The sequence below is a fragment of the Streptomyces sp. CNS606 genome, from assembly GCF_000426325.1.
Genome location: NZ_KE384521.1, coordinates 549671 through 663262, shown reverse-complemented (window position 1 = coordinate 663262; position 113592 = coordinate 549671). Strand labels below are relative to the sequence as shown.

Below are 113592 nucleotides of genomic sequence, written 5' to 3'. Positions count from 1 at the left end.
GAGGCGGTCCAGGGGGATGACGTTCCCGCGCCGAGGCGCCGGAGGTGCACCGCCCGCGGAATGCGGTGGACGAGCGCGGGTACGACGGTGAGCCTGAGGGGGCCTGAAGGACCTGGAGCGCGGCGCGGAAGCCGCGCGCTGTCGGAGGCCGGACGAGAGGACACGTGAAGGATGCAGACCCGCCGTATCGGGGATCGCGTGGTCGGGGCGGTCGGTCTCGGCGCCATGCCCCTGTCCGTCGAGGGACGGCCGGACGAGGACCGGGCCTTCGCGACGATCCACGCCGCGCTGGACGCGGGAGTGACCCTGATCGACACCGCGGACGCCTACTACGCGCAGGCCGACGGCGTCGGCCACAACGAAGCGCTGGTCGCGAAGGCGCTCGCCGCGCACGACCGGGGCGGTGACGTGCTGGTCGCCACCAAGGGCGGCCATCTCCGGCCGGACGGCGGCTGGACGGTCGACGGCTCGCCGGAGCACCTGCGGCGCGCCTGCGAGGCGTCGCTGGCGCGGCTGGGCGTGGAGGCGATCGGGCTGTACCAGTTCCACCGGCCCGACCCCTCGGTGCCGTACGCGGAGTCGCTGGGGGCGCTGAGCGAGCTGCTGTCCGAGGGGAAGATCCGCATGGCCGGCGTCTCGAACGTCGATCCGGGCCTGATCCGGCTGGCCCACGACATCCTCGGCGAGAACCTGGTGTCCGTGCAGAACCAGTTCTCGCCGGCGTTCCGTTCCAGTGAGCCGGAGCTGCGGCTGTGCGACGAGTTGGGGCTCGCGTTCCTGCCGTGGAGTCCGCTGGGCGGCATGTCCCGGGCGGGCGGCCTGGGTTCGGCCCACACGGCGTTCGCCCGGATCGCCGAGGAGCATGGGGTGAGCCCGCAGCGGGTGTGCCTGGCGTGGATGCTCGCGAAGTCGCCGCACGTCGTCCCGATCCCGGGCGCCAGCCGGCCCGAGACGGTGCGCGACTCGGCCGCGGCGGCGGACCTCGCCCTCACGGACGAGGAGATCGCCGCGCTCGACTCCGCCTGAGGACCCGTCCCGTCGGGGGCCCGGGCCTGCTGTCTGCGCCGGCGGTCAGCCGCCGAGGGCGGCGGCGACGGCGACGGCGATGAGGAGGAGCACGAGGGCGGCGCTGACGACGCGCGTGCGGGTCTTGGCGTTCACGCGCCCACGGTAGCGGGCGCGGTCAGCCGCCCAGCGGCCAGGCGGCGATCGGCGCGTAGTGAGGCTGCTCACCCGGCACGCCGCTCGCGGGCAGCCGGCTGTGGACGAGCGTCAGCTCGGGTGCGGTCCACGGGTCGCTCTCGAAGCCGCCGAGTGCCTCGACGTACGGACGCAGGTCGGTGGCGGCCCCGTCGGACGGCCCCCGGACGCGGCCGCGGGCGCGGGCGAGCGTGAGGTGCGCACGGAACGGGCGGCCCGCCTCCCTCTGCACGCCGCTGCGGCGCCCGGCGGCCTGCGCGGCCTGGGCCAGCCGTTCCAGGGCGCGGCGGTCGCCGTCCGCCCCCACCCACAGGGCGCGGTCGCCGAACCGTCCGGCGCCGGAGAGACGCAGGTGGAGGGGGCTGCTGCGCCGGGCGGCGCGGGCGAGCCGTTCGCGCAGGTCGGGGAGGGTGTGTGCGTCGTCGACCTCGCCGTAGAAGGCGAGGGTGAAGTGCCAGCCCTCGCGGTGGGTCCAGCGGAGCCGGTCCGCGCCCGGGAGGGCGTGCAGCGGGGCGACGGCTCCGGCGAGTGCGGCGACCGCCGGGTCGGGCGGCAGCAGGGCGGCGAACAGGCGCATGCCGTCACGGTACGGCTCGCCGTCGCCCGCCTGGACCGGTCACTCGCGCCAGGGCGCCCGTAGCGTGGCGTTGGCCACGAAGAGTCCGGCGAGGACGGCCGCCCACTCCGGACGGCCCGCGGCGGCGAGCGCGGCGGCTCCGGTGCCGAACCAGAGCACCTCCAGCAGTACCCGTGTACCGCCCCTGGCCGGGTGGGGCGCCTTGGGCGAGCCGAAGAGCGCCCAGACGACGGCCAGGGCCGCCGGGGCGGACACCGTCAGCAGGATGCGGACCGCTCCGGAATCGGCCACGGTGCAACCCCAGTAGCCCGCGGAGGCGTACACCGCGAGTTCGAGCAGGAACATCAGCAGCAGGTTGAGGGCTCTGAGCACGGGGCTCATGCGCACACCTCGGTCGTCGGTCGGAGCCGGGCGGCGGCCGGCGCCCCGTGTGCGGGCACCGGCCGTCGTGTGTCAGGCCGCGGTGGGGACGCGGGCACGGTCCGGGGCGGGCTCTCCGGACGAGGGCACCGGACCGGTGGCACCGGCCCCGACGGCGGCGGGCACTCCGGAGGGCTGCTCCTCCCGCGGGACGAACGTCAGCACGCGACGGCCGTTCCGGGGCCGGAAGGCCAGCCGCAGGCCGCTGGCGCGCGCCAGTGCCAGGGCCACGCCCACCGCGACGAGTGCCGAGACCAGGCCGCCGGCGAGGAAGCCGGCCCGCGCGCCGTAGGTGTCGGTGAGCCAGCCCATGATGGGCCCGCCGATCGGGGTGCCGCCGACGAAGACCATCATGTACAGGCTCATCACCCGGCCGCGCATCGTCGGGTCGGAGGCGAGCTGCACGCTGGAGTTGGCGGTGACGTTGAAGGTCATGCCCATCACGCCGATGGGCAGCATGACCGCGGCGAACAGCCAGAACGACGGGGTGAGGGCGGCGGCCATCTCCAGGACGCCGAACAGCAGCGCGGCGCCCAGCATCAGCCGCATGCGGCTGACCGCCCGCCGGGCCGCGAACAGCGCGCCCGCCAGCGAGCCGATCGCGATCAGCGTGTTGAGCAGGCCGTACGTCCCGGCGCCCTCCTCGAAGACGCGGTCGGTGAACGCGGTCAGCCAGATGGGGAAGTTGAAGCCGAAGGTGCCGATGAAGCCGACCAGCACGATCGGCCACAGCAGGTCGGGGCGGCTGCGGACGTAGGCGAGCCCCTCACGCAGCTGGCCCTTGCTGCGCGGGGCACGTTCGGTGGCGTGCAGCTCGCCGGTCCGGATCATCAGCAGGCCCGCGATGGGCGCGAGGAAGGACAGCCCGTTGAAGAGGAACGCCCAGCCGCTGCCCACCGCGGTGATCATCACGCCGGCGACGGCGGGGCCGACCAGCCGGGCGCTCTGGAAGTTCGCGGAGTTCAGCGAGACGGCGTTGCGCAGCATGCGCGGGCCGACCATCTCGGAGACGTAGGTCTGCCGGGTCGGGTTGTCGACGACCGTGGCGAGGCCGAGGGCGAAGGCGAGGGCGTAGACGTGCAGGACGTGCACGTGTCCGCTGAGCGTGAGCGCGGCGAGCACCAGGCCGGTGACGCCCATCGTGGACTGGGTGAGCAGCAGCAGCCGCCGCTTGTTGCAGCGGTCGGCGATGACGCCGCCGTAGAGGCCGAAGAGCAGCATCGGCAGGAACTGGAGGGCGGTGGTGATGCCGACGGCGGTGGCGGAGCCGGTGAGGCTGAGCACGAGCCAGTCCTGGGCGATCCGCTGCATCCAGGTGCCGGTGTTGGAGACGGCCTGGCCGAGGAAGAAGAGGCGGTAGTTCCGCACCCGGAGGGAGCTGAACATCGAGGTCTTCGACGGCGCTTCGCCGGTGGCATCCGTGGGTGCGGGGGCGGGCCGGGGGGTGTCGGCGGTGGTGTCGTGCGGCGCGGGTGCGGAGTCTGCTCCGTGGCCCGAACTCAAGGGTGGCCTCCTCGTGGTGTTCTCCTTCGGCAGAGGTGCGGTCGTCGTCCTCGGAGCGTCGTCCTCTGTAAAAGGTGCGGTCGTCGTTACAGGTGCGCGAGTTTCTCCAGGACGGGCGCGGCCTCGCGCAGCTTCGCCCATTCGTCCTCGTCGAGCCCGCCGGCCAGCTCCGCCAGCCAGGCGTTCCGCTTGGTGCGGCTCGCCGCGAGCATCGACTCGGCCTGCTCCGTCTGGGTGACCACCTTCTGGCGGCGGTCCTCCGGGTGCGGTTCCAGGCGGACGAGCCCCTTGCCTTCGAGCATCCCGACGATGCGGGTCATCGACGGGGGCTGGACGTGCTCCTTGCGCGCCAGCTCGCTGGGCGTGGCCGAGCCGCAGCGGGCGAGGGTGCCGAGCACCGACATCTCGGTCGGGCTCAGCGACTCGTCGACCCGCTGGTGCCGCAGGCGCCGGGAGAGGCGCATCACGGCGGAGCGGAGCGCGTTGACCGCCGCGGCGTTCTCCGCGGTGAGGTCGGTGTCGGGCATCGCTGCGAGCGTGCCACCAGAGGACGGTTCCGGCATGTCATTAGCATAACTCATTACCCGCGCTAACGACCAGCCTCTTTCGAGCGGGTTTGACGAGCGCCTGGTCACACGTACGGGTGAGCTCGTACGGGAAAACGACACGCGCCGCGGGCCGGGTCGCGGACCGTGGGAGGCATGAATTCCACGGTGCTCAGTCTGCGCATGGACAGCGAGCTGTGCGCACGACTTCACGATCACGCCGCCCGGCGGGGCATGAGCGTGCAGGACTACGTGATACGCACGCTGGTCCGCGAGGACTTCGACCAGCGCTTCCACGCGGCCGTCGAGGAGACGGATCGTTTCTACGGCCGCGCCTGACGCGGGGAGCGCCGCCCGCTCAGACGCCGAGCAGCTGCTCGATCGGGCCGAGCAGGAAGTACACCAGGAAGCACAGGCCGACGACGTTCAGCAGCCAGGGCACCGAGCGGAAGCGTCCGGTGGCGGCGCGCAGCAGGATGAAGGCGAGCACGCCGATGCCGATGCCGTTGGTGATGCTGTAGGTGAACGGCATCGAGACCAGGGTGAGGAACGCCGGGATGCCGACGGTGGGGTCGGCCCAGTCGATCTCCCGCACGTTCGAGGCCATGATCAGGAAGCCGACGACGACCAGCGCGGGCGTCGCCGCCTGCGACGGCACCACGGTGGCCAGCGGCGTCAGGACCAGGGTGAGCAGGAAGAGGCCGCCGGTGACCAGGTTGGCGAGTCCGGTGCGCGCGCCCTCGCCGACGCCTGCGGTGGACTCGACGAAACAGGTGTTCGCCGAGCAGGAGCCGAAGCCGCCGCCGGCCACGGCGGCGCCGTCCACCATGAGGATGCGACCCATGCCGGGCAGCTGACCGTTCCGGTCGGTCAGCCCGGACTCCTCGCCGACGCCGATCACCGTGCCCATCGCATCGAAGAAGCCGGACAGCAGCACGGTGAAGACGAAGAGGGATCCGGTGAGGACGCCGACCTCCTCGAACCCGCCGAACAGGCTGATGTCGCCGATCAGGCCGAAGTCGGGCGAGCCGATCACGTCGTCCGGGACGTTCGGCACCGCCAGACCCCACGCGGCGTCGGGGATCACGGCCAGCGCGTTGACCACGACCGCGGCCACCGTCGCCACCGCGATGCCGATGAGGATGGCGCCGCGCACCTTGCGGACCACCAGCACGCACATCAGCGCGAGGCCCAGCACGAAGACCAGCACCGGCCAGCCCTCCAGCCGGCCGCCCTCGCCGAGGCCGAGCGGGACGGTGGTGTGGGCGGAGTCGGGGTTGCGGGTGACGAAGCCGGAGTCGACCAGGCCGATCAGGGTGATGAAGAGGCCGATGCCGATGGCGATCGACCGGCGCAGCCCGTTCGGGATGGCGTCCATGACGCGCTGCCGCAGACCGGAGGCCACGAGGACCATCAGCACCAGACCGGCGAGGACGACCATGCCCATGGCGTCCGGCCAGCTCATCTTCGGCGCGAGCTGGAGCGAGACGACGGCGTTGATGCCGAGCCCGGCGGCGAGCGCGATGGGCACGTTGCCGATCAGGCCCATCAGCAGCGTGGTCAGCCCGGCCATCAGCGCGGTGGCCGTCACCAGTTCCGCGTTGTCGAGTTGGTGGCCGAACTTGTCCGTTCCGGCCCCGAGGATGATGGGGTTGAGGATGACGATGTAGGCCATCGCGAAGAAGGTGGCGAGCCCGCCGCGCACCTCCCGGCCGAAGCTGGAGCCGCGCTCGGACACCCGGAAGAAGCGGTCCAGGGCGGCGGAGCGCCCGGAGGGCCCGTCCGGAGCGTCGGGCTGTGGCGCGTGGGTGAGCGTCTTGCCGGCCGTGGGGGACATGCGTGACCTCGGTGGTGCGGGCGCGCGACGGGCGCGAAGGGTGGCGGTGCGAGGTGCCGGCTTGGAGCTTCCGACGAGGAAAACCAGCCAGGCACAGATGGTTGCAGTATGAACAGATGATGCGCGCGAACGCCATCTCCGCGCGTAGACCACGCCGGAGGCAGGTCGGGGCGAAGGCCGCGGGCTCCGGCCGCGGCGCGCGGCCGGAGCCGGGCCGAACGCCCGACCGGGCCTGCAACCGGACCCGGCGCCGCACGCCCTAAGCTGGGTGCGACGGGCGAGCGGAGGAGCCGGAGCGCATGGGTCTGATCAGCAAGTGGACGGACGGCGAACGCGACGCCCCCGAGCCGCTCGAGGGGCCCGTCGTCGGCACCGTGGTCACCGGCACGCTCGTCTGGTTCCTGCTCTTCGTCGGCCAGCTCCCGTTCCACGGCTGGTTCTCCGACCACGGCCACACGTGGTGGATCTGGACCTGCGCCGCGGGCGCCGGGCTCGGCCTGGTCGGCCTGCTGTACGTCCGCCGCCGCGATGCCGCGCTGCGCCGCGAAGCGGCGGCGGAGCCGGCGGCCGACCGGTCCGCGGGCGAAGCGGCGGAGCCGGCCCCGGGCCCGGCGAGGGGAACCGGCCGGCGCGCACCGGCCGAATAGGCGGGCGCCAGGGGGGCTGCCCGGGCGAACACGCTGCGGTCCCGCCCGCCGGCGCCCGCGACGCGGCGCGTCACAGCGACCGCGAGGCGGCTCCGGTGGCGGTGGTGGCGTCGCGGCGGTATCCGGGCCTCACGCCCTGCGGAACGTGGAGCGCGCAGAGCCCCCGGCCCGGAGCCGAAGGGACACGCTCGGTCAGACGGCGGCCAGGGCCGGTGCCGACGCCTCCGCCCACTCGGTGGCCCGGTACAGCGCGGCGTCCACCGCCGCGGCCGACGCCGGCAGCAGCGGCAGCCGCACGTCCGGGCTGGGAATGCGGCCCTGCGCGTGCAGCACGCCCTTCACCACCGTCGGGTTCGGCTCCGTGAACACCGCCGACGCCAGCCGCACCGCCCCGCGCCCGAGTTCCCGCGCCCGCACCACGTCGCCGTCCCGCCACGCCGCGACCAGCTCCGCCCACCGCGCGGTGCACAGGTGCGCGGAGGCGAGGATGCCGCCCTGGCCGCCGAGCGCGAGCAGCGGCGGCAGGTACGCGTCGTCCCCGCCCAGCACGGCGAAGCCGTGGGACGCGGGCGGCGGGTCGGCGAGCAGGTTCACGGTGTCGGCGTCGATGCCGCCGACGGCGTGCTTGACCCCGGCGATGTTCGGCAGCGCCGCCAGTTCCCGGAGCGTGTCCGCGCCGATCCGCTGCCCGGTGCGGTACGGGATGTTGTAGACGACCAGCGGGACCGGGCTGTGTGCGGCGAGTGCGCCGAAGTGCGCCAGCACGCCCGCCTCGGAGGGCCGCACGAACGACGGCACGGTCACCAGGGCGGCGCCGATCTCCGGCCGGCCGCCGAGCGCGGCCAGCTCGCGGACGCTCGCCCGGGTCGAGGAGGAACCGGCGCCGACGACGAGGCTCGCGCCGCGCTCCCGGCACACCCGCACGCAGACGTCCACCACCGCCCGGCGCTCCTCGTCCTCCAGCGCGCCCGGCTCGCCCGTGGTGCCCAGGGCCACCAGCCCGTCGGCGCCGTCGTCGAGCACCTGATGCGCCAGCCCCTCCAGCGCGTCGGCCGCCAGGTCGCCCTGCGCGGTGAAGGGGGTGACCAGCGGCACGTGGAGGCCCGAGAGGGCGGGCCCGGGGGAGGCGGGCGCGGCGAGGGCGGCGGTGGCATCCATGCCACCGAGCGTCCCCCGCCCACTGCCGGGGCGTCCATCTCGAACTTCTGCGGTGGACCGTAAGCTGAGCTGATGCTCGACGTACGGCGGCTCCGCCTGCTGCGGGAACTCTCCCACCGGGGCACGATCGCCGCGGTCGCGGAGGCGATGGCGTACACGCCGTCGGCCGTCTCGCAGCAGCTCTCCGTGCTCGAACGCGAGGCGGGCGTGCCGCTGCTGGAGCGTACCGGGCGGCGCGTCGCGCTGACCGAGGCGGGCCACGCGCTGGTCGTCCACGCGGACGCCGTACTGGAGCGGCTGGAGCAGGCCACCTCGGAGCTGGCGGGCATCCGCCGCGAGCCGTCCGGTCCGCTGCGCATCGGCACCTTCACCTCCGCCGCCCGGCTGCTGCTGCCGGAGGCGCTGGCGCGCCTGGCCGACACGCTGCCCCGGCTGGAGCCGCTGGTCAGCGAGATCGACCCGGCCCACGTCGCGGACGACCTGCGGTCCGGCGCGCTGGACGTGGCGCTCCTCCAGCACTACGAGGCGGAACCGCCGCCGCCCCCACCGGGGCTGAGCACGGTGCCGCTGTGCACGGAGCGGATGTACCTGGCCTCCCCCGCGCGGTGGAAGCCGCCGCCCGGCGGCCGGCACGCGGTGCGCGGCTGGCGCGAGGCGCCGTGGATCACCGCCACGCGCGGCACGCTGTGCCACGACGCGGCACTGGAACACTGCGCGGCCGAGGGGTTCGAGCCGCGCACGGTGCACCACGTCGACGACTTCGGCGCGGTGCTGGCGCTGGTCGCGGTGGGCATGGGCGTGGCGTTCGTCCCCGAACTCGGCGTGGCGGACGGGCTGCCGGACGGGGCGGTGCTGGCGGAACTGGGCGCCTACCGCTGCACCGAGGTCGCCTTCCGCCGCGGCGCCGAGGGCCATCCGGGCGTCACGGCCTTCGCCCACGCCCTGCTGGCCGCCGTCCCGCCGACCATGCGGGGTTGACTCCGGCGCCCGGCACGGTCTGCGGCGGTCACTCGAACCAGCGGGCGCGGGCCAGTTCGCCGGCGCGGGAGGGGTCCTCCAGGAGGGCGGCGAGTTCGAAGCGGCGGGCCCAGGCGCCCGCGGCCCACGCCAGCCCCGCGGCGACGCCCTCCAGGGTGGCGGCGTGCAGGGTGCCGTCCGGTGCCAGCCGCCAGTCCACCTCGACGCCGTCGACCAGGAGTTCGTCGTGCTCCAGGTACTCCGTCGGCGCCGTCGGCAGCAGGTGCCGCACGGCCTCCGGCACGTCGCGGCGGGTGCCGGGGTCGCCGCCGGGTGTGCCGGGGACCACGTCGCCCAGCCGCCGCACGTCCAGCACCGACGCCAGGTCGGCCGCCCGCGCGGAGGGTACGGGGAGCATCGGGCGGTCGCCGAGCAGCGGCATCAGGTCGGGGGCCTCCACCACGACCGCCTCCGCCGCCGCGACCACGCGCACCGTCCCGCCCACGACCGCGCGGAGCTCCTCGGGCAGCGTGACCTCGTCCGGGTCCAGGCCGGCGAGCAGGCCGTAGAGGCCGTGCAACTGCTCGGCGGAGACGGGCAGTCCGGGGTCGGCGAGCCGCGCGAGGAGTTCCGCCGCGCCGCCCGGCTCGTCCAGCAGGGCCACGGCGGAGGTGCGAACGCCCAGGGCGCGCAGCACCTGCTCGTCGGGCGCGCCGTCACCGTCCGGCGCGACCAGCGCGGAGGCGTCGGCCTCCTCGTAGAGCCCGGCGAGGAGCCCGTCGCCGCCGGCGGCCCGCAGCCCGGCGGGCCGGCGCCCGTCCAGCACCGGGTGCCCGCGCAGCCACCACGCGGTGTACGGCCGCACGGTCTCCCGGGTGCCGTCCGGCAGCAGCACGCGGACGGGCGCGGTCAGCGCCTCCCGCAGCGGCGGCCGGGCCAGCATGGCGAGGGCCTCCGGCCAGTGGTCGTCGTCGACGAGGTCCAGGTCGCGGACGGCGACCAGTTCGGCGGCGACGGGCGGGACGGGGGTCTCGGGGAGACGGTCGAGCACGTCCTCGCACCACACGTCGACCGCGTCGAGGAGACCGGTGTCGTCGGGCGCGGCGTACTCCCCGCCGGCGTGGGCGATCTCCGGTTCGACGACCTCGTCCGGGTCCAGGACGACGTCCCCGGCGCGGACGAGGGCGAAGTCGGCGAGCACGCCGACGGCGGTGAGGGGCTGTTCGCCCCAGCGTTCGGCGAGCACGGCGTCGCAGGCGGGGAGTTCGCCGTCGCGGATGACGCGGGCGAACGCGCTGCCGGGGAGGACGAGTTCGCCTGCGGGAGCGAGTTCGCCGTCCTCGTCGGGGAGGGCGAGGGCGCCCAGCCACGGCTCGTCGCCCGGGGCCAGTCCCGCGTCGCGCACCAGTGCCAGGACGGTTTCGGCGAGTGCGTCGGCGTCCGGGGTGTCCGCGTCCTCGTCCCAGATCTCGCCCGCGTCCAGCGACCCGGCGACGGCCTCCCGCACCTGCGGTGTGGTGAGCACCGCACGCGGCGTGGCGGGGGTGGCACCGAGCTTCTCCAGCAGCGGGTGCACGGCGTCCGGGTGGGCGACCCGCAGCCCCAGCCGGGCCAGCGCGCGGTGCCGCTCCCCGGGATCGCCGGGGGCGCCGGCCGGGCCGGCGCCGTCCGCCGAGGGCATGAGCACCTGCCGCGGACCGATGACCGTACGGCCGTCGGCGAGCGGCACGGGCAGCCCGCTGAGCCGGTCCGGGTCGACGCCGGCGAGCGCGTCGTACAGGCGCCGCCACCAGGCCGGATCGCGTTCGACACCCGCGAGGCGGTCGACGGCCTCGCCGAGCGGCACGCGGCCGACCTCCAGGGCGCGCAGTTCGCTGCGCCGCTCCAGTCCGGCCGGGAGCAGCGCCGGGTACAGCTCCGCGAGGACGCGCACGGTCTCCGCACCGGCGCCCTCGATCAGCTCGGCCTCGCGCGGGCGGAGCGGGCGCGGCGCCTCGTCGGAGCCGTCGGCCGGGCCCCGGCCCGAGCGGTGCGCGAGGGCGGCCGCGCTGGGGAGGAAGGCCACGTCGGGCAGCCGTTCCAGAAGCATCCGGCGCAGCTCGCCGTCGAGTTCGCCCTTGCCGAGCGGGCCGGGCACCAGGTCGACGAGGCCGGTGCCCGCCGGGCCCCAGCCCTCCAGGAGACCGGTGTAGGTCTCGGCCGCACGGGCCAGCAGGAAGTCCGCGAGCGGGCCGGGCGCGACGTGCCGCCGGGTGGGCTCCAGCGGGAAGGACGCGACCAGCAGGGCGGGCACGCCCAGCGGTTCGTCCGTGGGCGTGGGGGCGTGCAGCACGGGTTCGGTGCGCGGACGCACGGGTGCGCCGGCGTCGTCCACCGGGATCGCCCACGTCACCGTCCACCAGGGGCGCAGCCGTTCCTCCACGGGCCGGTCCGCGAACAGGTCCGGGTCCACGCGTCCGCCCGCGGTGGACACCCGCCAGCGGGTGTGGTGGCGGACGGCGGGCGGCGTCGGCCCCTCGGTGCGCGCCGCCGGCTCCACCGCGTCGTCCACCACGACGTACGGGCCGTCGGTGCGCCGGGCCAGTGTGCGGACGCCGTCCGGGGTGTCGACGACGACCTCGGCCAGTCCGGGCAGCGCCAGCAGCAGCGCGTCGTCCACGGCGGCGAGCAGCCGTTCGGCGAGTGCCGCGGCAGCGGCGTCCCGCAGCGGCAGCACGACCGCGGTGTCGTAGCCCTCGGGGGCGCCGCCCTCGGCCGGGAGCGGCAGGCGCAGCAGCGGCACGTGGCCGTCGCGGCGCCGTACCTCGTCGGCGAGGGCCCCGGTGCGCTCTCCGGCCTCGGCGAGCGTGACGTCGCGCGCCTCGGTCAGCGACCAGCGCACGCCGCCGGCCCTGCTCAGCACGGCCGGGGCGTCGGTCACGGCGAGCACGGCGGCGAAGCCGACGCCGAACCGGCCCACGGGTTCGCCGGCGCCGGTCGGCGAGCCGTGGTCCTCGCGTTTGGCGGAGGCGCGCAGCGTGGACAGCGACTCCACGGCGGCCGCGTCGAGCCCGGCGCCGGTGTTCGCGGCGACCAGCACGTCGCCGCGCAGGGTGAAGCGGATGCGGCCGGGAACGCCGGCCCGTCCCGCCGCGTCGGCGGCGTTCTGCGCCAGCTCCACGACGAGGCGGTCGCGGTAGCCGCCGAGCGCGAGGTCCTGCTCCGCGTTGGCGTCCTCGCGGAAGCGGGCGGGGGACGCGGACCACGCGTCGAGGACGCCGCGTCGCAGGCGCAGGGTCCCGAACGGGTCCTCGCCGCCGCCCTGCCCGACCATCACCGTGCCGCCGCCGCTCACGTCGCCGCCTCCTCGCCGCAGTGGTGCGGGGCTGCGCCCGCACCGTTCCGTACGCCGTTTCACCCGGCCTGGTCCGGGTGACGGTACGGCATCCCGCCACAGACCGTGCAGACGGCACGTCCCGCACCGGCGCGGGGGCGCGGCGAGCGGAGGCGTAGGCTCGGGCGACGTGCCCGATCCGCAGTTCTTCGTCGTCGCCGGTCTCGCCGTCCTGGTGGGCGCGCTCGTGCAGAGCTGCGTCGGCCTCGGACAGGGCATGGTCGCCGCGCCGGTGCTGATCGTGGTGGAGCCCTCGCTGATGCCGGGCGGGCTGCTGGTGGCCAACGCGTCGATGGCGATGCTCACCGTCACCACGGACTGGCGGCACGTCGACTGGCGGGGCCTGGGCTGGGCCCTTCCCGCGCGGGTGGTGGGCAGCGTCGGCGGCGCGTGGGTGGTGGCCGTGCTGGAGCCGACGGTGCTGGGCGCGGCCGTCGGGGTCATGGTGCTGCTCGCGGTCGCGGCCTCGTTGTGGGGCGACGTCCGGGTGGGGATCCGCCCCGGCACCCTCGTCACGGCCGGGACGCTCTCCGGCGTCACCGGCACCGCGACGACCATCGGCGGGCCGCCGATGGCGCTCCTCTACCAGCACCAACCCGCCTCCCGCGTCCGCGCGACGCTGGGCGCGTACTTCTTCATCGGCACCGTGCTGTCGCTGGTGGTGCTCGCGGGCGCCGGAGAACTCACCGTGCCGCAGGTGCAGTCGGGCCTGCTGCTCTTCCCGTGCGTGCTCGCCGGTTTCGCGCTCGGCCGGCCCACGCGCCGGCGCTTCGGGGCCGACGGCCTGCGGACGCCGCTCCTCGCCGTCGTCTCCCTCTCCGGGATCCTGCTCCTGGGCCGCGCCCTGCTCTGAACGCCCGGTGCTCGGAACGCCCGCTGCGGTGGAACGGGCGCTTCCCCGGCGTGCGGTGAGGGGCTCTCAGAGGCAGATGATGAGCACGCAGTCGTCGGACGGTTCCGGCTCGGGGTCCGGGCTGGTGGGCGTGGGCTCCGGCGCGGGCGTGTCCGGGGCCGGCGGTTTCGTGGGGGCCGGTCCGGTGTCGCCGCCGCCCGGGGCGCTCTGTTCCGGTTGCGGCTGCTCGGGGGATTCCGTCTCGGTCCGGCTGGGCTCGGCGGAGACCGAGGGGGACGGTTCGGCCGAGGAGGACGAAGGGGACGGCGAGGGGGACGTGCTGTCCCCGGCCGTCGCGGACGGCGCGATGCGGTCGTCCTCGGGCCCGGCGGGCGTCTCGTCCCCGCCGAACGAGAAGGCGGCGACCCCCGCCAGCACGACGGCGCACAGGGCGGCGACGACCACGGCGGGTCGGCGCCTGCGGCGCGGCGGGGGTATCTCGTCCGGGTCCGGGTCCGGGTCCGGGCCATCTCCGTCACCGGCGTCACCGGCACCGTCACCGCCCGCGCGGCCGTCACCGCGGCCGTCACCGGGGCCGGGGTCGCCGGGGCCGGGGTCGCCGGGGCCGGGGTCGCCGCCCACGGTCTCGCCACCGGTCGGCGGCACGGCGGCGAGCGGAGCCGTCGGCTGTCCGTCGGGGCCGTCGGGGCCGTCGGGGCCGTCGGCGGGGTCCGGTCCGGTACGGTCGCGCGCCTCCGCTTCGCGGTCGGTCCCGCCCGGGGCCCGCTCCGGCGCCGGGACCGGATCGGGGTCCACGTTGGGCGGGGCCTCCTGGTGGAACGGCTTCGCGATGTAGGCCTCTTCGCGAGGCGTTCCGGTCGCCGGGGCGGAATCGCGGTCCGCGGGCGCGGCGGCGGGCGTCTCGCAGTTGGGGCAGGGCGCACCGGCGTCGAGACGGCGGAGGCATCCGGGGCAGTAGTTCATGACCCGTGCAGGTTAAGCCACTTTCACGCCGTCACCGAACACACGTGCCCGTGGATATTCCGGCCCCCGCCGGTGGAGGAACTGTGACGGCACCGGCAATCCGGCGGCGCCCCGGCGCCGAACGACCTAGGACTGCCCGTGTCGCGCCGACGCACCGATCGGTTCCGGCCACGGCGCGCGCACCACGAGACGGCCGGAGAACGCGTGGAGTCCGCACGGGGGTGAGGAAGATCGACGACGTCGAAAGAGTCAGAGCGAGCTTCGAGATAGCGCAGCGCCGCGCCGACCGTGTGGTGCGGTTCTTCTACGCGCATCTCTTCGGCTCCGACCCGCGGCTGCGCGGCATGTTCCCCGCCGAGATGCGCGAGCAGCACGACCGGCTGTTCGCCGCGCTGGCGCAGATCGTCACGCACCTCGACGACCCTGCGCTGCAGGCGCAGTTGGCAGCGCTGGGGCGGGACCACCGCAAGTTCGGGGTGTGCACCGCCGACTACGACACCGTGGGCCACAGCCTGATCGCCGCGATGCGCATGGGCTGTGCCTCGGTCTGGGACGACGCGACCGAGGCCGCCTGGTGGGCCGTGTACGGCCGGGCGGCCCGCACCATGCTGCACGGCGCGGCCGCGTCCATCCGGGAGCGGGAACCGGCGTGGTGGGACGCCACCGTCGTGGAACAGGGCCTGCACAACGGCCGTACGGCCGTCCTGCGGATCCGCCCCGACCAGCCCTACCCGTACCGGGCCGGGCAGTACGCGACGCTGGAGTGCCCGCAGGTGCCCCGGGTGTGGCGCCCGTACTCGCTCGCCCGCGCCCCGCGCGTCGACGGGCTGCTGGAGTTCCACGTCGCCCGGGTGCGCGGCGGATCGCTGAGCACGACGCTGTGCGATCACGTGCGCGCGGGCGACCGGCTGCGCCTCGGCGCCGCGTCCGGCACGGCGACGGCCCCCGGAGCCGACGGCGCACCGGTCACGCTGATCGCCGCCGGTACCGGCTGGGCGCCGGTGAAGGCCGTGCTGGAGGACCTGCTGCGCGCCCCGACCCCGGGCCCGCCGCGGCGGATACGGCTGGACGTGCTCGCACGCACGCCGGACGACCTGTACGACGGCGCCACGATCGACGCGCTCGCGTCCCGGCACCCTCACGTGGAGGTGACGGTATGGACGGCGCGCGCCGCCGAGGGCGCGAGCACCCTGACGCGACGCTTCCACGAGGCGCTACGGCGACGTGACGACTGGGCCGACGGGCACGTGTACCTCGCCGGGCCCACGCCGTTCGCCGCCGAACTCCGCGACCTGCTCCCGCGGTGGGGGGCGGACCCGGCTCGCCTGATCCACGACCCGCTCGCCCGGCGCGGCGGGGCGTCGGGGGCCACCCGTACCGCGCCGGCCGAGTACTTCCTCGCCGACCGCTCGGTGTCCTGGATCGATCCCGCCGCCCGCGCCCCCGTGGCCACCGGACCGGAAGAGGAAGCAGAACCGGAATCGGAACCGGGGCCCGTCACGGAGCCGGTTGCGGAGACGAAGACGGAGCCGGGGCCGGAAGATCGCGGAGACGAGCAGCCGGGCGGCAGGAGGACTCCGGAGTCCGGTCAGCCTGCGGAGGACGAAGCGGAAGGCGAGCCGGAGGGCGAACCGGAAGGCGAGGCGCGGTGGGCGACCTCGACGGTGACGGAGTCGCCCTTCACCTCCACCCGGTAGCCCGCGGGACCCTCGCCCTCGGAGTCGAGTCCGAGACCGACGATCATCTCGCCCTCGAAGACGCCGGTCGCGCGCACCTCGCGGACGGTGTCGGTGGTGTCCGCACGCACGGCGGGATCCTGCCGCGCGACGCCGACGAAGACCAGCACCAGTTTGTGCTCGCCCTTCAGGTCGATCGTCCTGCCGCGGCCGGGCTCGCGCAGTGCGTCCATGTACTCGGCGAAGACCTGGGAGACGCCGCCGTCGAAGGTGAACCGCACGCGGTCGTAGGCCGGAAGCCGGGTCACCTTCACGGAGGAGAGCTTCGCGGCACCGCCGGCGTCGCCCTGCTCCCCCGCCTCGACGGTTCTCGGCGTGACGTCCGCGGGTGCGGCGGACGGCGGGGCCGAGGACTTCCCGGCAGACGGAGCGGCTTCACCTCCGGGGGTGGAACGGCCGGAGCCGTCCTCCACCGTGCCCTGACCGCAGCCCGAGGTGAGCAGCGCGGACGCGACGGCGAAGGCGACGAGGGCGAGACGACGTTTCATGGGGCGCTCCAGTGCCGTAGGTGTCGACGGGACGACGATCGTCTTCCGGCGCCGCCCGCGACGGCCCCGGCCGCCACCGGTGTCGCGGCGGATTCATCCACGCGGGTACCCGGCTCGAACAGCGCAGCGAACCGTCCGCCCGGCGCCCGGCAAACATCCGCGCGCCCCTACGCCCGCCGTGTCCGCTGCGTTCGCGGTGTCCCCCGTGTCCGCCGTGCCGCTCTCGGCGGCCTCAGCGGGCGGCGGCGCGACGGCGGCCGCGGCCGTTCCGGGAGCCTCTGCCGCTCTTCCCCGCCTGCTTGCCGCTTGCGCCGTCCGCCGTGCCGTTCCGACCGGACGTCCCGCTCTCGTCCGCCGTGCCGCCGTCGCCGTTCCCGCCGCTGCGGTCGGCGCGACCGGTCTCTCCCGGTTCGGTCTCCGTGGCGCCGCCCGCGGGCCCGGCGGCCCGGTCGTGCAGGTCGAAGGCGTCGGCGCGGGTCTCGTCGACGACCGGGGGCGGCGGCTGGGGCGGCTTCGGCATGACCGCGGCCTCGGAGTGGCCGCCGCAGCCGTAGGACAGGGACACCACCTGGCCGTCGGCGGGGCTGTACTCGTTGGCGCAGACGCCGAACGCCTGCCGCAGCGAGCCCGCCAGCGGCACCAGGAAGCCGCAGGAGAGGCAATTCGCGGGCGCCGCCTGCGCCATGGGGGTGCGGGGGCCGTGCGACTCCTCCCAGCGGTCGGCCGCGGTGTGCAGGCCGTAGCGGGAGAGGACGCGGGCGCGTGCCATGCCCAGTTCCTGCGCGACGGCGTTGATGCCCGCCCGGGTGGGCAGCGGCTGCGCGGGGACCGCGGCCGCCCCGGCGCCCTGGGACCCTGGCTCCTCCGCGTTCCCGTCCTCGTCGCGACCGGACGCCTCCTCCGCGACGGGCGAGTTGGGCGGCGGTGCGTCCTCGCCGGAGAAGCCGGGCTCCAGCCGCAGGTCCTCGCTCTCGGTGGGCAGCAGGTCGCCGGGGCCGAGGTCGCCAGGACGGAGCCGTTCGCTCCAGGGCAACCACGTGGGGGCGAGCACCGAGTCGGGTCCGGGCAGCAGGACCGTCTCGTCAAGGGTCACGACGCGGGCGCGCGACGCGCGGGCGACGGTCGTGGCCCAGCGCCAGCCCCGGTAGCCGGGTTTGCGGCACTCGAAGAGGTGCGTCACCACCCGGTCGTCGTCCGCGACGGCTTCGAGCCACTCCCCGATCTCGTCGGCCGGGGCCACCTCCTCGACGGCCCCGCGCGCCAGGGCGACGGCCTCGGCGCAGAGCCGGTCGGGCGTACGCGTCGTACGGCGGCGTCGCGTGCCGGCGCTCATGCTGCACTCACAAGAATCGTCTCCCACGCCGAAGCGCCGTCGTAGTCGTTGGCGGGCGCTGGCCGTGCGGCCGGGCGGGGCGGGGGAAGCGGACGGAGCGGAACCTGTGGCCGCTGCGACGTCCGCGCCCACACTCGAGGCCGTGCGGGGCGCACCGTTTCATCCACGCTACCCCAACACGCCCGCCGCGACTCCGAGCGGGCCCCCGGGCGCCCCGGGCCGTCGCCGGCGCGGACCCGGTCCGGGCCGCACGCGCGTCGCACCCGGGGCACGCCCAATCCGCCGCAACGCGGTAGCCGCCGACATCTGGGGCACACTGAACGTCGTGGCTGCCGACGAGGCGTATCAGGAGACACCGCCCGCGGTCCGCCCGATTCCGTCGCGCGCCGAGAGCGAGGGGACCGGTCCGGACCGGGCGGGCACCGGACGATGGCTGGGCGAGAACGCCGAGCGGCCGGAGAAGGTCCGGCCCGGGCGCGCCGCCCGGATGGCACGCGCCGCGGGGCGTCCACCGGCGGCGCTGGCCCGCCGTATCCGGCGTGCCACGCACGCGCAGGGGGCGGGCGAGTCGGGGCTGGGCAAGCTGATCGAGCTGCACGCGGTGAACTCCGCGGGCGACATGCTCATCACCATCGCGCTGGCATCGACGATCTTCTTCTCCGTGCCGACGGGCGAGGCGCGCGGCCGGGTGGCGCTCTACCTGCTGGTGACGATGGCGCCGTTCGCGCTGCTGGCACCGGTCATCGGTCCCCTGCTGGACCGCATCCCGCACGGCCGCCGGTTCGCGATGGCGGGCGCGATGCTGGCGCGCGCACTGCTGGCGATCACCATGGCGGGCGCGGTGGCCGGCGGCGGCCTGGAGCTGTACCCGGCGGCGCTGGGCGTACTGGTGTCGTCCAAGGCGTACAACGTGGTGCGTTCGGCCGTGGTGCCACGGCTGCTGCCGCCGCGCTACCCCCTGGTCAAGGCCAACTCCCGGGTGACGCTGGCCGGTCTGCTGGCGACGGGGGCGGCGGCGCCGATCGGCGCCGGCCTGCATCAGCTCGGCCCCTCGTATCCCCTGTACGGGGCGATGGTGCTGTTCGTGCTGGGCACCTTCCTGTCGTTCTCGCTCGCGCCGAAGGTCGACTCGGCGAAGGGCGAGCGGAAGGCGTTCCTCGCGGGTGAGAGCGTGCACCGGCGCCGGCCGGGGCTGCGCACGGTCGGCGTGTCGGTGCGCAGCGGGCTGGTGGCGAACTCGTGCGTACGGGCGCTGTCCGGCTTCCTGATCTTCTTCCTGGCCTTCCTGCTGCGCGAGGAGCCGATGTCGGGGATGAGCGCGTCGGTGTCGCTGGGCCTGGTCGCCGTGGCGGCGGGCGGGGGCAACGCGCTGGGCACGGCCATCGGCGCCTGGCTCAAGGAACGTGCCCCCGAGATGATCATCACCACGGTGCTGTTGTGCGCGCTGGGCGCCACGGTCGTGGCCGCGGCCCTGTACAGCACGGTGATGGTGGCGGTGGTGGCCGCGACGGCCGGCATCGTGCAGGCGCTGGGCAAGTTGTCGCTGGACGCGCTGATCCAGCGCGACGTGCCGGAACAGGTGCGCACCTCCGCGTTCGCCCGGTCCGAGACGCTGATGCAGATGTCCTGGGTGGTCGGCGGCGCGATCGGCATCTCGCTGCCGCTGAACGGCACCCTCGGCATGGCCGTCGGCGCCGCGTTGATCGCCGTGGGCACGCTCACCGCCGGGCGCGGCCTGCTGTCCTCGACCCGGCGCGGGTCCCCGCACCCCCGCGTGGCCTGAAAGCGACCGCCGGGTAGATTGCCCCACATGAGCTATGCCTTCTCCGTCTCGCGGCGCGGCCTGCGCACCGCCGCCGCCCTGGGCGCCGCCACCCTCGGCCTCCTCGTCACGACGGCCTGCGAGAAGCCGACGCCGCTGATGACGGTCACGGTCGGGAGCGAGACCGTGACGACCGAGGCCGCCTGCTACGCCGAGGACGGCAAGGCACTGTCGCGCGACGAGGGCTTCGCCTGCCTGAAGCAGAAGCCGGACGCGACCATCGGCGTCCGCCAGGGCGACCGGGTGCACGTCGGCGTCGAGCCGGAGATGGCGGACGCGGGCTGGGTCGTCTTCGCCAACCAGCGGCCCATGTCGGCCGAGGAGCTGACGAGCACGTACCAGACGTTCGACGCCGAGCAGTGGTTCCAGCCGCAGCCCGGCCAGGGCTCGGCCCCCGACGAGGTGACGCTCAGCGTCGCCACCCTCGGCGAGGACGAACTCGAGGGCGTCTGGAACATCAAGGTCACGCGCGAGAAGTGACGGTGACCGCCGAGGTGTCCGCTCCCCTTTCCCCCGCCGCCGGCCCGCTGCGCGTCCTGGTCGCCACCGCCGTCGCGGCGGAGCGCGACGCCGTGACGGCCGGATTCGACGCCCCGGACGAGACCGGCACACCCCACGAGACGGGCACCCGGCACGACGTGAGCACCCTGCCCGGCGGGTACGCGCTGCACCGCGTGCACCCGGCCGCCGCACCCGGCGGACGCGGCCCGGCCGTGGACGTACTGGCCGCGGGAGTGGGCCCCGCGGCGGCCGCCGCCGGTGCGGCGAGCGCACTCACCGCCGCGGCCCTCGCCGGCGAGCCGTACGACCTGGTGGTGTCCGCCGGGATCGGCGGCGGCTTCGCCGGGCAGGTGACGGTGGGCGACACCGTGGTGGCCACCGAGATCGTCGCCGCCGACCTGGGCGCCGAGACCGCAGACGGCTTCACCTCCGTCACCGACCTCGGGTTCGGCCGCGTCGTGCACACGCCGCCGCCCGCGCTCGTGCGCGCCCTCGCCGACGCCGCGGGCGCGGTCACCGGGCCGGTGCTCACCGCCTCGACGGTCACCGGCACCGCCGCACGCGCCGGCGAACTGGCCGCCCGGCACACCGGAGCCGTGGTGGAGGCCATGGAGGGCTTCGGCGTCGCCGAGGCCGCCGCCGCACACGACCTGCCGGTGCTGGAGCTGCGCACCGTCTCCAACCCGGTCGGTCCCCGGGACCGCGACGCCTGGCGCATCCCGGAGGCGCTGCGTGCGCTGACCGCCGCCTTCCGGGCGGCGGCACCCGTCCTCGGCGCCTGGCCGGACGGCCCGGAGACGCACAAGGCGGAGGCGCCGGTGCGGATCACGTACTCGCCCTGCCCCAACGACACGTTCGTCTTCGACGCCTGGGCGCACGGCCGCGTCCCCGGCGCCCCCGAACTCGACGTGACGTTCGCCGACATCGACGTCACCAACGCCCTGGCCGTGCGCGGCGAGGGCGACGTGCTCAAGGTCTCCTACGCGGTGCTGCCGTGGGTGCTGGAGGAGTACGCGCTGCTGCCGTGCGGCGGAGCGCTGGGCCGGGGCTGCGGGCCGCTGGTCCTCTCCCGCACGGCCGACGCCGGCGGCTCCTCGCTCACCGGCGCCACGGTCGCGGTGCCGAGCGAACGGTCCACCGCCTACCTGCTGTTCCGGCTGTGGGCCGCCGACGCCGTGCCGGGCGGCGTCGGCGAGATCGTGGTGCTGCCGTTCCACGAGATCATGCCCGCCGTGCGCGACGGCCGCGTCGACGCCGGTCTGGTCATCCACGAGGCCCGCTTCACCTACGGCTCCTACGGCCTGCACTGCGTCGCCGACCTGGGCGAGCACTGGGAGCACACCACCGGACTGCCCATCCCGCTGGGCGCGATCATCGCCCGCCGCTCGCTGGGCACGGAACGGCTGCGCGCCCTCGCGGAGGCGGCGCGGACCTCCGTACGGATGGCGTGGGACGACCCGGAAGCCTCCCGGCCGTACGTGCGCGAGCACGCGCAGGAGATGGATACGGCGGTCGCCGACCAGCACATCGGCCTGTACGTCAACGAGTACACCGCGGACCTGGGCGAGTCCGGCTACGCCGCCGTGCGCGGGCTGCTCACCCGCGCGGCGGCCGAAGGACTGGTCCCGCCCATCCCGGCGGACGCGCTGCGCTTCCCCTGACCCGCGCGGGTCCCCGCGTGCACGCGGGGACGGGGCGCAGGCCGGTCAGACGTCCAGCTGGTCGGCGACGTGCCGCAGCATGCCCGCGATCTTCCCGCCGTGTGCCTTGTCGGGGTACCGGCCGCGCTCCAGCGACTGCGAGACGCCGTCCAGCAGCGTGGTGAGGTCCTGCACGATGCCCGCCAGCTCGTCCGGCTTCCGTCGCTGCGCCGCCGCGACGGACGGCGTCGGGTCGAGCAGGGACACCGACAGCGCCTGGTCGCCGCGCTGCCCGGCGACGACGCCGAACTCGACGCGCTGACCGGGCCGCAACACGTCCACCCCGTCCGGCAGCACGGACGAGTGGACGAAGACGTCACCGCCGTCGTCGCGGGAGAGGAAGCCGAAGCCCTTGTCACCGTTGAACCATTTGACCTTGCCGGTAGGCACGTCCGTCTCGTCCTCGTCACTCGTTCGCGCAGCCGGACGGGTCGTCCGGCTGCGCGATGGTCTGCTGATCGTGGTCGCTCGTGCTGGGGCCACAGCACTGGAGCAGTCGAGCGGGCCCTCCGGCCCGCCTTCCCCCAGGCTAGTGCTCCACGGCGGGGTGGCAAGACGACCCCGGGCGCCTCCTCGCCTCCTCGGTCGCCTGTCCACGGATCTACCCTGAGCGGGTGAACACTGAAACTCCCCGAGCCGGAGACGCGCTGGTACGGACCGGTGGCGTCGTCTTCCTCGTCGGCGCCGTCGCCACCCTGGTGACCGTCGCGCCGCTGTTCCTCGGCACCGAGCCCTTCCCGGCCCCGGCGTACTTCGTCTGCATGCTCATGGGCGTCGGCTTCGCCCTGGCCGGGGCGGGCGTCCTCCGCTCCGCCGCCGCCCAGCGCCGCGCCGCCCGCGCCTCCACGGCCGGAGGCCCGCCCCCCGCACGGGGCTGAGCAGACGCCGGGCACGGCCCGGGCCTCAGGACGCCCGGCGGCCCCCGGCCACGTACCGCGCGAGCCAGCCGGGAAAGTCGGGGAGCCCACCGTCCAGCACGACGTCGGCGCCGGCCTCGCGCAGCGCGTGCGCCCCGCACGGCCCCGTCGGCACCGTCACGGCCAGCGCTCCCGCCGCACGTGCGCCCCGCACGTCCCCCGTGTGGTCGCCGACGTACACCTGCGCCCCGTAGGCGCGCAGCGCCTCCGCCTTCGCCTCGGCCCACAGCCACCCGACCACCGCGTCCGGCTCCAGCCCCAGATGCTCCAGGTGCAGCTTCGCGTTCGGCTCGTGCTTCGCCGTGACGACGACCGTGCGGCCGCCCGCGTCCCGCACCGCGTCCAGCGCCTCGCGGGCACCGGGCAGGGCGAGGGCCGGGGTGATCGCGTACGCCGGGTACAGCTCGCGGTAGCGCTCACCGGTCTCGGCGATCCGCTCGGCCGGGAACCAGTGGGCCAGCTCCTGTTCCAGCGGCGGCCCCAGGCGTGACACCGCCAGCTCGGCGTCGATGTGCACGCCCGTCTCGGCCGACAGCGCCTCGTAGGCGGCCCTGATGCCCGGCCGCGAGTCGATCAGGGTCATGTCCAGGTCGAATCCGACCGTCAGCGGGTGGGAGGCCATGCCCGCCATTCTGCCGGGGCCCCGAACCCGCCCGACCGGCGCCCTCAGGCCGAGCGCCTGCGCGCCCGCCACAGCAGGAACAGCGCGGACGCCACCGCCGCCACGCGCAGTGCCACCGGCCACGACTCCTCCATCGCCTGCTGCATCGCGTCCCCGCCGGACGGCAGCGGCGGCCCCCAGCGGCCGTCCTGCCGTCCCCACAGCCACACGAGCCCGCCCACGGCGGTGAGTCCCGGCACGCCGAGCGCGGCCCCCTTGGCCTCGCTCCGGGTCAGCCGCGGCGACCAGTACGCGGCCAGCCAGCCCAGCCCGAGCGGCACCAGAGAACCCAGCACCGCGCCGGCCACCAGCAGCCCGGCGGCGACGAGTTCGACGACTCCGCCCGCGGCCGGGCCCGCCGCCCGCTTCCGGCGCCCCGCGAGCAGGGCGCCGAGCAGCGGCGCTCCCCCTGCCGGAGCGGCGTCGGCCACCACGGGGGCGGCGGGCGCCTGCGGCGGCGCGGCCGGGGCACCGTCCTTCCCGTCCTCGGGCGGGCGCTGGAACACCTCGGGCAGCTCGATGCCGCCACTGAACGCGTCCGGGATGTCGAACCGCGGATCGCGGGCCCCGGGCAGTCCCGACCGGGCCGCTCCGCCCGACGTGGGGCCGCTCCGCCACCAGTCAGGGTCGGTCTCCTGGGGGCCGAGTTCGTCCATGCCGGCCATGTGCGGCGGCGACGCGCCACGCGACGGCGGCGGCCCGGACCCGGTGTCCTCCTTCCTCATCTGCGGAAGGAGGGGCAGCCTGCGGCCGCGCGGCCGGTCCTGGTCCGCGTCGTCCGCAGGGCCGGTCTTCCGCAGCGAGACGGTCTCGCCGCCGAGCGCCGCGGAGACGACCTCCTCCGGCTTCCCGAGCCGGTCCAGCACCTTCCGTACGGCGGCCTTGCCGTCACCGGCGCCGGGTACGGCACGCATCCGTTCGATCTCGGTACGCAGCCCGCCGACCAGCCGTGCCCGGTCGGCCGCGGTCATCGACGTTCCGTGCGCGAGGTCGCCGACCCGGCTCAGATAGTCGAAGACCAGCTGCTCGCTCTCGATCCCCACCGCTGCCTCAACACCCGCCTCGCCGCCCGGAGATGTCCGATCACCGCAGACGGTACCGCGTCGCGCCGGGGCGCGTCCGCAGGTCAGTCGGCAGTGCGGGTCAGGTGGCGGGTGGTACCGCCGTTCTCCTCCGCGACGTCGCGGACATGCCGGAAACCGATCCGCTCCAGCAGCGCGAGCGACCCGGTGTTCGCGGCGTCGACCGTGGCGTGCACCTCGCTCAGCCCCAGCGTGCGGAAGCCGTATGCGACCACCGCCCCGGCCAGCTCGGTGCCCAGGCCCGCGCCCCACCGGTCGGGGTGCAGGGCGTAGACGATCTCGTGGCCGTCCACGTCGTCGGTGCGCTTGATCTCCGCGTGCCCGACCAGGCGCCCGCCCTCCCGCACCCCCCACACGTCGAACCTCCGCGCCGGATAGACGTGCGTGAAGATCCGCCGGAACAGCGCCCGGTCCTCCGCCTCGCTCTGCGGGCCGTCCCCCATCCAGCGCGACACCCGCGCGTCCTGGAACAGTGTGACGAAGTCGTCCTCGTCGGCGGGCGTGTACGAGGTGAGGAGCAGCCGCCGCGTGCGCAGCTCCGGGCTCGGGTCGTCGGGCATGGACGCGAACCTAGAGCGCCCCTCCCGCCCCCCACAACGTGTTTTCCCCCGGCCCGGCGCCACGAAGCACGGGGTCCCGCCGACACCCCCGCTACCGTAGGACGGATGAGTCAGGAGCAGCAGCCCGCCGCCGCGGCGCCGTCCCGCACGCTCGCCGACGACCTGCGCGGCCGGGACGACGCGGCGCTGGCCGCGCTGCTGCGCACCCGCCCCGACCTGCTCTCCCCCGTCCCCGGCGACCTCACCCAGCTCGCCACCCGCGCCGGTACCCGCGCGTCCGTCGTCCGGGCCGTCGAGCGGCTGGACCGGTTCGCGCTGCAGGTGGCCGAGGCGCTGGCGGCCGGTCCGGACCCGTGCGGCTACGAGGAACTGCGCGGCCTGCTGACCGGCGTCGACGGCGAGGAGGCGGCCGCCGTCGACCGGCAGCTGCCCCGGGCGCTCGCGCTGCTGCGCGACCGCGCCCTGCTGTGGGGCGACGACGACCGGCTCCGGCTGCTCCGGACGGCCCGCGTGATCCTCGCTCCCCCGCCCCCCGCGGTCTCCCCCACCGGGCTGGGCCCCCCGCTCGCCGAGGCCACCGCCGGCATCTCGCCCGGCCGCATGCAGGACCTCCTCACCGCGAACGGCCTCCCCGCCACGCACGACCCGGTCAGCGCGCTCACCGAGCTGGCCACGCTGTTCACCGACCGGGAGCGCATGACGGCTCTGCTCGCCGAGCACGTGCCGGAGGACAGCGCGGAGGTGCTGTCCCGCCTGGTGTGGGGGCCGCCGTACGGGACGGTCGACCACCGGGCGCCGACCCCGCCCGTGGCCCGGCTGCTGCACCACGGCCTGCTGCTGCCGAGCGGGGACCGTACGGTCGTGCTCCCCCGCGAGGTCGCGCTGCACCTGCGCGGCGGCCGGGCCCACCGGTCACCGGAACCGGAGCCTCCGCGGCTTGTCGCCCGGCGCGAACACCCCCCGCGCACGGTGGACGCCACAGCCGCCGGCCAGGCCCTCACCGCGCTGTCCACCGTCGAGGAGCTGTGCGGCGGCTGGGAGACCGACCCGCCGGGCGTGCTGCGCGCGGGCGGCCTCGGCGTCCGCGAACTCAAACGCACCGCCGTCGCCCTCGACCTTCCCGAACCGACCGCCGCCTTCTGGATCGAACTGGCCCTCGGCGCCGGGCTGCTGGCCTCCGACGGCGCCGTGGACGAGACGTACGCACCCACCCCCGCGTACGACGACTGGCTGCGTGCCGCTCCCGGCGAGCGCTGGACCCGGCTCGCCCGCGCCTGGCTGACCGGCACGCGCGTCGCCGGACTGGTCGGCGAGCGGGACCCGAAGGGCCGCAGCCTCGCCGCCCTCGGTCCCGGCCTCGACCGGGGCCCCGCCCCGGACGTACGGCACCGGGTGCTGTCCCTGCTGGCCTCGGAGGCCCCCGGCACCTCGCCGGACCCGGAATCCGTGGTCGCACGGGTCACCTGGGAGCGCCCGCTGCGCGCCGCCGCGACGACCGGCGGCAGCCAGCGCCCCCGGGCCCGTGCGGCGGCGCCCCCCGACGCCCCGGACGGCGACGGCACCGCACTCCGCACGCGTCTGGTCCGCTGGACCCTCGACGAAGCCGAACTCCTCGGCCTCACCGGCCGCGGCGCCCTCGCGTCCTACGCCCGCCCCCTCACCTCCCCGGACGCGGACACCTGGGGACCGTCCCTCACCGCCCGGGAACTCACCACCGCCCTCGCCGAGGCCGCCTCCGGGCTCGCGCCGCTTCTTCCCGAGCCGCTGGACCACGTACTGCTCCAGGCGGACCTGACCGCCGTGGCCCCCGGCCCGCTGGAACGCGAACTCTCCCTGGCCCTCGGCGTCCTGGCGGACGTGGAGTCCAAGGGCGGCGCCACCGTGTACCGCTTCACCCCCGCCTCGGTGCGCCGAGGACTGGACGCGGGCCGCAGCGCGTCCGAGATCCACGCCTTCCTCGCCGCCCACTCCCGCACACCGGTGCCACAGCCGCTGTCCTACCTGGTGGACGACGTGGCCCGACGGCACGGACGGCTCCGCGTCGGCGCCGCCTCCGCGTACCTGCGCTGCGACGACGAGACGCTGCTCGCCGAGATCCTCGCCGACCGGCGCTCCGCCCCGATCCGGCTCCGGCTGCTGGCCCCGACCGTCGCCGCGACCACCCTCCCGCCCGACCAACTCCTCGCCCGCCTGCGGGACATGGGCTACGCTCCGGCCGCGGAGTCGGCGGAGGGCGACGTACTGCTCGCCCGGCCGGATGCACACCGCACGCCGCCGCGCAGCGCACCGGACCCGGTACCGGACGGCCCGCCCGTGCCGGACGGCGCCCTGCTGACGGCCGCCGTCCGCGCCATCCGCGCCGGCGACCACGCGGCGACGGCGGCCCACAAGCCGCGGATCCCGGCCGCGGCCGCCCGCCCGCGCGACGGCGAGCCGCCGCGCACGACCTCCGCCGACACCATCGCCACGATGCAGTCCGCGGTACTCACCGGTTCCGCGCTGTGGATCGGCTACGTCAACGCCGACGGCGCCGCCAGCCAGCGCGTGATCGCACCGGTCCGGGTCGAGGGCGGCTTCGTCACCGCCTACGACCACACCGCCGACCAGGTGCGCACCTATCCCCTGCACCGCATCACCGGCGTCGCCGAACTCGCCGACGACTAGACCGCGTCGATCCCGCACACCGGCGGACACTCCGCCTCACGCACGACCCGGACCGGTGCGGGGGCACGACGTGAGGGGGCGTGGGTGGAGGGCAGGGGCGATGCGCCCGGAAACACTTGCCCGCGATGTGTGGGCCGCGAAATACAAGTCGTGCCCACCGTTCACCGAGAACGCGGCCCGTAAATCATGGGTTTCCGGGTCGTCGGCCCGGACCGCAGCCCACGCCCCCGACCCACACCCCCACACCAGCCACCGCCCCGCGCCCTCAGGCGCCGGGCACCGGAGACACCCTTGGCCGCAGCGCGACCAGCGGTACGCCCCCTGCACGGTCGGCGCCGATCGCGGCGTACTCCTCGGCGGACTTCGGAGCGTGCCCGAGTGCGTCCATCAGCTTGGCCGCCGTACGAGGGTGCCGTTCCGCGTACGCGGCGAGGCGGCGCCCGGACTCCTCCGGCGCGTACGGCACCGCCGTGCCCTCGTACTTGCGGCCACCCACCTGGTACCGCACACCGGGGTGGGCGACGATGTTCCGGAACCACTGGGACCGCTCGCCGTAGCCGGAGGCGATGATGAAGCTGCCCGGCTCCTCGCCGCGTCCGACGACCTCCAGACAGACCTGCCGGGGTTGCCCGCTCTTCCGGCCGATGTGGGTGAGCAGGACCAGGCGCTTGCCGAGCAGGGCCCCGAGGCCCCACCGGTAGAGGGGAATCGGGGCACGCAGCACCTTGCGGCGCCAACCGCCCTGCGGCGGACCGCCCTTGAGGGGATTCACGACGTGGACGCTCCTCTCCGCGCACCGTTCCGTGCGCGCTCGTGACCAACGTGTTCACGGCCGTCACCGCCGGATCCGCCCACCGGCCCCCCACCCGCACCCGCACCCGCACCCGGCACCAGCAACCGCACCAGTGGTTCGGCCAGGGCGGCCGGGTCCACCGCCGGGTCGAAGAGCCACTGGAGCATGCAGCCCTCGACAGCGCCCACGACCACCGCCGCGTGCGCGTCGGGGTCCACCGCCGCGAGCGGCGCCCCCTCCGCAGGCACCTCCTCCGCACGCGCCTGCTCCAGCAGCGCGGCGACGACCGTCCGGTAGTCGCGGTACGCCGCCGCCATGTCGACCGGCGAGTCCGCGTCCCGTCCGGCGGCCCAGATGTCGAGGAGCACCCGCGCGAGGTCGCGGTCCGCCGGCAGCGCGGTCACCGCGCCGCGGATCAGCGCGGCGAGCCGTCCGGCCGCCGGACCGTCGCCCTCCGCGGCCTCGCGCAGCAGTTCCGCCGAGCGCGCCGCGACGTCCTCGAAGGCGGCGTGGAGCAGCGACTCGCGGCCGTCGAAGTAGAGGTAGACGCTGCCCTTCGCGATGCCGGCCTCGCGCGCCACGTCGTCGATACGCGCGGCCGCGTACCCGCGGCGGGCGAAGACCCGTACGGCCGCCGCCAGGATCTCCTCCCGCCGGCGGGCGCGGTCCACCTTCTTCGGCATGCCGCTACCGCCCCACCCTTCCCCAATGATGATGACTGACCAGTCAGTCATCATACGCTGCTCCGCCCACCTCCGCCGCCCGCCCTCGTTCCGCGCGGAATGCGCGACACTGGTGGACGGCCCTCCCGGCCACCCGTGCCCGCTCGGCCGTCCGCCGGGCCATTCGCACCGCCGTCCGCGTGGCCATCCGCGCGGCCCGGCGCCTTGCCGGGCCCCGCCACACGGCCCGGCGTCCTGCGGAGCCCTGCGCGCGCCAGGCATCCCCGCCCCGAAGGGAGAACACGTGAACGGCCCGCTCATCGTGCAGAGCGACAAGACCCTGCTGCTCGAGGTCGACCACGAGCGGGCGGGCGACTGCCGTCGCGCCATCGCCCCGTTCGCCGAGCTGGAACGCGCACCGGAGCACATCCACACCTACCGGGTGACGCCGCTGGGCCTGTGGAACGCCCGCGCGGCCGGTCACGACGCCGAGCAGGTCGTCGACGCGCTCGTGGAGTTCTCCCGCTACCCCGTGCCGCACGCCCTGCTGGTCGACGTCGCGGAGACGATGGCCCGCTACGGCCGGCTCCAGCTCGTCAAGCACCCCACGCACGGGCTGGTGCTGGAGACCAGCGACCGGCCGGTGCTGGAGGAGATCCTGCGGTCGAAGAAGGTGCAGCCCCTGGTCGGCGCCCGGATCGACCCGGACTCCGTCGTCGTGCACCCCTCCGAGCGCGGCCAGATCAAGCAGGTGCTGCTCAAGCTGGGCTGGCCCGCCGAGGACCTCGCGGGCTACGTGGACGGCGAGGCGCACCCGATGGAGCTGGAGCAGAACGGCTGGGCGCTGCGCCCGTACCAGGAGCAGGCCGTGGAGGGCTTCTGGCACGGCGGTTCCGGAGTCGTGGTGCTGCCCTGCGGCGCGGGGAAGACGCTGGTCGGCGCCGGGGCGATGGCCCGTGCGCAGGCCACCACGCTCATCCTGGTCACGAACACCGTCTCCGCCCGGCAGTGGAAGCACGAACTGGTGCGCCGCACCTCGCTCACCGAGGACGAGATCGGCGAGTACAGCGGCACGCGGAAGGAGATCCGGCCGGTCACCATCGCCACCTACCAGGTGCTGACGACCCGGCGGAAGGGCGTCTACCCGCACCTGGAGCTGTTCGACTCCCGCGACTGGGGTCTCATCGTCTACGACGAGGTGCACCTGCTGCCGGCGCCGGTCTTCAAGTTCACCGCCGACCTCCAGGCGCGCCGCCGTCTCGGCCTGACCGCGACGCTGGTGCGCGAGGACGGCCGGGAGACGGACGTCTTCTCCCTCATCGGCCCCAAGCGGTTCGACGCGCCGTGGAAGGAGATCGAGTCGCAGGGCTACATCGCGCCCGCCGACTGCGTCGAGGTGCGGGTGAACCTCACGGACTCCGAGCGGCTGGCGTACGCGACCGCGGAGACGGACGAGAAGTACCGGTTCTGCGCCACCACGGACTCCAAGCGCCGTGTCACCGAGGCGCTGGTGCAGCGGCACGCGGGGCAGCAGACCCTCGTGATCGGCCAGTACATCGACCAGCTCGACGAACTCGGCGCGCACATCGGCGCCCCCGTGATCAAGGGCGACACTTCCAACGCGCAGCGCGAGAAGCTCTTCGACGCCTTCCGGCGCGGCGAGATCCAGGTGCTGGTGGTCTCCAAGGTCGCGAACTTCTCCATCGACCTTCCCGAGGCCACCGTCGCGATCCAGGTGTCCGGCACGTTCGGGTCGCGGCAGGAGGAGGCGCAGCGTCTCGGCCGGGTGCTGCGGCCCAAGGCCGACGGCCACGAGGCCCGGTTCTACTCGGTGGTCGCCCGGGACACCGTCGACCAGGACTTCGCCGCGCACCGGCAGCGCTTCCTGGCCGAGCAGGGCTACGCGTACCGCATCGTCGACGCCACGGAGCTGCTCGCGGGCGACGACGTCTGAGTCCACGACGGGACAGCGCCGCGCGGGGCGTCCCGCCGGTCAGCGTGAGGTCGCCCCGCGCCGCCGGGCCGGAACGGCCAGGACGGCGAGGAGGGCGAGCAGGGCGAGACCGAGGCAGACGTACGGCGAGGTGAGCGGCTGCACCCACCACGGCCCGCGCAGGTCGAGGTCCCCGTCCCGGGGCACCAGCCACATGGTGCGGGCGGCGAACACCGCCGCCACCGCGGCGCAGAGCACCCTGCGTTCCCACAGCAGCGCCAGCAGCGGCACGCACCACACCCAGTGGTGCGTCCAGCTGACGGGCGACACCAGGAGGGCCGTGAAGGCGACGCACAGCAGCCCCCACACGTCGCCGCGCGCCGCCCCACCGCACGTCACAGCACGCGTCCCACCCCACGCCGGGTCGCCGACTCCGCCGGAGGGCCCGCCCCGCAGGCACAGGCGGCGGGCCAGCCACAGGCCGGTCCCGGCCACCGCGGCCGCGGGCAGCATCCACAGCGGGCCGGGGTCGGCGACGTGCAGCACGCGCGCCACCGCCCCCTGCACGGACTGGTTGTCGACGATCCACGCCGTGCCCACCCGGCCGGTCTCGAAGAGCCGGTCGGTCCAGAAGACGACGCTGTCGCCGGGCAGGAAGAACGCCCCGGCCAGCACCGTGCCGCAGAAGCCGCCGAAGGCGGCGCACACCGCCCGGACCCGGCCCGTCAGCAGCAGGTACACGGCGAAGATCGCCGGGGTGAGCTTGATCCCGGCGGCCAGGCCGACGGCGAGGCCCTTGCCGCGGGCGCCGTCCGGGCGCCCGAGGTCCCACAGCACCAGGCACGCCAGCGCGAGGTTGACCTGCCCGAACGCCATGGTCTGGAAGACCGGCTCCAGCCACAGCGCCGCCCCGGTCAGCGCGGCCAGCGCCGGCGGCGTGACCGTCCGCCCCGCGAGCCGTGCCGAGAGGTGGACGAGCAGGGCGAGCAGGGCGAGGTTTCCGGCGAGGAACGCGAGCTTCGCCCCGGCCGCCGGCAGCAGCGCGAGCGGAACGAAGAGCAGCGCCGCGAACGGCGGGTAGGTGGCGGGCAGTTCCCACTCGGTGACCGTGAAGTCGTACAGACCGTGGCCGCGCAGCGCGGCCGCGCCCTCGGCCCGGTAGACCTGCACGTCGGCCATGGGAAACGGCGTGACCAGGGCGTGGGTCGCGAAGGCGGCCAGCGACAGCGTGAGGACGGCGCCGCCGAGGAGTGCCCGACGGGAGACGGACGGCCGCTGCGGCGGACTCCCGCAGGAGTCGGGGACGCGGGTGGTGGTCCCGGCCGGGAGCCCTCGGGCGGTGACGGAGCCGTCCCCGAGTCGCGTGCTCGCCACTGCGCCGATCGCCTCTTTCACCCGGTATCCACCAGTCCGTGCGGTGACCCTAGTCGACGGTGGTGCCTGCGCGGCGACGCCCGCGCGAAGATGGGCGACGGATCGTGGGGACGTCGGGGAACGCCGGCCGTACGTGCACGGCGGACCCCGAGTCCCGGCGGACCCGAGGGGCCCGGCGGACCGTTCGGGCACGCCGCCACCGTCCCGCGGGCTCGGCGCCGGCGGGCCGTGGGCGGAGGTCAGCCCTGGTGCGTCGCCGGCTGCTCCGGGGTTCCCGGCTGCTCGGGCCGCGCGGAACGGCCGCCCTCCAGATCGCCGAGCACGACCACGTCGAACGCGGAGCTGACGAAGACCCGTGCGACGCGGAGCGTGTTGCCGACCATGTGCCGCGGGTGCCGACGGGGGCGGCCCTCCGCATCCGCCCCGAGCGCAGTGGCACCGCGCCCGCGCCCGGGCCGCTGACCTGGGACGAGGCGTGCGTGCGGTGCTTTGCTCATACCCCCAGCATGGGCACCGCCGCACCCGGGTGCATCAGCCTAAAGTCCCGATTCGCCCCGAACGTCTCGCTCTCGGTGACCACAGATCCCCCTACGGGTGAGCGCGCCGGGAAATCCGTTCGCCCGCGGCGCCCCGGAGGTCTAGACTTCCGCGTCTCCGCCTCCCGTCGGGAGGCCCCCGGCCGTTCGGAAACCGGCTGGCACCCGCCCACGCACCCGTTCACTCGTACGTGTCGCGCCCTGCCGCGCGCGTGTTCGCGGAGTCCAGCGGCGTGCGGCCCGTGCCGTGGCCCGGCCCTCGACGGGTCCCGGGGCCCGACGGCCGCGCGCCGCACCTCGGTCACTTCGCGCTCCCGCGCGCCCGCGGTCGTGCGCGCGTACGGTCACGACCGCACCGGAGGCCGTCCCGTGCCCGCGCACGACACCGACCCGTCCGCCGCCCCCGCGCCCGCCGCCACCGCCATCTCGGCGGGCGACGACGGCCCGCTGGAACGCGAACGCGCCCACCTCGCCGGCTCGCGCGCCGCGCTGCGCGCGATGCGCACCGACGCCGAGTCCCTCGACATCTCCGACGTCACCGCGAACTGGGTGAACGCCGAAGTCCTGCGCGCCCAGCTCGACCAGCGGATCGAGTCCCTCGCCGACCTCGCGCACACCCCGCTGTTCTTCGGCCGCCTCGACTACGGGCATCCGCACACCGAGGCGGATGCCGCGCCCGCCTCTCCGTACGCCCACCACGCCGGGCACTCCTTCTACATCGGCCGCCGCCACGTCCACGACGCCGAGGGCGACCCCATGGTGGTGGACTGGCGCGCGCCGGTCTCGGAGCCGTTCTACCGCGCCTCGAAGAAGGACCCGCAGGATGTGGCGCTGCGCCGCCGCTTCGGCTACACCGGCGGCGAACTGACCGCGTACGAGGACGAACACCTCGGCGACCCGGCCGAGGCGTCGCAGGCGAGTGCACTGCTCCAGCGGGAGATCGAGAAGCCGCGCGTCGGCCCGATGCGCGACATCGTCGCGACCATCCAGCCGGAGCAGGACGCCATCGTGCGGTCCGGCATCGAGGGCACGGTGTGCGTCCAGGGCGCGCCCGGCACCGGGAAGACGGCCGTCGGCCTGCACCGGGTGGCGTACCTGCTCTACACCCACCGCGAACGGCTGGCCCGCACCGGCACCCTGGTCATCGGACCGAACCGCTCGTTCCTGCACTACATCGAGCAGGTGCTGCCCGCCCTGGGCGAACTCCAGGTGCGGCAGGCCACGGTGGACGGGCTGGTCGAGGAGGTCGCCGGACGGTACGGCGTGCAGGTGCGCGGCCGGGACGGAGCGGAGACCGCCCGGCTCAAGGGCGACGCACGGATGGCGCAGGTGCTGCGCCGGGCCGTGCGCGCCGGGGTCACCACGCCCGCCGAGGGGTGCGTGGTGGTGCGCGGCTCCCGGCGCTGGCGCATCCCTTCGTACGAACTCCAGGAACTGGTCGAGGAGTTGCTGCAGCGCGACATGCGGTACGGGGCGGCGCGGGAGGCGCTGCCGCAGCGCATCGCGCATGCCGTGCTGGTGCGCATGGAGCAGGCGGGCGAGGCCCCGGACGACCGGGTGCAGGACGCGGTGGCGCGGAACGCGGCGGTCAAGGCCGTGGTGAAGGCGGTCTGGCCGGCCGTCGACCCGGCGAAGCTGGTGCTGCGGCTGCTCTCCGACCCGGAGTTCCTCGCCGAGCAGGCCGACGGGCTGCTGGACGCGGACGAGCAGCAGGCCGTGCGGTGGGCGAAGCCGGCCCGCGGGGTGAAGTCCGCGACGTGGTCGGCGGCGGACGCGGTGCTGGTGGACGAGGCGGCCGACCTCGTCGCGCGCACCCCGTCGCTGGGGCACGTGGTGCTGGACGAGGCGCAGGACCTCTCCCCGATGCAGTACCGGGCGGTGGGGCGGCGCTGCACCACCGGTTCGGCGACCGTGCTCGGCGACCTCGCGCAGGGCACCACCCCGTGGGCCACGGCGAGTTGGCAGGAGGCGCTGTCGCACCTCGGCAAGCAGGGCTCGCACGTCGAGGAGCTCACCCAGGGCTTCCGCGTCCCGCGGGACGTGATCGCCTACGCGTCCCGGCTGCTGCCCGCCATCGCCCCCGGGCTGGCCGAGGCGACCTCGATCCGCGAGTCGCCGGGCGACTTCACGGTGCGGGCCGTCGCCGCGCAGGAGCAGACCGCCGCGGTGGTGGCGGCGTGCCGCGCGTCACTCGGCCGCGAGGGATCGACGGGCCTCATCGTCGCGGACGCGCGCGTACCCGCCCTGGCGGCCGCGCTGGAGGAGGCGGGCCTGCCCCACCTCGCCCCCGGCGAGGAGACCTCGGCCGGTGTGCGGCTGACGCTGGTGCCGGCGACGCTGGCCAAGGGCCTGGAGTACGACTACGTGGTGCTCGACGAGCCGGCGGCGATCGTGTCCGGGGAGCCCGACGCGCGCACCGGCCTGCGCCGCCTGTACGTGTGCCTGACGCGCGCGGTCTCCGGCCTCGCCGTCCTGCACGCCGAACCGCTGCCGGAGGCGCTCACGCGTACGTGACGTCGACCCGCTCGTAGCCCAGCGAACGCAGCAGCTGCTCCAGCATCTGCGTGGTGTTCTTCTCCGCACGCTTGCGCAGGCCGCTGTCCTCGGCGGCCTGCGTGATGTGCTTCACGGCCGTCTGGCGCACCTTCTGCTCGCTGTTGGGGTTGTCGGAGAACCAGTCGCCGTAGCGGTCGAACAGGCCGCGTTCGCGGGCGACGACGTAGGAGCGGTCCTCGTTCAGCGCCGGCTTCTCCAGCTCGGCGCGCGGGAGGGTGAGGGTGGCGGACGTGCGGGCGTCGTTCACCTTCACCGCCTTCTCGTCGACGTCGCCGAGGTCGACGTACGCGCCGACCGAGCCGGCGCCCACGAAGAGGGTGCGCTCGCCGAGGAGGGCGTCCGGCAGGTACTTGGCGTCCTTCTCCAGGTCGACGACGACCTGGAAGTTGCCGGAGGCGGCCTGGTAGCGGCTCATGTCCTGGATGGAGGTGAGCAGCGTCGGGCCGGTGCGGTCCTTGGTGTCGCTCTCGAACGGGTTCGGCAGCCCGGGGATCAGGTTGAGCCGCCCGGCGGCCGCGAGCAGGGCGACCAGGACGACGAGGGCGAGGGGCAGCGAGACCCACCAGGGGAGTCGTACGGCCCGCACGGTTCACCTCCGGTGAGTGTTCGACGGTCGTACCTTCCGCGTTGTCCTCTTCCCCGTCCCCGCGGGTCTGAACGCCCGCCGGGGACACCGTCGGCGGGTGCGGCCCCGCTCGGCCGAGCGGACACGCGCCGAACTGACCGCCACGGGAGTGGAGTTCACGCAGCCGGTCACCGACCGGGGGTGGGGCCCGACGACCACGCTGCGCCTTCCCGGCGGCGGGCTGCTCGGCCTCTACGAGCCACGGCACGACACGGCGACCGCGCTCTGACGGCCGGCCCCCGCCCGACGGGCCGGCTCCCCCTCAGCCGTCCAGCAGGGTGCGCCAGCGGGCGACGGCCCCGGCCGTGACCGGACCGTGCCAGCCCTCGGGTCGTGCGGCGCCCCCGATGTGAAACGCCGTCACCCCGGCGTCCTTCAGGCCGGGCACGTGGTCCAGCCGCAGGCCGCCCCCGACCATCAGCAGCGGCTCGTAGCCGGGCTCGCCCGCAGCCGTACGGGCCGCCTCCGCGACCAGCACGTCCCAGCCGTCGTCCACGCCGGCCGCGGAGCCCGCGGTCAGGAAGGCGTCCGGGCCGGGCAGGTCGGCCAGCCGCTTGCGCAGGCCGTCCCGGTCGGCGGCCCGGTCGATGGCCCGGTGGAACGTCCACCGGCCGCCGCCGGTCGCCGCCGCCAGCGCGGCTACCGCCTCCACGTCGGGCTGCCCGGACTCCTCCAGGAATCCGAGCACGAACTCCTCCGCGCCCTCCGCGCGCAGCGCCTCCGCCTGCGCGCCGAGCACCGCGACGCCTTCCGGACCCCCGGCGGAGAACCCGTCCGCCGCGCGCAGCATCACCCGCACCGGCAGATCCACGGCGGCCCGTACGGCCGCGAAGGTCCCGGGCGAGGGCGTGAGCCCGTCGGCGGCCATATCCGTCACCAGTTCGAGGCGGTCCGCCCCTCCGGCCTGCGCGGCCCGGGCGTCGTCCGCGTCGAGCGCGATCACCTCGAGCAATGGTCTAGACATGTAGCACAGCCTGCCACACCCCCGGTGCCCCGGAAACCCCGCCCCGGCCCGCCCACGCCGCACCGCACGGCTCCTCGCGGGGTTCCTCCCAGGGCTCCTCCCAGGGCTCCGCGCGGGCCGGAGTGGGCACAATGGCGGTATGCCTTCCGGGATTCCGTACGTGCCCGAGCCGCATCAGGAGCCGGGACCGGACCGCGACGCGCTGCTCGCGCGGTGGTGTGACCTGCTCGTACGCACGCGGGGCGGGGCCGCGGAGCCGGCCCCGGAGCCGTACGGGCGGGACCTGCTGGACCGGTGGGAGGAGCGACAGCGGCACTACCACACGGTGCGGCACCTGCGCGCCGTGCTGGACCGGGTGGACGAGCTGGCCGCACACGCCGCCGACCCGGACGCCGTACGGCTGGCCGCGTGGTTCCACGACGCGGTGTACCGGCCGGACCGCAGCGAGAACGAGGAACGCAGCGCGCAGCTCGCCGAGCGGGCGCTGCCGGAGGCGGGGGTGCCGGACGGCACCACGGCGGAGGTGGCACGGCTGGTGCGGCTGACGGTCACGCACGCGCCCGAGCCGGGGGACGCGAACGGCGAGACGCTGTGCGACGCGGACCTCGCGGTGCTGGCGGGCTCGCCCGAGGAGTACGCGCACTATGCCGCGTCCGTGCGCCAGGAGTACGGCTTCGTGCCGGACGAGATGTTCCGCGAGGGCCGCGCCGCGGTGCTGCGGCAACTCCTCGGCCTGCCGCAGCTGTTCCGCACGGCGCACGGCCGCACCCACTGGGAGCGCACCGCCCGCCACAACCTGCGCGGCGAACTCGACCTGCTGAGCGTCTGAGACGGGCCGGCGGCTCACCGCTCCAGCAGGAACTCCGTCTCCAGCGCCGGGTACGGCTCCGGAAGCGGCAGGGGGCGGCCGATCTCGACCTCCGTCCTCGTCGCGTAGTGCGGGTCTCCGCGCTCCGGCGCGCTCACGGGGTCGGAGTACGCGTACGCCTTGCCCTCCCGGCGGTGCAGCAGCACGTACACCGGCACGCCGGCAGCGGCGTACGTGCGGTACTTCGGGCCGGTGTCCGTCTCGTGGTTGGTCGAGGTGACCTCCCCGACGAGTGCGAGCAGGTCGATGGAGTACCAGCCCTTGTGGGTGCGGCGGTACGCCTCGTCGAGATCCGTGGGACGCCGGTGCTTCACGTAGAAGTCGGGGATGAGGAGCGCCTGCGTCCGCTCGTACTTGACCCCACACCTCAGGCCGATGCCCATGCCGGCGAGCGGGAAGCCTGCGGTGCGCAGCTGGATACAGAACTCCAGCGCGGCGTCCATGTGCTGGTCGTCCGGTTGCGGCGGCAGGAACGCGCCCCTCTCGACGTACTGCGCCCGGACAGGCTCTCCGTAAGCCTCTTCGAGCGCGCTCAACTGGTCGATGGGGTCCGGCGCGTCTTCCATGATGTCGGTGACGGGGTCGGCGGTGACGGTCACGCTTACCTCCCTCTCGTAACTCCAGGCTACGCGCGAGCCTGGTCCCCGGCGCCATGATCGGCCGCGCGGGGCGGTGAAGGGGCCGTTCGGGCGTACGTTCATCCGTTCGGACGGCGCGGATGCGGAAGCGTTGACGCTGGGCGCACCATGGACGGATGGAACTCATCGAGGCGTTCGACACCGCCTACGCCGAGTGGGACCGGCTGGTGCACGAGGTCGGGACGGAGCAGTGGCACACGGCGACGCCGTGCGCGGACTGGAGCGTCCGGGACCTGGTCAACCATGTGACCGCCGAGCACCTGTGGGCGCCGCATCTGCTGGGCGGGGCGACGCTGGCGGAGGTCGGCGACCGCTTCGACGGCGACGTGCTGGGCGACGAACCCGTCGCCACCTGGGAGGCGGCGGGCGCGGCCTCCCACCCGGCCTTCCACCGGCCGGGCGCGCTGGAGGGCGAGGTGCACGTCACCGGTGGCCGCGAGGCGGCGGAGGCGTACGGCTGGCAGATGACGACCGACCTGGCCGTGCACGGATGGGACCTGGGGACGGGGATCGCCCGTGCGCCCGTCCTCCCCGACGAATTGGCCCAGGACCTGCTGGAACGGGTGCGTCCGATGGTCGGCGACCAGGGCATTCCGGGCGTCTTCGCTCCCCCGGTGGACGTCGCGGCCACGGCCACTCCGCAGGAGCATCTGCTGGCCCTGCTCGGCCGCCGGCCCTGAGACACCGATCCGGACCCGGGCCGGGCGGACCACGGCCGGAGATCTGGCGGCCTGAGACGTCGGACACCACCGCTCCGAGGCGGGAATGCGGCCGTCGGGGTGCGCCGTTGAACACGACCATGCCCGCCGACGCACCGACAGCCGATCCGCACCTGCCGCGAGCCGCCACCAAGACGACGCGCACCCGCATGCCCGCTGCGGTCTACGTGCTGGGCATGTCCGTCTTCGCCCTCGGCACCTCGGAGTTCATGCTCTCGGGCATCCTGGAGCCGCTGGCCCGCGACATGGACGTCTCCATCCCGCAGGCCGGGCTGCTGGTGTCGGCGTTCGCCATCGGCATGGTCGTCGGCGCGCCGCTGCTGGCGGCCGCCACGCTGCGGCTTCCGCGCCGCACCACCCTGATCGCGCTGCTCACCGTGTTCGGCCTGGGGCAGGTGGCGGGTGCGCTGGCGCCCTCGTACGGGGTGCTGTTCGCGTCCCGCGTGGTGAGCGCGCTGGCCTGTGCCGGGTTCTGGGCCGTCGGTGCGGCGGTCGCCGTGTCGCTGGTGCCGGTGACCGCGCGGGCCCGCGCGATGGCCGTCATGGTGGGCGGCCTCAGCATCGCGAACATCGCGGGCGTCCCGGCCGGCGCGTTCCTCGGGCAGAGCGCCGGGTGGCGTGCGGCGTTCTGGGCGGTGGCCGCGATGTCGGCGGTCGGCCTCGTCGGGGTCGTCGCCGTGGTGCCGCGCACCCAGCCGCCGACCGGCGAGGACGCGCCGCGCCTGCGCCGCGAGCTGCGCATCTACCGCGACCGGCAGGTGTGGATGACGCTGGTGACCATCGCCGCGACGGCCGCCACCGGCTTCTGCGTCTTCTCCTACCTCTCGCCGATCCTGACCCGCACCGCGGGCCTGTCGGAGAGCTGGGTGCCGTGGGTGCTGGCGCTGTTCGGCCTGGGCGCACTGATCGGCACCTCGGTCGGCGGCCGCATCGCGGACGCGCACCTGTTCGGCACCATGTACGCCGGGATCTCCGCCGCCGCAGTGGTGCTGACGGCGCTCGCGCTGCTCGCGCACGTGCCGGTGGCCGCGGTCACCCTGTCGTTCCTGCTCGGCCTGGCCGTCTTCACGGCCGCGCCCGCGCTCAACGCGCGCATGTTCAACGTGGCCGACGCGGCGCCCACGCTGGCCGGGGCGACCACCACCGCCTCGTTCAACATCGGCAACACGCTCGGTCCGTGGCTGGGCGGGCTGGTCATCAGCGCGGGCTGGGGCTTCGCCGCCGTGGCGTGGACGGGCGCCGCGCTGGCGGTGACGGCGCTGCTCGCCACCGCCGTCGCCTCCCGCCTCCGCGGCACCCCGGCGGACACCCGCGTGATCGCCCACGCCCCGGGGACCCCCCACGACGCCCCTGCGGGCGCGCGCCAGCAGCGCTAGCATTGCCAGCAGTGCTGTCACAGCTCTGGAGGACGTGGGATGGCGACTCTCACCGTGCGCGGGCTGGACGAGGAGACCCGCTCCCGTCTGCGCGTCAGAGCGGCCCGCAACGGGCGCTCGATGGAGGCCGAGGTCCGGGCCATACTGCGCGACGAGCTCTCTGCCCCGGCCGAGGCGTACGGCCTGGGCAGTCGCATGCACGCACGCTTCGCCGGGATCGAGCCGGGAGACCTGCCGCTGCCCTCCCGCGACGACGCGCCCCGCGCGGCGGTGTTCGACGCGTGATCGTCCTGGACACGAACGTCCTCTCGGAGCTGGTGCGCAGGAATCCCGAACCGTCGGTGATCGCCTGGCTCGACGGCGTCCCCGGCCGCGACCTCGCGACGACCGCCGTCACGGCCGCCGAGCTCTTCCATGGCGTGGAGCGCCTCGCCCCGGGCAAGCGCAGGACCGCTCTCCGCGAGGCCCTCCACGCCCTGCTCCACGAGGATCTGCGAGGCCGCGTCGAACCCTTCGACGCCGTGGCGGCCGAGGAGTACGCCCTCGTGGTCCGCGCCCGGGAGGCCGCCGGCATGTCCGTCTCGGTGCCCGACGCCCAGATCGCCGCCGTCTGCCGGGCCCTCGGGGCCACGCTGGCCACCCGGAACGTGAAGGACTTCGTCCGCACGGGCATCGCCCTGATCGACCCGTGGAGCCTACCCGCAGGCGGGACGCCCACGCCGGACTGACCGGCCCGTCACTCCCGACCCGGGCGGGGGCGGCGGAGGCCGGCGGCGCGCAGCCGGAGCAGCAGTTCCTTGCTGCCGACCTCGACGGCGCCGTGGTGCACGGCGGTGGCGTAGCGCTCGGCGGGCACGTCGTAGTGGTCGCGGTCGAACGCGCGGCGCGGACAGCCGATCGCCGCCGCGAACGCGTGCAGTTCGTCGTACGAGCTGTCGCTCACCAGGTGGGACCACATGCGGCCGTGGCCGGGCCAGGTCGGGGGGTCGATGTAGACCGTCACGCGCTCAGGCGCCCCCGCCGAGCGAACCGACGCGGGCCACGGCGGTGGACGTCTTGGCGCAGACCCAGTGCGGGTTCTCCCCGAGAGCCGGCTCGACCTCCAGGGCGTGCAGGTCGGATCCGCCGCAGACGGGGCACAGAGGCCAGCGGCCGTAGCGTTCGAGAAGGGCGTCCTGGACGTCCTGGGCGATCAGGCCGTCGACGAAACCGACGCCGTCCGGCCACTGCTCGACCCACCAGCGGCGGTGCACCACGGCGTCCTCCACCAGGGAGACCACGTCCGCCCGAGCGACGTCGCCCGCGGTCAGGTCGGCGAGGACGAGCGCCCGTGCGGTGTGCAGCGCCTGCTCGAGCGCCTGGTCCTGAGGGGATTGCCGGTCCATGTCCATGCCCTCCATTGGACCAAAATCGGGCCGTTCGCGGCGGACGGCCCGACGGCCGGGCGGCCCGCGGCCCGCCGGGCCACCCGGAACCCGCCGGGGCCCCGGTCGTGCACAGGGACTTGACGCCATCCCTGGCTGAAAATACCTTCCTCCTGTGACGTACAGCGTGAAGGAAAGTTTCTCCGGAGCTGCCGGGCCGGGTGCCGGCAGAGGCCCCTCGACGGGCCGCGGACACTCCCACCCGGCACCGCCCGGCCCGCCCGGACCCGGCGCGCTCGCGGCGAAGGTGCGCACCATGGCGCCCTCGATGACGCGTTCCATGCAGCGCGTCGCGGAGACCGTCGCGCACGACCCCGCCGGCTGCTCGCGGCTCACCGTCACCGGGCTCGCCGAGCGCACCGGCACCAGCGAGGCCACCGTCGTACGCACCTCGCGGCTGTTGGGCTATCCGGGTTACCGGGACCTGCGGCTGGCACTCGCCGGCCTGGCGGCGCAGCAGGAGTCCGGGGCGGCGCCGTCGGTGACCGCGGACATCGCGGTGGACGACCCGATCGCGGACGTGGTGACGAAGCTGGCGCACGACGAGCAGCAGACGCTCGCGGACACCGCCGCCGCACTGGACACCGGCCAGGTGGAGGCCGCCGTGGGGGCGCTCGCCTCGGCCCGCCGGGTCGACATCTACGGCGTCGGCGCGTCCTCCCTGGTGGGCCAGGACCTCGCGCAGAAGCTGCTGCGCATCGGCCTGGTCGCCCACTCGCACGCCGACCCGCACCTGGCCGTCACCAACGCCGTCCAGCTCCGCGCGGGCGACGTGGCCCTCGCCATCACGCACTCCGGTCGTACGGTGGACGTGATAGAGCCGCTGCGCGTCGCCTTCGACCACGGCGCGACGACCATCGCGCTCACCGGCCGTCCCGACGGCGAGGTGGCGCAGTACGCCGACCACGTGCTCACCACCTCCACCGCGCGGGAGAGTGAACTGCGCCCGGCCGCCATGTCCAGCCGCACCAGCCAGCTGCTGGTGGTCGACATCCTGTTCATAGGCGTCGCGCAGCGCACCTACGAGACGGCGGCCCCCGCACTGTCAGCCTCCTACGAGGCGCTCGCCCACCGCCACTCGCCGCGGCAGCGCTGACCCCCCGCAGCCGCACGCACCGCGCACACCCGCTCGCAGGCGCACCCGCCGCACGTACGCCACCAGCACGTACGCCCCCAGGACCTCACGCACCGGAAAGAGCCGCCCCCACTCATGACCTCCACCGCCGACCCCTCGCACAGCCCGTCGTACAGCGCGCTGCGCGCGCAGCTGGAGACGCTGACCACGGAGGCGTTCCGCAGCGAACTGGCCGAGATCGACCAGCTGCCCACCCTGGAGATCGCCCGGCTGATGAACGCCGAGGACGCCACCGTGCCGGCCGCCGTCGCCGAGCAGCTGCCCGTGATCGCCGCCGCGATCGACGGCGCCGCGGAGCGCATGGCGCGCGGCGGCCGGCTGGTCTACGCGGGCGCCGGGACCGCCGGGCGGGTGGGCGTGGTGGACGCCAGCGAGTGCCCGCCGACCTTCAACACCGCGCCCGAGCAGGTGGTCGGGCTCATCGCGGGCGGCCCGGACGCGATGATCACCTCCGTGGAGGGCGCCGAGGACAGCCGGGAGCTGGCCGCCGCGGACCTGGACGGACTCGGCCTCGGCCCGGAGGACACCGTCGTCGGCGTCTCGGCCTCCGGCCGCACCCCGTACGCCGTCGGCGCCGTCGAGCACGCACGGGAGCTGGGCGCCCTGACCGTCGGGCTGTCGTGCAACGCCGGGTCGCCGCTCGCCTCCGCCGCGGAGCACGGGATCGAGGTGGTCGTCGGCCCCGAGCTGCTGACGGGTTCCACCCGGCTCAAGGCCGGCACCGCACAGAAGCTGGTGCTCAACATGCTGTCGACGCTGACGATGATCCGCCTGGGCAAGACCTACGGGAACCTGATGGTCGACGTGCGGGCCTCGAACGAGAAGCTGCGGGCCCGTTCCCGCCGCATCGTCGCCCTCGCCACCGACGCCTCCGACGAGGAGATCGAGAACGCCCTCGCGGCGACCGGCGGCGAGGTGAAGAACGCCATCCTCACCCTGCTCGGCGAGGTCGACGCACCCACCGCGGCACGGCTGCTGTCCGACGCGGACGGCCATCTCCGCGCGGCCCTGCGGGCGGCGAAGGGCTGAGGTGCCGAGGCACCGCCACGCCGGCACACCCCCACCAGCACGGGGTCCGGGCCGAGGCGGTCCGGGCGGTCACATCTTGCGCGTGTCCCGCGGCTCGGCGTACGGCTCCTCGTCCTCCGGGTGACCGGCCTCCATCGCCCGCTGGCGCTCCAGCTCCGCGTTGAACTCCAGGCCGAGCAGGATCGCGATGTTGGAGATCCACAGCCAGACGAGGGAGATGATGATCCCGGCGAGGCTGCCGTACGTCTGGTTGTAGCCGGCGAAGTTCGCCACGTAGAAGGCGAAGGCCACCGAGGCGACGATCCAGATCAGCACCGCCAGCAGGCTGCCGGGCGTGACCCAGCGGAAGCGGCGCTTCACGTTCGGCGCGGCCCAGTAGAGCAGCGAGAAGACGACGCTGACCAGCAGCACCATCACCGGCCACTTGGCGAACGACCAGACGGTGACGGCCGTGTCGCCGAGCCCGAGCGCGTCGCCCACCGTGCGGGCGACCCCGCCGCTCACCACCACCGCGACCGCGACCAGGGACAACATGACGAGCACGCCGACCGTGGTGAAGAAGCGGGTCGGCAGCGCCTTCCAGAAGGGGCGGCCCTCGCGGATGTCGTAGATGCGGTTGCCGGCCCGCATGAAGGCCGCGACGTACCCGGAGGCGGACCAGATCGCCAGCACCAGACCGATGACGAGGGCGAGCCCCGCACCACTGCTGCCCTGGAGCTGCTCCAGGATGCTGGTCAGCGTCGACTTCACGGGCCCCGGGGCGAGACCGCCGAGTTCGTCGATGACCGACTGGATGGCCGAACTGCCGAGCAGGCCCATGATCGACACGACGGCGATCAGCGCGGGGAAGACGGACAGCACGCCGTAGTAGGTGAGGGCCGCCGCGATGTCCGTGAGCTCGTCCTCCTGGAACTCCTTCCCGGTGCGCTTCAGGACGGCCCCCCACGAGCGTTTCGGCAGGTCACCGGGGCCCTTCGCCGGGCCGCCGGGCTCCGGTTCCGTCGTCCCGGGGCTCTCCTCGCCCGCCTGTGGGGTGTTCTGCGCCATGGGCTCCGCTCCTCCGTTCCGGGCTCCGGCCCGCCGGAGCCCGGCCGCCGTCTCGCGTCGGACGACGGCCGGGTACCCCGGGGGCGGGGCGGGACTCACAGGCCGGGCCCCTTTCACCGGTACGGGTCTCCCGTCTCCCCCGGAGCGGCGGTGCTCAGCCGACGCGCACGTCCTTGGCCGCGGACGGGTCGGCGTCCCCGCCGGCCTGTGGGCCGGACGTCCCGCCTGCGGGCTCCCAGCACTCCACGCCCTTCAGGCCGGGCACCCGGTCGCGGGTGAAGACGGGATCGAGTCCGGCGCGCCGCTGCGCGACGTAGTCCTCCAGGAGCCGGAAGGCGACGACCGACAGCGGCAGCACGGCCAGCAGGTTGACCAGCGCCATCGCGCCCATCGTGACGTCGGCGAGGCTCCACACCACGCTGACCGAACCCATCGCGCCGAGCACCGTGCAGGCCAGGATGACGACCCGGTAGCCCGCCATGACCGGCTTGCTGCCGGTGACGAAGCGGACGTTGGACTCGCCGTAGTAGTAGTTTCCGATCATCGAGCTGAAGGCGAGCATGAACACCACGACGGCCAGCACGTAGCCGGCCCAGCCGCCCAGCGTCTCCTCCAGCGCGGACTGGGTGAGGTCCGCCCCTCCCCGCTCGGACAGCGACGGGTTGGTGGAGAGGATGATGAAGGCGGTCATGGAGCAGACGATCAGGGTGTCGAAGTAGACGCCGAGGGTCTGCACCAGCCCCTGCTTGACCGGGTGGCTGACCTCCGCGGTCGCGGCCGCGTTCGGGGCGGAGCCGAGACCGGCCTCGTTGGAGAACATGCCGCGCCGCACACCCTGCACGATCGCGGCGCCGATCGCGCCGGACGCGGCCTCCCGCAGACCGAAGGCGCCCTCCACGATCGAGGCGAGGACCGACGGGAGCTCGCCGAGGTTCAGCGCCAGCACCAGCAGGCCCATGAGCAGGTACAGCACGGCCATCACCGGGACGAGCACCTGCGTGACGTGGGCGATCCGCTTCACGCCGCCGAAGACGCTGAGCGCCAGCAGGCCGGCCAGGGCCGTGCCGACGACGAAGGTGAAGGAGGACGAGTCGCTGCTGCCGGAGCTCTTCAGCACCGTGGTGATGGTGTTGGACTGCACGGCGGTGAAGACCCAGCCGAAGGTGAGTGTGATGATCACGGCGAAGGTGACGCCGAGCCAGCGCTTCCCCAGGCCCCGCTGCATGTAGTACGCCGGGCCGCCGCGGTAGGTGCCCTCACCGCCCGGGTGGGTGTTGCGCACCTTGTAGAGCTGGGCGAGCGTCGACTCGACGAACGAGGACGCGCCGCCGACCAGCGCCATGACCCACATCCAGAACACCGCGCCCGGGCCGCCGAGGGTGATGGCGGCGGCGACGCCCGCGACGTTGCCGGTGCCGATGCGGGCGGCGGCGGAGATGGTGAAGGCACCGAAGGCCGAGACGGACCTGCGGCCGGTCCCGTGGCTCTGCGCGGGGGTCTTCAGGACCCGCAGCATCTCCGGGAGCAGCCGCAGCTGCACGGCCTTGGAGCGGATCGTGAACCAGAGGCCCGCGATCGCCACGAGGGGGATCAGCAGGTACGTCCAGAAGTGGTCGTTGATCTCGACGATCAACGCGTCCAGCGTGCTCATGGGATGGGTGGTTCCTCGGAGTCGGGTGGTGCTCGGCTCTGGACGACGGGACGTACGTGCAGGCCGCGGAGGAAACGGAACACCGCCCTCCGTTCACAGCGGTCTGAGGGAACCTCACCGTTGCGTTCGGCGGTAATCGCCGTTCACCCGGTGCGGTATCTCACACGCGCGAGCGGCCCCCTCCCGCGAAGGGAGGGGGCCGCTCGAAGGTTCAGGCGTCGATCCGCGAGGATCAGAAGCCCATGTCACCGCCCATGCCACCGGTCGGGTCGGCGGCGGCGCCGGCCTTCTCGGGCTTGTCGGCGATGACGGCCTCGGTGGTGAGGAACAGCGCCGCGATGGAGGCGGCGTTCTGCAGCGCGGAGCGCGTCACCTTGGCCGGGTCGATGATGCCCTCGGTGATCATGTCGACGTACTCGCCGGTCGCGGCGTTCAGGCCGTGGCCGACGGGCAGGTTGCGCACCTTCTCGACGATGACGCCGCCTTCGAGACCGCCGTTGACGGCGATCTGCTTCAGCGGAGCCTCCAGCGCCAGCTTGACGGCCTGGGCACCGGTGGCCTCGTCGCCGTCCAGCTCGAGCTTCTCGAAGACCGAGGAGGCCTGGAGCAGGGCCACGCCACCGCCGGCGACGATGCCCTCCTCGACGGCCGCCTTGGCGTTGCGCACGGCGTCCTCGATGCGGTGCTTGCGCTCCTTGAGCTCCACCTCGGTGGCGGCGCCGGCCTTGATGACGGCCACGCCGCCGGCCAGCTTCGCGAGGCGCTCCTGGAGCTTCTCGCGGTCGTAGTCCGAGTCGGAGTTGTCGATCTCGGCGCGGATCTGGTTGACCCGGCCCTGGACCTGCTCGCTGTCGCCGGCACCGTCGACGATGGTGGTCTCGTCCTTGGTGATGACGACCTTGCGGGCGCGGCCGAGCAGCTCGACACCGGCGTTCTCCAGCTTGAGGCCGACCTCCTCGGAGATGACCTGGCCGCCGGTGAGGATGGCGATGTCGCCGAGCATGGCCTTGCGACGGTCGCCGAAGCCCGGGGCCTTGACCGCGACGGACTTGAAGGTGCCGCGGATCTTGTTCACCACGAGGGTGGACAGGGCCTCGCCCTCGACGTCCTCCGCGATGATCAGCAGCGGCTTGCCCGACTGCATGACCTTCTCCAGCAGCGGAAGGAGGTCCTTCACGTTGCCGACCTTGGAGTTGACGATGAGGATGTACGGGTCCTCGAGCTCCGCCTCCATGCGCTCCATGTCGGTGGCGAAGTAGGCGGAGATGTAGCCCTTGTCGAAGCGCATGCCCTCGGTGAGCTCCAGCTCAAGCCCGAAGGTCTGCGACTCCTCGACGGTGATGACGCCTTCCTTGCCGACCTTGTCCATGGCCTCGGCGATCAGCTCGCCGATCTGGGGGTCGGCGGCGGAGATGGAGGCCGTGGAGGCGATCTGCTCCTTGGTCTCCACGTCCTTGGCCTGCTCCAGCAGGGCGGCGGAGACGGCCTCGGTGGCGCGCTCGATGCCGCGCTTCAGCGCCATCGGGTTGGCGCCGGCGGCGACGTTGCGGAGACCCTCGCGGACCAGCGCCTGGGCGAGAACGGTCGCGGTCGTCGTGCCGTCACCGGCGACGTCGTCCGTCTTCTTCGCGACCTCCTTGACCAGCTCGGCGCCGATCTTCTCGTAGGAGTCCTCGAGCTCGATCTCCTTGGCGATGGAGACACCGTCGTTGGTGATGGTGGGAGCGCCCCACTTCTTCTCCAGCACGACGTTCCGGCCCTTGGGGCCGAGCGTGACCTTGACGGCGTCGGCGAGCTGGTTCATCCCGCGCTCGAGGCCGCGCCGCGCCTCCTCGTCGAACGCGATGATCTTGGCCATGGAAGTGGTCCTCCGGGACTCGGGTGGGCTTCGAAGGACCGTGCCGGCGCCCGCGACGGACGACCTGCGGACCCGGCGGTTCCTTGCCCCACCCGGCCTGCGGGCCTCACCGGACCCGGTCCTGCTGTCACTCTCACCTTCAGAGTGCTAACGCCAATGATTAGCACTCTCCCCCCTCGAGTGCAAGCGTCCACCGCACCCCGGGACGGCCGGCCGGACGGAGAGCACCCCACCCCCGCGGCACCCGACGGACACGAGCAGGGCCCGCACCTCCTGGTGGAGATGCGGGCCCTGCTGCTGTCGGTTACGTCGGTCGGTACCGGTCGGCGCTCAGCCGGTCACGCGGACCATGTCCGCCTGCGGCCCCTTCTGACCCTGCGAGATCTCGAACTCGACCCGCTGTCCTTCGTCCAGGGTGCGGTAGCCGTCCATCTGGATCGCGCTGTAGTGGACGAACACGTCCGCACCACCGTCGACCGCGATGAAGCCGTAGCCCTTCTCCGCGTTGAACCACTTGACGGTGCCCTGAGCCATTGCAAACTCCCCTATTACTGGCCCTTGCACGAGCCCGCACTTCGCGGACCCGGGTCAGACCTCACCCCCGGCGGAGCCGGTGGTGTGCGCCGGAACGCGTCGACCGCCGCTGAATGTATCTGTCCGAACGCCGTCTGCAACAGGTCAGGCGGACGAGAAATCGGGGCACGACACTTCACGGAATGTGGGGAGAAAGTGCGGGAAAGCGGGGCAATCGTGAAGAGGCAAACCGGCACAGGCGCGGCAAAAGAGACATCGAATTCGCGCAGAAGTTGTCGCGTTCTCATATGCGCGCGGCATTCACAGAAGGGGAACGGCTTCACTCTACTCCCTCGCGGAACGCGGAATCCCCCCCTCCGTTTCCGTGTCGGAGGAGGCGATTCCGTTCCCCGGCGCTTCCCGCGCGGTTCCGCGCGCCGTTGCCCGCGCCGGGGCGCGTCAGCAGCCGCCGGCGACCGCCGGGATGATCGAGACGCCCGCGCCGTCCGGCGTCGGCGTCTGAAGGCCCTCGGCGAAGCGCACGTCGTCGTCGTTCACGTAGACGTTCACGAAGCGGCGCAGCTTGCCGGAGTCGTCCAGGACCCGGGCGCCGATGCCGGTGTGGTTCTTCTCGAGGTCGGCCAGCACCTCGGCCAGCGTGACCCCCTCGGCCGGGACCTCGGCCCGGCCGCCGGTGTAGGTGCGCAGGATGGTCGGGATGCGGACGTTGACGCTCATGGGTTCACCTTCCGTGGGTTCGAAGTGCGCAGCAGTGCGCAGCAGGGGGACGCGGCGGCACGGCGCCGCGGGACGCCCGGGCCGCGTCAGGCCAGGCCCGCGTCGCGGAACGCGTCCAGGCTGGGGCGGATGGTCGCGCTGGGCCGGGCGGCGTCCGCGACGGCGTCCAGCGTCTTCAGCCCGTCACCGGTGTTCAGCACCACCGTGTTCAGCGACGGGTCCAGCAGGCCGTCCTCGATCAGCTTCCGGGTGACGCCGACGGTCACCCCGCCCGCCGTCTCCGCGAAGATGCCCTCGGTGCGGGCCAGCAGCGTGATGGCGTCGACGATCTGCGCGTCGGTGACGTCCTCCACCGCGCCGCCGGTGCGCCGCGCGATGTCCAGCACGTACGGGCCGTCCGCCGGGTTGCCGATGGCCAGGGACTTCGCGATCGTGTCCGGCTTCACCGGCCGTACGACGTCGTGACCGTCCTTGAAGGCGCGGGAGACCGGGGAGCAGCCCTCGGCCTGCGCGCCGAAGATCCGGTACGGCTTGTCCGCGACGAGGCCGAGCGCGATCAGCTCCTTGAACCCCTTGTCGATCTTGGTGAGCTGGGAGCCGGACGCGATCGGGATGACGATCTGGTCCGGCAGCTCCCAGCCGAGCTGCTCCGCGATCTCGTACGCCAGGGTCTTGGAGCCCTCGCCGTAGTAGGGGCGCAGGTTGACGTTGACGAAACCCCAGCCCTCGCCCAGCGGGTCGCCGATCAGCTCGGAGCAGAAACGGTTCACGTCGTCGTACGTGCCCTCGATGCCGACCAGGTCGCCGCCGTAGACGGCGGCCATCACGACCTTGCCCTGCTCCAGGTCGTGCGGGATGAACACGCAGGACCGGAAGCCGGCACGGGCCGCGGCGGCACCGACCGCGCCGGCCAGGTTGCCCGTGGAGGAGCAGGAGAGGGTGGTGAAGCCGAAGGCGCGGGCCGCCTCGACGGCGATGGCGACGACCCGGTCCTTGAAGGAGTGCGTCGGGTTGCCGGAGTCGTCCTTGACGTGCAGCGTGCCGCCCGCCGCGGCGACGCCCAGTTCGCGGGCCAGGTTGTCGGCCTGCACCAGCCGGGTGAACCCGGGGTCGGTGTTCGGCTGATCCGCGACGTCGGCGGGGACGGGCAGCAGCGGCGCGTAGCGCCAGATGCTCGCCGGACCGGCCTCGATCCGTTTCCGCAGGCCCTCCGGGTCGCCGGTCGGCAGGTCGTACGCGACCTCCAGCGGGCCGAAACACTCCTCGCAGGCGAAGAGCGGCCCCAGCGGGTTGCGGGCGCCGCACTCGCGACAGGACAGAGCGACGGCGGGGCCGAGTGAAACGTCGGCGGCAGCGGTTGCGGCGGAGGTGTCGGCGGACTGCTCGGGAGCTTGCACAGCCATGAAGGCGAGGCCCTTTCTCCTCATCTTCCCCGTGGCGTATCTCGCCACGAGCCGGAATTGGCACCTTCCCTAGCCGGGGGCCCGCCTGGATGCGCGAGACCGGCTGGAGGGTTGCCGGGGCTTCATCGGGCCGTTCCCTCTGCCCCTCTGGATGAGCGGTGTGAAGTTGTGGGTCGGGTCACTCGGACCCGTGCGTCCGACCCCGCCATGTCCGGGCCGGTCGCGTTGTTCAAGACTGTAGCCCAAGGCTCCCGCACCGCCTGCGGGGCGTCCGCACCGCGAGACGCGGTGCCCGCAGTGCGGTCGCAGCGGCGCCGTACGCTCGCGCGGCGGCACGCTGGAGCGGGGGCGGGTTCCGACACCTACAGGAAAGCAGCAGGAGAGCAGACGTGCTGGACGAGGTCCGCGACTGGCTGGACCGCCGCTCCTGGGCGGCGGCAGACCGCCCGCTCCCGGCGCTCGCCGCGGCGAAACGCGCCGCCGGGCCGGCCGGCGGCGTCAGCGTCGTGCTGCCCGCCCTCGACGAGGAGGCCACCGTCGGCGAGATCGTCGCCGTGATCCGCCGCGACCTGATGGACGGCCCTCACCCGCTGGTCGACGAGCTGCTCGTGCTCGACTCCGGCTCCACCGACCGTACGGCGGAGGTCGCCGCCGCGGCCGGCGCGAAGGTGGTGCACCGCGACGAGGTGCTGCCACGGGTCCCCGCCGTCCTCGGCAAGGGCGAGGTGCTCTGGCGCTCGCTGCTCGCGACCAGCGGCGAGATCGTCTGCTTCGTCGACGCCGACCTGCGGGACTTCTCCGCCGACTTCGTCTCCGGGATCGTCGGCCCGCTGCTCACCGATCCCGGCCTGCAACTGGTCAAGGCGATGTACGACCGGCCGTTCGGCGCCAGCCCGGAGGGCGGCGGCCGGGTCACCGAACTGGTCGCCCGGCCGCTGCTGAACCTCCACTGGCCGCGCCTCGCGGGCTTCGTCCAGCCGCTCGGCGGCGAGTACGCGGCGCGGCGCACGCTCCTGGAACGGCTGCCGTTCCCCGTCGGCTACGGCGTGGAGCTGGGCCTGCTGGTGGACGCGCTCGGCCTGGCCGGCCTGGACGCGCTGGCCCAGGTGGACGTCGGCGCGCGGCGGCACCGGCACCAGGACGGTCAGGCGCTGGGGCGGATGGCCGCAGCGATCCTCCGCACGGCGGAGGTACGGCTGCCCCGCGGGGGCGACGAGCTCGCGGTGCGGCACCGCCTGACGCAGTTCGCCCGGGCGGACGCGGGCGGCTTCGCGGCCCGGACCTTCGCCGTGGACGAGGTGGAGCGGCCGCCGATGCTGAGCGTCCCCGAGTACGCCGCCCGCCGCCCCGCCTGACCGACCCGGGTGCCCGGCCCCTGCCACGGCGTCTCCTCCCGCCCGCGCGGGACCGGGCGGGCGGCGCGGAGGCGTGCGGCGGCACGGGAGCGGCGTACGTTTGCGCGGGAGCGCGGACGGCTAGGCTCCGGCCATGGTCGCTGAGCGCTCCGCCCAGGTACTCGTCGCGTCGAACAGAGGCCCCGTCGCCTACCGCCCCGCCGAGGACGACCCGGCCCGCCTCACCGCCCGACGGGGCGGCGGGGGCCTCGTGTCGGGGCTGAGCGCGATCGGCCCGGAGACGGGGGCCGTCTGGGTGTGTTCCGCCCTGAGTTCCCCCGACCGGGAGGCCGCCTCCCGCGCCGGGCGGCGGCTGGACTCCGCCGACACCGGCGGCCAGGCCGTGCGGATGCTCGACATCCCCGCCGACGTGCACGACGGCGCCTACAACGGCGTGGCCAACTCCGTGCTGTGGTTCGTGCACCACCTGCTCTACCGGACGCCGGTGGAGCCCTCCTTCGACGCCGAGTTCGCCCGGCAGTGGGCGGCGTACGAGGCGTACAACGCCGCGTTCGCCGACGCCTTGGCGGAGGAGGCCGCCGAGGGCGCGGCCGTGCTGGTGCAGGACTACCACCTCTCCCTGGTGCCCGCGCTGCTCCGCGAACGCCGGCCCGACCTGCGGATCGGGCACTTCTCGCACACCCCGTGGGCGCCGCCGGACTACTACCGGATGCTGCCCGACGACGTCGCCGCCGACGTGCTGCGCGGGGTGCTCGGCGCGGACCGCGCCGGGTTCCTCACCACCCGCTGGGCCCGGGCCTTCGCCGACTGCTGCGCGGAGGTGCTGGGCGCGGAGGTGACGACCGGCGGGGACGGCCGCGTCCACGTCGTGCACGAGGGCCGCACCACCCGCCTGGGCGTGCACCCGCTCGGCGCGGACGGCGACTTCCTCCGCGAGCGCTCCCGGCGCCACGACGTCGCGGAGCGGCGGCAACAGCTGCGCGCCCAGGTCGGCGGCGGCGACCGCCGCATCGTGGTGCGGGTGGACCGCACCGAACTGTCGAAGAACATCGTCCGCGGCCTGTACGCGTTCCGCCGCCTGCTCACCGACCACCCGGAGTGGCAGGGGCGGGTGGTGCACCTGGCGTTCGCCTACCCCTCGCGGCAGGACCTGGCGGTGTACCAGGAGTACACCGCGGAGGTGGCGGAGGTCGCCGAGGAGATCAACGCCGACTTCGGCACGCCGGCGTGGACCCCCGTCGTGCTGCACGTGGAGGACGACTTCGCCCGTTCGCTGGCCGCCTACCGGATGGCGGACGTGGCCCTGGTCAACCCCATCCGCGACGGCATGAACCTGGTCGCCAAGGAGGTCCCCGTGGTCTCCGACGAGGGCTGCGCGCTGGTGCTGTCCCGGGAGGCGGGCGCGTACGCCGAACTGGCCGAGGACGCACTGACCGTCAACCCGTACGACATCGCGGAGACCGCGCGGGCGCTGCACGAGGCGCTGAGCATGCCGAAGGGCGAGCGGGCCGAACGGTCCAAGCGGCTCGCCGACGCGGCCACCGCGCTGCCGCCCGCCGACTGGTTCCTGGAGCAGTTGGAGGGGCTCCGCGGCTGAGGCCGCGCCGGTCGCCCGGACCGGTCGCCCCGGACGCCGGTCCGCCGCGGACGTCAGTCCTCCTCCTCGAGGGCGAGGTCGGCGACCACGGCCAGGTGGTCCGACGGCCAGACGCCGTCCACCGGTCCGTCCCCGGCCCGCCGTACCGACCGCACGTGCCCGACGTTGCCCGGCCCGGGCGGACCGACGTGGACGTAGTCGATGCGCACGCTCGGGTCCCGGCGGGCCGCGACGTGGGGGTTGGCGGCGTCCCAGGTGGCTTCGGGCAGGCCCGGCGCGGCGAACTCCCAGGCGTCCAGGAAGACCTGACGGCCGACCGGCGGCGCGGTGCGCAGACCGCCCAGCAGCCGCATCTCGTCGCTGTCCGGCCAGGCGTTGTAGTCGCCGGTGAGCACCGGCGGGAAGTCCGTGCCGGCGCGGTACTCGGCGACGAACGCGGCGAGCGCCCGCACCTGGGCGCAGCGGACGGCCGACTCGTGCGCGCCGGAGTTGAGGTGGGTGGTGAAGAACGGCACCCGCCTGCCGCCGGGAGCGTCGATCAGCGCGTGCAGGCTGAGCCGTCCGTCCGCCCGGCCGCCGTCGGTGGGCAGCCGCAGCCGGGCCCTGTCGACGACCGGCCACCGGCTCAGCACGGCGTTGCCGACGCCGATCTCGTGCGCGTCCGGGTCGTCGAGCCGGCGCTGCCAGCCCCCGGGCGCGTCGGAGTCGGCGCGCACGCAGTACATGCCGAGGTCCCTGGCGAGGCGGTCGGCGAGGCAGTCGTCGCCGTGCGACCACACCTCCTGCAGGCCCAGGACGTCGGGCTTGACGTCGAGCAGGACCTGCCGGATCGCCTTCCAGCGCCGCTCCCACGGGCCGAAGCGCCACCACAGGTTCCAGGTCATCACGCGCACACCGGGTGCCTCCCCCGTGATCGGCCGCCTCATGCCCTCGCCCGACGGCGAGCCGGACAGGTGGGCTCAGGCCCCGGCGTTCCCGTCCGGGCCGAGGGCGGCGGCCAGCGCCTCCAGCAGCGCGACCACGCCGTCCGGGCCGTCGACCACCAGGTCGGCGCGGTCGGCGAGTTCGCGTACCTCGTCGCTGCCGCTGCACACCAGCAGGCCGCCGACGCCCTCGCTGCGCAGCGCGTCGACGGCCGCGAATGCGGCCAGGTCACCGAGGTCGTCCCCGGCGTACACCACGGACGTCGCGCCCGTCTCGCGGGCGAGGTCGGTCAGAGCCCGGCCCTTGTCCATCCCGGGCGGGCGCAGTTCCAGCACCATCCGCCCCGGTTCGACGGCCAGTCCGTGCCGTGCGGCGAGCGCCGCCATCGGCTCGCGCAGCCGCGCGAAGGCGACGGCCGGCTCGGCGGCGCGGCGAGTGTGCACGGCGACCGCGCCGCCCTTGTCCTCGACGTGCACGCCGTCGGTACCGGGGACGTCGGCGAGTGCGCCGGGCAGTTCCTCCCGCACGGCCTCGACTCCGGGGTGCGGGGGCGGCGCCTCGACGGCGCCGGTGACGGCGTCCCAGCGCTCGGCGCCGTAGGCGCCGAGCACCACCATGCGGTCCAGGTCCGGCACGCCGGCGAGGCCGCCGTACTCGACGGCGGTCGCGGCCGGCCGGCCGGTGACGACGGCGACCGTGGCGAGGTGGGGCGCGAGCCGGGCCAGGGCCGGGACGGCGTCCGGGTGCGCCCGTGCCTGCTCCGGGTCCGGCACGATCGGGGCGAGCACGCCGTCGAAGTCCAGGGCGAGCAGGGCCCGTCCGGGCTGCTCGAAGAGCTTCTCCAGACCACGGCGCCCGGCGGGGGTCAGGGGCGCCGGGCATCGCCGGGTGAAGGACGGGGGGAGAGAACCGAGGTCGCTGCCCATGGGTCCGACCCTACCCACGCGTCGGCCCTGCGCGGGCCGACTCACGGCCGACACACCGCCCACTCGCACGACGCCTCGGCCTCCCGCCGCAGCGGGAGTCCCCGTCCCGGGCGCCCGGGCCCGGCGCGGGGCATCCGGTGACCGGCGGCGAGGGCGCCCACACGCCGGCGACCCGCGACCGTCGCCCACCGGTGCGTCCGGTGTCGCCGAACGCCACGCCGGAGCACGGCCCGCGCCGCCGACCTCGCGGGCTCTCCCGGCCGCACGCAGCACCGCCCGCGCGCGCAGCGCCGCGGAGGGGGGTCGTTCGCGGGCCGGCGGGGCGCACCGCCGATCCGGCCGTCGGTGCGGCCCGCCGGGGCGGTCAGCGGTGGGCGCGGTGGGCTTCGCGGAGGCGGCGGAGGCGGTTGACGGTCACCGGGTCGTGCGCCAGTGCGCGCGGGTCGTCCAGGAGCGCGTTGAGCAACTGGTAGTACCGCGTCGGGGACATGTCGAGCCGTTCCCGTATGGCGCGTTCCTTCTCGCCCGGACCGGACCAGCCGCGCCGTTCGACGGCGAGCACCGCCCTGTCCCGCTCGGACAGGCCGCCCCCGTCATCCGCCTCCGTGTCCGCGTGCGCACTCATGCGACAAACCTACTCGCGCCGGGAACCCCGGACCTCCCTACACGTCGATAAAGATCGCGCAAGTGGACTAGACCTCTCACGGGTGGACGCGGGAGACTGTCCCCGTGAGTCCATACGTCATCGCCCTCGATGTGGGCGGCACCAGGATGAAGGGTGCGCTGCTGGGGCCGGACGCCGGGCGGACGCCGCTGTACGAGGCGCGCCGCGGCACACCGCGCGAGAGCGGCCCGGAGGCGGTCGTCGGCGCCGTCCTCGACTTCGTCGCCGAGCTGCGCGCGGAGGGCGTGGCACGGCTCGGCGCCGAGCCGCGCGGCGCGGGCGTCGTCGTACCCGGCATCGTCGACGAGGCCGGCGGCACGGCGGTCTTCGCGGCGAACCTGGGCTGGCGGGACGTGCCCCTGCGGGACCGGCTGCGTGAACGGCTCGGCACACCGCACGTGGCGCTCGGGCACGACATGCGGGCCGGCGGGCTCGCCGAGGCCCGCATCGGCGCGGGCTCGGGGGTGGACCGGTTCCTGTTCGTCGCACTCGGCACGGGGATCGCCGGAGCCGTCGGCATCGACGGACGCATCGAACCCGGAGCACACGGCGGCGCCGGGGAGATCGGCCACGTCGTGCTGCGCCCGGACGGCCCGCCCTGCGGCTGCGGGCGGCGCGGCTGCATGGAGACCCTGGCGTCGGCGTCCGCCGTGGGCCGCGCGTGGGCGGAAGCGAGCGGTGTCGCGACGGCGACGGCGGCGGACGCCGCTGCCGCGGTCGCGGCCGGCGACGCGCGCGCCGCACAGGTGTGGCGGGACGCCGTCGCCGCGCTGGCGGACGGCCTCGTCGTCGCGGTGACGCTGCTCGACCCGCGGACGCTGGTGATCGGCGGCGGACTCGCGGAGGCCGGCGCCACCCTGTTCGACCCGCTGCGGGCCGCGGTCACCGAACGGCTGACCTTCCAGCACGTGCCCTCGATCGTCCCGGCGGCACTGGGTGACGCCGCCGGCTGCCTGGGCGCGGGACTCCTCGCCTGGGATCTTCTCTCCGCGGAGGTTGTGAGCCGATGACGGCGCAGACACGACGAACGGTCCTGACCGGGGCCCGGGTGGTCCTGCCGGACGGGGTGGCGGACGGCGGCCGGGTGACGGTCCGGGGTCGCACCATCGCCGCCGTCGCCACCCGTCCGGGCGAGGCGGTGCCGCCGGTCACCGCCGCCACCGCGGACGACGAGGTGGACACCCACGAGCTGACCGGCCACTGGCTGGTGCCGGGCTTCGTCGACATGCACGTGCACGGCGGCGGCGGCGCCTCCTTCTCCGCAGGCACGCCCCAGGAGGCGCTGACGGTCGTCGGGACGCACCGCCGGCACGGCACGACCACCATGGTCGCCTCCACCGTGACCGGCGACCTGGACGATCTCGCACGGCAGGCGGGCGCGCTGAGCGAACTGGTGCAGCAGGGCGACCTGGCGGGCGTGCACTTCGAGGGCCCGTTCATCGCCCGCAACCGGTGCGGCGCGCACCAGCCGGAGCTGCTGCGCGACCCGGACCCGGCGGACGTGCGGAAGCTGCTGGACGCCGCGCACGGCACCGCCCGGATGCTGACCCTCGCCCCGGAACTGCCCGGCGGGCTGGACTCGGTGCGGCTGCTCGTCGAGCACGGCGTCGTGGCTGCCGTCGGGCACACCGACGCGACGTACGACGCCACCCGGGAGGCGATCGACGCCGGTGCCACCGTGGCCACGCACCTCTACAACGCGATGCCCGCGCTGGCCCACCGCGCGCCCGGTCCGGTGGCGGCGCTGCTGGAGGACGAACGGGTCACCGTCGAGCTGATCGACGACGGCACGCACCTGCACCCGGCCGCACTCGGTGTGGCGTTCCGCGCGGCCGGGCCGGGCCGGGTGGCGTTCGTGACGGACGCGATGGGCGCGGCCGGGATGGGCGACGGCGTGTACCCCCTGGGCCCGCTGGAGGTCGAGGTGCGCGACGGCGTGGCCCGGCTGGTGGAGGGCGGCTCCATCGCGGGCTCGACGCTGACCATGGATCAGGCGTTCCGCCGCGCGGTCACGGTGGACGGGCTTCCCGTGGCGGACGTGGTGCGGGCGCTGAGCGCCAACCCGGCGCGCCTGCTGGGCGTGTTCGACCGGGTCGGCTCGCTGGAGGCCGGGAAGGACGCGGATCTGGTGGTGCTGGACACGGACTTCGCGCTGACCGCCGTGATGCGTAAGGGCGAGTGGGTGGTTCCGCCGCCGGCAGGGTGACCGCCGGTAAGCCGACGGGGCCGAGGTCTGTGCTCGGCCGCCACGCGATGGCATGATCACCCCCGCACATCAGGTTTTCGTACTACGACGAGGGAACGGCGCACGTGTACTCAGGGGGTGGATCCGCGTGATCCTGACGGTAACGCTCAACACCGCCCTGGACGTCGGCTACCGGGTCCCCCGCCTCGAACGGCACGGCACACACCGCGTGCGCGAGGTGCGGGTCAGACCCGGCGGGAAGGGGCTGAACGTCGCCCGCGTGCTCGCCTCGCTCGGCCACGACGCGGTGGTCACCGGCTTCGCCGGCGGCCGTACGGGCGAGGAGGTGCGGACGCTGCTCGCCCGCCGGGCGGAGGACGCCGCGGCCGCACCGGACGCCGGCTCGCTCACGGACGCCCTCGTCGCCGTCGACGGCGAGACCCGCCGCACGGTCGCCGTGATCGACGACGCCACCGGCGACACCACCCAGCTCAACGAGCCCGGCCCGCACGTCGCCCCGGAGGAGTGGACGGCGTTCCTGACCGCGTACCGGGACCTGCTCGCGGCCGGCGGCGGCCGGTGCCGGGCCGTCGCGCTGTGCGGCAGCCTGCCGCCGGGCGTACCGGTCGGCGCGTACGGGACGCTGGTGCGGGAGGCGAGGAGCGCGGGCGTGCCGGTGCTGCTGGACACCAGCGGCGAGCCGCTGCGGCGCGGGCTGGCCGCCCGTCCGGACGTCGTCAAGCCCAACGTCGCGGAACTGGCGGGCATCACCGGCACCAACGAGCCGCTGCGGGCGGCGCGCGAGGCGCGTCGCCGGGGCGCGCGGGAGGTCGCGGCGTCGCTCGGCCCGGACGGGATGCTGGCCCTCACCGAGGACGGCGTCTGGCGGGCGGCCCCGGCGCGCCGGCTGGCGGGGAACCCGGCGGGCGCCGGGGACTCGGCGGTCGCCGGGCTGCTGTCCGGTCTGGTCGAGGGCCTCTCCTGGCCGGACCGGCTGGTGCGCGCGGTGGCCCTGTCGGCGGCCACCGTCGCGGCCCCGGCCGCCGGGGAGTTCGACGCCCCGGTCTACGCCGAGATGCTGCCCCGCGTCGAGGTCACCGAGCGGACGGCGGCGGCGTGACGGCCCAGGGGACGCGGGGACCGGGGGCGCGCGGACGCGGCGGGGCTCGGCCCGGTCAGCCCTTCCAGCCGGGCTTCAGCCAGATCTGGTCGAGGGCGAACGCGCACGTGTTGCCCTGCTCGCAGGACACCGTGATGTCGTTCCTCCCCTCCTCGAGGACCACGTAGGAGTAGCTCGTGGTCCAGCCCTTCTCCCAGTCGCCCTTCTTGGCGTTGGCGAAGTTCTTCATGCTCAGCGGCCGGTCGTGCGGGTCGCCGTTGACCACGAGGGTGGAGTCCGCGTCCCGGCCGGGGACGGAGTAGCGGACCATCACGGTGTACTTGCCCGCCTTCGGCACCTCGGGGCTCCAGGTCGCGCTGTCACCGGCGTTGGGCATCGTCACGTACGACCCGTTGCGGCTCTGGGCGCCGGGGACCGTGTTCGCCGCGGTGGCCTTGCCGGCCAGCGTCAGCGCGGCGGCGTCCTCGGTGGGAAGGTCGAGCGGCTTGTCCTTCTGGCCCTCGTCCTTGCCGCCGGTGTCCTGCTCCTCGCCGCCGGCGCCCGCGGTCGGGGTGGTGCCGGCCTGCGGGTTGCCCGTGCCGCCGCTGTCGTCGCTGTTGAAGAGCATCGCGGTACCGATGCCGATGACCACGGCGGCGACCACGGCCACGGCCACGATCAGCAGTCCGTTGCGGTTGCCGCCGGACCCGCGGCCGCCACGGCCACGGCCGGACGGGCCGCCCTTGGAACCGTCCCCCTGCCGGCGGACCGCGGCGCGGCCGCCGGGCATCGTCTCCGGCGCCGCATAGTGCGCGCTGGGGCTGCCGGTGCCGTGCTGCTGGAACGCGGTGGCCTGGCCGCCCTGCCGGCCGCCGTGGGCCTGCTGCCCGCCATAGGTCTGCTGTCCGCCGTACTGGCGTTCGCCGACCGCGCGGACCTGGTTGTACGAACGCCGGGGGACCCCGGGCTGCGGTGCCGTCGCCGCGCGCCCCTCCGCGCCGCCGCCTTCCTGGCGGTACAGATAGGCGAACGGATCGTCGCCCTCCGGCGCACCCGTGCCCTGGTTCTCGGCGGTCATCCCCTGTCACTCCCTCTGCGTCAGGTATCCGGCCGAGCCTACATCCCGGGGGTGGGCCCGACGCCAACGCGGAAGTGATCACCCGTCGGACAACCGGCGAAGTCCCAGCTCACCGCACGTCCCGTGCCCCCCCGGCCGTCGGGGCACGTCTCAACCCTCGGGACACGGACGGCGACACGCGGTGCGGACGCCGCGCGGCGACCCGTCAGCCCGCGCGGCGGCGGCCGCCGGACCGGGAGCGCTTCTCCACGTACATGCGCTGGTCCGCGGACTGGAGGACCTCCTCGGCCGTCATGCCGCAGGCCGCCCAGCCGATGCCGAAGCTCGCCCCGACCCGGACCGCGCGGCCGTCGACGCGGATGGGCGGGATGATGGCGTTGCGCAGCCGCACCGCCAGGTCCTGGGCCTCGGCGGGGCCGACGCCGTCCGCCAGCACCACGAACTCGTCGCCGCCCAGGCGGGCCACGGTGTCGTTGTCGCGTACGCCCGCGGAGAGCCGGCGTGCGACCTCGATCAGCACCGCGTCGCCGCAGTGGTGGCCGAACCGGTCGTTGATCGACTTGAACCCGTCCAGGTCGCAGAAGAGGACGGCGAGTCCCTTCTGCCCGTCGTGGTGCGGCGGCACCGCGTGGTCGTGGTGCGCGGCGTAGCGGTCGAAGGCGGGGATTCCGGAGGCCGGGGTGTCGTACGGCCCCTCGAAGGCCTCCAGCGCCCCCAGGCCCGCGGCGGTCGCCGCGGCGGGGTCGGTCAGCGGCGCGACGGTCGGGTCGGCCGCCGGGCGGGGCGCCTGGGTGAGCACCGGTCCGATGCCCCCGTCGGCACCGCCCGGTGCTCCGGCCGTGCCGGCGCACAGCCGTGCGCCGAGCCGCGCGCGCAGTTCGGCGCTGTTGGGCAGGCCGGTGAGGGAGTCGTGGCTGGCGCGGTGGGCGAGCTGGATCTCGTGCCGCTTGCGCTCCTCGATGTCCTCGACGTGTGTCAGCAGGAATCGGGGCCCGTCGGCCGCGTCGGCGACGACGGAGTTGCGCAGCGAGACCCAGACGTAGCTGCCGTCGCGCCGGGCCAGGCGCAGCTCGGCGCGGCCCCCCTCGGCGGAGGTGCGCAGCAGCGTGCCGATGTCCTCGGGGTGGACGAGGTCGGAGAAGGAGTAGCGGCGCATGGCGGCGGCCGGGCGGCCCAGCAGCCGGCACAGCGCGTCGTTGGCGCGCATCAGGCGGCCGTGCTGGTCGCCGCCCATCTCGGCGACGGCCATGCCGCTCGGCGCGTACTCGAACGCCTGGCGGAAGCTCTCCTCGCTGGCCCGGAGTGCCTGCTGCTCGCGTTCGAGGCGGACCAGGGCGCGCTGCATGTTGGCGCGCAGCCGGGCGTTGGAGAGGGCGATGGCGGCCTGGGTGGTGTAGAGCTGGAGGGCTTCCAGGGTCCAGGTGCCGGGGCGGCGGCCGTTGCGCGGCTTGTCCAGGGACATCACGCCGAGCAGTTCGCTGCCGGAGGTGTAGAGCGGCGCGAAGAGGCGGTCGCTGGGCTGCCAGCGGTCGGTGTCGTCGCTGACCGGTGCGGGCGTGTGCCATTGGGGGACGTCGTCGTTGTCGAGTATCCAGCCCTCGTGGCAGGGGATGAAGCGCAGCGACCCGGACGGCTCGCCCATCGCGAGGCGCCGTTCCCAGGAGGCGCGGGAGCCCACCCGGCCGGCCATGGCCGTCTCGGCGGCCTCGCTGCCGGCCACGGCGGCGACGACCAGGTCGCCGTCGGGGCGGACGAAGTTGACGGCACAGAGTTCGAAGCCCAGCCCCTCGACGACGCCGTCGGCGATGGTCTGGAGGGTGTCGGCCATGCTGCGTGCGGTGTTGAGCTTCGCCACCGCCTGGTGCAGGGCCCGCAGACTGGCGAGGCGGACGTAGGGCTCCGACTCTGTCTCCATCGCCTCCCCCTGAGCTTCGGCGTGAACGTCGGCTCCGCGAGCGTTCCGCGCGCCTCCCGGCGCGCGCGTTCCCGTGCACGTGCACGTGCAGGTGACCACTGAATCACAGTCAGCACCACAGCCGGTACACAGGGTCAACATTAAATCGCTTCTGTGACTCAAGTCACTGGACGGGGCGCGAAAGGGGCGCACAACCCGCGCGAAAACAGCGCGGACAGGACACCGAATCGGCACGGACCGGACGTCGGCCGTCCGTTTCCCGCCGTCACCAGGCCGGAGGCCCGGCGGCGGGGACGTCGGGGCGCCGGGCCGGACAGGACCTAGGTCCTGCCTGGTTCCCAGGTCCGATGCGGGGGCGGTGCGACGCCGGATACCGTCTTCTGACGTGTCCCGAGCATTGCAGCAGCAGACGACGAAGACGCCCGTGCCCCATCCTGAAGGGGTGAGCGAGGAGGAGTTCAAGGCCGCCATGGCCCGGCTGGCGGCCGGAGTGGTCCTGGTGTCGGCCCACGACCCGGACGACGGGCCCCGCGGCGAGGACGTCGGCATGACCGCGACCGCCTTCCTGTCCGTCTCGCTGGAACCCCCGCTCGTCATGGTCAGCGTGCGGGACGGGTCACGCATGGACGAGGTGCTGGAGCGGCAGCCGCGCTGGGCGGCGTGCCTGCTCACCGAGGGGCAGCGGCACATCGCCGGCAGGTTCGCGATGAAGGGGCGCCTCAGCGACCGGCTGCTCTTCCAGGAGCTGCCGCACGACCGCGGCGAGGCCAGCGGCGCACCCCTGCTGCGCGAGGCGCTGGCCGTCGTGGAGTGCCACACCGAGCAGCGGGTGCGGGCGGGCGACCACAACCTGGTCATCGCCCGCGTCCTCACCTCGTCCGTCCGGCACGGCGAGAGCACCGGCCCGCTCACCTACTTCCGCGGCCGGTACCGCACGCTCTCCTGACTCCTTCCCGTCCGCCCTCATCCGACCTCAGTCCAGGACGCGCACCCCCAGCTGGGCCGCGAACGCCGGAGCCAGGTCCATCAGCTGCCCGGTGCCGATCACGGCGCCGGAGAGCCGGTCGACGCCGCCCGCGAAGCCGAGTTCGGCGGCGTCCCGCAGGTCCACGTCGCGCAGCCGGGCGGCGGACAGGTCGGCACCGCGCAGGGCGCAGTCGCGGAAGGACACCCGCTCCAGACGCGCCCCGCCGAAGTCCGGCTCGACCAGGACGCAGCCGTCGAAGGTCACGTCCACGAGCGTGGCCTGCCGCAGGTTGAGGACGTCGAGCTTGCCGCCGCGGACGTGCACCCGGGTCAGCCGGGCGCCGTGCAGCTGGGCGCCGCCGAGCCGGGCGCCGGTCAGCTCGACGTCCCTCAGCTCCGCGTCCGCGAGGTCGGTGCCGACGCCGGTGACGCCCTCCAGGACGGAGTCGATCAGGCGGGCACGCTTCAGCCGGGTCTCGGTCAGGTCGCACTGCCGCAGCGCGCAGTCCAGGAAGGTGCTGCCGCCGCCGTCCGCGCGCGACAGGTCGAGGCCGGTGAGCGACTCGGTGTCGTGGTCGCCGTCCGGCTCCAGGCCCGGCCCCTCGTACGGGGTGAGGTCGGGCAGCGAGAGCTGCGGAAGCTGCGGCCGGGGTACGGAAGGTCGCGTGCTCGCCATCCCGCCATCGTGCACCGTGCCTCTGACAACGCGCCCCGGCGTGCTGTGCGGCACGGACCGGCTCCGGCGGCTCCGGGGGCGCGTCCGCTACTGCTCCTCGGTGCCGTCGGGCAGCCGCTGGCCGGTCCAGATGGTCTTGCCGCACGGCGTGTAGCGGCTGCCCCAGCGCTCGGTGAGCTGGTGGATCAGGAACAGGCCGCGGCCGCCCTCGTCGGTGGGGCGGGCGCGGCGCAGATGCGGATGGGTCTGCGTCGGGTCGGAGACCTCGCAGATCAGCGTCTCGTCCTTGATCAGCCGCAGCGTCACCGGCCCGCCGGCGTACCGGATGGCGTTGGTGACCAGTTCGCTGGCGATGAGCTCGGTGGTGAAGACCAGGTCGTCCAGTCCCCAGGAGGCGAGCTGGGCGGCGACGACCTCGCGTGCCTGCCCGACGATCGCCGGGTCGGCGGGGAACCGCCATTCGGCGGTGTGGTCGGCGGGCAGCCGCCGCGGCCAGGCGAGGAGCAGGGTGGTGTCCGCGTCGGGCGTCTTCGGGACCAGGCTGCTGAGCGTCTCGCGGACGACGTCGGCGGGCGAGGAGTGCGTCCGTGCGGCCTCTCCGAGGGCGTCGCACAGGCGCGGCGCGGGCGAGCGGTCCTCCCGTGCGGGCGGCAGGTTGCCGGAGTAGAAGGCGAGCCGGCTGCCGGGTTCGAGGGCCAGCTCAAAGGGTTCGAGCGGTTCGCCGGCCTCCCCCAGCGGCGGGCCCGGTTCGCACGTCGCCAGCGCGCAGTCCCCGTCCGGGGAGATCACGGCGGGCGGCGGGTGCCCCGCGGACGCCATCGTGCAGTGCCCGGTCACCGGGTCGTAGACCGCGTAGAGGCAGGTGGAGCCCTTGATCCGGCCGGCCGGTCCGCAGGTGGTGGCGTCGTCCGCGGAGAGGCGTTCGACCAGGTCGTCCAGGTGGGCGAGGAGTTCGTCGGGCGGAAGGTCGAGGTCGGACAGCGTCTGCACGGCCGTGCGCAGCCGCCCGGTGGCCGCCGTGGCCTCCAGGCCGTGGCCGACCGAGTCGCCCACGACGAAGGCGACGCGCGCGGAGGACAGCGGGATGACGTCGAACCAGGTGCCCCCGACGCCCGCCGTGGTGGCCGCGGGAAGGCAGCTGCCGGCGGCCTCGGCGGCGCTCACCTCGACCAGCGAGGGCGGCAGCAGGCTGCGGCGCAGCGCCTCGGCGGTCCGCCGTTCCTGGGTGTAGCGACGGGCGTTGTCCACGGCGAGCGCGGCCCGGCTGACGACCTCCTCGGCGAGGTCGGCGTCGCGCCGGTCGAACGGGGCGGAGCCCTTCCGGCGCCACAGGTGCGCCGAGCCCAGCACCAGGCCGCGGGCGTGCAGCGGCACCCACATGTAGGACGCGGCGCCCTCGGCGAGGAAGAGCCGCCGCCGGTGGTCGTCGTCCGACCAGGCGTCCCGTATCTCGTCCAGGTCGGGCACCTGCACGGCACGCTCCCGCAGGTACTCGGTCTCCAGCGTGCGGGTGAGGGCCGTCTCGCCCGGCTGGTACAGCTCGGGGGGCCACTCCCCCTCGGCGGCCGCCACGCCCACCCGCGTGAACGGCGCGCCGCGCGCGATGTCGCCCGGCTCCTCGCCGACCAGCACCACCTCGGTGAAGTCGACGGCGGCGAGGTCGGCGAACTCCGGCACGAGGAAGTCGGCGAGTTCCTCCGCGCAGCGGGTCAGGTCCAGGGAGGTGCCGATGCGCTTGGCGGCCTCGCTGACCATGGCCAGCCGCTCCCGGTCGCGGTGCGCGTCGGTGATGTCGATGACCGAGGTGAGCACGCCTCGGCCGGCGCCGTCGAGGTCGAGCAGCGGGAGCGCGGAGAGCGACACGACGCGGTCGTCGTCCGGCCGGCCCAGGCAACGCGCGCGGTGCGGCACGCCCATGACGGGCTCGCCGGTCTCGGCGACCCGGCTCAGCGTGGCGACCACCCGGGCCGCGTCCTCCGCCTCCAGGAACGACTCGGGGTGCCGGGGCTCCGGCCGGGCGTCCCGCCCGCTTGTGTCAGGGTCCCCGCGGCCGACGGCGAGGGGGCGGAAGCAGTCGTGGCCGAGGTTGGTGCGGGTGACGCGCAGCAGGGCGTCGTGGACGGCCAGGCCGACGCGTGACTGCGAGAACAGGGCGCGCACCAGCGCGTCCTCCTCGAGGAGACGTTCCTGCCGGTTCCGTTCGGCGGCCCGCCGGTCCGCGGCGCGCCGCGGACCCCGCCGCCGGTCGCCGTCGTCGTCCGCGCCGGGCCGCTCCTCGCCGCCTCGCGGGCACCGGTCGTCCCCGGAGGCCGGGGTGGGCACGGGATGGCCGCCCGGTTCGTCGTCGGAGTCGCGGGACATGCCGCCGTCACGCCCGTCGGCGGAACGCGCCACGCCGAGGATCTCCGCGGCGTGCTCGAGGGAGGGGGACCGCGGTTCGGGGGGATTCATACGGCATGTCCTGTCTGTGGCGACACCATCGGGCGGGAGGTGCTGCGACGGCACCTGGCCGGCGCCACGATGAGACCCATAGGGGGAAATGTCTCACCTCCACCGTAGCTCCGCACCACCCCGGGACGGAACCGGTGGGTAACAAACCCCCGGCACGCCCACGCAGCGTCGCCGACCGCCTACAGACGGGGAAAGCGTGCCCGAAGGCTCCACACCTCGGGGTTCGCGTCGAGCCCTTCGTGCATGTCGACGAGGTCGGCCAGCAGGTCGTGCAGGAAGTCGCGGGCCTCGCGCCGCAGCTCCGCGTACCCGAGCACGAGCGGCGGCTCGTGCGGAGCGGCCCAGTCCGCGGTGACCTCCACCGTGCCGAAACGGCGCTCGAAACGCAGCCGGTCGACGCTCTCGGTGAAGTCGATCTCGGCCCGCTGCGGGCCCGGCGAGCGGCCGCCGAGGGGGTCGCGGTCCAGCCGCTCGGCGATGTCGCAGAGCGCCCAGGCGAAGTCCAGCACCGGCAGCCAGCCCCAGGCCGTGGACACCTCGTGGTCCGTGTCGACGTCCGCGAGGTACACGTCGCCGCAGAAGAGGTCGTGCCGCAGCGCGGTCCGGTCGGCGACGCGGTAGTCGGTCTGCGGCGGGTCGGGGAAGCGGGAGGAGAGGGCGTAGCCGATGTCGAGCACGCCCCGATGCTGTCACGGGCCCGGTGCGCGGCCGTCGGGCGGTGGCGCGGGCGCGCGACGCGGCGGCCGACGCGCGTGCTCGCCGGCGCGCACCGCGGCTCAGGCGCCGCGCGGGTCCGGCGCCGTGCGCAGCGCGATCAGCGCGATGTCGTCGCTGGTGCCGGGGTTGTGGCGGTCGACCAGCTCGTCGCAGAAGTCCTCCAGCGGTGCCGTCACCAGCGTCTCGGCCCGCTCCCGGAGGCGTTCCAGGCTGGTGTCGATGTCCTCTCCGGGCCGCTCGACCAGGCCGTCGGTGTAGAGCAGCAGGGTGCAGTCGGGGCCCAGCCGCTCCAGGGCGTTGCCGCGGGGGATCTCCGGGGAGACGCCGCCGAGCAGCGGGCCGTGCGACGCCTCCAGGAAGCGTGAGCTGCCGTCGGCCTCGACGACCAGCGGCGGCGGATGGCCGGCGACGGCGTAGTTGAGCCGCCAATGGCCGTCGCCCATCGGCTCGACGCGGCAGAACACGCAGGTCGCGGTGGTCTCTTCGGGGCCGAGGCACTGCGCGGCCAGGTCGAGCCGGCGCACGATGTCGCCGGGCGGCTCGGTGCGGTCGACCGCCAGCCCGCGCAGCATGTTGCGCATCCGGCTCATGGTGACGGCCGCGGCCAGGTCGTGGCCGGCGACGTCTCCGATCACCAGACTGGCCACTCCGTCCGGCAGCAGGAAGGAGTCGTACCAGTCGCCGCCCACCTGGGCGGTGGTGGCGCTGGCGCGGTAGCGCGCGCTGATCCGGAGTCCGGGCACGTGCGGCGGCGCGGTCAGCAGACTGTGCTGCAGCGCGTTGGCGACCCGTCGGGTGCGGTGCAGTTCCAGGGCGTTGCGCAGCGGTCCGTGGGCGTGCTCCAGGATGTCGCGGATCAGCTCGGTGTCCTGGTCGGAGATGGCCTCCCGCACGCCGCAGACGAAGGCCGAGACCACCGCGGCGACCGTGCCGTCCACCAGCACGGGCACCAGGACGCCGCTGTGCGCCTGGGCCTTGACGATCCACGGCGCGAGCGCGGGCGGGGCGAACCCGGGCGGCGCCTGGCCGGGCGGAAACGTCGCACGGGCGGGCACCCGGGCCAGCGCGGCGTGGGTGAAGGCGCTGTGGACGTGCGGGTCGACGTGCTCGTCGCGCAGCGGAGGCAGCCGCGCCTCCAGTCCACGCCGGGCGGTGGCGGCCACCCGCTGGACGGTCAGGGTCTCGGCCTTCGAGCCGTCGCCCGGCGACTCGGGCAGCAGGTAGATGCCGCACTGGTCGGCGAGCGCGGGCACCACGACGTGGCTGAGCGCGGCGAAGGACTCCTCCGCGCTCGATGCGTCGCCGACCACGGCGGCGGCCCGGGCGAGGAGCGCGGCGCGGCGCTCCTCCAGCCATTCCTCCTCGATGTCGGAGCACCCGGCCACCCACTCCACGAGCGACCCGTTCTCCCGCAACGGCACGGCACCGATGCGGCAGTGCCGGTAGGAGCCGTCCCGGTACCGCAGCCGGTAGACGTGCTCGAAGCGTTCGGGAACGTCGCGCACGGCGTCGCGCCACGCCTTCTCCAGCGCGGGCCGGTCCTCCGGGTGCGCGGTGTCCAGCCAGCCGTCGCCGATCAGCTCGGCCCGCGTACGGCCGGTCACGTGCTCCCAGCCGGACACCTCCAGCGCCCGGCCGGCCGGGTCGGCCACCAGGGTCTTCTGCTCGCTGGCCCCGACCAGCCGCTGGAACCGGTGGAGGATGCGCCGCTGCGCCTCGATCTGACCGGTGACCTCGGTGGAGACCACCAGCACGCCGCGCAGGCCGTCCGGTGCGACCGCCGGGGAGAGGCTGCAGGTGAAGAGCTTCTCGGCGGGGCCCTCTCCGGGGAGGTGCAGCACCACCGGGAGAGCGGTGAAGACGTACGGCTCGCCGGTGCGCTGGACGGCGTCCATGCGGCTCAGGAACTCGTCGCCGGCCAGGTCGGGGCAGGCCCGGGCGAAGGGGGTGTCGAGCGGGGCGTCGCCGAACAGGCCGCGGTGCCGGGGGTTGGCGTAGGCGAGGCGGTGGTCGGTGCCCCAGGTCGCGGCGACCGTGAACGGCGCGGCGTCGAACGCCTGCGCGGGCAGCCCCGGGGGAGGCACGGCACGCCGCCCGCGCGGCCTGGCGGAGGAGGTCACGAGGTGTCACCCCCTACCGGTGCGACGAGTCCCTCGGGCTGTCAGGTCTCACCTGGCCATTGTCGCTCCGCCGCCCGCCCCGGTCCACGCGGCGGCGACACCCGGACGAGCCGGTCCGGGGGACGGGGGCGCGTGAGGTCGCCCCGCACGACGCCGGCCCGGTCTCCCTGCGGGGGAGGCCGGGCCGGCGGGGGCGGTGCCGCCGGGCCGCCGGGCCCTGGTGGCAGTGCGCGCGGTCAGACGTTGACGCCGAAGTCCTGCGCGATGCCGACGAGACCGGAGGCGTAGCCCTGGCCCACGGCGCGGAACTTCCACTCGGCGCCGTTGCGGTACAGCTCGCCGAAGACCATCGCGGTCTCGGTCGCCGCGTCCTCGCTGAGGTCGTAGCGCGCGATCTCGGTGCCGCCGGCCTGGTTGACGACACGGATGAACGCGTTGCGCACCTGGCCGAAGTTCTGGCTGCGGGACTCCGCGTCGTAGATCGAGACCGGGAAGACGATCTTGTCGATCTCGCCGGGCAGCGCGGCCAGGTTGACGTTGATCTGCTCGTCGTCGCCCTCACCCTGACCGGTGACGTTGTCGCCCGAGTGCACGATCGACTGGTCCGGGGTGGCGCGGTTGTTGAAGAAGACGAAGTGCTGGTCGGAGTGGACCCGTCCGGCCCCGTTCACCGCGATGGCGCTGGCGTCGAGGTCGAAGTCCGTGCCCGTGGTGGTACGGACGTCCCAGCCGAGGCCGACCGTGACGGCGGTGAGGCCGGGCGCCTCCTTGGTGAGTGAGACGTTGCCGCCCTTGGACAGGCTTACAGCCATGGGGTTGCCCTTTCGTTGCGAATATCTCGGGTCCGTACCCTTCACCACCCACAACGCCACCGGGCCGGGCCCGGGTTCCCACGGCGGTGCGAAAACGCCGTGACGGCGGACGGCTGGACACGCGACGATGGGACGCATGTCCGGTCCCCATGTCATCCGCGGCTCCGTCCCGCTCCCGGAGTCCGAGCTCCGCTGGCGTTTCAGCAGGTCCTCGGGGCCGGGCGGGCAGCACGTCAACACCAGCGACAGCAGCGTCGAACTGCGTTTCGACCTCGCCGCCACCGAGGCGCTGCCCCAGGTGTGGAAGACGCGCGCCCTGGAGCAGCTGGCGGGCCGCCTGGTGGCCGGCGTCCTGGTCGTACGGGCGAGCGAGCACCGCTCGCAGTGGCGGAACCGCGAGACGGCGGCCGTACGGATGGCCGCGCTGCTCGCCGAGGCCACCGCGCCGCCGCCCCGGCCGCGGCGGAAGAAGCGGATACCGCGCGGCGTCAACGAGCGGCGGCTGCGGCAGAAGAAGCAGCGCGGCGACCTGAAGCGCGGGCGCTCCGGGCGCGACTGGGGGTAGACCCCGTGACGATCGCGCGGCCCCCGGGACCCGTCGCGGCCCCGCGGCGACGGGAGCTCAGCGCAGGGCGTGCCGGCCGCGGCGGCGCGGCCGGTCGGCCCGGCGGGCGGCCCTGCGCCCGGCGTCGTGGCTCTGCCCGGAGCCGCCGCCGTTCCCGCTGCCGTTCCGGTCGCCGTCTCCGGGGCCGCGGCCCTTGCCGGACGAGCGCCGCGCCCGCAGGAACTCGATCACGATCGGCAGCACCGACAGCAGCACGATGCCGATCAGGATCGCCTCGATGTGCTGGTGCACGAAGTCGACCTGGCCCAGCGCGGCACCGAGCAGGGTGACGCCCGCGCCCCACAGGACACCGCCGAGGACGTTGAAGGTGACGAACGAGCGGTAGTTCATCCGGCTCACGCCGGCCACGATCGGCGTGAACGTCCGCACGATCGGCACGAAGCGGGCCAGCACCAGCGACTTGGGGCCGTACTTCTCGAAGAAGTCGTGCGCCTTCTCGACGTTCTCCTGTTTGAAGAACCGCGAGTCCGGGCGTTTGAAGAGCGCCGGACCGACCTTGCGGCCGAAGAGGTAGCCGACCTGGTCACCGAGGACCGCGGCGATCACGACCAGGCTGCACACCAGCCACAGCGGGTAGTGCAGGTACTGGCCCGTCGCCACCAGCAGACCGGTGGTGAACAGCAGCGAGTCGCCCGGCAGGAAGAAACCGAAGAAGAGCCCCGACTCGGCGAAGACGATGACGAGGATGCCGATCAGCCCGAAGGTCTGGATCAGGTAGTCCGGATCCAGCCAGCTCGGCCCGAGCGCGAGATTCGTCACGGAAGCGGCTCCTCGTCATGCGGAAGACGGGCGGAAAGCGGACGACGCGACGTCAAGAAGGACCAGGCCCGCACGCCGGGCTCTGGTCCTGCACGGAGCCCTGCCGACGCGGCGCCGGGCTCGGGGTGTACGTCTGCCGCCTCAGTCTACCGCCTGGGCCGACGCCTGCCGCCTGGGCCGACACCCCCTCAGGCGCCGACATGCAGGCGCCTGAGGCCGGTCCTAGCATCGGAAGAGGTTCACGATCCAAGGGGGCGGTTTCCTTGATCGGGACACCGCGGACGGGCGCCCTGATGGCCGGGCTCGTGCTGCTGGCCGTCCCGCTCACGGTCGCCTACCTGCTCTTCCCCGCCCGCCACACCAGCCTGTGGGCCGCCATCGGGCTGCTCGGGGTCGCCGCGATGCTGGTCGGCGTCCGCCGCAACCGGCCCGCCCCCGCCTGGCCGTGGTGGATCCTGGCGGCCGCCTCGCTCGCCTTCACCGCGGGCGACACCACCTACAACCTGCTGGAGAACCTCTTCAACCAGCCCAACCCGTTCCCCTCCCCCGCCGACGTTTTCTACCTGCTCACCTACCCCCTTTACGCCGTCGGGCTGTACGCGTTCACCCGGTACCGCAGGCCGGGGCGGGACCTGGCCAACCTCCTCGACGCGCTGATCCTCACGCTCGCCCTCGCGCTCTTCTCCTGGCGCTTCCTCATCGACCCTCTCGCCAGCGCCGAGGACACGCCCTTCCTCGACAAAATGATCTCCATCGCCTACCCGCTGGGCGACGTGCTGGTCCTGGCGCTGCTGCTGCGGCTGCTCGTGCCCGGCGGCGCCCGGTCCCGGGCGGTACAACTGCTGGTGCTGGGCTCACTGGGCCTGCTGGTCTCCGACGTGCTGTACGGCTACCTGCAGCTCCAGGGCACCTGGCAGGTCGGCTCGCCCATGGACCTGGGCTGGGTGGCCTTCTTCCTCGCCTGGGGCCTGGCCGCGCTGCACCCGTCCATGGTCGAACTGACCGAACCCATGCCGCCCCCCACCCCCGGCATCCCCCGCCGCCGCCTCGCGCTGCTGGGCGCCGCCTGCCTGGTCGCCCCGGGGATGCTGGCGTACGAGGCCAGCGCCGGCCGCCCCCTGGACGCCGCGGTGCTCGCCGCGTTCGCCGGCGTGATGTTCCTGCTGGTGCTGGCGCGGCTGGGCGGCGTCATGGCCGACCACCGGCGCGCCGTCGGCCGGGAGCGCGGCCTGCGCGTCGCGGCCGGCTCGCTGGTCTCGGCGATCAGCCCGCGGGAGGTGGCGGCCTGCGTGGACGTCGCCGCCACCGCCCTCTTCGGCCGCGGGGTCCGGCACGCCACGCTGCTGCTGGTGTCCGACCCGGAGGGCTGTCTCCAGGCCATGCCCACCACGGGGCGCCCCTGGGTCCGGCAGGTCGAGGAACACCCCGAGGAGCCGGGGGGCCGTCTCTCCGCACTCGCCTCCGGCAAGCGCCTCGTCTCCGTCGAGGCGCTGGGGCCCGCCCTCGCCGCCGACCTGGGGGAGTCGGAGAAGGTGCTGCTCTGCCCGCTCACCGCCGAGGGGCCGCGCGGCCGCCCGTTGCTGGGCATGCTCCTCGTCGCCGGCTCCGAGCGCAGGCTTCTCGGCCTGTGGGGCGCCCTGGAGAGCCTGTCCGCGCAGGTCGCGCTCGCCCTCGAACGGGTGGGCCTGAGCCGGGAGATCGGCCGCCGCAACAGCGAGGCGTACTTCCGCACCCTGGTGCACAACACCTCGGACGTGATCCTCATCGTCAACGACGACGACACCGTGCGCTACGCCAGCCCGTCCGCGGACGGCATGTTCGGCAGCACCCGTCTCCCGGGAACGCCCGTCGACCGGCTCCTCCACCCCGACGACCGGGCGGCCGTGCTGGAACGCCTGGCCCGCATCCGGGCGGGCGGCAGCGGCGACACCCGCGGCGACTGGCGCGTGGTGCGGGAGGACGGGGATCCTCTCGACGTCGAGGTGCGCTGCTCCAACCTGCGCCACGAGAACACGGTGAACGCCCTGGTCCTGACCCTGCGCGACGTCACCGAGCAGCGGAAGCTCGAACGGGAGCTGACCCACCGCGCGTTCCACGACCCGCTGACCGGGCTGCCCAACCGCGTCCTGCTGCTGGAACGCATCGAGCGTGCGCTGCTGCGCGGGCGCCGGGACGCCACCCTCACCGGCGTGCTCTTCATCGACCTGGACGACTTCAAGGTCGTCAACGACACCATGGGCCACTCGCTGGGCGACGAGCTGCTGACGGCCGTGGCCCGCCGGCTCACCTCCACGGTGCGCCGCAGCGACACCGCGGCCCGGCTGGGCGGCGACGAGTTCGCCGTGCTCATCGAGGGCTCCAAGCGGCCCGAGGACACGGAGCGGCTGGCCGGGCAGGTCGTGCAGGCCCTGTCCCAACCGTTCCGGCTCACCAGCGGGACGGTCAACGCGTCCGCGTCCGTGGGCATCGCCACCTCCGAGGACAGCGCGGACAGCGAGGAGTTGCTCGGCCACGCCGACCTGGCCCTGTACGCGGCGAAGACCACGGGCAAGCGGCAGTGGCGGCACTACCGCCGCGAGCTGCACTCGGGGCTGCGGGAGCGGCACGAACTCCAGGCCGGGCTGGACAGCGCCATCGCCAAGGAGGCGTTCGCGCTGCGCTACCAGCCCATCGTGCAGATCTCCTCCGGCGACCTGGTCGGCTTCGAGGCTCTCGTCCGGTGGCCGCACGAGCGGCGCGGCCTGGTGGCGCCGGACGAGTTCATCACCCTGGCGGAGGAGACCGGCCACATCATGCCGCTGGGCGCCTGGGTGCTGGCGCGGGCGGCGTCGGACGTGGCCCGCTGGCAGCAGGTACGCCCCCGCGCCGAGCCGCTGTACGTCAACGTCAACGTCTCCGCACGGCAGTTCCGCGACGAGGCGTTCCTCGGGCAGGTGCGCCAGGTGCTGGACACCTCGGGGCTGGCGCCGCGTTCGCTGATCCTGGAGCTGACCGAGAGCGCCTTCATGCGCCGCGACGACCAGGTCCGCACCACGATGTCGACGCTCAAGGACCTCGGCGTGTCCATCGCCATCGACGACTTCGGCACCGGCTTCTCCTCGCTCAGCTACCTGCGGGACTTCCCCATCGACATGCTCAAGGTCGACAAGTCCTTCATCGACCACCTCACCACCGATGCCCAGCAGGTCGCACTCGTCGAGGGCATCGTGCGGATCGCGGACGTGCTCGGCCTCCAGGTCGTCGCCGAGGGCATCGAGGAGCGCGGCCAGCGCGACCTGCTGGCCGCGATGGGCTGCCACTTCGGCCAGGGCTACCTGTACGCCCACCCGATGACCTCGCAGGAGGGCGAACGGCTGCTCCTCGACGGCGCGCAGCACCGCCCGCAGGCCCCGAGCACCACCGCCCGGCACACCCAGCAGCGGCCCGAGGGGTGGGCGATCCGCCGCGACCCGCGCTGGGGCGACCTGTCGAAGCTGTGGCACTCCAGCCGCATGGTCGACGCGGTGATCGACGAGGTGGACGGACGCCGCATCCGCTGCGGGAACCACTGGCTGACCGACTTCGCGTCCTGCAACTACCTCGGCTTCGACCTCGACCCCGAGATCATCGAGGCCATCGGGCCGCAGGTGAGGCGGTGGGGCACCCACCCGAGCTGGTCCCGGCTGATCGGCAACCCGAACCTCTACCCGCGCATCGAGGAGCGCCTCGCCGGCCTGCTCGGCGCCCCGGACGCCCTGGTGCTGCCGACCATCAGCCTGATCCACCAGTCGGTGATTCCCGTTCTCGCGGGCGAGGGGCATGTGTTCGTGGAGGCCAAGGCGCACCGCACGGTCTACGACGGGTGCGTGGTGGCGCGGGGCCACGGAGCGAGCGTGCAGCGCTTCCACGCCGACCGGCCCGACCAGCTCGACGCCCTGCTGCACGCCGTGCCCGCCGGCTCGTCCCGGCTGGTCTGCCTGGACGGCGTCAACAGCATGACGGGCAACTGCCCCGACCTGGGCGCCCTTGTCCGCGTCTGCCGGGAGCACGGCGCGCTGCTGTACGTCGACGACGCGCACGGCTTCGGCGTGATCGGTGAGCGCCGGCCGGACGAGACCTCGCCGTACGGGTGCCGGGGCAACAGCATCATCCGGCACATCGGGGAGAGCTACGAGGGGATCGTGCTGGTCGGCGGGTTCTCCAAGGCGTACTCGTCGCTGCTGGCGTTCCTCGCCCTGCCGACCTGGCTCAAGGAGCACCTGAAGGTGGCCGCCGCGCCCTACCTGTACTCCGGCCCGTCGCCGACCGCCTCGCTCGCGACCGTACTGGCCGGGATGGACGTCAACGACCGCCGGGGCGACGCGCTGCGCGGCGACCTCCACCGGCGGACGGCGGCGGTCCTGCACCACCTGAGGGAGCTGGACGTCGGCACGCCGAACACCGACGGGCTGCCCATCATCGAGATCCCGCTCGGGGACGCGGCCGACCTGGACGAGGTGAGCGGCTTCCTGTGGGACCGCGGCGTCTACGTGACGCTCGCCGCGTACCCGTTGGTGCCGCGGGACCAGGTGGGTTTCCGGGTGCAGGTCACCGCGAGCAACACCGACGAGCAGATCGAGGAGCTCAAGGCGACGCTGACCGACCTCGCCCGCCGCTTCCCGCTGCGTCCCGCGGACGACGCGGGCGGGGCGGGCGGGGCGGGCGGGGGGCCCCGCGCGGCGGCCGGGGGTACGGGGAGGCGACGGTGACCACCCACCCGGCACACGGCCCGGCACACGGCCCGGCGCGCGACCGCCGCCCGGCCGGAGTCGCGCCGGCCGGGGTGCCGTCGCCGTGGCGCAACGCCGAGGCGGACTGGGACCGTTGGCCGGTCGGCGACTACCTGGCGGAGAACTACCGCGAGATCCACGACGCCGACGCGGCGGTCCTCCGCCACCACGCGGCCGTGTACCGCAGCATCCCGCCGGGCAGCGTCGCGCTCTCCCTGGAGCTGGGCTGCGGACCGAACCTGTATCCGCTGATGCAGGCCGCCGCGGTCAGCCGGCGCATCGACGCGCTGGAACCCGGCGCGGCCGCGCGCGCCTACCTGGCCCGGCAGCTGGCGGGCCTGCAGGACTCCAGCTGGCAGGAGTTCTACGCGCTGTGCCGCAGCCTCGATCCCGCCCTGCCCGGCACGCTGACCGAGGCACTGTCGCGCGTGCGGCTTGTGCCGGGCCGCGCCACCGCCGTACGCGCCGGCGCGTACGGTCTGGCGTCGATGCACTTCGTCGCGGAGAGCGTCACCGAGGACGGGGACGAGTTCGCCGCGCTGTGCCGCGCCTTCGTCCACGCGGTGTGCCCGGGCGGGCAGTTGCTGGCGGCGTTCATGGAGAACATGCCGACCTACCGGATCGGCGTCGACTCGCGATGGCCGGCGTTCCCGGCCGACGCCGACACCGTGCGCGCGGTGTTCGCGCCGCTCACCGAGGACCTGCGGCTGACCCGCGTCGGCAAGGACGCCGGCCTTCCCGACTACGGCGACACCGGCATGCTGCTGCTGCACGCCCGGCGCGCCCGTTGAGGACACCGGGCCGGCACGCACGGTCCCTCATCGCCACGCTCCCAGCCGGGCCCGCACGGCGCGGACCGCGTCGGCGTGCTTCGCGCGCAGCCCGGCGAACCGCGTGCCGCGTTCCACCCGGCCCTCCCCCAGCAGCACGTCCGCCGACTTCACCTGCTCCTCGTGTCCCTCGCCGCAGCCGCGGCCCAGCTCGATGCGGTCGATGCCGCGACCCGCCGCCCCCTCGGCGAGCATCAGGTACATCAGCAGCCCCGGCGAGTACCCGGCGAACGCCGTGTCATAGGCGGGGAATCGGTTCACCAGCACCCGTCGGGAGCGCAGCCCGAAGGTGCACGCGATCAGCCGACCGTTCGCGTACAGGGCCGACACCAGGCCGGAGCAGCCCTCGGCCCGGGTGTCGTGGAGGTCGGACACCAGCGCGCGGACCGCCGGCCGGGCGAAGGGGTCGGGCCTGCTGACGGTCCGGCACCGTGCGGAATGCCAGCGCATCAACGTGTCCAGCACGTCGGGTGCGCGTTCGTCGAACACGAAGCGCAGGTCGCCCGCCTCGCGTGCCAACCGGCTCTCGCGGGCCCGCAGTTCGCGCAGCTCGCCGGGCGCGCGCCGCCACAGCAGGTCGGTGTAGGCGGCGTAGCCGTCGTCGACGCGGATCACCGGACTGGGCACCTGCCGCACCGTGCTCGTCACGAACGGCCCCTGGCCGCCCGTCAGATGGTCGTACTCCCACGCCTGGAGGCGGCAGCCGCGCAGCAGCGTCCCGGGGTCGAGGACCAGGCCGGAGGCGTGGACGAGCCCCTGGCAGCGGGAGACGCCCGCGCCGATCGGCCGCCCCAGCCCCGCGGCGCGGCGTTCGAAGGGGAAGAACGCCACCGGCCCCCGGCGCCCGTCGGTGAGCACCGCCACCCGTGCCGACCGGCGCACCCGGCCCACCGCGACGGCGAACTCCGGTGCCAGATAGGGGTTGGCGAGCTGCGGTTCGCTGCGCTGCATGGTCTGCCACGACGCCTGCGCGGCGGAGCCGAGCTCTGCGGGCCGGACCACTTCGATGTTCACGCCGCACCGCCCCGCAGCGCTCGAGCCGGGCCGCGACGGACGCGGGCGTGGAGATCGTCCGCCCCGTCCGATCGGTTGGACCCGTCCGCCCCGTCCGTACGCCTGCTGCGCCCGCGGGCCGTGCCCGGCGCACGGCGGCCACGGCGACGGCGGGCTCGCGAGGAGGTCGACCGGACGGCGGCGGGACGAGCGGGAGGGCGCCGTACGAACCGGTCCGAGGCCCGGCGGGCGGGATGCCCGCGCACGCGGTGCGGGCTCGCACGCCCCGCGTCGGGTGGCGAACGGCGCCCCGCGGCAGGCCAGTCGGTGGCGCGTCGCAGCGGGTGCGGCGCGCAGGTCTCGCGCATGGACTGCGCCGACGAGGACGGCACGGAATCTCCCGAGCGTTGCTGATTGCTGAGGCGAACGCTCCCCGTACTTCCAGGTGTACTGCCGGCCACGGGCGCCGTCAACTCGCCGCCGAAGATCACGCGCGTAGAATGACAGGTGTGCCCGGATTGATCGAGGACTACGCCCTCGTCGGAGATCTGGAGACCGCGGCCCTCGTCGGCAGGGACGGGTCGGTGGACTGGCTGTGCGCCCCGCGTTTCGACTCCCCGGCCTGCTTCGCCGCCCTGCTGGGCGGGCAGGAGAACGGACACTGGCGGCTCGCCCCGGCAGGCGCCGGGCGCTGCAACCGCAGGTCCTACCGCGGTGACACGCTGGTACTGGAATCGGTGTGGGAGACCGTCTCCGGCACCGTCCGGCTGACCGACTTCATGCCGCCGCGGATGCGAAGCCCGTACCTGGTGCGGGTGGTGGAGGGCGTTTCCGGGCGGGTCGCGATGCACGGCGAGCTGCGGCCGCGCTTCCACTACGGGCGCATCGTGCCGTGGATGCTGCCCGGCAACGGCACGGGCCGACAGGCGCGCGCGGCCTCCGCGGTGGCGACGGCCCCCGGGATGACCGCGTTCGCCGGCCCGGACGCGCTGCGGCTGACGGGTGAGCCGCCGCCCGAGGTGGACGTGGCGGAGGGCTGCGCCCGGATGGATTTCACGGTCTCCGCGGGCGAGCGGCGCGCCGTCGTCCTCAGCTGGAGCCCGTCCTACGACCCGGTGCCCGCGGACCTCGACACCCGCGCCGCGCTGGCCGCCACCCTGGGCTTCTGGGAGACCTGGTCGCGGCAGTGCTGCTACCGGGGCCCCTGGCGGGAGGCCGTCGTCCGCTCCGTGATCACGCTCAAGGCACTCACGTACGCGCCGACCGGCGGCATGCTGGCCGCCGCGACCACCTCGCTCCCGGAGGACGTCGGCGGGGAGCGCAACTGGGACCACCGGTACTGCTGGCTGCGCGACTCCACGTCCACGATGTCCTGCCTGCTGCGCAGCGGTTTCCGGGACGAGGCCGTCGCCTGGAAGGACTGGCTGGTCCGCGCAGTGGCCGGCGACCCGGCCGATCTGCAGTCGCTCTACGGCGTCGCGGGCCAGCGCAAGATCGGGGAGGGCCCGGCGGACTGGCTGGGCGGCTACGAGGGCTCGGCGCCGGTGCGCATCGGCAACCACGCGGTTCAGCAGCTTCAACTGGACGTCTACGGCGAGGTGCTGAACACCTTCTACTCGGCGCTGCGGGCGGGCGTGCCGATCGAGCGCCACGCCTGGAGCCTGCTCGCGTCCTTCATGGACTACCTGCAGAAGCACTGGCGGGACGCGGACGAGGGGCCGTGGGAGGTCCGTGGGCCGCGGCGGCACTTCGTCCATTCCAAGGTGATGTCCTGGGTGGCCGCGGACCGGGCGCTGCGGATGGCGCGGGCCGCCGGACTGCGGCCTATGGCCTCCCGGTGGCGGGCGATGCGGCAGGAGATCCACGACGAGGTGTGCCGGCTCGGCTGGGACGCGGGGCAGGGCACGTTCGTGCAGTACTACGGCGCGCCCTCGGTGGACGCGACGGCGCTGCTCATCCCCCGTCTCGGTTTCCTCCCCGCGCGGGACCGGCGGGTGCTGGCCACCCTCGACGCGATCCGCGACCGTCTGGGCCATCAGGGCTTCCTGCACCGGTACGCGCCGGTCTCCGGCTCCGCACGGCACGCGGTGGACGGCCTGCACGGCGGAGAAGGAGCCTTCCTCGCCTGTTCGCTCTGGTACGCGGACGCCCTCGTGGCCGCGGGCCGGCGTGCGGAGGCCCGGGCGGTGTTCGAGGACGTGCTCTCCGTCCGCAGCGACCTCGGTCTGCTGTCGGAGCAGTGGGACCCGGTCGACGGGCGCCAACTCGGCAACGCACCGCAGGCCTTCAGCCACGTGGCGCTGGTCAACACCGCGTTCACCCTGTACGGCACCCGGTCCGGCCCGCGCCGCTGAACCCGTCCCGCAGGGCGTGCAACCCTCGTGCCCCGCCAGGCGTCACTTCTTCGCAAGGCCCCCGCCCCCTCTCCTCCGGAGTGCCCGTGAACCCCGAGCCGGCCACGAAGTCGAGCACGCCGCAGCGGATCGGCGTGGGCCTCTGCTCCGTCCTGGTACTCGTGGGCGCCGCAGCCGTGGCGCACGACGCCCGCACCGTTCCGGCACCCGCGCCCTCGGGCAAGCCCTCGCACAAGGCCTCCGAGCCGGAGTCGAAGCCCGGACCGCCCGTGTTCCGCGCCGGTGACGGCCGCCCGCAGCCGTCCCCCTCGCTCACCGAGACGGCGGTGCTTCCGGGCCTCGTCGGCCAGAACCTCGACGGGGCACGGGAGGCCGCACGGGCCGCCGGCTTCTCCACGCCGACCTCGTACGACGCCTCGGGGGAGGGCCGGCGGCAGATCTCCGGCCGGCACTGGAAGGTCTGCGCCCAGACGCCCCTCCCGGGCACGCACCCGACGCACATCGCCGTCGACCTCGCCACGGCCAGGGTCTCCGAGCCCTGCCCCGGCTGACCGCGCCACCGGCCCCCGCCGGGGCCACCGGATTCACGACCCCTCGGATCACCGGCGCGGCCGTGGGGGCACCAGCCTGTCCAGCAGGGCGTCGAGCCCGGCGGCCAGCCCCTCCACGCCCCCCTGCTCGGCGAGCACGGGCGCGCTGTCCCGCAGCCGCGGCAGTTCGTTGACCGGCATCCGGTGCAGGCCCAGCCGGAACGCCGGGTCGGTCTCCTCCGGGTTGTCCACCATGGCGCGGAGCTCGACGAAGAGGTAGCCGAGAACCCAGCCGTTGTAGGCCCGGAACACCGCGGCGGCGGCGTCCTCGTCGAGACCGCCCCGGTCCAGCAGCACCAGCACCCGCTCCTGCTGCTTGAGGACGGGAAGGGGCCGGCGTGCCAGCGGCACCGCGAGCATGCGGGTCGCCAGCAGCGGGACGACGTGCGGGTGGGCGAGTGCCACCTCGTACGTCGCCCGCGACACGCGGTGCAGCTCCGTGCGCCAGCCCGCCGCTTCGGTCCCGGCGTCCAGCCGCTCCTGGAGCTCGGTGTACAGCGCTTCCACCAGGCCGTCCAGGAGCGCGTCCTTGCCCTCCGCGTACCGGTAGACGGCCATGGCCTCGACGTCCAGCTCCGCCCCCAGCCTCCGCATGCTCAGCGCGGAGAGCCCTTCCCGGTCGACCAGCTCCAGCCCGACGGCCAGCACCCGCTCCCGGCTCAGGCGCCCGGTCCGGTTGCGTGGCCGGGCCCGGCGCTCCGGACCGTTGCGTCCCCGGCCACCGCCGTCGGCCTGCGTCGGCATCGTCGCTCCCTCGAAGGGCTTGACTTGAATGTCTGATTTACCCTAGAAAGTACATATACGGTGTAAACATACACGATCTGGGACGGGAACACCATGAACGCCACCCCGCACTCGACGGCCGGAACACCGCCGGCGCACGCGGCGCCGCCCGCGCACCCCGCACGTCGGGCCACCGACAACACCCCGCACCCGATGCGGCGGGCGGAGGACGCCCCTCCCGCCCGGCCGACCGTCAGCGTGGTCGTTCCGGCCCGCAACGAGGCCCGCAACATCCCGTGGGTCTTCGAGCAGATCCCCGACTGCGTCGACGAGGTCATCCTGGTCGACGGCGACTCCAGCGACGCCACCGTGCTCATGGCGACGCAGTGCCTCCCCGCGGTCCGCTTCATCCCCCAGTGCGGGCCCGGCAAGGGCAACGCGCTGCGGACCGGCTTCCTGGCGGCCACCGGCGACCACGTCGTGATGATCGACGCCGACGGCAGCATGTCCCCCGCGGAGATACCCCACTTCCTGCACTTCCTCGAGAACGGCTACGACTTCGTCAAGGGATCCCGCTTCATGGCGGGAGGCGGCTCCCTCGACATCACCCGCTTCCGCCGGCTCGGCAACCAGGTGCTCCTCGGGGCCGTCAACCATCTCTACGGCACCAAGCTGACCGACCTCTGCTACGGGTTCTGCGCCTTCCGTCGCAGCTTCCTCGAACAACTGGACCTGCATGCGGCGGGGTTCGAGATCGAGGCCGAGATGATCGTGCACGCACTGCGCTCCGGGCTGCGCATCGCCGAGGTGCCGAGCCTGGAGCTGCCCCGCCGCAGCGGGCGATCGAATCTGCACGCCGTCTCGGACGGACGCCGCGTGCTCCGCACGCTGCTCGCGGAACGCCCCGGCGCCCGCCCCCGGACCGCCCCCGCCGACGACTGACACCGCGATGACCGACGCGCCCCGGGAGCCTCCCCGTCAGGCGGTGAGCGCCGCTCTGCGACGGGCGGCGGCTCACCTCACCGGGGGCACGGCGGTCCTCACGGCGACGGCCGTGCTCCTGGCGGGCTGCAGCACGCCGTCGGACTCCGGCTCGCGCGAGGCGGGCTGGGAGAGGGGCGGCCCTCCTCCCGCGACGGACACGGGCCCGGGATGGGGCTTCACCCACACCCAGCGCAGCGCCGACGGCGACGCCCCCGCGGAGCGGGAGGCGATCGTCGACGAGCCGTCCGCGCAGCCGCTCCCGCAGGTGCAGGCCATCATGGGCTGGGGCGCGGGCAATCCGGAACCGTCGCCCGGAGACTACGACTTCGACAGTCTCGACAGCCGCATCTCCCTGATCCGCGGGACCGGCGGCACACCGGTCATCACCCTGTGCTGCGCACCGGACTGGATGAAGGGCGGCGAGGCCGGAAGGACCGACTGGTCGCGGATCGAGGAGGCGCCGTCCCCCGAGCACTACGACGACTTCGCCGCGCTGTCCGCCAGGATCGCCGAACGGTACCCGGACGTCCGGCACTTCGTCGTCTGGAACGAGCTCAAGGGCTTCTGGAACCAGGACGAGGGCCGCTGGGACTACGAGGGCTACACGCGCCTCTACAACGCCGTCCACAAGGCCGTGAAGAAGGTCGACCGGCGGAACCTGGTGGGCGGGCCCTACCTGGGCATGGACAGCGTGCCGCCGGGGCAGTCGCACCACGCGTCCGCGGTGCGGGGCCCCTGGGGCTCGCTCGACCAGCGCGTGGTGGACGCGCTGGACTACTGGCTCGCCCACCGCGCGGGCGCCGACTTCCTGGCCGTCGACGGCTCCAGCGCGGCCCGGGACGACTCGCTGAGCCCGGACCGGTTCGCGGCCACCGAGAAGTTCTCCGACGTCGGCCGCTGGCTGCACGAGCGCAGCTCCCTGCCCCTGTGGTGGTCCGAGTGGTACGTCACGCCGTCGGACGCCGGCTGGCGGGAGGACGAGCACACCGCCGTCCAGGCCACCGCGATGATGGAGATCGCCCGGGGCGATCCCGCCGCCGCGTTCTACTGGAACCCCCAGAAGGCCGGAGGCCGCTGCACCGGCTGCCTGTGGCAGAACGGCCCGGCGCCCGCCGACGAGGTCGCCCGGCCCGTGCTGGAGCTGCTGCGCGGCTTCGCCGCCGCGTTCCCGCCGGGTACCGAGTTCGCCACGCTCTGGGCCGACGACGCGCGGGTGCGGGTCCTCGGCGACGCCGGCACCGTGCTCGCCGTCAACACCTCGGGCCGTTCGCTGCGGGCCGAGGTGGACGGGGAGCCCGTCGACTTCGGCCCGTACGAGGTGACCTGGCTGCAGCGGTGACCCCATCCGCCCGGCCCGCCCCGCGGAGGGGGTCAATCCGCGGACGGGGTCAACTCAGCGTGAGGAAGCGGTTGACGATCGCGACCACCAGGAGGCCCACGAGCGGCAGCGCCGCCACCAGGGACACCCGCATCGCGCGCAGCCGTCGCCGGTCCGGCACCAGCACCCGCACGAACTCCCGGGTCGTCAGCAGGACCAGCAGCAGCGCGGCCACCACCCCGCCGAGGACCGACCAGGCCGTCCAGGTCACGTTCAGGCCGGTGTTGCCGACCTGCGGCTGGTCCGCCGGCTCGGTGTAGGGATCGGCCAGCCGGTACACGGCCGCGTCCCGTCGGTCGACGACCTCGGTGACGTCCGCGCGCCGGTCGAGCGCGGCGGTCGCCCGGTCGTACCAGTTCTCCGGGTAACCCGCCGTGAGCTCCAGGTACTTCGCGGAGCCGCGGGTGAGCACCAGGTAGGAGTTCGGCCCCGCGTCCTCCAGCCCCTGCACCAGCGGACCCGCCTTCTCCGGGTCGCGCGGCGAGACGACCGGCTTGTAGACGGTCTTCTCCATGTCCCGGGTCACCCGCCAGGGGAGATTCGGCGACAGGACGGAGGGCGGGTCGGTGTCGAGCCACAGCGCACGGGCGGTCGGGGAATCGTGGCGGGTCAGGTGGTCCATCGCCGCCACCTCGCTGGGGCGGACCCGTTCGTAGGACTCGTTGCCCCAGCGGGCGACGAGGAAGCCGCCCATGAGGACCAGGCCCGCCATCAGCGCGGCGAGCGGACCCAGCCACGGCCGCCTGCGGTACGAGAGGCGCGGGAAGAACGCCAGACCCGCCAGGACGGCGGCGGCGGGCAGCATGAACATGAAGACGCGCAGGGCGATCTCGCCGCCGTAGGACTGCAGCCAGACGCCCATGAACGGCATCACGAAGAGGATGACGAGCGCCCGGTCGCTGATCCCGCGCCTGCGCCGGCGCAGCCAGCCGTACGCGGCCAGCGCCATCACGCTCGCGGCCAGGAGCACCCGGCAGTAGAGCACCATCGAGTGCAGGCTGCTGCCGCCTTCGATGCGGCCCGAGGTGCTGGAGGTGATGTTCCCGCCGAGCGAGCCGAAACTGCTGAACAGCGGGTGCCCCGACCAGTACGGCTCGACGAAGAACCCGGTCCACGTCGCCACGATCACCAGGCACAGCAGCGGAAGCCCGCGGAGCCGGGAACGCTTCCACAGCACCAGCCCGGTCACCGCGGCGAGCATGATGAACGGGGTGAGCGGGTGACTGACCGTGGTGAAGGCGAACAGCCCGATGAGGAGCGCCAGCAGCAGCGCCGACCGGGTGCCCCGGGCACGCCGTGGCCGCGCCTCACCGGGGACCCGCGCGCCCGCCTTCCGTGCGTCCGGCGGCGAGGAGCGGAACCAGAGCAGCAGCACCGCCACGAACACCAGGTACGCGAGGAAGCCCACCGACTGCGGCGAGAAGTAGTCCTGCCCGACCCAGCCGCACAGCACGAACACCCAGGCCGCGCACCACTTGGCCCGCCAGGTCGCGCGCACGGCGCGGAGCAGCAGGAACACCGGGACGAGGTAGAGCAGGTTGATCGCGACCGGCCACCACTGCATCAGCGGGGTGAGGTCGGAGATGCCGCCGACCCGGGTGAGCAGGGCGACGCCGACGAAGAAGCCGGGCCAGGTGAAGCGGCCGTCCATCTCGGGTGCCACGCTGCCGGTCCGCTCGACGTACTCCACGAACCCGGCGTGCTCCCAGGCGGTGGAGAAGCGGGGGAAGGCCTCGATCACCGCCGGCACCGCGTGCAGCGACACCACCGTCGCGAGCAGCACACCCAGGAGGAGACCGCGGTGCTGCGTGCGCAACCACAGCCCCCAGCAGAAGGTGACCACCAGCAGGAACGCGCCGAGCAGTGTGGTGCGCGGCAGGACGGACACCAGGCCGAGGCCGTTCATCGCGTCCAGCGAGGCGTCGGTCATCCCGCGCAGCGGCAACCAGTACAGGGCCAGCGCCGCACCCAGCATCGCCCAGCCGAAGGCCACCGGCCACACCCACCGACGGCGGCGCACGCGACCGGCGGCGGCCCGTGGCGCGCCGGAGGGCGGGCGCGCGGGCGCGGGCGGCGACGCGGGCGGCGATACGGGCGCGGGCGCGGCGGAGGCCGCCGGCGCGCCCGGGGACCCACCCGGCGGTGCCGCGGTCTTGGTCAGCGACACACGCCCGGAGCCGGGCCCCGCCGGAGGCACCGGCGTCGGACGGGGGCGCAGCAGCCGTGCCAGGCCGACGCAGGCGACGGCGGCGATGAGGGTCTGGCTGGCCAGCTGCGCGTAGCCCGCTCCCGTGATGCCGAAGGACCCCAGCAGGGCCACCGTCGAGCCGAGCAGCAGCACGCAGAGCGAGCCCTGCAGCAGCGCCACCCGGGAGGTCCGGTTCTGCACGCGGAGCACCGCGAAGTACACCTCGAACAGGACCCGGGTCAGGGTGGCCACCGCCATGAGCCGGAGCAGCATCGTGGCGTGGTCGGCGTACTCGGCGCCGAAGACCCGCAGGATCTGCGGCGCGAAGAGCACCGTGAGCACACTGATCGGCACCATGATCAGGGCCATCTTGCGGAGCGAGGCCCGGCAGAGCGCCGCGAGCCGGGACGGGGCGTGCGCCCCCTCCACGGTCAGGGAGGCGCCCATGTTGATCGCGAGGAGGTCGATCGAGGAGCCGATGACCGCGGCGAGGTAGAAGTAGGCGTTCAGTTCGGAGCTGATCTGCGTGGCCACGACGACGGGCAGCAGGTAGATCACGGCCAGCGAGAACAGGGATCCGGTGCAGTCGCCGGCCAGGAAGCGCCCGATCTGCCGGGGCGCGGGGAGCACGGCCTTCCTGGTGGCGCTGACGTGACGGGGTATGAGCCGCCGGAAGACCAGCCAGGTCAGCGGAACGACCGACAGGGCGATCGCCGCGGCCCAGGAGACGAAGACCCCGGCGATGGGGAACACCGAGGCGAGTGCCACGACGAGCACCATCTTCGCGACGAGGAAGACCGTGTTGCCGACAGGCACCCACACCGCGCTGCGCAGCCCGGTCAGCACGCCGTCCTGGAGGGTCAGCAGTGCCCAGAGGATCACCGAGGCCAGGAAGGCGAGGGCGGGCAGCCCTCCGTCCACCAGGCGATAGGTCGGCCCCCAGAAGCCGAGGGTGATGACGAAGATCGTGGCCGCGGCCGCGACGATCAGCGCGCTGACCAGATACGTACCGAGGACCAGCCTGGGGGTGCGGTGGCCCGCGACCGGGATGAAGCGCTGCAGTGCGCCGGGAAGGGTCAGCGCGGTGAGTCCGGCGAGGAACTTCATCGCCGCGATCAGCGCCGAGCCCTGGCCCACCGCGCTGTCCGAGTAGTAGCGGGCGGCAAGCACCCAGAAGGCGATCCCCAGCACCCCGGAGAGGGCGGTGTTGAGCATCAGCGCGTAGGCGTTGCGGAACAGCGGAGTGCCGGTGCCGCCGCCCGCCTTCCCGGACTTTCCGCCGGCGGGCGGCGGCGCGGGAGGTGACGGGGGCTCGGAGGTCCCGGCCGCCTCCGAGGGGGTGGCCGCCTCGGGAGGTTCGGGAGGTGAGGGAGGTTCGAGAGCTGCGGGAGCTGCAGTCGGGGCCGGCGTCGGCGCCGGCGTCGGCGCCGACGTCGGGACCGTAGCGCGCGTCCGGGGGGCGTCGCCGACTGCCGGGGGTGCTGTGGCCCACCACGAGATCACGTTCCCCGGCCCGGGATGGCACAGCTTGCGGGCTGCGCGCTGGGACACCCGGCCGATCGCGAAGCTGTGCGTCAGCAGCCTGTCGAGGACGAAGTTCGGGCCGACCAGCCGGTCTTCGACGAGGGCCTCGAACTCCTCGATGCCGGTGGAGCGGCGCACCGTCAGGCGACGCAGCGCGTACGGGCACTGGGTGGGCCGGGCCATCGCGTTCCCCACCGAGAGCCCGACGGCGTACCCGGCCTCCCCGACCGCACGCCGGACCCGTGCGCTGGAGTAGCCGTAGGGGTACGCGAAGGAGACGGGGCGACGGCCCAGTTGCTCTCCGAGGAGCTGCCGGCTGTGGAGCAGTTCGAACCACAACCGGTCGTCGGGAAGCTGGTCCAGCTGGGGGTGGCGGTGGGTGTGGGCGCCGATCTCCACGCCCGCGTCGGAGAGTTCGTGCACCTGCTGCCAGTCGAGCATGCCGCACGGTGCGCTGTCCGCGGCTTCACCCCCGCGCAGCCAGCCCGTGGTCACGAAGACCGTGGCGGGGAAGCCGTGCCGGCTCAGCACGGGGAGCGCGTGCCGGTGCACGCCCTCGTAGCCGTCGTCGAAGGTGATGAGCACCGGCCGGGCCGGCAGGGAGCCCGCGTCCCGCCACGCGGCCGACAGCTGCCGGGTGGTGAGGGGGGAGAACCCCTGGCCGGTCAGCAGCTCCATCTGCTCGGCGAAGGCCGCCGGAGACACCGACAGGCGGTAGGCGGACCGGTCCGGGCGGTCGGCTATCGCGTGGTACATCAGGATCGGCACGGCCGGGCGGGCCGTCGGGGTCGCGGTCATGGCGGCCCGCACCCCAGACCGGCCGGTACGGCGAACACCGTGCCGCTCCGGCGTGCCCGCAGGGCGCCGAGCACGTACCCGGCGGCGGCGGTGACGGCGCCGGCGACGATCGCCCCGGCGCGTCCCGCGGCGCCCCGGCGTCCGCGCAGCGCGTCCCGCACCCCCGCCAGCACCCCGGCGGGCAGTACGCGGGTGACGTAGCGGCGTTCCGTCTCCAGCCCCGCCGTCGCTCCCACGCTTCGGCTGACCAGCGCCTTCGACAGTCCCTCCGCGTGACAGCGGGAGGCGAAGTAGCGGAAGCGCTCCCGGTCGGCCGGGACCTTGTGATGGATCACGGCGCGGTCGTCGAGCAGGACCAGCGCGTCGGGAAGCGTGTGCTGCAGCCGGATGCACAGTTCGGTCTCCTCGCACCCCAGCGGCCGGCTGCCGTGGTCGCGTCCGATGCCGACGGCGAAGCCGCCGACCTGGTCGAAGACCGCCCGGCGGAAGGCGGCGTTGCCGCCGAGGACGTTGCGCACCACGGCGCGGCCCTGCGGCTGCCCCTGGTACGAGCCGCCCACCACCCAGTCGAATTCGTACGGGAACCAGGCGGGCCGCCGGCCCGACGCCCAGGCGGGAACGGTCCGGCCGCCGACCGCCCGCACCCGCGGGTCGTCGAACGCGGCGGCGAAGTGGCGGAGCCAGTCGCGTTCGGCCACCGCGTCGTCGTCGAGAAAGGCGACGAGGGTGCCGGTGGCCGCCGCGAGCCCCGTGTTGCGGCCCGCGGACAGGCCCTGGGGCCCGGCGTTGGCGAGCACGGTGACCGTGCCGGGCGGCGCAGGAGCGTAGTGGGCGGCGAGCCGCCGGAGCAGTGCGGGATTGTGGTCGACGACGAGCAGCGTCTGATGGGCCGGAAGGGTCTGTGCGCGGACCGAGGCCACCGCGGCGAGGATGTCCGACCAGCGCTTCTCGGTGTAGACGCAGATGACCACGGAGATCGTCTCAGGACTCAAGGGGTCCTCCCTGAAACTGAGGCCGCAGCCGGGCTGCGCGCGGAGAACGTCGTACGTTTACAACGTATGCCCGGATTGCGTGGAATGTCCATAGCGATCGGGAGGGCGCCCTCAGCGGTCGGCGGCGACCGGTGGCGACGGAACCTGCGGGGACGGGCGACCGGGCGGAAGGATCACGCGCCGCTGCCGGAGCGCAGCCGCCCCAGCCGCCTGAGCAGCCTGTCCGCGGGGCGGCGCAGCTCGGGACGGCCGAGCACGGTCCGCCGCAGCGCGCGCAGGGGACCGCGCCGCGCCTGGTGGGCGAACGCGACGGGGTGCGGCCGCCTCACCCAGCCCTCGCCGACCCGCAGCTCACGGGTCTTGAGCGCGTCCTTGTACCACATCTCACCCCGGCCCAGGTCGAGATACGCCTGCCCGGAGGCCGCCGCGTGTTCGGCCATCTTCAGGTGCAGCAGCATGCCCGGCGAGAGGTTCGAGTAGTCCGTGTCGTACGCCGGGAACCAGCAGCTGATCACCTGCTGCGACCGCAGCCCGAAGTGCGCGGCGATCGGCCGCCCGCCCGCGTACAGCACGGACAGCAGCCCGGCGCACTCCGGCTCGCGCGCGCCGAAGAGCTGCTCCACGAGCCCCAGCAGCTCCGGCTGCGCGAAGCGGTCGCTGCGGCCGGTCCTGCGGTACTGCGCCGACTTCCACCGCATCAGCGTGCGGAGCAGGTCCGGGTCGCGCTCGTCGTGCACGTAGCGCAGCTCGCCCACCTCACGCTCCAGCTTGCGCTCACGCCGGCGCAGATCGCGTACGAGCTTCGGCGAACGGCTGCGCAGCCCTTCGAGATACCGCTCGTAGCCGTCCCCGACGTCGATCACCGGCGACGGGTACCACCGGGCGGCCGACGCCCCGAACGGCCGCTGCACCTCGGCGAGATGGTCGAACTCCCAGATGGCCAGCCCGCAGGCGCGCAGCAGTTCGTGCGGATCGGCCCGGAAGTCCCCCTCGTGCACCATGCCCTGGCAGTCGGACACCCCGAGGCCGACGGCCGTCCCCACGCCCAGGGGGCTGCGGTGGAACGGGAAGAACGCGGCGGCCCTACCGCCGTCCGCCGCACCGGCCCCCTCGTGCCGGTCACGCACCACGGCCACCTGCACGCCGCCGAAGCAGTCACCGGCCGCGGCCGTGAAACCGTAGGAGAGGAAGGGGTTCGCGAGCGCGTCGTTGCCCGACTCCCAGGCCCGCGCCTGCAATCCGGCCCAGGCCGCCCGGTCCGCCGCACTCAGCTCGCCGGGGGCGTGCACGGTGACATCCACGTGGTCCCCACCTTCCCGCGGTGCGGCCTGCAGGGGAATCGACCGTGGGGTGACCCCTTTTGTCACCGTAATACCGAATTCCCCGCCCCGCAGACCGGAGCAGGCTCCCGCCCTCGCGCGGCCCCGGCCGGACGGTCGTGCCGCAGGGAACCGTCGGCCGATGTCAGCCGGGGATGTCAGAGGCCCCTGCGATTCCGCAGGGGCCTCTGTGAGCTGGAGCCGCCTGTCGGATTCGAACCGACGACCTTCTGTTTACAAGACAGATGCTCTAACCAGCTGAGCTAAGGCGGCGTGCCGGGTGGCGTCCGGGGTGCAGTGTACCTGCCCGCATCGGGGTGACGACGTGGAGTTTCGACCGGCCGGGACTACTGACAAGCAGGTGGGCGACGAGTTAACGTCTCGGAAACCTCCCTGCCGGGAGGACAATCCCCCTTTACTACGGATCGTCCGGCACGTACCTGCCGGTGAAGGAGTACACAGGCATGGCCACGGTCACCTATGACAGCGCCACCCGGATCTACCCCGGTGGCGACAAGCCCGCCGTCGACAAGCTCGACATCGACATCGAGGACGGCGAGTTCCTCGTCCTCGTCGGCCCCTCCGGCTGCGGAAAGTCCACCTCGCTCCGGATGCTCGCCGGGCTCGAGGACGTCAACGAGGGCGCCATCCGCATCGGTGACCGTGACGTCACCCACCTGCCGCCGAAGGACCGGGACATCGCGATGGTGTTCCAGAACTACGCGCTCTACCCGCACATGACCGTCGCCGACAACATGGGCTTCGCCCTGAAGATCGCCGGCGTGCCGAAGTCGGAGATCCGGCAGAAGGTCGAGGACGCGGCGAAGATCCTCGACCTCACGGAGTACCTGGGCCGCAAGCCGAAGGCGCTCTCCGGCGGTCAGCGGCAGCGTGTCGCGATGGGGCGCGCCATCGTGCGTGAGCCGCAGGTGTTCCTCATGGACGAGCCGCTGTCGAACCTCGACGCCAAGCTCCGCGTCCAGACCCGTACGCAGATCGCCAGCCTGCAGCGTCGCCTGGGCATCACCACCGTGTACGTCACCCACGACCAGGTCGAGGCCATGACGATGGGCGACCGGGTGGCCGTGCTGAAGGACGGCCTGCTGCAGCAGGTCGACTCGCCGCGCCACATGTACGACAAGCCGGCCAACCTGTTCGTCGCGGGCTTCATCGGCTCGCCGGCGATGAACCTGGTCGAGGTGCCGATCACCGACGGCGGGGTGAAGTTCGGCAACAGCGTGGTGTCCGTGGAGCGCGAGGCCCTGTCCTCGGCCACCGCCAAGGGCGACACCACGGTGACGGTCGGCTGCCGCCCCGAGCACTTCGACCTGGTGAACGGCGACGGCGGCGGCCTGAAGAAGGACGAGCACGCCGGCCTGGCCGTGTCCGTGGACGTCGTCGAGGAACTCGGCGCGGACGGCTACGTGTACGGCAACGCCGAGATCGGCGGCAAGGAGAAGGAGCTGGTGATCCGCGTCTCCGGCCGCGAGGTCCCGGAGAAGGGCTCCACCATCCACGTCGTGCCGCGCGCGGGCGAGACCCACGTGTTCTCGACCTCGACCGGCGAGCGCCTCAGCGACTGACGGCGCCGAGGGCGCGGGGCGGCGACACGCCGTACGCACCCTCTCGGACGACGGGCCGTGCCTCCGGAACTCCCGGGGGCACGGCCCTTTTTCACCGGTTTCGGGCGGTGCGCGTCAACACGATGACACGACTTCGAAGTTTTTCTTCCCTCGACAGAGTGACGGAATGTCGCTTCATCATCACTCCTCGCTACGATCGGTCCGTGACACACCACGCAGCGAACAAAGCAGCCCGCAGGATCGGCCGCTCCCTCGCACTCGTGCTGCCCGTCGTCCTGGTCATGTCCGGGACGCTCGCGGTGGCCCGCGTGCCCTGGGCGGCCGGCCCCTCCGAATCCCAGCTCCTGACGGCCTCGGCGGAGAAGTCGTCGACGCGCCAGGGGGCTCCGGCGGCGCCGGAGGACGTGCTTCAGGAGCGCCTGATCACCGAACTCCAGGCGAAGGACCCGGGGGTCGCGCTCACCAGCCTCCAGCGGGAGGTGCAGCGCCGCCCGTCCCTCGCCGAGCACTGCACGTCCATCGCGAAGGCGCTCGGCCGGGCCGCGGTGAAGAAGTACGGCGCCGTGCACCGTGCGCAGGGCTTCTCCCGCCCGGTCTGCGACACCTCGTTCGCGACCGGCGTCGTGCAGATGCGCTAGCGCGACCACGCGGAAGCGCCCGAAGGCGCTCCGACGCGGCTGCGCGGTGGCTTGCGGAGGGCGCGCGTCCGAGGACGTGCGCCCTCCGCAAGCGCGTGCCCGCCCGCTCTCCCGCCGCCTCCCCCACCCGTGGCGGGTGACGGCCGGCCCCTGCGTCCGGCCCGGCGCCTCCGCGTCACGCCCGGCCCGCCCCATAGGGTGCCGTCATGACCAGTGACCGGACCGACGAGCCCGACGTCCCGCATGCCTCGCACCGCCCCAGCCAGGCGGTCGTCCTGGCAGGCGGCCAGGGCACGCGGCTGCGCCCGTACACGGACGACCGCCCGAAACCGATGGTGGAGATCCCCGGCACGGGCACGCCGATCATCGGGCACCAGCTGGCCTGGCTCGCCGCCGAGGGCGTGACGGACGCCGTGGTCTCCTGCGGCCACCTCGCCGAGGTGCTGGAGGGCTGGCTGGAGGCGGCCGAACTCCCGCTGCGGGTCAGCGTGGTGGTGGAGCACGAGCCGCTCGGCCGCGGCGGCGGCCTGCGCTACGCGGCCGCCTCCCTCCCCCGCCCCGACGAGCCCTGGTATGCCACCAACGGCGACATCTGGACCCGTTTCTCGCTGCGCGAGATGGCCGACTTCCACGCCGAACGGGACGCCACGGCCACGCTCGCGCTGGCCCGGCCGCGCATCCCCTGGGGCGCCGTGGAGACCAACGAGTTCGGGCACGTGCTGGACTTCATCGAGGCCCCTCCGTCGCCGTACCTGATCAACGCCGGCGTGTACGTGTTCTCCGCCGCGTTCACCGCCATGCTGCCCACGCGGGGCGACCACGAGCGGACCACCTTCCCCCGCCTCGCCCGGGAACGTGCCCTGGCCGGCTACCCGCTGCCGCACGGCGCCTACTGGCGGGCCATCGACACGGCGAAGGACCTCACCGAAGCGGCACGGGAACTCGCCGGGGAGGCATGAGAACGCCCCGGCCGGACAGCCGTCGGGTAGCGGCCGAGACGCCCACGGGCACGGCGCGCCCCGGACGCTCTCGGTGTGCGATCCGTACGGCGTCCGGCGATGCTTGGCCGTGGACGACGGCAGAGGAGTGTGGATCCAGATGTCCATGATGAACAAGATCAAGAGCATGCTGAAGGGCCACGAGAGCAAGGCCGCGAAGGGCATCGACGTGGCGGGCGACCTGATCGACCGCAAGACGCACGGCAAGTACCGGCGCCACGTGGACAAGGCCCAGAGCAGGCTCAAGCAGGAGCTCGGACGGCCCGGCACGCACGGAGGCCCGCACGGAGGGGCGCAGGGCGACACCCGCGGCGGACACGACCGTCCCGGCGGGCCCGGCGGGGACCCGTACGGTGACCAGGGCCGGCCGCCCGGGCACTGACGCCGCCCGTCCCCGGGGGACATACGGCGAACGGCCCGGCGGGGCATCCCGCCGGGCCGTTCGTACGTCGCGGCGCCGCCCGCCCGGGGGCGACCGGCGCCGCCGTGGCTCAGCCGAGCAGGCCGCCCAGCGCGCCGCCCCGCTCGGGCCCGTCACCCCCTGTCGTGCCGCCGCCCGTCGATCCGCCGGTGGCCGTGCCGCCGCCCGCGGAGCTGTCGTCGCCGGACGGGCCGGAACTGCCGGTCCCCGTGGTGGAGGGGGCGGCCGGCTGCTCCGGCGCCTGCGGCGCGGCGGGCTGTGCCGGTGCCTGCACGGTCTCCTGCTGGCTCGGGGCGCTCGGCGCCCCGCTGCGCCCGCTCGGCGTGCCCGCGCTGGAGGCGGACGGCCCCGGGGTGCGGTCGGTGCCCGGCGTGCGGACGCCGGTGCCGCCGTCCGGCCCGGTCTTCTTCTTCGGCTCCTGCGGCAGCGGCGAGCCGGGCAGGTGGTTGACCGGGGGCTGGCCGGGCTCGGAGACCCGTGGGGCGTCCGAGGTGCGGACCGCGCCGCCGAGGACCGCGCCGACCAGCAGCGCCAGACCGCAGACGAGCGTGGCGATGACCGCGCCGCGGCGCAGCACGCGGCGCCGCAGGTCCCAGATGTCCGCGCGCGGTCCGAGGGTGCGCCACGCCTCCCCCGCCAGGCGGCCGTCGAGTGAGTAGACCGGGGCGCCCGCGATCAGCAGCGGGCTCCAGGCGGCGAGGTAGATGATGTCCGGAGTGTCGTAGACGGGCACCGAACTCCAGCTCACGGTGACCAGCAGGGCGAGGGACAGCGCGGCGCCGATGCCGGCGGCGAATCGCTGCCAGAGCCCGAAGATGGTCAGCACACCCACCACGACCTGGAGGAACGCGACGGTGAGCCCCGCACCGACCGGGTGCGACACCGCGAAGTCGTGCAGCGGGGTGGCGATGGCCCACGGTTCGAGCGAGCGCAGCCAGGTCACCAACGAGCCGCGGGCGCCGCCGTCGAAGTAGACGGGGTCGCAGAGCTTGCCCATGCCGGCGTAGACCGAGATGAAGCCGAGGAAGATCCGCAGCGGGAGCAGGACCATCCCGAGGTTCATCCGGCGGCCGGGGTAGTACGCGTGCCGCACCGGGTCGTTGCGGCGCGGGCGGCGCACACCTTCGGCGTACGCCTCGCCGTCGTCGGCCGGGCCGTCCAGGTGACCCGTGTCGCCCGGGCCGCCGGGCAGATCGTCGTACGCGCCGCGCGCGGGCCGTACGCCTGCCAGCAGCGGCTGGGTGTGCTCCGAGGGGCCCGGTCCACGCGGGCCGACGACGGTCGGGGGCGCGTCGTCGAGGCGCGGGAGCGTCTGGGTGGCGGCGTTCGCCGCCTCGGGCGCCGCGGACGGACTCGGGAGCAGGCCGGTCGGGGGGACCCGTACGGCCTGGAGCAGCCGGGTGGCGCCGGTGTCCTCGGGGTTGGCGTGGCCGCTCCACACGAGAGGGGCCCGGCGTCGTCCGGCTCTGGGGGCGGCGGCGGAGGCGCCCGCCGCCGCGCCGAAGTCCACTCCGGCGCCCGCCGCACGGGCGGCGCGCAGCCGTGGGGCCTCGAGGGCCGCGCTGCGGGGTGCGGGGCCGGCGAGCAGCACCCGGAAGCTCACGTGGTTGACGATGACCTGCCCGGGGTCGGACGGGACCTTGACCGTGCTCAGCACGGGCTCGTCGTCGGTGAATCCGCGCGTTCCCCCGGTAGGTGTGCGGGGTGTTCTCGTGTCCACACTCATCTAACCGAGTGACGGACGGAGAAGACACTGCCTTGACCGCGCCGATCTGTCCGCGACCCGTCAAGCGACCAGATCACCACACGAAGCGATCGCTTCCGGGCGCAGATGCGCCCGCGGGTGCCACCGGCGGGCGCGGGTCCTCAGGTCACGCGCGGCGGCGGGCCGCCTCGTACAGCACCACGCCCGCGGCGACGCCGGCGTTCAGCGACTCGGCTCCGCCCGGCATCGGAATGCGCACCCGCACGTCGCAGGTCTCGCCGACCAGACGTGACAGGCCCTTGCCCTCCGAGCCGACCACGACCACGACCGGACCGTCGAGCACGTCCAGCTCGGTCAGCTCGGTGTCCCCGTCCGCGGCGAGACCGACGACCGTGAGACCGGCCTTCTGGTACGTCTCCAGTGCACGGGTGAGGTTCGTCGCGCGGGCGACGGGTGTGCGGGCGGCGGTTCCGGCGCTCGTCTTCCACGCGCCCGCCGTCATCCCGGCGGCGCGCCGCTCGGGCACGACGACGCCGTGGCCGCCGAAGGCGGAGACGGAGCGCACCACCGCGCCGAGGTTGCGGGGGTCGGTGACCCCGTCCAGGGCGACGATGAGCGGGTCCTCGCCGTCGTCGAAAGCGGCGGCGGTCAGGTCCTCCGGGTGCGCGTAGTCGTACGGCGGCACCTGGAGCACGACGCCCTGGTGGTTGAGGTGGTGGGTCATCCGGTCGAGTTCCGGACGCGGCGCCTCCATCAGGTGGATGCCGCCGCGCTCGCCCGCGAGGCGCACGCACTCCCGGACGCGCTCGTCGTTGTCGATGAACTGCTGCACGTAGAGGGTGGTCGCCGGGACGCCCTCGCGCAGCGCCTCGACCACGGAGTTGCGGCCGACGACCAGCTCGGCGCTGCCCTTGCCCTTGCCGGCACCGCGGCGGGGGGCGCTCTGGCGGCCCTGCGCACGGCGCGCCTTGGACTGGGCGGCACGCTGCTTGGCGTGGCCCTTGCGCATCTCGGCGGGCGGGGTCGGGCCCTTGCCCTCCAGGCCGCGACGGCGCTGGCCGCCGCTGCCGACCTGCGCGCCCTTCTTGTTGGACGTGCGGCGGTTGCGGCGTGCGCTGTTGCCGGCCATGGGGTACCTCTGTGCTTCCTGCGGTTCCTGCGGTGGAAAGGTCGCGGCGTGGTCGTTGGCGTGGTCTGACGGTGGTCGTGCGTACGGTGCGATTATCCCCGACCGTACCGGGCGCCGGAGCCGCGGCGCCCCTCCCCCGCACCGGCCCGTGCGCCGCCGGACGCTCCGTCCCGTCCCCCCTCCGCCCGCGACAGCTGGGAGGGGGACGCGGAGCGGGGCGGGGCGTGCGTCAGGAGGCGGACGAGGAGCCGATCTCCCACCGGGGGCCGGAGGGGGTGTCCTCGATGGTGAGGCCGGCGCGGGCGAGTTCGTCGCGGATCGCGTCGGCGGTCGCGTAGTCCTTGCGTCCGCGCGCGGCCTGCCGCTGCTCCAGGATGAGCGCGACCAGCGAGTCGACCACGCCGTGCAGTTCGTCCGCCGCCTTGGCGGCACCGCCGCCGGACCACTGCTCCGCCATCGGGTCCAGGCCGAGCACTCCGAGCATGGCCCGCAGGTCGGCGAGGTGGCGGGCGGCCGCCTCCTTGTCGTCGGCGGACAGGGCCTGGTTGCCGTGCCGGACGGTGGTGTGCACCAGGGCCAGGGCCTGCGGGACGCCGAGGTCGTCGTCCATGGCCTCGGCGAAGGCGTCCGGCACCTCGTCCGCCGGGGCGACCTCGCCGGTCATCTCGGCGACGCGGTGCATGAAGCCCTCGATGCGGCCGAACGCGGCCTCCGCCTCGCGCAGCGACTCCTCGCTGTACTCGATGGTGGAGCGGTAGTGCGGGGTGCCCAGGTAGTAGCGCAGCACGATGGGCCGCCAGCGCTTCACCATCTCGCTGACCAGCACCGAGTTGCCGAGCGACTTGCTCATCTTCTCGCCGCTCATGGTGACCCACGCGTTGTGAACCCAGTAGCGGGCGAACGCGTCGCCGTACGCCTCGGACTGCGCGATCTCGTTCTCGTGGTGCGGGAACACGAGGTCGACGCCGCCGCCGTGGATGTCGAACTCCCGGCCCAGGTACTTGTGCGCCATGGCGGAGCACTCCAGGTGCCAGCCCGGACGGCCGGTGCCCCAGGGGGTCTCCCAACTGGGCTCGCCCGGCTTGGCCGCCTTCCACATCGCGAAGTCGCGCGGGTCGCGCTTGCCGGTCTCGTTGTCCCCGGACGGCTGACGGAGATTGTCCAGCTCCTGGTTGGAGAGCTTGAGGTAGCCCTGGTGGGAGCGCACGGCGAAGTAGACGTTGCCGTCGGCGGCGTACGCGTGACCGGAGTCGATCAGCGTGCGCATCATGTCGATCATCTCCGGAACGTGTCCGGTGGCCCGCGGTTCGCAGGTGGGCGGCAGGCAGCCGAGCGCGGCGTACCCGTCGTTGAACGCGCGCTCGTTCTCGTAGCCGATCGCCCACCAGGGACGGTCCTGGTCGGCGGACTTGGCGATGATCTTGTCGTCGATGTCGGTCACGTTGCGGACGAACGTCACGTCGAGGCCGCGGTGTTCGAACCAGCGGCGCATGATGTCGAAGTTCAGGCCGGAACGGATGTGCCCGATGTGCGGCGCCGCCTGGACGGTGGCGCCACACAGGTAGATCGAGACGCAGCCCGGCCGGAGCGGGACGAAGTCACGGATCTGCCGGGCGCTGGTGTCGTACAGGCGAAGAGTCACGCGGCCAAGAGTAGTCGGCCGCGGGCGGGGTGTGCGCGCACCTCGGCAGGGCGGTCCGGGGGATCTCCCGGGGCCGCGCCGGTACGGGCGCCTCCGGGGCGGCACCGCGTCTCAGAGCCGGCCGACGACCTTCCGCGGGGTGATGCGCACGACGACGCGCTCGCCGTCCTTGTGCGACTCCGGGTTGAACTCGGCGTAGGTCTTGCCGGTGTACTTCCTGGCCAGCTCGTCGATCAGCTCCTGCCCACCCTCGGTGGTGAGCGTCACGGAGCCGCGGATCTCGGCGTACGTGTAGGGGGCTTCGGCGGGCTGCACCACCACGGTCACCCGCGGGTCGCGTTCGAGGTTCCGGGCCTTGCGGCGGCCCAGGGTGGTGGAGATCAGCAGCTCCTCGCCGTCCCGCTTCACCCACACCGGCGACACCTGCGGACTGCCGTCCGGCTGGATCGTGGCGATGTGGACGAAGACGTTGCCGTCCAGGACCTTCTTGAGCTCGTCGGAGAACACGGTGGAGGTGCTCCTTCCTGCGGACGGATGCGGTGGGCGTCGGCTCCGGTGGAGGGAGTGGCGCCCGGCCTCGCGTCGCCGGCTGTGCCGTCCCTCACACGAGGTGCAACCCCGGCCGGCCCGTCGGCATTCCCCCTTCCGCCGGACCCCCGGCCGCCGCCGCACGGACGCGTCAGGTCGCGGGGACGGGGAGGACCAGCGCGGTGGCGACGGCCGCCAGCCCCTCCGCGCGTCCGGTGAGGCCGAGGCCGTCGGTGGTGGTGCCGGATACCGACACCGGCGCGCCGCAGGCGGCGGACAGCGCCTGCTCGGCCTCCGCACGCCGCTTGCCGATCTTCGGCCGCACGCCGATGACCTGGATGCTCACGTTGCCCACCGCGTAGCCCGCGGCGGTGACGATGCGTGCGGCCGCCGCGAGCAGGGTGACCCCGGAGGCTCCGGACCACTCGGGGCGCGAGGTGCCGAAGTGGGCGCCGAGGTCGCCCAGGCCGGAGGCGGAGAACAGCGCGTCGCAGGCGGCGTGCGCGGCGACGTCACCGTCGGAGTGGCCCGCGAGCCCGTACTCCTCTCCCTCCCAGAGCAGGCCGGCGCACCAGAGCGCGCGGCCCTTCTCGAAGGCGTGCACGTCGGTGCCGACACCGATGCGCGGAACCGGGAACGGAACCTCCCCCCGAGGGTCCCGCCGAGGTTCAGAAGCCATCGGTGGCCCTCCTCCGGGCGAGGACGGCCTCGGCGAGCACCAGGTCCAGCGGGCGGGTGACCTTGAACGCCTCCGCGTGTCCGGGAACGACCACCACCTCCACGCCCAGCCGCTCGACCATACCGGCGTCGTCCGTGACGCCGTCCCCTTCACGGGCCACCCGGGCGTGCGCGTCGGCGAGCGTCAGGCGGTCGAAGCCCTGCGGCGTCTGCACGGCCCGCAGCAGGGACCGTTCCGGGGTGCCGACGACCGGCTCGGGGTCGCCCGGCCGCTCCGGCGGACGGATCTGCTTGACGGTGTCGGGCACCGGCAGCGCCGGTACGACGGCGGGCGCGCCGTCCCGTACCGCCGCGGCCACGGCATCCACGGTGTCCACGGGGACGAGCGGGCGCGCCGCGTCGTGCACCAGCACGGCGGTGACGTCCTCGGGCAGCGCGGCCAGGCCGAGGCGTACGGAGTCCTGACGGGTCTCGCCGCCCGGGACGACCAGCACCTCCGGCAGCGAGTGCTCGTCCAGCAGGTGGCGCACGCCGTCGACGCCGTCGGCCGGAGCGACCACCACGACCAGGGACACCGCCCGGGCGCGCGCCATGGCCCGTACGGCGTGCACCAGCATCGGCGTCCCGCCGAGGGCACGCAGCGCCTTGGGGGCGCCGGGGCCGAGGCGCACACCGCGCCCGGCGGCCGGGATCACCGCGGCGGTACGGGCGGCGGGCCGGTCGGCGGAGGCTCCCGCCGGGCCGGGGACGGCGGCGGAAGCGGAGGTGGAAGCGGAAGCGGAAGCGTGTGACATCGGTTGCGCGTTCAGGTTTGTGTCCTCAGCCGGGTTGGGTATGGCATGGGCGTAACCCCGGCCGACGGCTGGGGGAGTGCCGGGTGCGACACCTCGATCGGACCCTTCCGTGACAGCCGGTCGAGCGTGCTGCCGGGCCCGGCACAGCGGTGCGAGGGGCATACGACGGGCGGCTGCCGATCGTGACACCCAGCGTACTGAACGCGATACAGCGATGCCGCAGCGCCCGGGACGAACCGGTCGGTCGTGGACCGCACGGTTTCCGGGCACCGCGGCATGGCGGTGGCGACGCCTCCCGTTGCAGGACTCGCCGGATGACGCTCGACGACTCACACGGGGCGGCCGGGGGTCAGGAGGCGAGGACCTCGTCGAGAAGCGCCTCGGCCTTGTCCTCGTTGGTCTTCTCCGCCAGCGCCAGCTCGCTGACGAGGATCTGACGCGCCTTGGCGAGCATCCGCTTCTCGCCGGCCGACAGACCGCGCTCGCGCTCGCGACGCCACAGGTCGCGGACGACCTCGGCAACCTTGATCACGTCGCCGGAGGCGAGCTTCTCGAGGTTCGCCTTGTAGCGGCGCGACCAGTTGGTGGGTTCTTCGGCGTACGGAGCGCGCAGCACCTCGAAGACCTTGTCCAGGCCCTCGGAACCGACCACGTCACGCACACCCACGAACTCCGCATTGTCCGCCGGCACACGAACAGTCAAGTCGCCCTGCGCGACCTTCAGAACCAGATAGGTCTTGTCCACGCCTTTGATCTGGCGAGTTTCGATGGCCTCGATCAGCGCGGCCCCGTGATGGGGATAGACCACGGTGTCGCCAACCTTGAACGTCATGTGTCAGGTACCCCTTCCGTGGCTATCCAGTCTAACACGTGAACGAGCCGTTCTGAATGACGTTTCCGCAGGTCAGGCCGCATCTCGGGGCTTGACAAGCGACCCGTTGTCATGCTGCGGACCCTAAGCGGAACGAAGAATTCGCAGGTCGGGGCGCGTCTTCGCGGGTGCCGAAACGGACCCCGGAAGGGCCCGACGAGAAGGGGAACCGTAGGCCGAATGCCCGTTATGTCCGGTTCACCGGGGAACCCGTTCGCCCGTTCTCCGGAATTGATCAGCGAACTGTTCCGGAGGGCGAACACGGCCGCGTTCCGCCGGTCGGCCGCACCGGCAGTGATCAATTCCGGCCGACGTTCTCACATTCTTTCCCGAGAATCCCACCGACCCGTCCGGACGGAGAATCCGCCGCCCCGCGACCCCCCGCTCCGGCACGGCACGCGCCCGCTCCGCGCCGCGCCGGAGGGGCGGCTGCGGCCCACGCGCGCGGGGTCGGTAGCCTGTGAGCCCACAACCGACCACCGTCCGCGACCGGGCACGCCGTTCGGCCGCCAGAGCTCGTCCTAGGAGTTGCCGCCGCCGTGAGCAGCAGCCTTCGACGCGGCACCCTCGCCGCCACCGCCCTCGCCTCCTGCGTCCTCACGCTCACCGCGTGCGGCGCGGGAAACAATGCCGCGACCCTGCAGGTCGAGCCGGACAGTGCCAGCGAGCAGGTCGGCCCGATCAAGGTCGAGGCCGTCAACATCATCACCACCGAGGGCGGAGAGGGCCCCGTCGGCGTGTCGGCCCGCATCTTCAACGACAGCCGAAAGCCGGAGACCCTCGAGGCCATCCGCATCAAGGGCGTCGACGGCCGCGTCAGGCTGAGCCCGCCCACGGGAAAGAACGCCCTCACGGTGCCCGCCGAGGGCCACCTGGCGCTGGGCGGCGAGGGCCACGCCTCCGCGTTCGTACCGGACCCGGGCACGGTCAGCCCCGGCGAGATGCAGGCCATCACCTTCGTCTTCAGCCGCACCGGCAAGGTGGAGCTGCGCGCCGCGGTCGTGCCTTCGGACCACGACGGCTACGAGCGCTTCGCCCCCAGCGCGCGGCCGACCCCCTCCGGCGCGCCCACCGGCAACCCGTCGCCGCGCCCCGGCGAGCCGACCGGCGAGCCCACGGGGTCGCCCACGGGCTCCCCGACCGGCTCTCCCGCACCCGGCGACGAGAACACCGAGCCCGCGGCGGGCGAGAGCCCGGCCGGCGAGTAGCGCCGGCACACCGGCACATGAAGCGGCCGGGGGCCGGCGGAGATCCGCCGGCCCCCGGCCGCTTCCGTCCGGCCCCGCGGCGCGCCGACGTGCGGCACCCCGGAGGCGGTCCGGTCAGGGCTCGAACTTGTAGCCCAGGCCGCGCACCGTGACCAGGTAGCGGGGCGCGCCCGGGTCGGGCTCGATCTTCGCCCGCAGCCGCTTGACGTGCACGTCCAGCGTCTTGGTGTCGCCGACGTAGTCCGCGCCCCACACCCGGTCGATGAGCTGCATGCGGGTCAGCACGCGGCCGGCGTTCCGCAGCAGCATCTCCAGCAGGTCGAACTCCTTGAGCGGCAGGTCCACCTTGCCGCCGCCGACCGTCACCACGTGCCGGTCGACGTCCATGCGCACCGGTCCGGCCTCCAGCGCCGCCGGTTCGACCTCCTCCGGCTCGCCGCGGCGCCGGAGCACCGCGCGCACCCGGGCGACCAGCTCCCGGGAGGAGAAGGGCTTCGTCACGTAGTCGTCGGCTCCTATTTCCAGCCCCACGACCTTGTCGATCTCGCTGTCCTTGGCGGTCACCATGATCACGGGGACGTTGGAGCGACCGCGGAGCTGGCGGCACACCTCCGTGCCGGGCAGGCCCGGCAGCATCAGGTCGAGCAGCACCAGGTCGGCGCCGTTCCGCTCGAACTCGTCGAGCCCTTCCGGCCCCGTGGACGCCACCGCGACCTCGAAGCCTTCCTTGCGCAGCATGTACGACAGTGCGTCGCTGAACGATTCCTCGTCCTCGACGACGAGCACTCGGGTCACGGGAGGACCTCCGGGGCGTCAGATGTACGTGGTCGTGATGGGGATGTGGTGGGGTCGTGCACCCCGTCGTCCTCGTCGTCGAAGTCGGACGGTTCCTGCAGCGCACCGCTGAGGCGGTGCTCGTGGCGGCCGGACCGGCCTTCGCGGCCGGACTCCGCCTTCTCCCGGGCGTTGCCGGCCTCCGGCAGCCGCAGGGTGAAGGTGGAGCCCTGGCCCTCCGCGCTCCACACGGTGACCTCTCCGCCGTGCGAGGCGGCCACGTGCTTGACGATGGCGAGGCCGAGGCCGGTGCCACCGGTGTCGCGGGAGCGGGCCGGGTCGACGCGGTAGAACCGCTCGAAGATCCGCTCCTTGTCCGCCGCCGAGATGCCGATGCCCTGGTCGGTCACCGCGATCTCGACGAGGTCGCCGCCCGGCACGGCGATGCGCCGCCCGGCGATGCCGACCCGGGTACGGGCCGGCGAGTAGTTGACCGCGTTCTCGACGAGGTTGCCGAGCGCGGCGGCGAGCTGCCCGCGGTTCCCCCACACGTGGAGGTTCTCGGTGCCTCCGGACGCGAGGGTGATCTGCTTGTTCGACGCCGACTGCCGGCAGCGGTCCAGCGCCTCCCCGACCAGTTCGGTGACCTGCACCGGCTCCGAGTCCTCCAGCGGGTCGTCGTTCTGCACCCGGGAGAGGTCGATCAGCTCCTGCACCAGACTGGTCAGCCGGGTCGCCTCGTTCTGCATCCGGCCGGCGAAGCGTTCCACGGCCTCGGGGTCGTCCGAGGCGTCCATCACGGCCTCGGAGAGCAGCGACAGCGCGCCGACCGGCGTCTTCAGCTCGTGGCTGACGTTGGCGACGAAGTCGCGGCGCACCGCCTCGATCCGCCGGGCCTCCGTCAGGTCCTCGACCAGCAGCAGCACCAGGCGGGACCCGAGCGGCGCCACGCGCGCCGACACGGCGAGGGCGTCGCCGCCCCGGCCCGAGCCGCGGCGCGGCAGGTCCAGCTCGATCTGGCGTATCTCTCCGTCGCGGCGCGTGTCGCGGGCCATCCGCAGCATCTCGTCCACGGTCAGCCGCCCGCCGCGCACCAGCCCCAGGGCGTACGCGGCGGAGCTGGCCTTCACCACGGCGTCGGCCTCGTCCAGCACGACGGCAGACGAGCGGAGCACGGACAGGACGGTGTCCACGCCCGGCGGCAGCGTCGCCGGGTCGGTGTGCAGCGCGGTGCGAGTGGGGCGCGCCTGCTCGCGCTCGCTCCACCGGAACGCCAGCATGGCGATCACGCCGGTGCAGACACCGGCGATCGCGGCCACTGCGGCGACTGCCGCGTTCACGTCCATGGCTCCCAGGTTATGCGGCAGAAACCGCACGCCCCCAGCCCTTCCGGGGCGGTCTCGAACACTCGTCCCCCAGAGTTCACCTCGGTGTCGGAGCTGATTCACTTGTGCGGCCGGAAGAGGACGCATTCCGCCCCGAACGTGGCAGCGTGGGGGGCGAACCACCCGGTCGGAGCAACAGCCCGTCCGCCCCCGGACACGCCACGCGAGGAAGGACAAGCATGCGGGACGCGTACCACGAGGAGCTGGACTCGATCAGCGACAGCCTGGTCGAGATGGCACGGCTCGCCGGCTCCGCGATCGGCCGCGCCACCACGGCGATGCTCGACGCGGACCTCAAGCTCGCCGAGAGCGTGATCGCGGCGGACGAGAAGGTCGACGACCTCCAGCGCGACCTGGAGACCAAGGCCATCCAGCTGCTCGCCCGGCAGCAGCCCGTCGCCACGGACCTGCGGATCGTCGTCACGTCGCTGCGGATGAGCGCGGACCTGGAGCGTTCGGGCGACCTCGCCCAGCACGTGGCGAAGGTCGCACGGCTGCGCTTCCCCGACTCTCCGGTGCCGCGGGACCTCCAGGCCACGCTGCTGGAGATGGGGCAGCTCGCGCAGCGCCTGATGGCCAAGGCCGCCGAGGTGATCATCACCAAGGACGTCGACACCGCGCTCCAGCTGGAGCACGACGACGACAAGATGGACGACCTGCACCGCACGCTCTTCCAGCACCTGATGGACGACCGCTGGAAGCACGGCATCGAGACGGCCGTCGACGTGACCCTCCTCGGCCGGTACTACGAACGGTTCGCCGACCACGCCGTGTCGGTGGCCCGGCGCGTGGTCTACCTCGTCACCGGCGACTACGTCGACGAGCTGACCGAGGGCGGCGCACCGGCGGGTGCCGCCCCCGCCGCCTCCCCTTCCGGCACGGACTCGACGGAGCCCGCCGAGGGCGCGTGACGCGCCCCGGACGCGAACCGGCGCACGCTGCACGCCCCGTCGCGCTCCCGCACGCCGGGGCCGCGCACGGCTAGGACGTGTCCGGGCGGGCAGGGATGGGAGCGCATGACAGTCCCGCCCGAAGAGGAGGAACCATGCCCCACCCGCCCCTCTCACCCACGGCCCGTGACAGCCCGCCCCCGCCGGTGCTCGGCGCCTGCGGCTGCGGCTCCGGCTGTGGCTGCGGCTGCCAGTCCGGCGGCTCCTGCCAGTGCGGCGGCAGCTGCTGCGGCGACTGACACCACCCGTCGTCACGGGGCCGGGCGGGCACACGGTGCCCGCCCGGCCCTCCGCACTCCGCCGCGCCGTCGGACGGTGTTCCTGGGGTGGGTCTTCGGCGTCGCCGTCCATCGCGACCGCCGACGTGCCGGTCCCACGAAGGGGCCCCTGACCCGCACCGTATGCGCAGGTCAGGGGCCTGGCCGTTTCCCTTACTTCTTCTTGCCCTGGGTCTTGCCAGGGATCTCCGGGACCTGCGTTTCCGCTGGTCTGACCGCTAACCACCATGGTTCGACCTGGCGTCTTTGGTCGTCGTTGGTCACCCGCGAGCACCCTCGCACGGCCCACAGACGGCCCCAGCCGCGACTGCCAAGCCGGTGGCCCTTTGCATAAACCCCCGGCGTATCCAGCTTACGAGGTGCGAACATCCGGGCTCCCCACTGCTCATCAGGCCCAAGGGAAGGAGTTGGGGCGAGCAAGCCCCAACGCAAAATACTGATGCCACGGCATGACCCTAGGTATATTAGACGCTAGAAGCCTACTAAGGGGGTACCGCAATATGGCGAAGAACCTGAACCATAAGCCGCAGTCTGCAATGGAGTGGATAGAGGCTCAGCTGGAATTCGTCGAGACCATCAATGCCCTAGATGACCTTTTGAACTTCATCGACCGTAGTTCAATTTCCCTCCATGACGTCAAGCAGCGTTGGCGAACAATAGCTAGATCACTCGGAGAACCGGATGGCGAACAAAGAATGGATGACTGGAAAGCGCGCTACCACAAAGCGCGTAATGAGGCTCTCTCCGTCACGAACAAGCAAGAACGGGAAGCCAAGGACGCCGATATAACTGATCAGTTCAGGGAGGAGCTCGTGGAGATCATGCAGTCTATCGGAAGACCTGGCTCCATTGAGTTCGCCGTACGGCAGGTGCAGAGTCGACCCCACCCGTCAGATATCATATACAGATCTACACTAGTCTCCCTGGTTAGCACCTTCGAAGGCTTGATAGGCGCCATGTACAGAGTTCTCCTAAAGGGGAAACCAGAGCTCTACATATCGAATAGCCAAGCCTTCTCCCTTGGGGAGATTGCACGGCTCGGCTCTGTTGATGCGATCATGGAAGAGGCAGTCGAGAGGAAGGCCGATGCGAGCTTGCGCGGCGGACTGGAGGATTGGGCAACCGAGCTCTCCAAGTCCGACATCAACATCAAAGAGTGCTGCATAGATTGGAAAAAGACGCTGGAGATATTCCAGCGCAGGAACGCACACGTCCACACTCGCGGCCGAGTCAACTCGGCCTATAAGTCGAAGGTGTCCTGCGATCTAGAAGTCGGCGATGCACTGGATATAGATATCTCCTATCTACGCAATGCTATACCGCAGATCCTTTCCCTTGGCTGCCTCGTCGCATTGCGCACTTGGCTTGCCATAAACCCCAAGGATGCGATGCTTGTTGGCGGAGTACCGTACATGTACTACGACGAATTACTGGAGCGCGGCAATTGGGAAGCGGTCGAAAAAATTTCTAGCGTCGCGAAGAACTTGGACGCACCGCTCGACCTCAGGTTTGGCCAGCGAACCTACTATTGGATTGCTCGAAAAATGGGCAGGGGCAAGCAAAGCATCTCCAAGGAAGTGACTCAGTGGGATACATCTGCCCTCAAGCCATTGTTCGTTTTTGAGAGGCACATATTGCTGGGGGAACTAGATGAAGCCGAGCGGCTACTCGAAGCAGCGAAGCGGAGTGGCTCAGCCTGGGCCCACCCGCCGCTAGACACGCCTGTAGTTCAGTTCGACAAGGATGCCGCTGATCGACTTAACCCGATTATTTTCCGCGACCCTGATTCAACGGCTTAATTTCCCTGCGGACGGTGGAGCGGCTTTGGGCTGGAGCTGCCTTTGGGGCGAGAGATCGGGGCCCGTAAGCTTGCTGCGACTCGGGCAGCTCCTAGCCTGCCCGCTAAAGCCCGATGTGGGCCCCGATCTTAGAGGCTCGCCCCAAGGTGGCTGCCTAAAGCCGTGGAGCCGACCGCCCCAGCCACGATGGTGCCCTCTTCTGTGGCTCGCGCCGTGCGCGGGCCGGCGGCCGGGCCGGAGCGGGGCGGAGACAGGAGCGTCGGCCCGGCGGCAAGCCGGGCCGCGCGGCGAGCGGAGCGAGCCCTTGATGAAGTAGAGAAAGTCTCACCGCGCCTGGATGAGCTGGCGACCGTCGTGGTTCCGGACATGTGGTCCGTCCTCGCCAAGGGCATCCAGAAGGCGTACTGCGTAGACCTCGCTCATCCGCTCGGCCACCTCTTCGGGCGTGAGCCATGCGACGGCAGTCGACTCGTCGGAGGTGCGCTCGACTCCGCCGGACGGCTTGCACCGGAAGACCAAGGCCACAACGCCACGCGCCAGGTTCTTGTAGACGCCGCTGAGCTGGTCCACCTCGACCCGGACGCCGGTCTCCTCGTAGACCTCGCGTCGCACGCCCTCCTCCGGAGACTCGTCGAGTTCGAGTACGCCCCCGGGGAGCTCCCACTTGCCGTTGTCCGCGCGCTTGATGGTGAGGAACCTGCCATCTTCGCGGATGACTGCTCCGGCGACGGACACGGAGTGCAGCGGCGTTGACCGGGCTGGAGGAGTACCGATACTCATGTATAGGAGCATAGGAGGAAGCAAGGACATGGGTACACCTGCGGCACGCGACTCGGCTGTCCCGAAGTATCTCCAGATCGCCGAGGGCCTGGCCCAGCAGATCCGCGAGGGCGTGCTCGCCCCCGGTGAGCAGGTGCCCAGTGAGGCCAAGGTGATCGAGCAGTACGGCGGCTCGGTCGGCACTGCCCGGAAGGCCATCGCCGAGCTGCGCACGGCCGGACTCGTCGAGACGCACCACGGCCGCGGCTCGTTCGTGAAGCGTCGGCCTCCGGTGCGTCGGAAGTCCTCCGACCGCTTCCGCCGCTCGCACCGCAAGGCCGGGAAGGCCGCGTACCTGGCCGAGAGCGAGCAGGCCGGGTCCACTCCGTCGGTCAACGTGCTCTATGTCGGTCCGATGGAGGCACCCGAGGAGATCGCCGAGCGTCTGGCTGTCGAGCCTGGCACGAAGGTTCTCGCCCGGCGGCGGCTGTACTTCAGCGACGGCATCCCGACCGAGGAGGCCACCTCGTATCTGCCGTGGGATGTGGTCAAGGACATCCCGGAGATGTTCGCGGAGAACCCCGGTGGCGGTGGCATCTACGCCCGTCTGGAGGAGCACGGCAACACCCTGGCCGAGTACGTCGAGGTCGTCCGGGCCCGGCTGGCGACCAAGCAGGAGACGTCCGGTTTGAGCCTGAGCCCCGGTTCGCCCGTCATCCACCTGGTGCGCGAAGCGATCACGGACACAGGTCGCGTGGTCGAGGTGTGCGACACCGTGATGGCCGCTGACAAGTTCGTCCTCGACTACCGCATCGCCGCCGGAGACTGACACGACCGCAGGTCAGAGCGTCGCGAACAAGAAACTTCTCGCAGGGACTTGACTCATACACATGAGTGCGCGACTCTTCTAACCGTCACTCATATACATGAGTGCCTGAGTCGATCACATCTAGAGGAGTTTCCTCATGCGTCAGATCCCCGTCGACACCAACGCCGCTCAGGTCATGGCTGCCGGCCCGGCTGAGCCGAAGGTCAACCGGCAGACCGGTGAGGTCCAGACCGACCGTGAGACCGGCGCGAAGCTGATGACCGTGAACGTGATGTTCGCGCTGGAGGGCAACGCCCCGGAGATCCTGTCGATCACCGTTCCCGAGTCGGGCGTCTCCGGTGAGCTGGTGATGGGTACGCCGCTGGCGCTGACCGGTCTGGTTGCGCGGCCGTGGGAGAACGAGTTCAACGGGCAGCGTCGGCACGGCATCGCCTTCCGCGCCGTGGCGGTCACCTCCCTCGCGGAGACGGGCGCCAAGGCCAAGGCAGCCTGATCATGGAGACGCTGACGATCATCGGTTCGGCGGTCATCCTGGGCACGGCGGCGCTGCTGCGGTGGCGCCGCCCGGCCTGGTACTGGCTCACCTTCGGCGCCCTCGTGGCCGTGGTCCGGCTCCGCTTCCGGTACGCCTCGGTCATGGAGGCCTGCGGCCTGACGGTCCCGCCGTCGCGTATGCGGCTGCTGCTGGCCCGCGTCACCCGCAGCGAGGTTCCCGCCTCCCGGGTCCCGCGCATTCGCCGGCTTCGGGTCACTCGGACTGGGCTGGTGGTGAGGGTCAAGCTCCGTCCGGGGCAGGACGCGTTCGACTTCGCCGCCGCCTCGGACCGGTTGCGGCACTCCTTCGGGATGCAGGGCGTCTCGTCGCGGGAGGTCAAGGCCGGTGTGGTCGAGCTGCGCATGACCGGCTACGACGTGCTGCGCCGGGTGCAGATGCCGGCGAAGACCGACGCGGACACCCTTCGCGTCCCGGTCTCCCTGCGGGAGGACGGCTCGGTCCACTTCCGCGACTACCGGCAGGTCCCGCACGCGCTGAACATCGGCGCCACCCAGTCGGGCAAGTCGGTCTATCAGCGGCGTCTTGTGGCCGCGCTGGCGGATCAGCGGGTGGCGCTTGTGGGGATCGACTGCAAGAACGGCGTGGAGCTCTACCCGCTCGCCCGCCGCTTCTCCGCTCTGGCGAACAACCCGGACAACGCCCTGGGCCTGCTCGAAGCGCTCATCGACCGCATGGAATCGACCCTGGAGGTCATCCGGCGTGAGCAGCGCATCAGCGCCGACGTGCCGGACGCGGAGATCACCGCCGATATCTGGGGCCTGCCCGAGCATCTGCGGCCGGTGCCGGTTGTGCTGCTGGTCGACGAGGTCGCCGAACTCGCCCTCGCCGCAGGTGGCAGGGCGGAGGAGAAGCGCCGGGACACCATCGTCACCGCCCTGGTTCGGCTGGCCCAGCTCGGCCGCGCCGCCGGCATCTACGTGGAGGTCTGCGGGCAGCGCTTCGGCGCCGACCTCGGCAAGGGCATCACCCTCCTGCGCTCGCAGCTCACCGGCCGCACCGCCCACCGCGTGAACGATGAAGCCTCCGCGAACATGGCCTTCGCCGACATCGCACCCGACGCCGTGCTCGCCGCCGTCCAGATCGGCACCGACCGGCCCGGCACCGCCGTGGCTGCGGATTCCTCCGGCGGCTGGGTGCTGACCCGTACGCCGTTCACGACGCTGCGGCAGGCGGTCAACATCTGCAACCGCCACGCCGACCTGACACCCGAGCTCCCCGAGCTGGCCGACTACCGGCCCGCCCTCGACCCGGCCCCTGAGCTGACCGAAGCGGCCTAACACCCCCACCCCGCGCGACGGTCGGCGTGACCGTCTCACGCCACGCCCCTACCTCACCCATGCCGAAAACCGGAAGGAGGCACCGAGCATGACGCAGCAGCAGGCAGAACGGGCAGCGATCCTCACCGCCGGGGCCGTCATTCTCGTCCTGACCGTGGCCGCGTTCTGGCTCTCCTACGCCCACCTCGCCGAGGTGGCCATGGAACACGGCCTCGCCTCCAGCCCCGAACGCGCCTGGGCCTGGCCCGGCACCATCGACCTGTTCATCCTCGCGGGCGAAGTCCTCATGTTCCGCGCCGCACTGCGCGGGGCCTGGGACTGGTGGGCCTTCGCCCTCACCGCTGCCGGGTCCCTGGGTTCCATCGGCCTCAACGTCGCCGGAGTCGAGCAGGACGCACTGAGCCTGGAACACGTCGTGGCCGCCGTCCCCCCGACCGCCGCGCTCCTCGCCTTCGGCGCACTCATGCGGCAAGTCCACGGCCTGGTCACCGACACCGACACCTCGGCCGGTGATGAGCCGGCGCACACCCGGGCCGTCACCGTCGAACGCGAGACCGTCCCGGCCGCGCTCGAATCCGCCGAAGTGCCGGCACCCCCGGCCTCCGAGGTCGAGCAGGAGCCCGCACCGGTCGAGCCGGTCAAGGACCCAGCTCCGGCACGGGTGCCGGCGCCTGCGGTCTCGGTTCCGGCTCCGCTGGTCGAGCACGCCCGGAAGCTCGCCACTGCTCACCGGGAGCGCACCGGGTCGCCGATGGACACCGACACCCTCCGCGCCCGCCTGGGCGTCCCCTCGCCGATGGCCGACGCCATCGCCGCCCAACTCACCTGACCAGAAAGGACAACACGCCATGCCTGCCCGTGACTTCTTCCACTCCGTCGAGCGCATCGGCCCGGTGCAGATCGGCACCCACCGCGACCGCCGCACCGGCCAGACCCGCCACGCCGCCGTGTGCACCTCCGAGCGCTGCGGCTGGTCCGCCGACTACGGCACCCGCACCGCCGCACAGCTCGCCGCCCGCACCCACCGCTGCCGCATCCGCTGAAAGGACACCCCGCCATGAACGTCGAAATCCCGCTCGTCGCCCTCCTGGCCGTCTTCGGCTACTTCGGCATCAAGCTCTTCCGCCCGCCGACCTGGCTCGTCGTCACCCTGCTCCTCGG

102 protein-coding genes, 1 tRNA gene, 1 pseudogene and 1 riboswitch are annotated in these 113592 nt (G+C 73.7%); of the genes and pseudogenes, 48 read left to right on the top strand and 56 right to left on the bottom strand.

The features are described from left to right. The first annotated feature begins 171 nt into the window (after positions 1–171). Positions 172–1026 carry an aldo/keto reductase gene (locus tag K304_RS0123770; RefSeq protein ID WP_027765754.1) on the top strand — a complete coding sequence of 285 codons (855 nt, stop codon included), beginning with the start codon at positions 172–174 and terminating at the stop codon, positions 1024–1026. A gap of 157 nt (positions 1027–1183) precedes the next feature. Here the strand turns inward: K304_RS0123770 and thpR are convergent, their stop codons facing one another. The 4 genes from thpR to K304_RS0123745 all read right to left on the bottom strand — a co-directional run bounded on the left by thpR (position 1184) and on the right by K304_RS0123745 (position 4263). Continuing rightward, on the bottom strand, positions 1184–1777 hold the full coding sequence (gene thpR / locus K304_RS0123760; RefSeq protein ID WP_027765753.1) for an RNA 2',3'-cyclic phosphodiesterase: 594 nt from the start codon (positions 1775–1777) through the stop codon (positions 1184–1186). A 39-nt stretch (positions 1778–1816) separates the two neighbouring features. Then, complete coding sequence (locus K304_RS0123755; RefSeq protein ID WP_027765752.1) at positions 1817–2158, bottom strand: YrdB family protein; 342 nt, start codon at positions 2156–2158, stop codon at positions 1817–1819. A 72-nt stretch (positions 2159–2230) separates the two neighbouring features. Further along, positions 2231–3700, bottom strand: coding sequence for an MFS transporter (locus K304_RS30940; protein ID WP_199779662.1), 1470 nt, complete (start codon positions 3698–3700; stop codon positions 2231–2233). 86 nt (positions 3701–3786) lie between these two features. After that, complete coding sequence (locus tag K304_RS0123745; RefSeq protein ID WP_486591785.1) at positions 3787–4263, bottom strand: MarR family winged helix-turn-helix transcriptional regulator; 477 nt, start codon at positions 4261–4263, stop codon at positions 3787–3789. A gap of 138 nt (positions 4264–4401) precedes the next feature. Between K304_RS0123745 and K304_RS0123740 the strand changes: the two genes are divergently transcribed. Further along, on the top strand, positions 4402–4584 hold the full coding sequence (locus K304_RS0123740) for a hypothetical protein (RefSeq protein ID WP_027765750.1): 183 nt from the start codon (positions 4402–4404) through the stop codon (positions 4582–4584). Positions 4585–4603: 19 nt separating this feature from the next. Here the strand turns inward: K304_RS0123740 and K304_RS0123735 are convergent, their stop codons facing one another. Then, entirely contained in the window at positions 4604–6082 is a 1479-nt protein-coding gene (locus K304_RS0123735; RefSeq protein ID WP_027765749.1) for an NCS2 family permease, read from the bottom strand. 299 nt (positions 6083–6381) lie between these two features. Here K304_RS0123735 and K304_RS30935 point away from each other — a divergent pair, with 299 nt between their 5' ends. Next, positions 6382–6729 (top strand): DUF2530 domain-containing protein, encoded by a 348-nt coding sequence (locus K304_RS30935; protein ID WP_078529594.1) that lies wholly within the window; start codon positions 6382–6384, stop codon positions 6727–6729. Between the two features lie 192 nt (positions 6730–6921). Here K304_RS30935 and K304_RS0123725 read toward each other — a convergent pair whose 3' ends face one another. Then, entirely contained in the window at positions 6922–7887 is a 966-nt protein-coding gene (locus K304_RS0123725) for a dihydrodipicolinate synthase family protein (protein ID WP_051308760.1), read from the bottom strand. Positions 7888–7959: 72 nt separating this feature from the next. On the opposite strand from K304_RS0123725, the gene K304_RS0123720 reads away from it, so the two are divergent. Continuing rightward, complete coding sequence (locus tag K304_RS0123720) at positions 7960–8865, top strand: LysR substrate-binding domain-containing protein (protein WP_027765746.1); 906 nt, start codon at positions 7960–7962, stop codon at positions 8863–8865. A gap of 28 nt (positions 8866–8893) precedes the next feature. Here K304_RS0123720 and K304_RS0123715 read toward each other — a convergent pair whose 3' ends face one another. Then, positions 8894–12157 carry a sacsin N-terminal ATP-binding-like domain-containing protein gene (locus tag K304_RS0123715; RefSeq protein WP_037791843.1) on the bottom strand — a complete coding sequence of 1088 codons (3264 nt, stop codon included), beginning with the start codon at positions 12155–12157 and terminating at the stop codon, positions 8894–8896. Between the two features lie 190 nt (positions 12158–12347). Between K304_RS0123715 and K304_RS0123710 the strand changes: the two genes are divergently transcribed. After that, positions 12348–13070 (top strand): sulfite exporter TauE/SafE family protein, encoded by a 723-nt coding sequence (locus K304_RS0123710; protein ID WP_027765744.1) that lies wholly within the window; start codon positions 12348–12350, stop codon positions 13068–13070. A gap of 66 nt (positions 13071–13136) precedes the next feature. Here K304_RS0123710 and K304_RS0123705 read toward each other — a convergent pair whose 3' ends face one another. After that, positions 13137–14033: a hypothetical protein gene (locus tag K304_RS0123705; protein WP_027765743.1), complete on the bottom strand. Its 897-nt coding sequence runs from the start codon at positions 14031–14033 to the stop codon at positions 13137–13139. 221 nt (positions 14034–14254) lie between these two features. Here K304_RS0123705 and K304_RS30930 point away from each other — a divergent pair, with 221 nt between their 5' ends. Beyond that, positions 14255–15730, top strand: coding sequence for a globin domain-containing protein (locus tag K304_RS30930; protein WP_051308759.1), 1476 nt, complete (start codon positions 14255–14257; stop codon positions 15728–15730). On the opposite strand, the gene K304_RS0123695 is transcribed toward K304_RS30930, so the two are convergent. Next, the gene (locus tag K304_RS0123695) at positions 15622–16257 is read right to left on the bottom strand and encodes an AMIN-like domain-containing (lipo)protein (RefSeq protein WP_027765742.1); all 636 of its coding nucleotides are present in this window, start codon (positions 16255–16257) and stop codon (positions 15622–15624) included. The genes K304_RS30930 and K304_RS0123695 overlap by 109 nt on opposite strands. Positions 16258–16489: 232 nt before the next feature. Further along, the gene (locus K304_RS30925) at positions 16490–17590 is read right to left on the bottom strand and encodes a DUF3027 domain-containing protein (RefSeq protein ID WP_078529590.1); all 1101 of its coding nucleotides are present in this window, start codon (positions 17588–17590) and stop codon (positions 16490–16492) included. 487 nt (positions 17591–18077) lie between these two features. Here K304_RS30925 and K304_RS0123680 point away from each other — a divergent pair, with 487 nt between their 5' ends. The 4 genes and pseudogenes from K304_RS0123680 (at position 18078) to K304_RS34220 (ending at position 21574) form a co-directional block, all read left to right on the top strand. Beyond that, positions 18078–19373 (top strand): MFS transporter, encoded by a 1296-nt coding sequence (locus K304_RS0123680; protein WP_037791836.1) that lies wholly within the window; start codon positions 18078–18080, stop codon positions 19371–19373. A 27-nt stretch (positions 19374–19400) separates the two neighbouring features. Further along, entirely contained in the window at positions 19401–19892 is a 492-nt protein-coding gene (locus K304_RS33515; RefSeq protein WP_027765740.1) for a hypothetical protein, read from the top strand. Next, positions 19889–20671, top strand: a pseudogene (locus tag K304_RS34225) (futalosine hydrolase); the annotation flags it as partial. The gene K304_RS33515 and the pseudogene K304_RS34225, both read left to right, overlap by 4 nt. Positions 20672–20737: 66 nt before the next feature. Further along, on the top strand, positions 20738–21574 hold the full coding sequence (locus tag K304_RS34220) for a 1,4-dihydroxy-6-naphtoate synthase (protein WP_027765739.1): 837 nt from the start codon (positions 20738–20740) through the stop codon (positions 21572–21574). A 45-nt stretch (positions 21575–21619) separates the two neighbouring features. Here K304_RS34220 and K304_RS0123665 read toward each other — a convergent pair whose 3' ends face one another. Next, positions 21620–22003, bottom strand: coding sequence for a cold-shock protein (locus K304_RS0123665; RefSeq protein ID WP_027765738.1), 384 nt, complete (start codon positions 22001–22003; stop codon positions 21620–21622). Positions 22004–22227: 224 nt separating this feature from the next. On the opposite strand from K304_RS0123665, the gene K304_RS0123660 reads away from it, so the two are divergent. Then, positions 22228–22491, top strand: coding sequence for a hypothetical protein (locus K304_RS0123660; protein WP_027765737.1), 264 nt, complete (start codon positions 22228–22230; stop codon positions 22489–22491). 25 nt (positions 22492–22516) lie between these two features. Here the strand turns inward: K304_RS0123660 and K304_RS0123655 are convergent, their stop codons facing one another. From K304_RS0123655 to K304_RS0123645, 3 genes are all read right to left on the bottom strand, one after another. Beyond that, positions 22517–23152: a haloacid dehalogenase-like hydrolase gene (locus tag K304_RS0123655; protein WP_027765736.1), complete on the bottom strand. Its 636-nt coding sequence runs from the start codon at positions 23150–23152 to the stop codon at positions 22517–22519. Between the two features lie 44 nt (positions 23153–23196). Further along, entirely contained in the window at positions 23197–24234 is a 1038-nt protein-coding gene (locus K304_RS0123650) for a hypothetical protein (protein WP_027765735.1), read from the bottom strand. Between the two features lie 83 nt (positions 24235–24317). Continuing rightward, positions 24318–24833, bottom strand: coding sequence for a GNAT family N-acetyltransferase (locus K304_RS0123645; protein ID WP_037791531.1), 516 nt, complete (start codon positions 24831–24833; stop codon positions 24318–24320). 105 nt (positions 24834–24938) lie between these two features. On the opposite strand from K304_RS0123645, the gene K304_RS0123640 reads away from it, so the two are divergent. Then, positions 24939–27497 carry a helicase-associated domain-containing protein gene (locus K304_RS0123640; protein WP_027765733.1) on the top strand — a complete coding sequence of 853 codons (2559 nt, stop codon included), beginning with the start codon at positions 24939–24941 and terminating at the stop codon, positions 27495–27497. Between the two features lie 265 nt (positions 27498–27762). Here the strand turns inward: K304_RS0123640 and K304_RS0123635 are convergent, their stop codons facing one another. Further along, positions 27763–28269: a nitroreductase family deazaflavin-dependent oxidoreductase gene (locus K304_RS0123635; RefSeq protein WP_027765732.1), complete on the bottom strand. Its 507-nt coding sequence runs from the start codon at positions 28267–28269 to the stop codon at positions 27763–27765. Then, positions 28266–28973: a TetR/AcrR family transcriptional regulator gene (locus K304_RS30920; RefSeq protein ID WP_051308758.1), complete on the bottom strand. Its 708-nt coding sequence runs from the start codon at positions 28971–28973 to the stop codon at positions 28266–28268. The genes K304_RS0123635 and K304_RS30920 overlap by 4 nt, the downstream gene beginning before the upstream one ends. 283 nt (positions 28974–29256) lie before the next feature. On the opposite strand from K304_RS30920, the gene K304_RS0123625 reads away from it, so the two are divergent. Further along, positions 29257–30906, top strand: coding sequence for a DNA repair helicase XPB (locus K304_RS0123625; protein WP_027765731.1), 1650 nt, complete (start codon positions 29257–29259; stop codon positions 30904–30906). 39 nt (positions 30907–30945) lie between these two features. Here K304_RS0123625 and K304_RS30910 read toward each other — a convergent pair whose 3' ends face one another. Next, positions 30946–32259, bottom strand: a complete 1314-nt coding sequence (locus K304_RS30910; RefSeq protein WP_051308757.1) for a glycosyltransferase 87 family protein — start codon at positions 32257–32259, stop codon at positions 30946–30948. A 239-nt stretch (positions 32260–32498) separates the two neighbouring features. Then, positions 32499–32756 (bottom strand): hypothetical protein, encoded by a 258-nt coding sequence (locus tag K304_RS33155; RefSeq protein ID WP_199779661.1) that lies wholly within the window; start codon positions 32754–32756, stop codon positions 32499–32501. A gap of 408 nt (positions 32757–33164) precedes the next feature. Here K304_RS33155 and K304_RS0123610 point away from each other — a divergent pair, with 408 nt between their 5' ends. Further along, on the top strand, positions 33165–35309 hold the full coding sequence (locus K304_RS0123610) for an AAA family ATPase (RefSeq protein WP_027765730.1): 2145 nt from the start codon (positions 33165–33167) through the stop codon (positions 35307–35309). On the opposite strand, the gene K304_RS0123605 is transcribed toward K304_RS0123610, so the two are convergent. Then, positions 35296–35937: a DUF4230 domain-containing protein gene (locus K304_RS0123605; protein WP_027765729.1), complete on the bottom strand. Its 642-nt coding sequence runs from the start codon at positions 35935–35937 to the stop codon at positions 35296–35298. The two genes, K304_RS0123610 and K304_RS0123605, sit on opposite strands and share 14 nt — an antisense overlap. A gap of 97 nt (positions 35938–36034) precedes the next feature. On the opposite strand from K304_RS0123605, the gene K304_RS30905 reads away from it, so the two are divergent. After that, positions 36035–36205, top strand: a complete 171-nt coding sequence (locus K304_RS30905; protein ID WP_199779660.1) for a VOC family protein — start codon at positions 36035–36037, stop codon at positions 36203–36205. A gap of 33 nt (positions 36206–36238) precedes the next feature. Here the strand turns inward: K304_RS30905 and K304_RS0123595 are convergent, their stop codons facing one another. Further along, entirely contained in the window at positions 36239–36940 is a 702-nt protein-coding gene (locus K304_RS0123595) for a copper homeostasis protein CutC (RefSeq protein ID WP_027765728.1), read from the bottom strand. A 139-nt stretch (positions 36941–37079) separates the two neighbouring features. Between K304_RS0123595 and K304_RS0123590 the strand changes: the two genes are divergently transcribed. Then, a complete protein-coding gene (locus K304_RS0123590) occupies positions 37080–37769 on the top strand; it encodes an HD domain-containing protein (RefSeq protein ID WP_106965655.1) in 690 nt (229 codons plus the stop codon). Positions 37770–37783: 14 nt separating this feature from the next. Here the strand turns inward: K304_RS0123590 and K304_RS0123585 are convergent, their stop codons facing one another. Next, positions 37784–38407, bottom strand: coding sequence for a Uma2 family endonuclease (locus tag K304_RS0123585; protein WP_027765726.1), 624 nt, complete (start codon positions 38405–38407; stop codon positions 37784–37786). A gap of 155 nt (positions 38408–38562) precedes the next feature. On the opposite strand from K304_RS0123585, the gene K304_RS0123580 reads away from it, so the two are divergent. From K304_RS0123580 to K304_RS0123565, 4 genes are all read left to right on the top strand, one after another. Next, on the top strand, positions 38563–39126 hold the full coding sequence (locus K304_RS0123580; protein WP_027765725.1) for a TIGR03086 family metal-binding protein: 564 nt from the start codon (positions 38563–38565) through the stop codon (positions 39124–39126). A gap of 188 nt (positions 39127–39314) precedes the next feature. Next, complete coding sequence (locus tag K304_RS0123575) at positions 39315–40541, top strand: Cmx/CmrA family chloramphenicol efflux MFS transporter (RefSeq protein WP_051308812.1); 1227 nt, start codon at positions 39315–39317, stop codon at positions 40539–40541. Positions 40542–40580: 39 nt separating this feature from the next. Next, complete coding sequence (locus tag K304_RS0123570) at positions 40581–40826, top strand: FitA-like ribbon-helix-helix domain-containing protein (RefSeq protein WP_027765723.1); 246 nt, start codon at positions 40581–40583, stop codon at positions 40824–40826. Continuing rightward, positions 40823–41269 carry a type II toxin-antitoxin system VapC family toxin gene (locus K304_RS0123565; protein WP_027765722.1) on the top strand — a complete coding sequence of 149 codons (447 nt, stop codon included), beginning with the start codon at positions 40823–40825 and terminating at the stop codon, positions 41267–41269. Before K304_RS0123570 ends, K304_RS0123565 begins: the two co-directional genes overlap by 4 nt. Positions 41270–41277: 8 nt before the next feature. Here the strand turns inward: K304_RS0123565 and K304_RS0123560 are convergent, their stop codons facing one another. Next, complete coding sequence (locus K304_RS0123560; RefSeq protein WP_027765721.1) at positions 41278–41544, bottom strand: DUF4031 domain-containing protein; 267 nt, start codon at positions 41542–41544, stop codon at positions 41278–41280. Positions 41545–41548: 4 nt separating this feature from the next. Further along, entirely contained in the window at positions 41549–41926 is a 378-nt protein-coding gene (locus tag K304_RS0123555; protein ID WP_027765720.1) for a hypothetical protein, read from the bottom strand. A 286-nt stretch (positions 41927–42212) separates the two neighbouring features. Here K304_RS0123555 and K304_RS0123550 point away from each other — a divergent pair, with 286 nt between their 5' ends. After that, entirely contained in the window at positions 42213–43061 is an 849-nt protein-coding gene (locus K304_RS0123550; RefSeq protein WP_051308756.1) for a MurR/RpiR family transcriptional regulator, read from the top strand. A gap of 114 nt (positions 43062–43175) precedes the next feature. Next, the gene (gene murQ / locus K304_RS0123545) at positions 43176–44129 is read left to right on the top strand and encodes an N-acetylmuramic acid 6-phosphate etherase (protein ID WP_027765718.1); all 954 of its coding nucleotides are present in this window, start codon (positions 43176–43178) and stop codon (positions 44127–44129) included. 69 nt (positions 44130–44198) lie between these two features. On the opposite strand, the gene K304_RS0123540 is transcribed toward murQ, so the two are convergent. From K304_RS0123540 to thrC, 6 genes are all read right to left on the bottom strand, one after another. Then, entirely contained in the window at positions 44199–45176 is a 978-nt protein-coding gene (locus K304_RS0123540) for a YihY/virulence factor BrkB family protein (RefSeq protein ID WP_078529580.1), read from the bottom strand. A gap of 154 nt (positions 45177–45330) precedes the next feature. Beyond that, positions 45331–46827 carry an alanine/glycine:cation symporter family protein gene (locus K304_RS0123535; RefSeq protein WP_027765716.1) on the bottom strand — a complete coding sequence of 499 codons (1497 nt, stop codon included), beginning with the start codon at positions 46825–46827 and terminating at the stop codon, positions 45331–45333. 232 nt (positions 46828–47059) lie between these two features. Continuing rightward, on the bottom strand, positions 47060–48685 hold the full coding sequence (gene groL / locus K304_RS0123530) for a chaperonin GroEL (protein WP_027765715.1): 1626 nt from the start codon (positions 48683–48685) through the stop codon (positions 47060–47062). Positions 48686–49015: 330 nt separating this feature from the next. Next, positions 49016–49219 carry a cold-shock protein gene (locus K304_RS0123525; protein ID WP_016472377.1) on the bottom strand — a complete coding sequence of 68 codons (204 nt, stop codon included), beginning with the start codon at positions 49217–49219 and terminating at the stop codon, positions 49016–49018. A 438-nt stretch (positions 49220–49657) separates the two neighbouring features. Further along, a complete protein-coding gene (locus tag K304_RS0123520) occupies positions 49658–49936 on the bottom strand; it encodes a MoaD/ThiS family protein (RefSeq protein ID WP_027765714.1) in 279 nt (92 codons plus the stop codon). Positions 49937–50022: 86 nt separating this feature from the next. Further along, positions 50023–51363 carry a threonine synthase gene (gene thrC, locus K304_RS0123515; protein WP_051308754.1) on the bottom strand — a complete coding sequence of 447 codons (1341 nt, stop codon included), beginning with the start codon at positions 51361–51363 and terminating at the stop codon, positions 50023–50025. After that, a riboswitch (SAM riboswitch) is annotated at positions 51357–51497 on the bottom strand. Its footprint overlaps the gene before it by 7 nt. A 231-nt stretch (positions 51498–51728) precedes the next feature. Between thrC and K304_RS0123510 the strand changes: the two genes are divergently transcribed. Both K304_RS0123510 and K304_RS0123505 read left to right on the top strand, forming a co-directional pair. Beyond that, the gene (locus tag K304_RS0123510; protein WP_027765712.1) at positions 51729–52694 is read left to right on the top strand and encodes a glucosyl-3-phosphoglycerate synthase; all 966 of its coding nucleotides are present in this window, start codon (positions 51729–51731) and stop codon (positions 52692–52694) included. A gap of 133 nt (positions 52695–52827) precedes the next feature. Further along, complete coding sequence (locus K304_RS0123505) at positions 52828–54291, top strand: trehalose-6-phosphate synthase (RefSeq protein WP_027765711.1); 1464 nt, start codon at positions 52828–52830, stop codon at positions 54289–54291. 53 nt (positions 54292–54344) lie between these two features. Here the strand turns inward: K304_RS0123505 and K304_RS0123500 are convergent, their stop codons facing one another. The 3 genes from K304_RS0123500 to K304_RS0123490 form a co-directional block, all read right to left on the bottom strand. Further along, positions 54345–55184 carry an endonuclease/exonuclease/phosphatase family protein gene (locus K304_RS0123500; protein WP_027765710.1) on the bottom strand — a complete coding sequence of 280 codons (840 nt, stop codon included), beginning with the start codon at positions 55182–55184 and terminating at the stop codon, positions 54345–54347. 66 nt (positions 55185–55250) lie between these two features. Continuing rightward, positions 55251–56141, bottom strand: a complete 891-nt coding sequence (gene otsB, locus K304_RS0123495; RefSeq protein ID WP_027765709.1) for a trehalose-phosphatase — start codon at positions 56139–56141, stop codon at positions 55251–55253. Positions 56142–56505: 364 nt separating this feature from the next. Continuing rightward, entirely contained in the window at positions 56506–56766 is a 261-nt protein-coding gene (locus tag K304_RS0123490) for a DUF3263 domain-containing protein (protein WP_027765708.1), read from the bottom strand. A gap of 104 nt (positions 56767–56870) precedes the next feature. Here K304_RS0123490 and K304_RS0123485 point away from each other — a divergent pair, with 104 nt between their 5' ends. From K304_RS0123485 to K304_RS0123475, 3 genes are all read left to right on the top strand, one after another. After that, positions 56871–57815 carry an ROK family protein gene (locus K304_RS0123485; RefSeq protein WP_037791525.1) on the top strand — a complete coding sequence of 315 codons (945 nt, stop codon included), beginning with the start codon at positions 56871–56873 and terminating at the stop codon, positions 57813–57815. Continuing rightward, positions 57812–59011: an N-acetylglucosamine-6-phosphate deacetylase gene (gene nagA, locus K304_RS0123480; protein ID WP_027765706.1), complete on the top strand. Its 1200-nt coding sequence runs from the start codon at positions 57812–57814 to the stop codon at positions 59009–59011. The genes K304_RS0123485 and nagA overlap by 4 nt, the downstream gene beginning before the upstream one ends. Before the next feature lie 127 nt (positions 59012–59138). Continuing rightward, positions 59139–60110 (top strand): 1-phosphofructokinase, encoded by a 972-nt coding sequence (locus tag K304_RS0123475; RefSeq protein WP_027765705.1) that lies wholly within the window; start codon positions 59139–59141, stop codon positions 60108–60110. Positions 60111–60165: 55 nt separating this feature from the next. Here the strand turns inward: K304_RS0123475 and K304_RS0123470 are convergent, their stop codons facing one another. Next, on the bottom strand, positions 60166–61167 hold the full coding sequence (locus tag K304_RS0123470; RefSeq protein ID WP_027765704.1) for a CBM35 domain-containing protein: 1002 nt from the start codon (positions 61165–61167) through the stop codon (positions 60166–60168). A 205-nt stretch (positions 61168–61372) separates the two neighbouring features. After that, positions 61373–63082, bottom strand: a complete 1710-nt coding sequence (gene cdgB / locus K304_RS0123465; protein WP_027765703.1) for a diguanylate cyclase CdgB — start codon at positions 63080–63082, stop codon at positions 61373–61375. 385 nt (positions 63083–63467) lie between these two features. On the opposite strand from cdgB, the gene K304_RS0123460 reads away from it, so the two are divergent. Then, positions 63468–64028 carry a flavin reductase family protein gene (locus tag K304_RS0123460; protein ID WP_486591784.1) on the top strand — a complete coding sequence of 187 codons (561 nt, stop codon included), beginning with the start codon at positions 63468–63470 and terminating at the stop codon, positions 64026–64028. Between the two features lie 27 nt (positions 64029–64055). Here K304_RS0123460 and K304_RS0123455 read toward each other — a convergent pair whose 3' ends face one another. The 5 genes from K304_RS0123455 to K304_RS0123435 all read right to left on the bottom strand — a co-directional run bounded on the left by K304_RS0123455 (position 64056) and on the right by K304_RS0123435 (position 70824). Continuing rightward, entirely contained in the window at positions 64056–64724 is a 669-nt protein-coding gene (locus K304_RS0123455; protein WP_027765701.1) for a pentapeptide repeat-containing protein, read from the bottom strand. A gap of 87 nt (positions 64725–64811) precedes the next feature. Then, positions 64812–67175: a SpoIIE family protein phosphatase gene (locus K304_RS30900; RefSeq protein WP_051308753.1), complete on the bottom strand. Its 2364-nt coding sequence runs from the start codon at positions 67173–67175 to the stop codon at positions 64812–64814. Positions 67176–67354: 179 nt separating this feature from the next. Further along, a complete protein-coding gene (locus K304_RS0123445; protein ID WP_027765700.1) occupies positions 67355–67852 on the bottom strand; it encodes a hypothetical protein in 498 nt (165 codons plus the stop codon). Between the two features lie 99 nt (positions 67853–67951). Continuing rightward, positions 67952–70012 carry a SpoIIE family protein phosphatase gene (locus K304_RS0123440; protein WP_051308752.1) on the bottom strand — a complete coding sequence of 687 codons (2061 nt, stop codon included), beginning with the start codon at positions 70010–70012 and terminating at the stop codon, positions 67952–67954. A 236-nt stretch (positions 70013–70248) separates the two neighbouring features. Beyond that, positions 70249–70824 carry a TerD family protein gene (locus K304_RS0123435; RefSeq protein ID WP_027765698.1) on the bottom strand — a complete coding sequence of 192 codons (576 nt, stop codon included), beginning with the start codon at positions 70822–70824 and terminating at the stop codon, positions 70249–70251. Positions 70825–70960: 136 nt separating this feature from the next. On the opposite strand from K304_RS0123435, the gene arfB reads away from it, so the two are divergent. Continuing rightward, positions 70961–71389: an alternative ribosome rescue aminoacyl-tRNA hydrolase ArfB gene (gene arfB / locus K304_RS0123430; protein ID WP_027765697.1), complete on the top strand. Its 429-nt coding sequence runs from the start codon at positions 70961–70963 to the stop codon at positions 71387–71389. A 57-nt stretch (positions 71390–71446) separates the two neighbouring features. Here arfB and K304_RS30895 read toward each other — a convergent pair whose 3' ends face one another. After that, the gene (locus K304_RS30895; RefSeq protein WP_051308751.1) at positions 71447–72208 is read right to left on the bottom strand and encodes a VTT domain-containing protein; all 762 of its coding nucleotides are present in this window, start codon (positions 72206–72208) and stop codon (positions 71447–71449) included. Positions 72209–72471: 263 nt separating this feature from the next. On the opposite strand from K304_RS30895, the gene K304_RS30890 reads away from it, so the two are divergent. Next, positions 72472–76935 (top strand): aminotransferase class I/II-fold pyridoxal phosphate-dependent enzyme, encoded by a 4464-nt coding sequence (locus K304_RS30890; protein ID WP_486591783.1) that lies wholly within the window; start codon positions 72472–72474, stop codon positions 76933–76935. Beyond that, positions 76932–77747: a methyltransferase gene (locus K304_RS0123415; protein ID WP_078529576.1), complete on the top strand. Its 816-nt coding sequence runs from the start codon at positions 76932–76934 to the stop codon at positions 77745–77747. Before K304_RS30890 ends, K304_RS0123415 begins: the two co-directional genes overlap by 4 nt. Before the next feature lie 27 nt (positions 77748–77774). On the opposite strand, the gene K304_RS30885 is transcribed toward K304_RS0123415, so the two are convergent. After that, the gene (locus K304_RS30885; protein ID WP_051308750.1) at positions 77775–78800 is read right to left on the bottom strand and encodes a GNAT family N-acetyltransferase; all 1026 of its coding nucleotides are present in this window, start codon (positions 78798–78800) and stop codon (positions 77775–77777) included. Positions 78801–79288: 488 nt separating this feature from the next. On the opposite strand from K304_RS30885, the gene K304_RS30880 reads away from it, so the two are divergent. After that, on the top strand, positions 79289–81133 hold the full coding sequence (locus tag K304_RS30880; protein ID WP_037791520.1) for a glycoside hydrolase family 15 protein: 1845 nt from the start codon (positions 79289–79291) through the stop codon (positions 81131–81133). 86 nt (positions 81134–81219) lie between these two features. Next, positions 81220–81684, top strand: coding sequence for a hypothetical protein (locus K304_RS31875; RefSeq protein ID WP_051308749.1), 465 nt, complete (start codon positions 81220–81222; stop codon positions 81682–81684). A 48-nt stretch (positions 81685–81732) separates the two neighbouring features. Here the strand turns inward: K304_RS31875 and K304_RS0123395 are convergent, their stop codons facing one another. Beyond that, positions 81733–82467, bottom strand: a complete 735-nt coding sequence (locus tag K304_RS0123395) for a TetR/AcrR family transcriptional regulator (protein ID WP_027765695.1) — start codon at positions 82465–82467, stop codon at positions 81733–81735. Between the two features lie 93 nt (positions 82468–82560). Here K304_RS0123395 and K304_RS30870 point away from each other — a divergent pair, with 93 nt between their 5' ends. After that, positions 82561–83388, top strand: coding sequence for a glycosyltransferase family 2 protein (locus K304_RS30870; protein WP_051308748.1), 828 nt, complete (start codon positions 82561–82563; stop codon positions 83386–83388). Positions 83389–83395: 7 nt separating this feature from the next. Next, a complete protein-coding gene (locus K304_RS0123385; protein ID WP_106965654.1) occupies positions 83396–84769 on the top strand; it encodes a GH39 family glycosyl hydrolase in 1374 nt (457 codons plus the stop codon). Positions 84770–84818: 49 nt separating this feature from the next. Here K304_RS0123385 and K304_RS33765 read toward each other — a convergent pair whose 3' ends face one another. The 4 genes from K304_RS33765 to K304_RS0123365 form a co-directional block, all read right to left on the bottom strand. Beyond that, positions 84819–89318 (bottom strand): polysaccharide deacetylase family protein, encoded by a 4500-nt coding sequence (locus K304_RS33765; protein ID WP_486591782.1) that lies wholly within the window; start codon positions 89316–89318, stop codon positions 84819–84821. Next, positions 89315–90310 carry a glycosyltransferase family 2 protein gene (locus tag K304_RS0123375; RefSeq protein WP_027765693.1) on the bottom strand — a complete coding sequence of 332 codons (996 nt, stop codon included), beginning with the start codon at positions 90308–90310 and terminating at the stop codon, positions 89315–89317. The genes K304_RS33765 and K304_RS0123375 overlap by 4 nt, the downstream gene beginning before the upstream one ends. 173 nt (positions 90311–90483) lie before the next feature. Then, entirely contained in the window at positions 90484–91611 is a 1128-nt protein-coding gene (locus K304_RS0123370) for a GNAT family N-acetyltransferase (protein ID WP_027765692.1), read from the bottom strand. A gap of 214 nt (positions 91612–91825) precedes the next feature. Further along, positions 91826–91902: transfer RNA gene (locus tag K304_RS0123365), tRNA-Thr, on the bottom strand. A gap of 191 nt (positions 91903–92093) precedes the next feature. Between K304_RS0123365 and K304_RS0123360 the strand changes: the two genes are divergently transcribed. The 4 genes from K304_RS0123360 to K304_RS31870 all read left to right on the top strand — a co-directional run bounded on the left by K304_RS0123360 (position 92094) and on the right by K304_RS31870 (position 95230). Next, positions 92094–93212 (top strand): sn-glycerol-3-phosphate ABC transporter ATP-binding protein UgpC, encoded by a 1119-nt coding sequence (locus K304_RS0123360; protein ID WP_027765691.1) that lies wholly within the window; start codon positions 92094–92096, stop codon positions 93210–93212. Between the two features lie 158 nt (positions 93213–93370). Beyond that, a complete protein-coding gene (locus tag K304_RS0123355; protein WP_486591781.1) occupies positions 93371–93850 on the top strand; it encodes a hypothetical protein in 480 nt (159 codons plus the stop codon). A 206-nt stretch (positions 93851–94056) separates the two neighbouring features. Next, positions 94057–94809 (top strand): nucleotidyltransferase family protein, encoded by a 753-nt coding sequence (locus tag K304_RS0123350; RefSeq protein ID WP_051308747.1) that lies wholly within the window; start codon positions 94057–94059, stop codon positions 94807–94809. Between the two features lie 139 nt (positions 94810–94948). Further along, a complete protein-coding gene (locus K304_RS31870) occupies positions 94949–95230 on the top strand; it encodes an antitoxin (RefSeq protein ID WP_051308746.1) in 282 nt (93 codons plus the stop codon). A 109-nt stretch (positions 95231–95339) separates the two neighbouring features. Here the strand turns inward: K304_RS31870 and K304_RS0123340 are convergent, their stop codons facing one another. From K304_RS0123340 to K304_RS0123310, 7 genes are all read right to left on the bottom strand, one after another. Beyond that, entirely contained in the window at positions 95340–96995 is a 1656-nt protein-coding gene (locus K304_RS0123340) for a DoxX family protein (RefSeq protein WP_027765688.1), read from the bottom strand. A gap of 145 nt (positions 96996–97140) precedes the next feature. After that, complete coding sequence (gene rlmB, locus K304_RS0123335; protein ID WP_027765687.1) at positions 97141–98103, bottom strand: 23S rRNA (guanosine(2251)-2'-O)-methyltransferase RlmB; 963 nt, start codon at positions 98101–98103, stop codon at positions 97141–97143. Between the two features lie 229 nt (positions 98104–98332). Further along, the gene (gene cysS, locus K304_RS0123330; protein ID WP_027765686.1) at positions 98333–99745 is read right to left on the bottom strand and encodes a cysteine--tRNA ligase; all 1413 of its coding nucleotides are present in this window, start codon (positions 99743–99745) and stop codon (positions 98333–98335) included. Between the two features lie 111 nt (positions 99746–99856). Then, the gene (locus tag K304_RS0123325) at positions 99857–100252 is read right to left on the bottom strand and encodes a PPOX class F420-dependent oxidoreductase (RefSeq protein ID WP_027765685.1); all 396 of its coding nucleotides are present in this window, start codon (positions 100250–100252) and stop codon (positions 99857–99859) included. 172 nt (positions 100253–100424) lie between these two features. Further along, positions 100425–100952, bottom strand: a complete 528-nt coding sequence (ispF, locus tag K304_RS0123320) for a 2-C-methyl-D-erythritol 2,4-cyclodiphosphate synthase (RefSeq protein WP_027765684.1) — start codon at positions 100950–100952, stop codon at positions 100425–100427. Further along, positions 100942–101745, bottom strand: coding sequence for a 2-C-methyl-D-erythritol 4-phosphate cytidylyltransferase (gene ispD, locus K304_RS0123315; RefSeq protein ID WP_027765683.1), 804 nt, complete (start codon positions 101743–101745; stop codon positions 100942–100944). Before ispD ends, ispF begins: the two co-directional genes overlap by 11 nt. Before the next feature lie 349 nt (positions 101746–102094). Then, the gene (locus K304_RS0123310; RefSeq protein WP_027765682.1) at positions 102095–102577 is read right to left on the bottom strand and encodes a CarD family transcriptional regulator; all 483 of its coding nucleotides are present in this window, start codon (positions 102575–102577) and stop codon (positions 102095–102097) included. Positions 102578–103155: 578 nt separating this feature from the next. On the opposite strand from K304_RS0123310, the gene K304_RS0123305 reads away from it, so the two are divergent. After that, complete coding sequence (locus tag K304_RS0123305; protein WP_027765681.1) at positions 103156–103824, top strand: hypothetical protein; 669 nt, start codon at positions 103156–103158, stop codon at positions 103822–103824. 114 nt (positions 103825–103938) lie between these two features. On the opposite strand, the gene phoP is transcribed toward K304_RS0123305, so the two are convergent. Next, positions 103939–104619, bottom strand: a complete 681-nt coding sequence (gene phoP / locus K304_RS0123300; protein WP_023527581.1) for a two-component system response regulator PhoP — start codon at positions 104617–104619, stop codon at positions 103939–103941. Further along, entirely contained in the window at positions 104616–105944 is a 1329-nt protein-coding gene (phoR, locus tag K304_RS0123295; protein ID WP_027765680.1) for a two-component system sensor histidine kinase PhoR, read from the bottom strand. Before phoR ends, phoP begins: the two co-directional genes overlap by 4 nt. A 218-nt stretch (positions 105945–106162) precedes the next feature. Here phoR and phoU point away from each other — a divergent pair, with 218 nt between their 5' ends. The 3 genes from phoU to K304_RS33510 all read left to right on the top strand — a co-directional run bounded on the left by phoU (position 106163) and on the right by K304_RS33510 (position 109010). Then, complete coding sequence (phoU, locus tag K304_RS30855; RefSeq protein ID WP_051308745.1) at positions 106163–106894, top strand: phosphate signaling complex protein PhoU; 732 nt, start codon at positions 106163–106165, stop codon at positions 106892–106894. Positions 106895–107028: 134 nt separating this feature from the next. Then, positions 107029–107172, top strand: a complete 144-nt coding sequence (locus K304_RS33760) for a hypothetical protein (protein ID WP_168711438.1) — start codon at positions 107029–107031, stop codon at positions 107170–107172. 539 nt (positions 107173–107711) lie between these two features. Continuing rightward, a complete protein-coding gene (locus K304_RS33510; RefSeq protein ID WP_158687413.1) occupies positions 107712–109010 on the top strand; it encodes a hypothetical protein in 1299 nt (432 codons plus the stop codon). Positions 109011–109334: 324 nt separating this feature from the next. Here K304_RS33510 and K304_RS0123280 read toward each other — a convergent pair whose 3' ends face one another. Then, the gene (locus K304_RS0123280) at positions 109335–109802 is read right to left on the bottom strand and encodes an NUDIX domain-containing protein (protein ID WP_027765678.1); all 468 of its coding nucleotides are present in this window, start codon (positions 109800–109802) and stop codon (positions 109335–109337) included. Between the two features lie 16 nt (positions 109803–109818). On the opposite strand from K304_RS0123280, the gene K304_RS0123275 reads away from it, so the two are divergent. The 5 genes from K304_RS0123275 to K304_RS0123255 all read left to right on the top strand — a co-directional run bounded on the left by K304_RS0123275 (position 109819) and on the right by K304_RS0123255 (position 113474). After that, the gene (locus K304_RS0123275) at positions 109819–110598 is read left to right on the top strand and encodes a GntR family transcriptional regulator (protein ID WP_027765677.1); all 780 of its coding nucleotides are present in this window, start codon (positions 109819–109821) and stop codon (positions 110596–110598) included. A 136-nt stretch (positions 110599–110734) separates the two neighbouring features. Next, the gene (locus K304_RS0123270) at positions 110735–111091 is read left to right on the top strand and encodes an SCO3933 family regulatory protein (RefSeq protein ID WP_027765676.1); all 357 of its coding nucleotides are present in this window, start codon (positions 110735–110737) and stop codon (positions 111089–111091) included. A gap of 2 nt (positions 111092–111093) precedes the next feature. Then, positions 111094–112431, top strand: a complete 1338-nt coding sequence (locus K304_RS0123265) for an FtsK/SpoIIIE domain-containing protein (RefSeq protein WP_027765675.1) — start codon at positions 111094–111096, stop codon at positions 112429–112431. Between the two features lie 88 nt (positions 112432–112519). Further along, a complete protein-coding gene (locus K304_RS31865; RefSeq protein ID WP_051308744.1) occupies positions 112520–113260 on the top strand; it encodes a DUF2637 domain-containing protein in 741 nt (246 codons plus the stop codon). Positions 113261–113279: 19 nt separating this feature from the next. Beyond that, positions 113280–113474, top strand: a complete 195-nt coding sequence (locus tag K304_RS0123255; protein WP_027763892.1) for a mobile element transfer protein — start codon at positions 113280–113282, stop codon at positions 113472–113474. Positions 113475–113592: the final 118 nt, after the last annotated feature.

Coding starts and splice junctions, on each gene's coding strand:
- K304_RS0123695 (WP_027765742.1), bottom strand. CDS start 16,257: ATGAAACGTCGTCTCGCCCTCGTCGCCTTCGCCGTCGCGTCCGCGCTG.
- K304_RS0123655 (WP_027765736.1), bottom strand. CDS start 23,152: ATGGCCTCCCACCCGCTGACGGTCGGATTCGACCTGGACATGACCCTG.
- K304_RS0123580 (WP_027765725.1), top strand. CDS start 38,563: ATGGAACTCATCGAGGCGTTCGACACCGCCTACGCCGAGTGGGACCGG.
- thpR (WP_027765753.1), bottom strand. CDS start 1,777: ATGCGCCTGTTCGCCGCCCTGCTGCCGCCCGACCCGGCGGTCGCCGCA.
- K304_RS33510 (WP_158687413.1), top strand. CDS start 107,712: ATGGCGAAGAACCTGAACCATAAGCCGCAGTCTGCAATGGAGTGGATA.
- K304_RS0123520 (WP_027765714.1), bottom strand. CDS start 49,936: ATGAGCGTCAACGTCCGCATCCCGACCATCCTGCGCACCTACACCGGC.
- K304_RS0123540 (WP_078529580.1), bottom strand. CDS start 45,176: ATGGCGCAGAACACCCCACAGGCGGGCGAGGAGAGCCCCGGGACGACG.
- K304_RS0123505 (WP_027765711.1), top strand. CDS start 52,828: ATGGTCGCTGAGCGCTCCGCCCAGGTACTCGTCGCGTCGAACAGAGGC.
- K304_RS0123280 (WP_027765678.1), bottom strand. CDS start 109,802: ATGCTCCTATACATGAGTATCGGTACTCCTCCAGCCCGGTCAACGCCG.
- K304_RS0123645 (WP_037791531.1), bottom strand. CDS start 24,833: ATGCCCGACGACCCGAGCCCGGAGCTGCGCACGCGGCGGCTGCTCCTC.
- K304_RS0123265 (WP_027765675.1), top strand. CDS start 111,094: ATGGAGACGCTGACGATCATCGGTTCGGCGGTCATCCTGGGCACGGCG.
- K304_RS33760 (WP_168711438.1), top strand. CDS start 107,029: ATGCCCCACCCGCCCCTCTCACCCACGGCCCGTGACAGCCCGCCCCCG.
- K304_RS30870 (WP_051308748.1), top strand. CDS start 82,561: ATGAACGCCACCCCGCACTCGACGGCCGGAACACCGCCGGCGCACGCG.
- K304_RS0123275 (WP_027765677.1), top strand. CDS start 109,819: ATGGGTACACCTGCGGCACGCGACTCGGCTGTCCCGAAGTATCTCCAG.
- K304_RS0123735 (WP_027765749.1), bottom strand. CDS start 6,082: ATGTCCCCCACGGCCGGCAAGACGCTCACCCACGCGCCACAGCCCGAC.
- K304_RS0123590 (WP_106965655.1), top strand. CDS start 37,080: ATGCCTTCCGGGATTCCGTACGTGCCCGAGCCGCATCAGGAGCCGGGA.
- ispD (WP_027765683.1), bottom strand. CDS start 101,745: ATGTCACACGCTTCCGCTTCCGCTTCCACCTCCGCTTCCGCCGCCGTC.
- K304_RS30935 (WP_078529594.1), top strand. CDS start 6,382: ATGGGTCTGATCAGCAAGTGGACGGACGGCGAACGCGACGCCCCCGAG.
- phoU (WP_051308745.1), top strand. CDS start 106,163: ATGCGGGACGCGTACCACGAGGAGCTGGACTCGATCAGCGACAGCCTG.
- otsB (WP_027765709.1), bottom strand. CDS start 56,141: ATGGGCAGCGACCTCGGTTCTCTCCCCCCGTCCTTCACCCGGCGATGC.
- K304_RS31870 (WP_051308746.1), top strand. CDS start 94,949: ATGTCCATGATGAACAAGATCAAGAGCATGCTGAAGGGCCACGAGAGC.
- K304_RS0123340 (WP_027765688.1), bottom strand. CDS start 96,995: ATGAGTGTGGACACGAGAACACCCCGCACACCTACCGGGGGAACGCGC.
- K304_RS0123745 (WP_486591785.1), bottom strand. CDS start 4,263: ATGCCGGAACCGTCCTCTGGTGGCACGCTCGCAGCGATGCCCGACACC.
- K304_RS0123720 (WP_027765746.1), top strand. CDS start 7,960: ATGCTCGACGTACGGCGGCTCCGCCTGCTGCGGGAACTCTCCCACCGG.
- rlmB (WP_027765687.1), bottom strand. CDS start 98,103: ATGGCCGGCAACAGCGCACGCCGCAACCGCCGCACGTCCAACAAGAAG.
- K304_RS0123740 (WP_027765750.1), top strand. CDS start 4,402: ATGAATTCCACGGTGCTCAGTCTGCGCATGGACAGCGAGCTGTGCGCA.
- K304_RS0123350 (WP_051308747.1), top strand. CDS start 94,057: ATGACCAGTGACCGGACCGACGAGCCCGACGTCCCGCATGCCTCGCAC.
- K304_RS33515 (WP_027765740.1), top strand. CDS start 19,401: ATGAGCTATGCCTTCTCCGTCTCGCGGCGCGGCCTGCGCACCGCCGCC.
- cdgB (WP_027765703.1), bottom strand. CDS start 63,082: ATGGAGACAGAGTCGGAGCCCTACGTCCGCCTCGCCAGTCTGCGGGCC.
- K304_RS0123395 (WP_027765695.1), bottom strand. CDS start 82,467: ATGCCGACGCAGGCCGACGGCGGTGGCCGGGGACGCAACGGTCCGGAG.
- K304_RS0123360 (WP_027765691.1), top strand. CDS start 92,094: ATGGCCACGGTCACCTATGACAGCGCCACCCGGATCTACCCCGGTGGC.
- arfB (WP_027765697.1), top strand. CDS start 70,961: ATGTCCGGTCCCCATGTCATCCGCGGCTCCGTCCCGCTCCCGGAGTCC.
- K304_RS0123470 (WP_027765704.1), bottom strand. CDS start 61,167: ATGACCGCCGAGAACCAGGGCACGGGTGCGCCGGAGGGCGACGATCCG.
- K304_RS0123535 (WP_027765716.1), bottom strand. CDS start 46,827: ATGAGCACGCTGGACGCGTTGATCGTCGAGATCAACGACCACTTCTGG.
- K304_RS0123680 (WP_037791836.1), top strand. CDS start 18,078: ATGGCACGCGCCGCGGGGCGTCCACCGGCGGCGCTGGCCCGCCGTATC.
- K304_RS0123385 (WP_106965654.1), top strand. CDS start 83,396: ATGACCGACGCGCCCCGGGAGCCTCCCCGTCAGGCGGTGAGCGCCGCT.
- K304_RS33765 (WP_486591782.1), bottom strand. CDS start 89,318: ATGACCGCGACCCCGACGGCCCGCCCGGCCGTGCCGATCCTGATGTAC.
- K304_RS0123255 (WP_027763892.1), top strand. CDS start 113,280: ATGCCTGCCCGTGACTTCTTCCACTCCGTCGAGCGCATCGGCCCGGTG.
- groL (WP_027765715.1), bottom strand. CDS start 48,685: ATGGCCAAGATCATCGCGTTCGACGAGGAGGCGCGGCGCGGCCTCGAG.
- K304_RS0123640 (WP_027765733.1), top strand. CDS start 24,939: ATGAGTCAGGAGCAGCAGCCCGCCGCCGCGGCGCCGTCCCGCACGCTC.
- K304_RS0123455 (WP_027765701.1), bottom strand. CDS start 64,724: ATGGCGAGCACGCGACCTTCCGTACCCCGGCCGCAGCTTCCGCAGCTC.
- K304_RS0123570 (WP_027765723.1), top strand. CDS start 40,581: ATGGCGACTCTCACCGTGCGCGGGCTGGACGAGGAGACCCGCTCCCGT.
- K304_RS0123715 (WP_037791843.1), bottom strand. CDS start 12,157: ATGGTCGGGCAGGGCGGCGGCGAGGACCCGTTCGGGACCCTGCGCCTG.
- K304_RS0123435 (WP_027765698.1), bottom strand. CDS start 70,824: ATGGCTGTAAGCCTGTCCAAGGGCGGCAACGTCTCACTCACCAAGGAG.
- K304_RS30900 (WP_051308753.1), bottom strand. CDS start 67,175: ATGAATCCCCCCGAACCGCGGTCCCCCTCCCTCGAGCACGCCGCGGAG.
- K304_RS0123490 (WP_027765708.1), bottom strand. CDS start 56,766: ATGAGTGCGCACGCGGACACGGAGGCGGATGACGGGGGCGGCCTGTCC.
- K304_RS0123555 (WP_027765720.1), bottom strand. CDS start 41,926: ATGGACCGGCAATCCCCTCAGGACCAGGCGCTCGAGCAGGCGCTGCAC.
- K304_RS30925 (WP_078529590.1), bottom strand. CDS start 17,590: ATGAGCGCCGGCACGCGACGCCGCCGTACGACGCGTACGCCCGACCGG.
- K304_RS0123525 (WP_016472377.1), bottom strand. CDS start 49,219: ATGGCTCAGGGCACCGTCAAGTGGTTCAACGCGGAGAAGGGCTACGGC.
- thrC (WP_051308754.1), bottom strand. CDS start 51,363: ATGAGGAGAAAGGGCCTCGCCTTCATGGCTGTGCAAGCTCCCGAGCAG.
- K304_RS0123755 (WP_027765752.1), bottom strand. CDS start 2,158: ATGAGCCCCGTGCTCAGAGCCCTCAACCTGCTGCTGATGTTCCTGCTC.
- K304_RS0123310 (WP_027765682.1), bottom strand. CDS start 102,577: ATGACGTTCAAGGTTGGCGACACCGTGGTCTATCCCCATCACGGGGCC.
- K304_RS0123770 (WP_027765754.1), top strand. CDS start 172: ATGCAGACCCGCCGTATCGGGGATCGCGTGGTCGGGGCGGTCGGTCTC.
- nagA (WP_027765706.1), top strand. CDS start 57,812: ATGACGGCGCAGACACGACGAACGGTCCTGACCGGGGCCCGGGTGGTC.
- K304_RS31865 (WP_051308744.1), top strand. CDS start 112,520: ATGACGCAGCAGCAGGCAGAACGGGCAGCGATCCTCACCGCCGGGGCC.
- phoR (WP_027765680.1), bottom strand. CDS start 105,944: ATGGACGTGAACGCGGCAGTCGCCGCAGTGGCCGCGATCGCCGGTGTC.
- K304_RS33155 (WP_199779661.1), bottom strand. CDS start 32,756: ATGAGCAAAGCACCGCACGCACGCCTCGTCCCAGGTCAGCGGCCCGGG.
- K304_RS0123725 (WP_051308760.1), bottom strand. CDS start 7,887: ATGGATGCCACCGCCGCCCTCGCCGCGCCCGCCTCCCCCGGGCCCGCC.
- K304_RS0123575 (WP_051308812.1), top strand. CDS start 39,315: ATGCCCGCTGCGGTCTACGTGCTGGGCATGTCCGTCTTCGCCCTCGGC.
- ispF (WP_027765684.1), bottom strand. CDS start 100,952: ATGGCTTCTGAACCTCGGCGGGACCCTCGGGGGGAGGTTCCGTTCCCG.
- murQ (WP_027765718.1), top strand. CDS start 43,176: ATGACCTCCACCGCCGACCCCTCGCACAGCCCGTCGTACAGCGCGCTG.
- K304_RS0123705 (WP_027765743.1), bottom strand. CDS start 14,033: ATGAACTACTGCCCCGGATGCCTCCGCCGTCTCGACGCCGGTGCGCCC.
- K304_RS0123595 (WP_027765728.1), bottom strand. CDS start 36,940: ATGTCTAGACCATTGCTCGAGGTGATCGCGCTCGACGCGGACGACGCC.
- K304_RS0123270 (WP_027765676.1), top strand. CDS start 110,735: ATGCGTCAGATCCCCGTCGACACCAACGCCGCTCAGGTCATGGCTGCC.
- K304_RS30920 (WP_051308758.1), bottom strand. CDS start 28,973: ATGCCGAAGAAGGTGGACCGCGCCCGCCGGCGGGAGGAGATCCTGGCG.